This window comes from Haloferax chudinovii, from assembly GCF_042663345.1.
Lineage (GTDB): Archaea > Halobacteriota > Halobacteria > Halobacteriales > Haloferacaceae > Haloferax > Haloferax chudinovii.
In genome coordinates this window covers 1-108250 of sequence record NZ_JBHTAB010000004.1, presented here as the reverse complement: position 1 = coordinate 108250, position 108250 = coordinate 1, and the positions used below count along the sequence as shown (strand labels likewise).

The following is a 108250-nucleotide window of genomic DNA, read 5'->3' as shown; positions in this document are numbered from 1 at the left end:
AGAACCGCGTCATCGGCCGCGGCGGCGAACTCCCGTGGCCGAGTATCCCCGCGGACAAAAAGCAGTACCGCGCCCGCATCGCCGACGACCCGGTCGTCCTCGGCCGGACGACGTTCGAGTCGATGCGCGACGACCTGCCGGGGAGCGCCCAAATCGTCATGAGCCGAAGCGAGCGGTCGTTTTCGGTCGACACCGCCCGCCGCGCGGCGAGCGTCGAGGACGCGGTGGACATCGCGGAGTCGCTGGGCGCGGAGACGGCCTACGTCATCGGCGGCGCCGCAATCTACGCGCTGTTCCAGTCCTCCCTCGACCGGATGGTACTGAGTCGCGTCCCCGGCGAGTACGAGGGCGACGCGTTCTACCCCGAGTGGGACGACGACGAGTGGGAACTCGACTCGGAGACCGACCACGAGGGCTTCACGCTCCAAGAGTGGGTCCCGGCCGACCGCGACTGAGGACCGGGCCACGCCCGCGCGGCTGGCGTCCGCGCATCTCGCGGCGAGGGTCGCTGGGGCGCGTAGCTTGATACGCCGGAGGGCCGTAGCGGGCGACGATGCGCCCGAACGTCGACACGCGGATTCTCGCGCTCGCGCTGGCTCGGATGGTCGACGCCCTCGCCAACTCGTTTCTGGTCGTCGTCCTCCCGTTGTACATCGGGAGCCAACTGGTGTCGATGCCGTCTTTCGTCGGGACGACGCTCTCGCTCGGAGTCGTCGAGTTGCCCCTCTCGACCGAACTCCTCATCGGCGTCGTGCTCTCGCTTTTCGGCTTTCTCAACAGCTTGAGCCAGCCGTTCACGGGGTCACTGTCTGACCGGACGGGGCGACGGCGGGTCTTTCTGTTGACCGGGCTCGCGCTCGTCGCCGTCGGGAGCGCCGGCTACCTCGTGTTCACGGACTACGGCTCGATACTCGTCATGCGCGCGTTGCAGGGCATCGGCGCGGCGTTTACCATCCCGGTCACGGTGGCGCTCGTGAACGAACTCTCCGGGGAGGACGAACGCGGCGGCAACTTCGGCCTCTTCAACACCTTCCGACTGCTCGGCTTCGGGACCGGCCCGCTCGTCGCCGGCGGCGTGGTCACCGCCGGCCCCTACTCGCTCGCCGGCGTCGAGCTCTCCGGCTTCGACGCCGCGTTCCTCGTCGCCGTCGTCGGCGCGGCGGTCAGTTTCGTCCTCATCGCACTGCTCATCGAGGACCCCGAACGGACCGACAGCGAGGCGGCCGACGACATCTCGCTTTCGGTGCGGAACCCCGACGGGTCAGGCCTCGACCCGGTGTTCGCCCTCGGCGTCGCCACCGTCGTGATGGCGCTGAGCATCGCCATGTACGCCCCGCTGGCCAACGTCATCAACGAGCGCCTCGACCAGGGGACGTTCCTGTTTTCGGTGCAGTTCGGCGCGACCGTCCTCGCCAACGTCGTCTTCCAGTACCCCATCGGCCGGCTGAGCGACCGCTACGGGCGGCGGCCCTTCCTCGTCGGCGGCTTCGTCCTCCTGCTCCCGACGACGCTCGCACAGGGGTTCGTCCAGACGCCGGGGCTGATGATTCTCGCGCGGTTCCTGCAGGGCGTCGCGGTCGCGGCCGTGTTCGCCCCCTCGCTCGCCCTCGCGGGCGACATCGCCAAGGCGGGCCAGTCGGGGTCGACGCTCTCGCTTCTCACGATGGGGTTCGGCCTCGGGGTCGCCATCGGCGCGCTGTTTTCGGGCGTCCTCGTCGGCTTCGGCTTCGCGGTCCCCTTCGTGGCCGCGACCGCGCTCGGCGCGGTCGGACTCCTCCTCGTCTACACGCAGGTCGGAGAAACCGTCGAGAGCGACGGCGGGGGCGGCGGCAGTCCCGCGCCCGCCGGCGGCGGCTAATCGCGGTTCGGGTGCGATGCCGCGTCCGCATCCGCAACGATACCGAGCAAGAACGACCGAATCGTCGCCGCCGTCTCGTCCCACGTCGGATGCGCGAGAAAGCGGTCGCGGGCCGCGAGCGACAGCGACTGCAGACGACGGCGATTCCGACACAGCGGGGCCACCACGTCGGTGAGTTCGGCGGAGTCGGTCGGGTCGACGAGGAAGCCGTTTTCGCGGTGCGCGACGAGTTCGCCCGCACCGCCGGCCGACGAGACGAGCGCCGGGAGGCCGAACCCCATCGCCTCGACCGCGGCGATGCCGAACCCCTCGTAGTGCGAGGGGAGCGCGAACAGGTGGGACTTCCGGAGCGTCGCCGCGAGGTCGGCGTCGGAGAGCCGGCCCGCGAACGTCACGCGGTCGTCGATGTCGCGGTCGACGGCGAGCTCCGAGAGGGAGTCGGCGTAGTCGGCGTCGACCGCCGCGCCGACGACGGTTAGCTCCCAGTCGCCGCGGACGCGGGCGAGTCCGCGGAGCAGGCCGTCGACGTTCTTCCGCGGTTCGAGGTTGCAGACCGTGACGACCCGGAGCGGGCCGTCGACGGCGCGCGCCCGTATCTCGTCGTCGCCGAGGGGCGCGCCGAACGACGAAAAGCGGTCGCCGGCCGGGGACGCCACGACGCTCGGTTCGGGGTCGGTGACGGCCGCGACCGTCCGTTTCGTCGTCTCACTGTTGAACACGAACGCGTCCGCAGAACGGAGGTAGCGACGCTCAACCGCGCGGCGGGCGTGTCGTCGCCACGCCCGCAACGGCTCCAGCGAGCTGAGGTGGTGGACGACCGAGACGACCGGGACGTCGTCGTCGAGCAGGGCGTTCGGGCCGACGAGCGAGGGGTGACACAGCTCGTCCTGCAGGACGACGTCCGCGTCGAGGTCGCGGAGGCGGCGGACGGCGGTGAGGTTGTCTCGGAGCCGCTTTCGGTACGGCCGCTCGGGGAGCGAGACGACCGTCACGTCGTCGCCGGCGGCGCGGAGTCCGCCGACGAGTTCGGTGTCGTAGCGATAGCCGCCGGAGCGGTCGTCGAGCGGGCCGTAGACGACGAGAGCGACCCGCACGTCAGAGCGGTGTCTCGTAGGTCGCGCTCGCCACGTCGTCCTCCCAGACGCGGACGGAGACGTGTTGGGGGGCGTCGAGAGAGGCGGCCTCGACGAACCGCTCGCACACCTCGCGTGCGAACCGCTCGACGCTCGGGTTCTGTCCGGCGAACTCCACGAGTTCGTTCATCGTCTCGTCGCGGTAGCGAGACAGCGTCGCGTCCAGCGCGGCCTTCACGTCGTCGATGTCGACGAGGTAGCCGTACTCGTCGAGTTCCGGCCCCGAGAGTTCGACTTCGACGGTGAACGCGTGAGAGTGCAACTCACCCTCCGGGCCGGGGTTCGGAACCGTCAGGTAGTGCTGGGCGATGAGGTCCCTGCGGACCGAGACGCGGTACATGAACTGTCAAGCGTTCCGGTAGGTAAAGAGGATTTGGACGGCCTCGTCGGGGGCGTCTTCGAGGAGCCGGTAGGCCCGCGCGGCGGACTCGACATCGATTCGATGGGTTACGAGCGGGTCGAGCGGGAGGTCTTCGAGGTGGTCCCACGCCAACGAAAAGCGGCGGTCGGCGTCCCAGCGCCCGCGGAGGTCGGGGTCGATGGTGCTGACCTGACTGCTCTCGACGCTGATGCGCGAGCGGTGGAACCGCCCGCCGAGGTCGAGGGTGGCGGGCTTGGTGCCGTACCACGACCCGACGACGACCCGGCCGTCGTACCGCGTCACCGACAGCGCGTCGTCGAGCGCGTCGGGGTCGCCCGAGAGTTCGAGCGTCAGGTCGGCCCCGTCGGCGGGCGCGTCCAGCGACTCGGGGTGGACGGCCTCGTCGGCACCGAGGGCCTCGGCGATGCCCCGGCGCTCGGCCACGCAGTCGACCGCGGTCAGGCTCCCGAGCGGGAACGACGCGAGGAGGGCGGTGGTGACGAGCCCGACGACGCCCTGTCCGAAGACGACGACGTGCTCGCCGATGAGCGGCCGGCCGTCCATCACGAAGTTGAGCGCGGTCTCCATCGTCGGCAGGAGCGCGGCGCGCTCGTCGGGCACGTCGTCGGGGATGGCGATGAGTTCCGAGGGAGACGCCAGAAAGCGGCTCTCGTGGGGGTTGAACGCGAAGACGCGGCTCCCGAGCCGCGAGTCGGGCACGTCGTCGCCGACGGCTTCGATTTCGCCGACGGCGGCGTAGCCGTAGCGGAGCGGAAACGAGAGGTCGCCGTCGAGCGCCGCGATGGACTCGTCGGCGGCGAGGTCGGTCGGGGCCTCGCCCCGGTAGACGAGCCGTTCGGTCCCGGAACTCACGGCGGAGGTCAGCGTGCGGACGCGGACCTCCTCGGGGCCGGGGGCGGGCACGTCGCGGTCGCGGACCTCGACGCGTTCGGGGGCCACGAAGTAGACCGCGCGACCCTCCATCGCTCAGTCGTCTGCGGTCTCGACGGCGGCGTTGGCGAACTCGACGGTCGTGCCGCGGTGGCGGCAGTCTTCGAGCGCGTGCTTCGCCGCGAAGCCCGCCTCGTGAGCGTTCGACGCCGTGCCGACGCCGACTTTGAGTTCCACGTCCGCCTCGGCCTCGACGTGGTCGATGGCGTCGCGGTACTGGTCTTCTGTGAGGTCGGGCGTGACCGAGATGATGTTGTCGCCGCCGACGAAGAACGACAGCGCGCCGTGTTCCTCGCGCAGGTGGCGCATGAGCGACGCGTAGCCCTGTTCGATGTGGATGAACGTGTCGAACTCGTTGAGGCGGTCGGTGTACTTGCCCGTCGCGTCGTTCACGTCGAAGTGCGCGATTTGGAGGTCGGTTCCCGTGCGGTCGGCCGCCGGGAGCGTCTCCCCGGAGAGCACCTCGCGGCGGTCGCCGTCCTGTGCGCTCCCGACGCGCTGGATGCGGTCGGTGGCGCGTTCGAGCGCGACTGCGGGCGACCGGTCGACGCCGATACCGAGACTGAGCGTCACGGGATAGCGGTTCGCGATAGACTCCTGCAGCAGTTCGTGGTCATCGTGGTCGAGGCCGTTCGTGACCGCGACCATGTTGTCGAATCGGGTGAAAAACGCGTACCCGTCGCGAGCGCCGACGAACTGGGCCAAGTCGGCGAAGAGCCGCGACTGGAGCGTCTGGAGGTCCATCTCCCGCCGCGGGTCCGGGGTGACCGTCCACGGCCCGTAGTTGTCGATTTGGACGAGTGTCAGCTGCGTGTTCGTCACGGTAGACGAGTAGGGCGACGCCCATATTGGTCTTTGGTTCTGTGACGGTTCCGCCGCAACCCCGAGCCGCTCAGCCCCCCGACTCCCGAATCGTCCGGCTGGCGACCACGTCGAGAACCGCCCACGTCACCAGCCACACGCCGACAGACAGGAGGGCGATAGCCGCCGTCGACAACAGCGGGACGACGACGGAGACCGTGGCCACGATGGAGAACGTCAGAAACACCGCGACCATCGCGGTCACGAGCCCGTAGACGCCGACGGCGCTGTTGCCGGTCGCCGGCCCGCGAAGCCACCCGGTCAATCGCTTCGAAGAGACATCCATGCAACGACATATGTTACCAACAAACATAATGGTTCTCTCGGGCGAACGTTCAACAGCCCCGCCGCCCTACCGAGGACGATGGACTACCGAGGTGTCGTTCTCGACGTCGACGGAACCGTCGTCCGCGGTGACGAAGCGATTCCGGGCGCGCTCGACGGGCTCGCCGCCGTCGACGCCGCCGGACTCGACCGGATTTTCGTCTCGAACAACCCGACGAAGGCCCCAGTCGCCTACGAGGCGCGGCTCCGCCGAGCGGGCATCGAGGCGACCGCCGACGAGGTGGTCACCTCCGGCACGACCACCACGGCGTACCTCGCCGACCGGCATCCCGGTGCGCGGACGTTCGCCATCGGCGAGGCGGGCTTCCGCGAACAGCTTCGAGCGGCCGGTCTCGAACTCGTCGGCCCCGGCGACGACCCCGAGGTCGTCGTCGTCGCCATCGACCGCGAGTTCCACTACGACGACCTCCGCGACGCCAACCGCGCGCTCCGCGGCGGGGCCGCCTTCTACGGCACCGACCCCGACGTCATCATCCCGACCGCCGACGGCGACATCCCCGGGTCGGGCGCGATTATCAACGCCGTCGCGGGCGTCGCCGAGCGCGACCCCGACGCGATTCTCGGCAAGCCCTCGCGGGTCGCACAGGAGTACGTCCTCGACGAACTCGGCCTGCCGCCCGAGGAGGTGCTCATCGTCGGCGACCGCCTCGACACCGACATCGCGTTCGGCCTCGACGCGGGCATGGGCACCGCGCTCGTCCGAACCGGCGTGACCGACGACGCCACCCTCGCGGCGAGCGAGTACGAACCCGACCACGTCCTCGACGGCCTCGGCGACATCGGACGCATCGTCTCGGAATAGCCCGGGGTGACCGCGAGGGCGGTCGAACCTCGACGGCCGCGCCGTCGGCGGCCCACCTGCACAATCATTATCGTTCTGACGCGACAACTAGCGACCGGGTGATGCCCATGTCCGAAAAGAAGATTCTGCTCCTCGCCGGCGATTTCGTCGAGGACTACGAGATTATGGTACCGTTCCAGGCGCTCCAGATGGTGGGTCACGAGGTCCACGCGGTGTGTCCCGAAAAGGAGGCGGGCGACAGTTGTAAGACCGCCGTCCACGACTTCCGCGGCGACCAGACGTATCTGGAGACCCGCGGCCACGACTTCGCGCTGAACGCGACGTTCGCCGATATCGACCCCGCGGACTACGACGCGCTCGTCGTCCCCGGCGGCCGCGCGCCGGAGTACCTCCGCGGCTACGACGAGGTGCTCGACGCCGTCCGGCACTTCTTCGACGAGGGGAAGCCGGTCGCCGCAATCTGCCACGGCCCGCAGATTCTCGCCGCCGCGGGCGTCCTCGACGGCTACGAGATGACCGCCTACCCCGCCGTCCGCGCGGAAGTCGAGCGCGCGGGCTGTTCGTGGGTCGACGAGGTGACCGTCGACGGCAACCTCGTCACCGGGCAGGCGTGGCCCGACCACCCCGAGTGGCTGGCGGCGTTCCTCGACGTGCTCGGCACCGAAATCAGCCACGAACCGGCCCCGGCGGCCGCGGACGACTGATTCGCCGAGCCGCTCACGCGATATCGCGTGTGAGAATGTCTGACAAAGGTTTTTATTAAGGGGGACGAAGGGAGTGGTATGGAAGAGCCGAACAGCCCGTACTTCCGCGAACAGGTCGACGACGTCGTCGAATCGGACCCCCAAGACCGCGAGGTTATCATCGTGGAAGGCGAGGCTATGAGTCTTCGAAGCTATAAGAAGCGCCGCGACTGACCCGGCGGAAGACGCCGAGTTCGCCGCGACAGCCGCCGCTTGCGGCCGTCGATTTCTGCGAAAGAATGCGAGTGCGTGTCGGCGCGAGCCGCGAGCGACGCTTAGAACGCGTCGCCGACGACGGTCACGTCGGCCTGGAGCTCCTCGCGGAGCGCGTCGTGGACGTGACAGATGTCTTCGGCGAGTGCCGTGATTTCGGCGAACTCGTCGTCCGAGAGGTCGGACTCCACGTAGACGTCGAAGCTGATGCTCGTGAGGTCGTCGCCGTCGTCGAGGTCGGCGTCGGCGTCGATCTGGACCTTACCGAGGTCGTCGAAGCCCGTCTTCTGACCGCCGACGCGGAAGGCGGGGAGGAAACAGGAGGCGTACGTCGCGACGAGCGCGGCGTTCGGGTTCGGTCCCGTCTCGTCGGTGGCGTCGATCTGGAGGTCGAAGTCGCCGACCTGACTCGTGCATGCGAAACCGTCCTCGCTGACAGTAGAGGTCTGGATGTCGGACATTCGTATCGAAGGTGGGAGCGACCGACCCTAAAAGTTGCTCAATAGGACAACGGTGTGCACAAGCGCCGTCCCCAGCAGACGCGCCTGCGGCCGACCGGAGCGGCTAGTCGAGCGTGAACGACTCGTCGCCGTCGAGGGCGTTGACCTCGGCGTGACTGCCGGCGGCCTTGACCTCGCGCTCGAAGTCGCGCACGTCGATTTCGATGGCCGGGAACGTGTTGTAGTGCATCGGGAACACGTGGTCGACGTCGAGCCAGTCGGCGGCGATAGCGCCCTGCCACGGCCCCATCGTGTAGTGGTCGCCGACCGGGAGCGCGGCCGCGTCGGGTTCGAAGTACGCGCCGAAAATCTCGCGCATGTCGGTCATGAGTCCCGTGTCGCCGGCGTGGTAGAACGTCGTCGACTCGGCGTCGGACGCCTGTGTCGGCACCGTGTCGCTTATCATGTAGCCGCCCGGCATACCGGCCTCGTGCTCGTAGCCGGTGTTGATGCCGTTCGTGTGGTCGGCGCGGACCATCGTGACGTACGCGTCGCCGAGTTCGACCGTCCCGCCGATGTTCATCCCGATGGTGTCGTCGACGCCCATCTCGGCTTCGACGTAGCCGGTGAGTTCGGGCGTGCCGACGACCGTCGCGCCGTCGAACTCGCCTGCGTGGGCGATGTGGTCCGCGTGCCCGTGGGTGAGAAGCACGTAGTCCGGGGTCTCAACGTCGCTCGGGTCGAGAGAGGTGGCGGGGTTGTCGAAAAACGGGTCGATGAGAAGCGAGGTGTCTCCGACCGTGACGTACCACGTCGAGTGACCGTGCCAGGTGAGTTCCATAGCGCCCGAAAGTACACGCGAAATACACAAAAAGCTATTCGCAGGGGGTGGTGTGACCGCTTTTCGCCGGGCGCGCTCGTCGGCGGGTCGCGGCGATGCTCGTCGTTTTTCGCGGCGACGGTCGGCGAGACGGCCCCGCCGCTCTCGCGTCGAGTTCGACAGCAGAATCGGCCGCCGGAGTCCACTCGAACGAACCCTCCGGGCGGCCGATACACGTCCGTCATCCCACGACTACAGAAGCGATGCGAATCGTGCAAGAACGTCGCACGTCACCGGCCGTCCCGCGCGATGTAAAAGCCTATCACGCCCCCCGCCGAGGCGTGGGGCATGCATCACGTTCGATTCCGCGACCCCGCGGGCGCAGTGCGAACCGGCGAGTGGCACGGCGATTCCGTCTCTTTCGGCGGCGACGACTACGACCTCGACGAGGTCGACGTGCTCCCCCCGTGCGAGCCGTCGAAAATCGTCTGTATCGGCCGCAACTACGCCAAGCACGCCGAGGAGCGCGACGAGGAGGTTCCCGACCGGCCGCTTTTGTTCCTCAAGCCGCCGAACGCGGTCGCCGGCCACGGCGACACCGTGACGCTCCCCGCGGGCAAAGAACAGGTCGAACACGAGGCCGAACTCGCGGTCGTCATCGGCGAGCAGTGCCGGAACGTCGCGCCCGAGGACGCCGAGGACGTCATCGCGGGCTACACCGTGATGAACGACGTATCCAACCGCGACGACCAGGACATCGAGACGAACTGGGTCCGCGGCAAGGCGTTCGACGGCTCCGCCCCGCTCGGGCCGGTCCTCGCCGACCCCGACCACCTCCCCGACGACGCGAGCATCTCGCTTCGTGTGAACGGGGAGACGCGACAGGACTCCGGCATCGAACACCTCATCTTCTCGATTCCCGACCTCGTCGCCGAAATCACGACCTACATGACGCTCGAAGCGGGCGACGTCATCTCGACGGGGACGCCCGAGGGCGTCGGGCCGCTGGAAGACGGCGACCACGTCGCGGTCGAAGTCGAGGGCGTCGGCGTCCTCGAACACGACGTGCGACAGGACTGAGCGCGACCGTCACCCCGTTTTTTCGGAGGCGAGTTACAACCCGACCGTATGCGTGTCTCTCGGTTGACACTCGTCGGCATCGCGATACTCGCGCTCAGCGCCGTCGCGGGCGTCGCGGCGCTCCCCGAACTCCCCTCTTCGGTCGCGATTCACTTCGGCGTCGGCGGCGACCCCGACTCCTTCGTCGCCGCCCCGCTCGGCGTGCTTCTCGTCCCGGCAATCGGCGTCGGTGCGCTCGTCATCACCCGGTTCCCCGGGGCGGCTGGACGCGGAACCAGCGTCCCGCCCGTCTTCGACTCGGTACTGGCGACGTTCCTCGCGTACGTGCAGGCGCTCGTCCTCGCGTACAACCTCGGCGCGCGGTTCGACATGCTCGTCGCGGTCGTCCCGGCGGTCGTCACGTTCGGCGTCGTCGCCGTCGTCCTCGACCGCGCGGGTCGAGAAGGCAAGTCCTATGATTAGGCTGGCCTAATCCCCGTCGAATGCGACTGACGCGACGGGACGCGCTGGCCGTGCTCGCCGGTCTCGGCGTCACCGGCGGGGCCGTCTCGCTGACGCAGTTCGACCCGCCGACCGCCGATTCGACCGGCGAGGCAGGCGAGTCGACTGGTGAGGACGGCACGGACGCCGACAGCGACGACACCCCCCCGACCGCGGTACGCGAGACGATGGTCGCCGCCGGCGAGGTGGTCTACCCGAGCGCCGTCGACGGAATCCCCGAGTTCGTCGAGACCTACGTCGTCGGTCGCGCACGCGACGACTCTCGTCGGGGCGCGATGGTCGACGCGGCGACCGAGTTAGACGGCGTGGCCCGCGACTGGGAGGGCGCGGCCTTCGCCGACCTACCGACGGGCGACCGCGACCGTCTCCTGCGCGAACTCGGCGTCGACACCGCCGACCCGGTTCCGGACGGGGCGCTCTCCGAGCGCCTCCGGTTTCACGTCGTGAACGAACTGCTCTACGCCTTCTACGCCTCGCCGACCGGCGGCCGCCTCGTCGGCATCGAGAACCCCATCGGCCACCCCGGCGGGACCGAGAGCTACCGGCGGGCGACGATGGACGGGGGCGAGACGGCCGAGGGGGGCGAGACGGCCGAGAATGACGGAAGGGCCGAGGGTGACGGGACGCCCGAGTCCGGGGGTGACGATGGATAGAACCCCCGTCTCAGACGCCGACGTGTGCGTCGTCGGTGCCGGCCCCGCCGGCGGTATCGTGGCCCATCGCCTCGCCGAGTCGGGGGCATCGGTCGTCGTCCTCGAAGCCGGGCCGCGGTTCGACGGCGACAGGCGGGAGCAACTGGAACAGCATATCCGCCCCGGCCTCGGCGGCCCGTGGGAGATGGGCGGCCCGCGGGACGCGTTTTCCTCCTCCGGCGACTCGTTTTACCCGCTGAACGCCGCCCGCGTGAAGGGCGTCGGCGGGTCGACGCTCCACTGGCAGGGGATGGTGATGCGACTCCACGAGCGCGACTTCGAACTCGACACCAGACACGGCGTCGGGGTCGACTGGCCCGTCGGCTACGGCGACCTGCGCCCGTACTACGCCGCCGCGGAGCGCGAACTGGGCGTCGCGGGCGCGGCCGACAACCCCTACGCGCCGCCGCGAGACGAGCCCCACCCGCTTCCCGCCTTCCGACCGTCGCACTCGGACTCCATCTTCGCCGAGGCCTGCGAGCGCCTCGGCATCGACATGCACTCGGTGGGCAACGCCCGCAACTCCGAACCGTACGACGACCGGTCGCCCTGCGTCGGCTACGGGACGTGCAAGCCGGTCTGTCCCTCCGGCGCGAAGTACACCGCCGAGTCCCACGTCGAGAAGGCCGAAGCCGCGGGCGCGCGGGTTATCGACCGGGCGCGAGTCCGGCGACTCGACCACGACGAACCCGGCGAGCGCGTCGTCGCCGCGGCGTACACGACGCCCGACGGCGAGACCCACAGACAGGCGGCGACCCAGTTCGTCCTCGCCTGCGGCGGCGTCGAGAACGTCAGACTGCTGTTGCTCTCGGCGTCCGACCGCTACCCCGACGGCCTCGCCAACTCCTCGGGGGCGGTCGGTCGGTACTTCATGGACCACCTGTTCGCCGGGGCTGGCGGCCGCCTCGACCGCCCGACGCGACAGAACCACGTCGGCTTCAACACCAGCGAGTGCCACCAGTTCTACGACGACGCCGACCCGGTCAACGGCCTCAAACTGGAGTTCCTCAACTACGCCGGCCCGTCGCCGGTCATCGACGCCCTCGACGCCGACACGTGGGGCGACGACCTGCGCGACCAGTTGGACGAGCGCTACGGCACGCACATCTCGATGGGCGCGCTGGTCGAACAGCTCCCCCGCGAGGACAACTACGTCGGTCTCGACCGCGAGACGACCGACGACCTCGGCGACCCCGTCCCCGAGATACACTGGTCAGTCGACGAGCGGACGAGGGCCGCGCTCTCGCGGGCCAACGAGATTCAGACGCGGGTGCTGGACGAACTCGGCGTCGAGGACCGCTGGACCGTCGGCCCCGACGAGACCGGCCCCGCGTACCACCACATGGGGACGACCCGGATGGGCGACGACCCCGAATCGAGCGTCGTCGACGCCGAGTGCCGCGCGCACGACCTCGACAACCTCTGGCTTTCGGGGTCGAGCGTCTTCCCGACCGGCGGCGCGATGAACCCGACGCTCACCATCGCGGCGCTCTCCGTCCGACTCGCCGAGTCGCTTCGGGCGGAACTCGGGTAGCACTCGCCGGGGCCGCCTTCTGCACCCCGCCCCTCCCGTCCCGGAGTACGCACGCTTAAGAACCGCGACCCGCATTTTCCGACCATGCAACCACGGGACCTCTCCGCGCACGCTCCCTACGTACCCGGCCGCGGGACAGAGGAGGTCGCCCGCGAACTCGGGATGGACCCCGAGGACCTGACGAAACTCTCCTCGAACGAGAACCCCCACGGCCCGAGCCCGAAGGCGGTCGCCGCCATCGAGGACGCCGCGCCGACCGTGAGCGTCTACCCGAAGACCGCCCACACGGACCTGACCGAACGCCTCGCCGACAAGTGGGGCCTCGAATCCGAACAGGTGTGGGTGTCGCCCGGCGCAGACGGCGCTATCGACTACCTGACCCGCGCGATGCTCGAACCCGACGACCGGGTTCTCGAACCCGCGCCCGGCTTTTCGTACTACTCGATGAGCGCCCGCTACCACCACGGCGACGCCGTCCAGTACGAGGTGTCGAAGGGCGACGACTTCGAACAGACCGCCGACCTCGTCCTCGACGCCTACGACGGCGAACGCATGGTCTACCTCACGACGCCGCACAACCCCACCGGCTCCGTGCTCCCCCGCGACGAACTCGTCGAGCTCGCCGAGTCCGTCGAAGAGCACACGCTCCTCGTCGTCGACGAGGCCTACGGCGAGTTCGCCGAGGAACCGTCGGCTATCGACCTGCTGTCGGAGTACGACAACATCGCGGCCCTCCGCACGTTCTCGAAGGCCTACGGGCTGGCCGGCCTCCGCATCGGCTACGCCTGCGTCCCCGAGGCGTGGGCCGACGCCTACGCCCGCGTGAACACGCCGTTCGCCGCCAGCGAGCTCGCCTGCCGCGCCGCGCTCGCCGCGCTCGACGACGAGGAACACGTCGAGAAATCCGTCGAGTCGGCCCGGTGGTCCCGCGCGTACCTCCGCGAACAGCTCGACGCGCCGACGTGGGAAAGCGAGGGCAACTTCGTCCTCGTCGAGGTCGGCGACGCGACCGCCGTCACCGAGGCCGCCCAGCGCGAGGGCGTCATCGTCCGTGACTGCGGGAGTTTCGGTCTGCCGGAGTGCATCCGCGTCTCCTGCGGCACCGAAGCCCAAACCAAGCGCGCCGTCGACGTGCTCAACCGCATCGTCTCGGAGGTGCCGCCGGCGTGAGAGTCGTCGTCACCGGCACGCCCGGCACCGGCAAGACCACGGCGACAGAGCGCGTCGCCGACGGCCTCGACCTCGACGTGGTCCACCTCAACCGACTCGTGAAAGACGAGGGGCTGTGGACCGAGCGCGACGAGGACCGCGACACGCTCGTCGTCGACCTCGACGCCGCCCGCGACGAACTCGGCGACTGGGGCGGCGTCGTCGAGAGCCACCTCGCACACCACTTCGAAGCCGACCGCGTGGTCGTGCTTCGGTGTCGCCCCGATATCCTCGAACAGCGCCTCCTCGACCGCGGCGAGTCGGAGGCCAAAGCGCGCGAGAACCGCGAGTCCGAGGCGCTGGACGTGATTCTTGGCGAGGCCGTCGAGTTCCACGGCGAGGACGCGGTGTACGAAATCGACACCACCGAGCGCGACCCCGACGCCGTCGCCGACGACATCGCGGCGGTCGTCGCGGGCGAGCGCGACCCCTCGGCGGGGACCGTCGACTTCATCGACTACCTATGACGCTCGACCAGTACCGCGACACCGCCGACAAACTGCTCGCCCCGTTCGTCTCGGTCGCCGACGCCGTCGGCCTCTCGCCGAACGGCGTGAGCGTCGTCGCGTTCGGGTTCGCCGTCGCCGCCGGCGTCGCCTTCGGCCTCGCCGACCCGCTTTGGTACGGTCTCGGCGCGGTGTTCGTCTTCTGTAACGGCTGGCTCGACCTCGTCGACGGCGCGCTCGCCCGCGAGCAGGGCGTCTCCTCGAAGGCCGGCGACCTGCTCGACCACGTGCTCGACCGCTACGCCGACATCGTCGTCCTCGTCGGTCTCGCCGCCGGCATCGACTCGTTCGCGCTGGGCCTCGCGGCCGTCACGGGCGTCCTCATGACGTCCTACCTCGGCACGCAGATTCAGGCGGTCGGTCTCGGCCGCGCCTACGGCGGCCTCGTCGGACGCGCCGACCGGCTGGCGCTCATGGGTCTCGTCGGCCTCGCGTCCGCCGTCTCCCCCGACGCCGTCGGCGGGCTGACGCTCGTCGGCTGGCTCCTCGTGTTCTTCGCCGTCGTCGGACACCTCACCGCAGTCCAGCGGTTCTGGGGCGCGTGGGGCGACCTGACCTGACCTGACCTGACCTAACCTGACCTGTCCTGTCCTGACCTAACCTGACCTGACCTAACCTGACCTGTCCTGTCCTGACCTAACCTGACCGGCGTCGCCCGACTCGACCGCCAGAACCGACCCGCCGAACCCGAGGGCTCCGAAGCGGTCGCGTCTACACGCTCTTTCGATTCCTTTCTGAGTTCTATGTTCACTCACAAGCAAGTAGGCATCCCCCAGCGCCGAGTGTGGATGTTGCCCGCTAAACCAGATTTATATAGTTGAGATTATCACCAGCTACCATCTTCAAATGAGTCTGGGTTACACTATACATCGCCAGAATCTGGGACGATACCGTCTTTCACTTCAGTTATGTTCAATTTTGAATCTGAGAGGTGGTCGGCCGTGACGCGCTCGGACGACGGCGCTCTCGATGCGGGAGACGTTCCGAGACGCGCTGGCGGAGCCGACGTCTCCGGCGACGGCGCGGTCAGCCTGTCGTACGAGGCGGCACTCGACGGCGTCTCGACGGCGACCCACCGGCTCCGAGCGCGGGACCGACCGCCGTACGCGACGCTCGTCGACTGATGTTCGTCCTCGACGCGGCGGGCACCGTGGTCCACGCGAGCGACGAGTTCGCGGCGCATCTCGGCGCGGACGCCGCGGCGCTCCGCGGGCGACCGTTCTCTGAGTTCGTCTCCGACGGGGACTGGTCGGACGTTCGCGGGACGCTCGACGCCGTGCGAAGGGCGACCGGCTGGGAGAGCCACCGGTGCCGCTGTCGGCTCTCGGGGGAGAACGGCGGGACCGCGACCCGAGCTACAGAGGTCGGAGTCGACGTCGAAATCGAGTTCACCCCGTATCCCGGGGGCGACGATGGCGGTGGGGACGACGGCGGTGAGAGCGACAAACGCCACGGTCCCGGCCCCGACGCGGACCGGGTGGTCGGCGGGGTGCGCCCCGAGTCCTCCGGGCCGACGACCGCGCGACTGCACACCGAGCGCGACCGCTTCGACCACCTGTTCGACCTCATCGACGACGCGGTCATCGAGCTCGAAATCGTCGGTATCGAGCCGGTCGTGCGGGCGGTCAATCCGGGGTTCGAAACCGTCTTCGGCTACGACGCCGCCGAGGTGCGCGGCGAGTCGCTCAACGACTTCATCGTCCCGCCGGACGCCGACGACGAGGCGGTCGACTTCGACCAGCGGACCGCCGACGGGAAGGCCAACCACGCCATCGTCACCCGGCAGACCGCGTGGGGCAGACGGGAGTTCCTCTACCGCGGCATCCCCTACAGCCGCGGCGACGGGAAGCAGTACGGGTTTTCCATCTACTCCGACATCACCAGCCAGCGCCGGGCCAGAGAGCACCTGCAGGTACTCCAGCGCGTCCTCCGGCACAACCTCAGAAACGAGATGAACGTCGTCCTCGGGATGGCCGAGGAGATACGCGAGGCGACGGCCGACCCGCGCGTCGACCACGCGGCCGCGCGAATCGCCGCGCACACCGAGACGCTCCTGCGGGTCAGCGAGAAGGCCCGGACCGCCGCGGCGGTCCTCGACGACCAGCGGCCCGACGAGGTGGTCGACGCGACCGAGACAGTCCGCGCCGTCGTCGAGCCGCGGCGGACTCGGTTCCCCGCCGCGACGTTCGACCTCGACCTCCCGCCGTCGCTCCCGGTCTCCGTCGGACCGAAGCTCGTGCAGGCGCTCGCCAACCTCGTGGAGAACGCGCTCGAACACACTCCCGAGGGCGTGATAGTCCGCATCGAAGCGAGTTGGGGAGAGAACGACGCGACGCTCCGCCTCAGCGACGACGGCGACGGCATCCCCGAAATCGAGTGGGCGGCCGTCTTCGGCGACGAGGACATCACGCAACTCAGCCACGGCTCCGGACTGGGGTTGTGGGTCGTCAAGTGGGTCGTCGAATCCGCGGGCGGCCGGGTCGACTACGACCGACGCGACGGATGGAGCACCGTCCGACTGACACTTCCGCTGGCGGACGGGAGTCGGTAGCGACCCCGTCGCGCCGGTTCGGCGGCCGGTGGCGTGCCTTTTATACGCGGCGGGCGGGTACGTGAGTGTATGCCTCAGTGCGAGATGTGCGGCTCCGACCAAGCCTCTCTGAAGACTGTGAAGGTTGAAGGCGCAGAACTACAGCTGTGTGACGACTGCGCCGAGTTCGGCACGGAGGTCCGCACCGAGTCGACTTCCAGCGCGAGCACGAAGTACTCCACCTCCTCCTCCTCGTCGGGCTCGAACTCCTCTCGCTCCTCGGGGTCGTCTTCCTCCTCGTCGTCGAAGACGCGCCGCCGCGACATGTTCGACGATATGGACGAAATCGCGACCGACTACGACGACCGCATCCGACAGGCGCGGGAGTCACGCGGGCTGAGCCAAGAAGAGCTCGCACAGTCGCTCAACGAGAAGGCGAGCCTCATCCGCAAGCTCGAACGCGGCGACATCATGCCGCCGGACTCTGTCCGGGAGAAAATCGAGCGCAAGCTCGACATCTCGCTCGTCGAAGGCGAGAGCGACGACGACTCCGAATGGTCCGGCGGCGGCTCCACGACCACCACCCTCGGCGACGTCGTCAAGCGAAAGGACTGATTCGACCCGGCGACCGACGCCGACGACCGACGCCGACGACCCGTCACGGGGAGTACACGCCCGCGGTGCCACCTCATTTATCACGATTTTCCGCCCGCGAGACGCCGTCTCGCGGCAATCGCGTTCCCGAAAACCAATCTATTAGTCTCGCCGGACGCGAGTTCGATTGTGTTCATCCTAGTCAACCTCAAGGCGTACCCGTGTGACCCCATCGAAGTCGCCACCGCCGCGCGCGACGTGGCCGAAGCCTCCGGCGTTCGCATCGCCGTCTCCCCGCAGGCGGCCGACATCTCCCGCGTCGCCGACACCGGCGTCGAGACGTGGGCCCAGCACGTCGACCCGAACGGCCACGGGAGCCACACCGGCAGTACGCTCGCCGAGGCCGTCGCCGAGGCCGGCGCGGTCGGCACGCTCATCAACCACTCCGAAAAGCGCCTGAAGCTCGCCGACATCGACGGCTCCGTGCAGGCCGCCGAGCGAGCGGGCCTCGAAACCTGCGTCTGCGCCAACAACCCCGCCCAAATCGGCGCGGTCTCCGCGCTCGGCCCCGACTCGGTCGCCGTCGAGCCGCCGGAGCTCATCGGCGGCGACGTCTCCGTCGCGACCGCCGACCCCGGCATCGTCACCGACGCCGTCGACGCCGCGGCCAACGTCGACGACGACGTCGAGGTCTACTGCGGCGCTGGCATCTCGACCGGCGACGACGTGGTGACCGCCGAGGAACTCGGCGCGTCCGGCATCCTGCTCGCCTCCGGCGTCGCCAAGGCCGACGACCCGCGCGCGGCGCTCGAAGACCTCGTCTCCGGGCTGTAAGCGCGTCGAAAAACCGCTCTGACTCCGGCCGACGGCCCGCGTCGCGTCTCGCGTCTACTCGCCGTCGGCCGCTTCTTCGACGAACGACGCCTCGATAGCCGCGACCGTCTCCCGGAGTTCGTCCTCGTCTAAGAGGTCCGCGTACTCGTCGCTCACGAGGTCGGGGAGCGCGTACTCGTATTTCCCGCGGCCGGCGTGCCGGATGAACCCCGCCCGGCGAAGCGACCGGTTCCGGCCGTAGGCGAGGTGCTGGTCGCCGGTCTCGCCGGCGGCGACGTGGGCGGCGAGCGGGTCGGAGACGCCGCGCTCGCGGTAGTGCGCGAGCATCCCGTGGTGGGCGTCCCCCAGCGCGTCGACGATGGCCGTCAGGCGGTCGACGACGTCCCGGCGGCTCTCCGCGCCCGGCGCGGGATGGAGCTCCGCCGGCTCGAAGTCGCCCATCTCGGTGGCCGCCAGCCACGACTCGTCGTCGGTCGGGTCGGCCGCCGCGTCGGCGGTGCTTGCGCCGTCGGCCGCCGCCTCGTCGCGCTCGGAGAGCAGTCCGTGGGTCGGCCACGGCGGACCGGAGGGCGCTTCGAGGGGCTGTCGGGGCGGCACGTCGTCCGCGTTCCCGGTCCCGCCGTCGCCGCCTGCGGAGTCGCCATCGGCCGCGGCGTCTGCCGCCTCACCCTCGGCACGCTCGTTGTACTCGCCGAGCGCGGCCTGCTTTTCCGTGGGACGATTGAGGTTGCGGCCGTCGCCGCCGCGGTAGGGCGATTCGGCCTTCTGGAACATCGCCTGTGCGAACTGGTCGGCCATCCGTGAGAGGTCCTGCGCCTCCTCTAACTCGCGTTCGAGCTGTCGAATCCGCGCGTCTTTCTTGTCTAGCTCCTGTCTGAGGTCGGCGATGCGGCTCTCCTGTCTCGCCTTCTCGTCGGATATCTCCTTGAGGTCGGACACGAGGTCGCCGTCGACGGACTTCAGGTCGGGGCGCTCGAAGTCGTCGAGGCCGGGGGTCGCCCCCGCATCGAACGTCTGTTTCTTGTGGAACTGCACGCGCCGAATCGACTCAGACCAGTCGGTGACGAGGAATCCCTCGCCGTTGCCCATGTCCTCGATGGCGTCGGCGTACTCCGACCCGAGGATACGCCCGACGACCTTGGTGTCGTTGCGCCAGGTGAGGCGGTGCCAGACGAGCCAGTCGCACTGGGTGATGAAGTCCTTTTTCACGTCGGCGGGGCGCTGGGAGATGCCGACGACGCCGAGCCCGTGTTTGCGGCCGCGCTTTCCGATTTTGATGAGCATCTTGCCCGCCTCGTCCATCCCGCCCTTCTCGGGAATGTACTCGTGGCACTCCTCGATGAGCATCAAAAACGGCTTTTTGAGCTTCTTTTCCTTCGCAAAGAGGTGTTTGGCGACCTCCGTCACCAGTTCGTCTGAGGCCGCGTCGTCGAGGTAGCCGGACACGTCGAGGATGATGGGGACGTTCTGTTCGAGCGCGAGCGTGGCGAGTCGCTCCGCGTGCTCGGGGCTCACCTGAATGTCGCACTCGTCGTCGGCCCCGGCGTGGAGCAGTTCGAACTCCTGTTTGAGGCCGTAGTACTCGCCGTCAGTGTCGACGATGAGCACCGGGAAGTTCGCCGACAGCAGGTTCTCGATGATGACCGACGCCGTGTTCGACTTGCCCGACCCTGACTTGCCCGTGACGAACCCCCGACCGGTGAGGATGTCCACCACCGGCAGGTCGACCGTCGTCCCCGGCTCTTCGGTTCCCTCTCCCCCTGGACCGTCGCTGATCTCGGCGACCGAGATGGTTTCCGTGTCCGAATCCGTCATCCGATTTGGTGGACTCCCTCGGAGGCCATAGTTCCTCCCCCTCGCCCCGTCGGTCCCGCGGAGTCAGTCGAACTCGACGAGCGACGACTGGCCGCCGCGCGAGGGGGTCTCGCCGCCGGTGTTCGGTGGCTCGTCGTCACCGTCGTCGTCGGCGCTCGCTTCGGTTTCGTCGCTGACGCGGTCGTCGCCCTCGCCGTCTACCCCACCGGACCCGGTCGACTCCCAACCGTCGAGACTCGACTGGTCGGCATCCGCGAAGGAGAGCTTCGAGACGCGGACGCCGAGCTTTCTGACGGTCGTCTCTTCGAACTCTGCGTCGAGCAGGTCGAGCGCGACCGACTCGACGAGACCGGGGTCGTCCACGGGCCCGGAAAGAGACGTGGCCCGCGTGTTGATGTCGAACGGCGGGACGACCACCTTGATGCCGATGGTCCGGTACATCGCCCCGCGGGAGCGCGCGCGGTCGGCCACGTCGGCCGCGAGCGCGCGGACGACCTCCCGTTTGTCCTCGATGTCGTCGGTCGGGTCGGTGAACGCCGACTCCCGCGAGAGGCTCTTGGGTCGGCCCGTCGGCGTGACCGTCCGGTCGTCGTAGCCCCGCGCCCGCTCGTGGAGTTCGCGGCCGCGGGAGCCGAACTCGGCTTCGAGGACCGCGGCGTCGGCGTCGGCGAGGTCGCCCGCCGTCTCGATGCCGAGCGACCCGAGTTTCCGGGCCGTCACGGGCCCGACACCGTGGACTTCCTCGACCGGGATGGGAGCGAGAAACGACCGCACCTCGCCGGGGCGGACGACGACCAGTCCGTCGGGTTTGTCGAAGTCGGAAGCGATTTTCGCGGTCGACATGTTCGGCGCGACGCCGATGGAGGCCGCGACGCCGACCTCGCGGGCGATGCGCTGTTTCACGTGGCGGGCGAACCCCTCCGCCAGCGTCCGGTCGCCCGCGGCCGCGAGGTCCCACGCGGTCCGGTCTGTCACGTCGAGGTAGGCCTCATCGATGCTCACCTCGCGGACCACGTCGGCGCAGTCGTGGAGAATCGCCTTTACGTCGGCGGCGACCCCCTTGTAGAATTCGAGGTCGACGGTTCGATAATGGCCCGCCGCCGCGGGGTCGTCGTCGGGACCGAGGCTCTCGATTCGCGGGAGGCGTTCGAGCGCCGTCGAAATCGGCTGGGCGCTCTCGACGCCGAACTCGCGGGCCTCGTAGCTCGCCGTGGCGACCGCACCGTGGCCCTCGCCGGGTTCGTAGCCCATGCCGACGACCACCGGCTTCCCTTCGAGTTCGGGCTCGCGCAGGCGCTCGCAGGCGGCGTAAAAACAGTCCATGTCGACGTGGAGGACGATGCTGTCGGGGCCGTCGTCGTCGGTCGTTCCCGGCAACGTCTCCTCCGCCATAGTCGAGGGAACGAGCGCGACGTACCTGAAGCTTCAGATAGCGCGGCGAAACTGAACGGGCACGGAGGAACGCGGTCGGTCGCGGTCGGTCGCGGTCGGTCGCGGTCGGTCGCGTTACTTCAGTCGCTCCTGCAGGAACGAGGGGTGTGCGGCCGTGATGCCGTCGATAGACAGAATCTCGTCGGAGATGACGTCGCCGAGGGAGTCGCCGTCGACGGCGCGGACCTCGGCCATCAGCATGTGGTCGCCGGAGGAGGTGTACAGCGCCTCCACCGAGTCGAGTTCCTTGAGGATGCGCGTGACCTCGACGTAGCGCTCGCTCGTCGCGTCGATGCCGACCATGGCGATAGACTGTCCGGCGAGTTTCTTCGGGTCGATGTCGGCGGAGTAGCCGATGATGACGCCGTCGTCTTCGAGTTTGCGAATGTACTTCCGGACCGTCGGCTTCGACACGTCCGCCCGGTCTGCAATCTGGGCGTACGACGCTTTCGCGTCTTCCTCCAAGACCGCGAGGATGCGTCCCTCCGTGGACGTGGTTTCCATACCCGTTGGTTTTCGCACGGGAGAAAAATATCTTGCGAATCCGAAAAGCGTTCTCGGTCACATCGAACCGGCGCGGCTACCGGTCGGAAACCGACCGCCGAGACGGCGGCGGCGGCGTTACTTGTGCTTGTCGAGGAAGTTGTCGAACGTCCGCTCCCACTCGTAGGAGTCGTCGAAGTAGCGCTCCGCGAGCGGCTCTTCGGGCATCTCTCCGATGCGCTGTTTCTCCTGCTGGTAGGACGGGCGGTCTTCGTCGACGTAGTACCGGCCGGTGAGGACGGTGCCCTCGTGGAGGACGTTCTCCGTCTCGAACATCATCTCGGAGGCCTCCGAGCGGTTCGTGTTGTCGAACTCGTAGTCGTCGGAGTCGTTGATGTCGATGTACGGGACGTACTGACGGGCGTCCTTGTTCCACGTCGGACACTGCGTGAGGAAGTCGACGTGGGAGAAGCCGTCGTGCTGGATGGCTTCCACGATGATGTCTTTCGCCTGGTTCGGGTTGACAGCGGCCGTCCGCGCGACGTACGACGCCCCGGCGTTCAGGGACATCGAAAGCGGGCGGAGCGGCGTCTTGGCCGAGCCGTGGGGCTGGGTCTTCGACTTGTGACCCATCGGCGACGTGGGCGAGGTCTGACCCTTCGTGAGGCCGAAGATCTCGTTGTTGAACACGATGTAGGTGATGTCGTGGTTCTCACGAGCGGTGTGCATGAAGTGGTTGCCACCGATACCGTAGCCGTCGCCGTCGCCGCCGGCGGCGACCACGGTCAGCCCGGGGTTCGCCAGCTTCGCGGCGCGGGCGATGGGGAGCGAGCGGCCGTGGATGGTGTGGAAGCCGTAGCTGTTGAAGTAGCTGTTGAGCTTGCCGGAACAGCCGATACCGGTCGTCACCATCATCTCCTCGGGCGAGAGGCCGAGTTCGGCCGCCGCGCCTTTGAGCGCCTTGAGGACACCGAAGTCACCGCAACCCGGACACCACGTCGGCTGGGGTTCGAGTCCGGGGGTGAACTCGTTTTGGTCCTGCTCCGTTTCTTCACCGATTGCGCTGAATGCACTCATGATTTATTCACCCACTTTGGGGACGAACTTCGTGCGGTTGTCTGGGAGCTCCTCGCCTTCGAGGAGCGCCGTCTCGAAGCCCTCGACGATGTCGGCGGGCTCGAACGGGTTGCCGTTGTACTTGAGGAGACTCGACATCTGGTCGCCGTAGCCGCCGAGTTCCTTGGAGATGAGTCCGCGGAACTGAGCGGAGGCGGTCATCTCGACGACGAGCGCCTCGTCGACGCTGTCGAGGAACTCCGCGACCTGCTGTTTCGGGAACGGCATCATCTCGGAGACGCCGAGGACCTTGACCGAGTGGCCCTTCTCGCTGAGGACGTCGGCGGCCTCTTCGACGGTGCCCTGCTGGCTGCCGAAGGTGATGAGGCCGAGGTCGGCGTCCTCGTCGCCGTAGACCGTGTTGAACTCGCCGTCGGCGTCGAGCTCGGTGCGGATGTTGTCGACCTTCTGCATGCGGCGGTTCACCTGTGCGACGCGGTTCTCGGGCGATTCCGAGATGTGACCCGCGGGCATGTGCTCGTTACCCGTCGCGAGGTAGCGACCGCCCTTCTGGCCCGGCAGCGAACGCGGCGAGACGCCGTTTTCGGTGTCGTGCTGGAAGCGCTGGTACTTGCCGGAGTCGTCGTGCGGCGCGTCTTCGAGTTCCGCTTCCGTCAGGACCGAACCGAGGTCGGCGTTCGGCTCCTCGTCGAAGACCGACGCCGGGACGTTCGAGAGCTCGCCGCCGAGCTTCTGGTCGTAGAGGACGATGGACGGAATCTGGTACTCGTAGGCGATCTGGAACGCCTTGCGCGTCTGGTAGTACGCCTCGGCGGCGTTGCCGGGCGCGAAGACGATGCGGTGGGAGTCGCCCTGCGAGGTGTACAGGACGTGCTCGAGGTCGGACTGCTCGGGCTTCGTCGGCATCCCCGTCGAGGGACCGGCGCGCATGGCCTCGACGAGCACGAGCGGCGTCTCGGTTATCTCGGCGAGACCGAGCGGCTCGGACATGAGCGAGAAGCCGCCACCGGACGACCCGGACATCGCCTTGACGCCCGCGTGAGAGGCACCGATTGCCAGCGCGGCGGCGGCGATTTCGTCCTCCACCTGCTCGGAGATGCCGCCGAGCTCGGGGAGGTTCTGGGTCATGATGGTGAAGACTTCCGTCCACGGGGTCATCGGGTAGCCCGCGATGAAGCGACAGCCCTCGTCGATGGCGCCGTACGCGATGGCGTCGGAGCCGGAGAGAAGCACCTGCTCTTCGTCGTGTTCGCCGGTCGGCGCGGACACGTCGGGAGCGTCGACGTCGTACTCCTCACGGACCATCTCGTAGGCGTCGTCGAAGACGGTCAGGTTCGGTTCGAGAATCTTGTCGGGCATCGCGTCCGACATCAGACTCTTGATGACGTCGGGTTCGATGCCGGCGATGGCGCACGTGACGGCGACGCCGGCGGTGTTGCGCATGACCTCGCGGCCGTGCTCGCGGGCGATGGTGCGCAGGTCGATGTCGTAGACGTGCCAGTCGTTCTCCTCGACGCGCTCGTCGAAGTCCTCGATTTCGGAGGCGTCGAGCAGACCGGAGTCGTAGACGATGACGCCGCCTTCGTTGAGTTCGTCGAGATTCTCCGAGAGCGGCTTAATCTCCTCGTTGCCGTAGTAGGCACCCTCGCTCGGGTTGCGGGCGAAGGAGTCACCGAGGGCGAGGAGGAAGTTGTACCCGTCGCCCCGGGACTTGACGGGGTCGGCGCTGACGCGCACTTCCGTGTACGTGTGGCCACCGCGGATGCGCGATGGATAGTGTCGATGCGTGAAAACGTGTAGCCCCGCTCGCATCAGGGCTTTGGCGAAGTTCTGGCTCGTCGAGGCGATACCGTCACCGGAACCCCCTGCGATACGCCAGATAAGTTCGTGGTCAGTCATATGTTGAGCTCACGGCCCCGCTGGGGCGCTACCTGAAAAGTTGGGGAGGGTCCGATTAAAGACTTTGCTATGGATTAACAAGTAAAGATGATGAAGGACCTAATATTGTTGAACTGACCCACCCACCCGCCACCGAAAGTGGACGAACGGGCTATCACGCCCGCCGAACAGAGTAAACGATAACTCGGAATCGCGTTCGCTACTCGTTGTCGGGACTCGACGGGTGGTACGGCGTGTCGTATTCTCCGGCCTGTCCGTCGAGGCGGTCGGGGTTGATGCGTCCGCCGAGGAGCATGAAGTCGAGGATGGTCACGTAGAGCATCGCCTCGACGACCGGGACCCCGCGGGGCGGGAGCACGGGGTCGTGACGGCCGACGACCTGAATCTCCTTTTCCTCGCCGGTCTCCCAGTCCACGGTCCGCTGTTTCTTCGGGATGGACGTGGGCGCGTGGAGCGTCAGTTCACCGTACACCGGCTCGCCGGTCGTGATACCGCCCTGGATGCCGCCGTGTTTGTTGCCGACGGGTCGGGGGTCGCCGCGCGCTCGCGGTTCATCACCGCTCGGGTCTTCCGACTCGCTCTCATCGAACTCCCAGTTCTCGTTGCGGTCGTGGCCGGTCCACTCGCGGGCCTCGCGGCCGAGACCGAACTCGAACGCCGTCGCCGCCGGCACCGACATGAGCGCCTGTCCGAGTCGCGCCGACACGGAGTCGAACCGCGGCGCGCCGAGGCCGCGCGGGACGCCCTGCGCCTCGAAGTAAATCGAGCCGCCGATGGAGTCGCCTTCCGTCTGGTACTCCTCGATGAGCTCCTGCATCTCCGCCGCCGTCTCGGGGTGGGCACACCGCACGTCGTTTTCCTCCGCGTGCTCGCGCAGGTCGTCGAAGGTGACCTCCGGCGCTTTCACGTCGCCGATTTGGTTCACGTGCGCCTTCACCTCGATGTCGTAGTCGCTCTGCTCGATGACCTGCTTGGCCACCGCGCCGGCGGCGACCCAGTTCACCGTCTCGCGCGCGGACGACCGACCGCCGCCGCCCCAGTTGCGCGTGCCGAACTTCGCCGAGTAGGTGAAGTCGCCGTGGGAGGGCCGCGGCGCGGTCACGTACGGCTCGTACTTGCCCGAGCGGGCGTCCTTGTTCTGGACGACCATCCCGATGGGCGTGCCCGTCGTGTAGCCGTCCTGCACGCCGGAGTTGACGACGACGGCGTCCGGCTCGCCGCGGCTCGTCGTAATCATCGACTGGCCCGGCTTGCGTCGGTCCAGTTCCGCCTGTACGTCCTCGACCGACAGCTCCACGCCGGCGGGACAGCCGGACACCGTGACGCCCATCGCGTCGCCGTGGCTCTCGCCGTAGGTGGTCATCCGAAAGAGACGACCGAATTCGTTGCCGTTCATTACCCGCCCCTCGGGTGGCCGCCCATTTAGTGTTTGTAGAAAGCCGCAATCGTGGGCGGGGGTTCGGCGACCCCACGTTCATGCTCGCCGGCATTTTCGGGCGTATCGGCACGCTCTGCGTGATGGCCCTCAAACTCTGGGGGGTCGACGCCATCGTGACGGAGACGGGCGTGACGGGGCGAGGCCCCGACCCCGACTCGGCGGAGTGAGTCCAGCGTCGCCGTGGCGAACCGAATCACCATCTCGTCGGCGTGGAGCCCGGCGTCCGGGCGGGCGAAAACGGGTCCGTCCGGGCGGGTCGCTGTGGGGTCGCGCCCTCAGTGCTCGCTCATCTCGGCTCCGAGGTCGCGCATCGCCTCGAAGAAGTTCGGGAACGACACGTCGACGTGTTCGCTCCCCGCAATCGTCGTCTCGCCCTCGGCGACGAGGCCGGCGACGGCCAGCGACATGACGATGCGGTGGTCGCCGCGGCCGTCGACCGCCGCGCCGACGAGGTCGGTCTCGCCGCCGTGAATCGTGAGTCTGTCCCGCTGTTCGGTGACGTTTGCGCCCATCTCCGCGAGTTCCTCCGCCATCGCGCTCACGCGGTCGGTCTCCTTGAAGCGGACGTGCTCGCAGTTCTCGATGACCGTGTCGCCGTCGGCGATAGCGCCGAGGACCGCGATGGTCGGAAGCAGGTCGGGCGTGTCGCCCACGTCCACGGTCGTCCCCGTGAGGTCGGCCGCGGAGACGGTCAGTTCGCCCGCCGCTTCGTCCCAGTCCACCGTCGCGCCCATGTCGCGGACGATGTCGACGATGGCGGTGTCGCCCTGCGCGGACGGGCGCGCACCCTCGATGACGACGTCCTCGCCCTCAGCGCCCGCGACCGCGCCGGCCGCGAGCAGGTACGAGATAGACGAGAAGTCGCCGGGAACGCTGTACGCGCCGCCCTCGGGGGCATACGACTGGCCGCCGGGGACCGAGAAGCCGGCGTCGGTCCGGGTCGCGTCGACGCCGAAGTCGGCGAGGAGTTCGAGCGTGATATCGACGTACGGCGAGGACTTGAGTTCGGTCGTGAGTTCGACGTCGATGCCCTCCTCCGTGACCGCGCCGGCCATGAGGAGCGCCGTGATGAACTGCGAGGACACGTCGCCGGGAATCTCGACGGTGCCGCCGGCCATGCCGTCGCCGACGACGAGCGGGGCCTGCCCGTTTCGGCGCGTGCTCTCGGCGCGGCCGTCGAGGTCGAAGACGGCGTCGAGAAGCGGGCCGTGGGGCCGCGAGCGTAGCGACGCGTCGCCCGTGAGGACCGTCAGGCCCTCGCCGAGGGCCGCACAGCCGGTGACGAGGCGCATCGTCGTCCCCGAGTTCTCGCAGTTGACCACGTCGTCGGGCGTGCCCGGGCGGCCGCCGAAGCCGGTGACGTCGACCGTCTGGCCGTCGCGGTCGGCCGACCCGCCGAAGGCCTCGACCGCGCGCATGGTCGCCTTGGTGTCGGCGCTGACGAGCGCGTCGCGGACGACCGCCTCGTCGCTGTAGCCCGCGGCGAGGACGGCTCTGTGGGTGTAACTCTTCGACGGCGGCGCTCGGGTGCGTCCGGCGACCCGGGACGGGGAGACGTGGGCGTCCATACGCGAGGGGTCGGCAGGGTCCGGTATCAGGGTACCGGACGCGGCGACGTTCTCCCTGACGGCGACGGCACCGCGGTCGCTCGGTTTCGTGTTTGCCAACAAACATATATCGCGAGCGGGCGTACCGTACGTCGGCAGAACAGCGCCGATGACACGAACAGTCGCGACCGACTCGCGCGGCGCTCGGACGGCGCTCGCGGCGAGTTCCGGCGGCCTATCCGCGGCGTGTCTCCCGCCCGAAGAGGCGCGTCGCGGGGCCGATACCGGAACCCGCCGACCGCGACGCGAGAGCTTTACTACCGGCCGGGCGAACTCCGGCGTATGGAACCCGATTTCTCACCGCTGGCCGAGTTCCTCGGCGACGAGTTCGACGGCTATCTCATCTCGGCCGACGGGAGCGACTCCAATCAGCTGTATCTCTCCGGGTTCGACGCGCCGGACCCGTACGTGACGCTCTACACGCCCGAGGGAATCCACCTCCTCGTCTCGACGCTGGAGTTCGGCCGCGCCAAAAAGGAGAGCCGCGCCGACACCGTCTCCCGGCTCTCCGACTACGACTACCGCGACAACCACGCCGAACACGGCGCGGTCGTCGGGAAGGCGAAGACGGTCGCGGCGTTCCTCGCCGACCACGACGTCGCCTCGCTGGCGGTTCCCGCGGACTTCCCGCTCGGCACCGCTGACGCCCTGCGCGACGAGGGCGTCGCGGTCGAAGCCGAGACCGACGACGTGCTCACGAACATCCGCGCGGTGAAGACCGACGAGGAAGTCGAGCATATCCACGCCGCCCAAGACGCAAACGAGGCCGCGATGCGCGCCGCCGAGAGTCTCATCCGCGACGCCGACGTGGCCGACGACGGCACGCTCACCGACGAGGGCGAACCGCTGACGAGCGAGCGCGTCCGGGAGGAAATCGAGGTGACGCTCCTGCGACACGGCTGTGCCCTCGACGAGACCATCGTCGCCTGCGGGGCCGACGCCGCTGACCCGCACGACCGCGGGAGCGGCCCGCTCCGGGCCGACGAGCCCGTCATCATCGACATCTTCCCGCGCGACAAGGAGACGAAGTACAACGGCGACATGACCCGGACGTTCGTGAAAGGCGAGCCGTCGCCCGAAATCCGCGCGTGGTTCGACCTCACCGAGGAGGCGTTCGAGGCCGCCCTCGACGCCGTCGAGCCCGGTGCGACCGGAAAAGACGTCCACGACGCCGTCTGCGACGTGTACGAGGCCGCCGGCGAGAACACGCTTCGCGCGGACCCCGCCGCCGAGACCGGCTTCATCCACAGCACGGGCCACGGCGTCGGTCTCGACGTGCACGAACTGCCCTCGCTGAGTCCGAGCGGCGAGGAGCTTCGGCCCGGCCACGTCATCACCATCGAGCCGGGGCTGTACGACCCCGACGTCGGCGGCGTCAGAATCGAGGACCTCGTGGTCGTCACCGAAGACGGCTACGAGAACCTGACCGAGTACCCGGTCGAACTCCTCGTCGAGTAGTCGGCGCGGAAACGCGGAGTCGAACCGAACTCACGTCGTCGGAGTCGACGTAGAAACTCAGCTGTCGAGGGCGTTGTCGCCGGTCGAGCCGCAGGCGGCCGACGCGTCGGTCCACCCGGAGTTGGCCTCGCGCCACTGTTTCAGCAGGTCCTCCAGCGCGTCACCCGTCTCGGGCGTGAGCACGCCCGCGGCCTGCCGGACGACCGTCCCGTCTTCGACGAGAAGCGCGTAGATGTTGCCCTCGCCGAGCAGTCCGAGGCGGCGCTGGAGCGCGGTCTTGTCCACCCGCGCGATGAGCGCGTTGTCGTGGGGGCGACTCCGGGCCGCCTCCGGAGACATCCCGCCCCCCGACATCGCCGGCATCATCCCACTTCGCCCGCCGAGGACGAGCAGTTCGTAGTAGCCGAAATGGCCGTACATCTCGCACAGTTCCTTCGCGAACCCGCGCCACGACCCGACCAGCGACTGCTGGCGGCGGTCGAAGCTGATGAGCACGAGCGTCTGTTCGCCCTCTAAGTCGTCGGGGAGGACGACCTTCTGGCCGCTCGTGTCTCGTGACGGGAGGCGAGGGAACTCCATGCGCTATGGGATTCCCCACCGGTAGATAAGTCTAATTGCCGATTCGGTAAAATATCGCGCCGGAGAGGCTGTTTCCACAGTATCGACGGCGCGTGAACTCATCCCGCGTGTCTTCGAGTTCACCCGGTATAAACGTCCGCCCCCGAGTCTCAGCGCCGATAACCGGGGCGCGTCAGCGTTCGTAGTCGGGGTCGAACAACCGCGCCGACATCGGACCGGGGTCGCTCCCCTCGACGACCGCGTACCGAGAGAAGTCGTCGACGCCGGCGTCGGCCAAGAGTTCCTCGTCGTAGAACGCGTTGCCGGTGCAGTCGGTCGGGTGGCGCGAGAACAGCTCGGCGACGGCGTCGCACATAATCTGCGGGGTGCGCCAGTCCTCGGGCGTGCCCATCCCGAAGTGTCGCGTCGCCTCGGACTCGATGGCGGTGACCGGCCACAGCGCGTTCACGCCGATGTCGTCGGCGGCGAGTTCGCCCGCGAGCGACTGCGCGATGAACGTCATGCCGTACTTCGAGAGCGCGTAGGCGACCTTCCCCGGCGCGGGGCGGGCGGGCATCGGCGGCGAGAAGGTGACGACGTGGGCGCGGTCGCTCTCGCGGAGGTGCGGGAGCGCGGCGTGCGTGGTCGCGTACGCCCCGCGGGCGTTGACGTCCATGAGGAGGTCGAACCGCTTCGGCGGCGTGTCCTCGAAGCCGGCGATGTGAATCGCGCCCGCGTTGTTGACGACGAAGTCGATGCCGCCGAAGGCGTCGACCGTCTCGTCGATGGCCGTCTGCACCGAGTCGTCGTCGCGTACGTCGAGTTGACACCAGATGGAGTCGCCGCCCCGCTCGCGTATCTCCTCCGTCGTCTCGACGATGGTCCCGGGGAGGTCCTCGCGCCCGTCGACGGTCTTGCCGGTCGAGACGACGTTCGCGCCCCGGTCGGCGAGGTCGAGCGCGATAGCCTTCCCGATGCCGCGACTGGTTCCCGTGATGAAGGCCGTCCGACCCTCGAAATCAACATCATCGAATGACATAGTTTTCTATCGGTCATCCACCACTTGATGGTTCGGACACCGGGTGTCGGTTGAACGCGGTTTTCGGGGGCGACCGCGGAGGGCGTCTCGCCACACCCGCCGCCACCGATTCCCTTTTGCCCGCCGCACCTCCACACCCGTACCGATGGACGTGCTCATCGTCGGCGCGGGCGCAATGGGACGCTGGTTCGGCCGCACCGTCGACGCCGACCTCGCGTTCGCCGATGCGGACCCCGAGAGCGCGGTCGCCGCGGCGGACGCACTCGGCGGCCGGGCGGTCCCGCTGGAGGGCGACGAGCGGTTCGACGTGGTCTGTCTCGCGGTCCCGATGCGCCTCGCCGCCGACGCCGTCGCCGACAACGCCCACCGCGCGGACGCCGCGATGTGCGACGTGACGGGCGCGATGAGACCACCGGTGGCGGCGATGCGCGACCACCTCCCGGACCGCGAGCGACTCAGCCTCCACCCGCTTTTCGCCCCGCACAACGCCCCCGGAAACGTCGCCGCCGTCGCAGACGAACCGGGCGCGTACACCGACGCCCTGCTCGCGGACCTCGACGCGGCCGGCAACCGCGTCTTCGAGACGACGCCCGAGGAACACGACGCCGCGATGGAGACGGTGCAGGCGGCCGCCCACGCCGCCGTCCTCTCGTTCGGCCTCGCCGCCGACGACGTGCGCGAGGAGTTCGCCACGCCGATATCGGCCGCGCTCGACGAACTCGTCGCCTCGGTGGCCGGCGGCACCCCGCGCGTGTACGCGGACATCCAGTCCTCGTTCGGCGAGGGGACCGACCGCGTCGCCGACGCGGCCCGCGCGCTCGCGGCGGCCGACGACGAGGCGTTCGCCGACCTCTACGGGCGCGTCTCCCGCGGCGACGACGCGCCAATCGAATCGACCCCCGCGAGCGCCGACGACCGCGACCAGACCGACAAGCACGACCCTGTCGAGTGACGAGTGAAGGGAGACACCGACGCCGACGCCCCGCGGCGGGCCGACACCTCCCGCGCGGGCGACGGCGACTCGCTCCACAGCCCACCGATGATAGACAGAGACGCCGTCCGCGACAACGCGAAGTACCTCAGAAACGTCCGCCCCATCGACCCCGACGAGATAGCCGACTACATCGAGGGCGCGCCGCACCCCGCCGTGGTGAAACAGACGCTTCGCGAGGAGGCCCACGACCTCGGCCTGTTCGAGCGCGACGACGGCACGTTCGTCCCCGCGAGCGACGAGCCCGCGCCGTTTCGGAACTGGTCGCCCGCGGCCTTCCCCGACGACTACTCCTTCGCCCTCGAAGACCTGCTCATCGGGCGCTACGGCGCGAACTGGCACGTCGGCGACTCCGGCGACCGCCTCCGGGAGCGCGTCCGCCAACTGAAGGAAGACTACTACCGGGGCAACCCCGTCGAGTACGACGAGGACGCCGCGCTCGGCTACGGGATTTACCACCTTCCGGACTACTACGCCGCCGTCGGCTACGTCCTCTCGGACCTCGCCGAGCGGAGCCTGCTCCCTCGAAACCCCCGCGTGCTCGACGTGGGTGCCGGGACGGGCGGTCCCGCGCTCGGCCTCCACGACTTCCTCCCCGACGATTCCGTCGTGGACTACCACGCGGTCGAGCCGAGCGCCTCCGCCGACGTGCTCGACCGGATGCTCGGCGAGACGCGCCGGAACTTCCGGACGACCGTCCACCGCGAGACCGCCGAGGCGTTCGACCCCGACGGCGAGTACGATATCGTCCTGTTCGCCAGCGTCCTGAGCGAACTCGACGACCCCGCCGCGGTCGTCGAGAAATACCTCGACGCCCTCGCCGACGACGGCGCAATCGTCGCCATCGCGCCCGCCGACCGGAACACCAGCACCGGCCTCCGCGAGGTCGAACGCGAGGTCGCGCCGGCCGACGGCGACGTGACGGTGTACGCGCCGACGCTCCGCCTCTGGGACGGCTACGCGCCCTCGGACCGCGGTTGGTCGTTCGACGTGAAGCCCGACCTCGACGTGCCGGGGTTCCAGCGCCGCCTCGACGAGGGCCGCGACGGCGACGAGGACGAGGGCACCTTCGTCAACGTGGACGTGCAGTACTCCTACAGCGTCCTTCGGACCGACGGCGAGCGCCGCCTCGACGTGCGCGGAAACCCCGCGCGGTTCGCCAAGATGGCCGAGATGGAGCGCCACGTCACGAACCGCATCGACCTGCTGGCGGTCAAACTGAGCCACGACCTCTCGGAGGGGAACAACCAGGTGTTCAAAATCGGCGACGGGAGCGAGGCGGTCGACCACTACGCCGTCCGCACGCGCGACACCGTGCTGAACGCCGATGTGGCCGACGCCGACTACGGCGACGTGCTGGTCTTCGAGAACGTCCTCGCGCTCTGGAACGACGACGAGGAGGCGTACAACCTCGTCGTCGACGACGAGACGCTCGTGGACCGCGTCGCCTGAGCGCCCCGCGTCGGCCGCCGCCGCCCGACTTCACCCGCCCGTTGACCGACCCGGCCACGTTGCGTCCGACGGGTGGCTTTTTGCGGGCTCCGTCCCCAGTCGGACCATGAGCGAACCCAGCATCCTCCTCACCAACGACGACGGCATCGAGAGCGTGGGCTTCCGCGCGCTCTACGACGGCCTCTCGGAGTTCGCCGACGTGACCGCGGTCGCGCCCGCGACGGACCAGAGCGCGGTCGGCCGGAAGATGTCGACCAACGCGGTCGTCTCCGAGCACGAACTCGGCTACGCGCTGGAGGGGACCCCCGCCGACTGCACGGTCGCCGGCTTGGAGGCGCTGTGTCCCGACGTGGACATGGTCGTCTCCGGCATCAACAAGGGAGCCAACATCGGCGCGTACGTCCTCGGACGGTCGGGGACCGTCAGCGCCGCCGTCGAGGCCGCGTTCTTCGACGTGCCCGCCATCGCCCTCTCGCTGTACGTCCCCGCCGGCGGCGACCTGCCGTGGCACGAGAAGGCGACCGACCCGCGGGACTTCCGCGAGGCGACCCACGCGGCGTCGTACCTCGTCAAACACGCCGAACCCGCCGGCGTCTTCGAGCAGTGCGACTACCTCAACGTCAACGCGCCAATGTCAGACCCCGACGGTGGCCCGGCGGACATGCAGGTGACGGTTCCCTCCGAGCTGTACGACATGACCGCGGAGTTCGAAAACGGCACCGTGGAGCTCCACGACCGCGTCTGGGAGCGGATGCGAACCGGCGATATCCCAGACCCCGACGGGACCGACCGCCGGGCCGTCGTCGAGGGCCGGGTGTCGGTCTCGCCGCTGACCGCGCCGCACACGACCCACCGCCACGAGGCGCTGGACGCGCTCGCCGAGACGTATCTGGAGTGAGCGAAGCGGGCAAAGCGTATCTCGGAGAGACCTAAAACGCCGACGAGACCGACAAACGCGCTTCTACGGGCCGGGGGTGCCGAATCGGGAAGCGCCGCCGGGGGCGCAGGTGGTCCGTTCGGTCGGCCGACACCAAAGAGTGAACCCCGACCCGGTCGACGGACGCGTATGTCCGAAGCAGATGCGGTCGAGCGCGTGGACGAGCCCGGAACCGTGGATTCGCTCGCCGCGGACCTCCGCGCGCTCGGCGTCGCGGCCGGCGACACCCTCCTCGTCCACTCGTCGCTCAGTTCGCTCGGTTGGGTCGCCGGCGGCCCGCAGGCGGTCGTCGACGCCCTCCAGACGGTGCTGACCGACGACGGGACGCTCGTCATGCCGACCCACACGGGCCAGTACACCGACCCGTCGGTGTGGGAGAATCCGCCGGTCCCCGACGACTGGGTCGATATCATCGGCGAGTCGATGCCGCCGTTCCGTCCCGAGGTGACGCCGACCCGCGGGATGGGCGCGATAGCCGAGTGCTTCCGCAACTACCCCGGCGTCGTCCGCAGTGAACACCCGACGGTCTCCTTCGCGGCGTGGGGCGCGGCCGCCGAGGAAATCGTCGCCGACCACGAACTCGAGTACGGCCTCGGCGACGGGTCGCCGCTGGCGCGGGTGTACGACCGCGGCGGCGACGTGCTCCTGCTCGGCGTCGGCCACGGGAACGACACCTCGCTCCACCTCGCCGAGCACCGCGCCGACTTCGAGAAGACGCGGACGACCGAGCGCGCGCCGCTTCTCCGAGACGGCGAGCGCGTCGTCGTCGAGTACGAGGACATCGAGGTCGAGACCGACGACTTCGAGGCGGTCGGCGAGGCGTTCGAGACGACCGTCGGCGCGGCCGCGACGGCGACGCTCCTCGACCAGCCCGCGCTGGTCGACTTCGCCGAAGACTGGTTCGAGTCGAACCGCTGAATCGGAGTGCGACCGACCCGGTCGGGTCGAGACGCCGGGCGCGATGCCGGACGCGACGCCGGGCGCGACGCCGGGCGCGACGTGCGGTCAGGCGAGCGTCGCGCTCAGCGTGATTTCCGGGCCGGCGAGCGCCTTCGACACCGGGCAGTTCTCCTTGGCGCGCTGGGCGAGTTCGGCGAACGTCTCCTCGTCGATGTCGGGTACGTCGGCGTCGAGCGTCAGGTCGATGCGCGAGATTTCGAAGCCGCCGCCGTCCGCCGGGTCGAGGTGCACGTCGGCCGCGGTGTGCAGGCTCGTCGGCGCGTAGCCCTCGCCTTCGAGGAACGCGGTCAACTGCATCGAGAAACAGCCGGAGTGGGCCGCGCCGATGAGGTCCTCGGGGTTCGACCCCGGTTCGTCCTCGAACCGCGTCGGGAACGTGAACGTCCCCTCGACGGTCCCGCTCTCCGTCGAGAACTCGCCGCTCCCGTCTTTGCCACCGGTCCACGTCGTCTCCGCTTTGTGCGTGGGCATGCCACGCATACCTACGGTCGCAAGCGATATGGAGGTAACGACGAGATGGCCCCGTAGGCCGCGTCCACCGACGGAGATTCCGATTGTGGTCGATCAGCGTTGGTGCCGGTGGGCCGGAGCCGATTAGAACAGCCCCGTGATGAAGCCGACACCCATCAGCACCAACACGGCCGCCGAGAACGCCGGGAGATACGGGGTGTACTTCTCCACTTCGTCCTCGTAGTGTTGGTAGCCCGCGATGAGCACCATCGTCAGTCCGACGATGCCGATGATGACGGTGAGCGCGTACGCGCCCATCAGTTCGAGGCAGTAGTTCGACCCGGCGCAGAGCGCGATAATCTCGAACTCCTCTTCGTGGGCGAATCCGAGGACGAACGCGAACCACGCGATGCCGAGGAGGCCGCGGTCCGCGGCTTCGTCGGGGGTGCCGTGCGAGTGGGAGTGTCCGCCGACGAAGGGAACGAAGCCTTTCAGCCGAGCGAACAGTCCGCTGTCGTCGCGGTCGTGGGTGTGACCGTGTGAGTGGTCGCGGTCGTGGGTGTGACCGTGTGAGTGGTCGCGGTCGTGGGTGTGGCCATCTTCGCGGCTGTGTCCGTGGCCACCGTCGCGGCGATGGTCGTGGTCGGCGGCGTGACTGTGGTCGTCGCGGTCGTGAGTGCCGTGCGAGTGTCCGTGGGCGTACTCGCGGACGCCGAGCGCGATGAGTAAGACCCCGGCCACGAGACTGACCTGTCCGCCGATTCGGACGCCGCCCAGAATCGTAATCGGCTCGTTGACCTGTGTGAGGTCGAAGTACGACTTCGCGTAGAAGAACACGCCCACCATCGCGATACTGCTGACGAGGTGGCCGACCCCGAGGATGAAACTCGCCGCGAACCCGTACACCCACTTGTTCGCTTGGTCGAGCGCGTACGAGGCCGCGACGGGCCAGCCGTGACCCGGTTCGACGCCGTGGACGGCTCCGAGGGCTACCGCGCCGGCGACGAGACCGAGCAGTTCGTTCGAGGCCATGTACTACCGTACCCGTGGCAAACGAGGGGTATAGGGGTTGTTAATACCGAATCGCGGGTATCGTCATAACGGGGACTCTTGTAGCTGTACGCGCCAGTTGGAGGTGATGCGGACGAGTTTCAACATCCCCGACGAACTGGTCGCGGAGTTCGACCGGTCGTGGCGCGACGAGGGCATCGAAAACCGGTCGCGGGCGGTCCGAGAGGCTATGCGAGAGTTCGTCGAGTCCCACGCCCGACTCGAAGACGTCTCCGGCGAGGTCGTCGCGCTCGTCGGTTTCGACTACCGCCACCACGACGTGATACGGGAGCTTCACGGGGCGCAACACGAGTTTCAGGACGTCATCCTCAACACGAGCCACACCCATCAGGGCGAGTGGTGTCTCGAATCGCTGTTCTGTCGCGGCCCCGCCGAGCGCGTCCGGGCGCTGACCTATCGGCTTCGTGACTTCGACGCGGTCCGCCGGGTGAAGGTGATGGTCATCCGCGAGTGACGCGGCGGCGCGTCGTTGAAACAGCGTGGGTGCGAGGGCGGGGATGAGAACGCGTCGGGCTACCGATTCTGCCGCTGTTCGGCCTTGTTCATCTCGATGAGCAGTCGGAAGATGGCTTTCACGAGGTTCGAATCCACCTCGAAGTGGGCCGCGTTCTTCCCGGCGCGCTCCATCACGCGCTCTTCTTGGGACTCGTCGGTCGTCGGCAGGTCCTTCTCGTCCTTGACCTTCGCCACCGTGTCGGCGACGTAGGTCCGGCGGGCGATGAGTTCGACGATGCCGCGGTCGATATCCTCTATCTCCTCGCGGAGTTCGTCGAGGGACATGTCCTGAAACGGTTCGGCGGCGTCTGGGGTGTCGTCTGTCATTGGATTCTTGCTCCGTCGGTTCGGGTGGTCGTCAGTCGGGTCTCACCCTCGCGGGCGTCCCACAGTTCCTCGACGCGTTCGAGGTCGGCGCGGTCGCCGACGGCGACGACGCTCGGGCCGGTCCCGGACAGCGAGACGCCGTCGGCGATGGGCATCGCCTCGACGGCCGGGTCGGTCGGGAAGTCGAGCGCGGCCGAGAAGGCGAGCCCGTTGACGGTCATCGCCTCGGCGTAGCGGCCTTCGAGCGCGAGGTCGGCGACGAGGTCGGCCATCGGAGCGACGTTCTCACAGCGACTCACGTCGGCGTCGGCGCTGTAGGCGCGCTCCGGGGGCGTCCACACGAGCACGTCCCAGTCGACCTCGTCGCGGGCGATGAGGTCGTCTTCGGTGTTGTCGGTGACGACGACGCCGCCGACCATGGAGGCCGCGGCGTCGTCGAACGCGCCGGTGGCGGTGACGCCGACTTCGCGGGCGGCGCGGACGCCCATCCGGCAGGCGTCGAGCCGGGAGATATCGGCGTCCGGTCCGGGACCGACCGAGCGGCCGAGCGCGGAGAGCGTCGCCAGCACCGTCGCGTTGGCCGCGGCGCTCGAACTCTTGAGGCCGGCGGCCATCGGCAGGTCGCTTTCGGTCTCGACGGTGCCGCCCTCGCCGTCGCCGAACGCCTCGACGGCGAGTTCGACGCAGTGTTCGATGAGTCGCGTGTCGGCGTCGGGGGCCGCCGCGATACTGCCGCGGACGTCGCCGGAGTCGTCCAGTTCGACCGACGCGGTCGTCTCCGCGTCGATGGCGAACGCGGAGCCGGTCGCCGTCGCCAGGGCGTTCAAGACGGTGCCCGCCCCGAGGGCGGTGGCTCGGCCGTGCATACTTCCGGGAGGTCGGCACACGGTGTTATGTGTGGCGGTCCGTGCCGTTTTCGCCCGGAGGGGCGGCGGCGCGGCGGGGGGAGCGACGCGCGGCGCGGGCCGCCCCGAGACGCGACGTTTTTGCCGCCCCCGAGGCAACGGTGGGGTATGAGCGCCCGCAACGACATCGCCCCGAGCACGCTCGGCGTCGAACTCCACGACTACGGCGTCGAAGTGGAGTACATCGACAACCGAACCACGGTCTACCGGGGCGTCCCCGAGGCGGTCACGGGCACGCTCGGCACCGCCCCCGGCAAGGAGGTCCACGTCCTCGTCACCGACCCCACCGAGACAGAGGGCGTCATGATGTACGTCAACGACCTCACGAGCCACGACGACGTGCTCGAATCGAGCGGCGTCGGCCGCGTCATCCTCGGCGAGGGCGACGAAGAAGAGCTGTTCCCCGGCGTCCTCGTCCGGCGGGTGCCCGGCCACCGCTTCGAAATCGAGGCCGACCCCGAGGTCGCCCGCGGCCGCGTGTTCGTCTTCGTCGAGGACGACTGGGGCGAAGACTCCTACGAGTTCGTCGCCGAGTGATGCTCCGGAAGCGCTGGGAACCGCTGGAAAAGCGGACTGTCGGCACCGCACCCGAATCCTACGGCTACTACGAACTCGGCGACGCGGACGGCGACCTCGTCGGTCGCGGCGTCGGCGTCCTCCGCGACGAACTGAAGGAGGCGCTCGCCTACGGCGACGCCGAGCGCGTCCGCTGGGAGCGCGCGACCTCGCTGGACCACGCCGAGCGACTCGCGGACGAACACGACCCGGCGTAGGCGTCGCGCTCGCCGAGTCGCCGCCGACGCTCTCGCTCCCCCGCTACTGCAAGTACGACGGGCTGTCCGTGTCGCAGTTCTCCTCGTGAGCCTCGGCGTCGGACTCCACGTCGAACAGCATCTCGCACTCTTCGCACCGGTACCACGTCGCGCCGTCTTTCTCCGTCGTGGTGACCATGCGTACTGTTACCGCGCCGTCCCGGAAAACGGTTACTCCGGGCGAACCCTCAAGGGTCGAGCGGGCGAACTGGGTGGCATGTCTGAAGATGGGGTGACGCTCGTCGTCCGCGCCGCGGAGAAACGCGACGCGGGCCGCGGCATCGCCCGCCTTCCCGAGGTCGCCCGCCGAGAACTCGGCGTGCTCAGCGGCGAGACGGTCGTCATCGAGGGGTCCCGAGAGACGGTCGCAAAGATGTGGCCCGCCGGCCCCGGCGCGCCCGCCGGCGAGATGCTCGTCGACGCCGACACGCGGGCCAACGCCGGCGTGAAAATCGGCGACAGCGTCCGCGTCAGGAAAATCGACGTCGAGGACGCGCGCTCGGTGACGCTCGCCGGGCCCAGCGCCTTCGAGCGGACCAGCGTGGACCGCGAGACCATCGAGGAGGTCGTGAAGGCGGAGCTTCGGAACCGCCCGCTCCGCGAGGGCGACCGCGTCCGCGTCGAGCGACTCGGCGGGGCCGCGCTCGTCGTCAGCGGGACCAGCCCGGAGGGCGTGGTCCGCGTCACCGACGCGACGGCGGTCTCGGTGACGGCGACCAGTTCGAAGGGCGCGAGCGAGACCGTCCGCGACGCCGTCAAGAGCGTGACCGGCGGCGACGACGGCGACGGCGCGAGCCGCGGCCGGGCGACGGGCGTCACCTACGAGGATATCGGCGGCCTCGACGACGAACTCGACCTCGTCCGCGAGATGATAGAGCTCCCGCTGTCCGAGCCCGAGGTGTTCGCCCATCTCGGTATCGAACCGCCGAAGGGCGTCCTCCTCCACGGCCCGCCGGGGACCGGCAAGACCCTCATCGCGAAGGCCGTCGCCAACGAGGTCGACGCGAGTTTCACCACCATCTCCGGGCCGGAGGTGCTCTCGAAGTACAAAGGCGAATCCGAGGAGAAACTGCGCGAGGTGTTCCAGTCGGCCCGCGAGAACGCGCCGGCCATCATCTTCTTCGATGAGATAGACTCCATCGCCTCGAAGCGCGACGACGGCGGCGACCTCGAAAACCGCGTCGTCGGCCAACTGCTGTCGCTCATGGACGGACTCGACGCCCGCGGCGACGTGGTCGTCATCGGCGCGACGAACCGCGTCGACAGCCTCGACCCGGCGCTCCGCCGCGGCGGCCGCTTCGACCGCGAAATCGAAATCGGCGTCCCGAACGAGGCGGGCCGCCGCGAGATTCTCGACGTACACACCCGACGGATGCCCCTCGCCGAGGACGTGGACATCGACCGGCTGGCCTCCCGAACCCACGGCTTCGTCGGTGCCGACCTCGAATCGCTGGCTAAGGAGGCCGCGATGACCGCGCTCCGGCGCGTCCGCCGCGAGGGCGGCGGTGGAAGCGGAAGCGAGGGCGGAGACAATCGGGTCGCCATCGCGGACATGACCGTCACGCGCGCCGACTTCGAGTCGGCGATGGCGACGGTCGAACCCTCGGCGATGCGCGAGTACGTCGCCGAGCAACCGACCGAGGGGTTCGAGGGCGTCGGCGGCCTCAACGACGTGAAGCGGACGCTCGAACGCGCGGTGACGTGGCCGCTGACCTACGCGCCGCTGTTCGAGGCGGCGTCGACCGACCCGCCGACGGGCGTGCTCCTCCACGGCCCGCCGGGGACCGGCAAGACGATGCTCGCCCGCGCCATCGCGGCCGAAAGCGGCGTCAACTTCATCCACGTCGCCGGTCCCGAACTGCTGGACCGCTACGTCGGCGAGTCCGAGAAGTCCGTCCGCGAGGTGTTCGACCGCGCCCGACAGGCCGCGCCGAGCATCGTCTTCTTCGACGAGATAGACGCCATCGCCACCGACCGCGACAGCGCCGGGTCCGACTCGGGCGTCACCGAACGCGTCGTCTCGCAACTGCTGACGGAGATGGACAACGCCGCCGACAACCCGAACCTCGTCGTCCTCGCGGCGACGAACCGCCGGGACGCGCTCGACCGCGCGCTCCTCCGCCCCGGTCGGCTGGAGACCCACGTCGAAGTCCCCGCCCCCGACATCGAGGCGCGCCGCGCCATCCTCGACGTGCACGTCCGAAACAAGCCGCTCGGCACCGACGTGGACCTCGGCGACGTGGCCGCCCACATGGACGGCTACACCGGGGCCGACGTGGCCGCGGTCTGCCGCGAGGCCGCGCTCCGGGCGATTCAGGACGTGGCCGACGCCTACGACGGCACCGAGGCGAACGACCACGCCGACGAGGTGCGCATCACCCGCGCGCACTTCGACGCGGCGCTCGAATCGGTCTCGCCGACGCAGGTCTGAGAGCGGCGACCGCCGAGGAACGCCGTTCCCGCTCACTGCGAGATTATCTCGTCTCGCCGCGTCTCTGTGCTATGTTCACTCGTAACGTGGGTGTGTCGTGAACGCGGCGTGGCGGCGGAAGGCCCGGCGGGAGTGGGACGCGCTCACCGGCTCCCCCTCCCGAGGTGCCGCCACGACCGACCCGGCTCACGCCAGTCGCGCCCGATAGTAACTCGACTCGGCGTTCGGGACGGTCACCTCGCGCACGTCGAGGCCCGCCTCGGTAGCGACCGCCCGGAGTCGCGCGGGCGAGACGAGAACGAAGTCGAGCATCGGCCCGCGTAGGTCGCCGTACTCGACGCGGAACGACCGCCGGGCGACGCCCGCCCGCGGGTCCGGCCGGTAGCCGAAGAAGCGCTCGGGGTGGATGCGCGTCGGGTCGTACGAGTCCACGACGACCTCGCCGGTCGCCGAAACGAGGTCGGAAAACGACGCGAGCAGGTCGACGAGTCGGGCCGGGGACCCCGCGAGGCCGACCTGCGTCCCGTTGGCGAGCACCGTCTCGAAGCCGCCGGCCGACGAACCCGCCCGGCTCGCTTCGACCGGCGGGTCGAACATGTCGCCGACGACCGCCGCCTCGACGCCGCGCTCGCGGGCCGCGCGCACCGCGTTCGGACTCACGTCGAAGCCGACGACCTCGCCGCGCTCCTGCACGGCGAGGGCGTGTTGGCCCGCGCCGCACCCCACGTCGAGAACGGGCGTTCGAAGCGAATCGACGAACTCGTGCCTCGCGGCGGGCCACCGCTCGGACGGGACGAGATAGTTCTCGTAGACGTGCGCGTCACCCGCGGCGGCTCCGGCGTCGTCGCCGGCGCGGTAGACACAGGGGGCGCGCAGACAGCCGCGAACCCGGTCCAACATCGCCAGTCCGAGGGCGTCGTCGGCCATGACGAGTCGTTCGTCGCACTCTTGTAAATTGTATTTAATGTGTTGAGTGGTACCGATTAACAGAAGTGGGAAAGCGTCAGTCCGGCCGGTCCAAGTCGCCGTGTAGCTCGCGGTTCATCACGTCCGGGACGAACAGACGGATGCGCTTGTGAAGCTCCGCTTCGGTGTCGTAGGTCTCGACGCGGAGGTCCCATCGGGCGCGCGCCGCGCGAATCATCTCGCTCGTGACGCTCGCCTCGTGGACGAAGACGATTCTGTCGCCGTGCGTCTCGGCCGTTCGAGTATCGACCTCGCCTCCTCGCCGACGCCGACGTTGTGGCCGAGAAACGGCAGAACGAACACGGTCGCGGACGCCCGCCGCGTCTCAGCTCGCACCCCGTGACTGCCGAAGCCGCCGCCTATTTGGCACTCGCTCCCACAGGCTGAATCGATGTCCAATCTCCTCCCCGAGGAAGCAGAGGAAAAGCTCGTCACCGTCTGCCGCACGGCCGTCGGCGACAGCCTCCGCTCGCTCACGTACTTCAACCGCTTCGACTACGTGCAGGTGTACCTCCGCGAGGACCTCGAACAGGAGGCCGACCTGAACTCCTTTATCGGCAACGAGTGGCACGACTTCAAGATGACCCAAGACGCCTACCGCGGGTCCGAGCTCGGCGACTACGAGTACACGATTCGCGTGTTCGAAAACGGCTATCTCGTCCGCATCACCGTCGAGGACTTCGGCGTCTTCGTCACGACCGACGGCATCTCGATGCAGGACTTCGAGGCGCTGGCGGCCGCGACGACCGAGATTCTCGACGAGTGGGCCATCGCGGAGTAACCGGAGAAAACCGAATCAGCTCCGTCAGTCCCAGAACGACTGGGTCCGGGCGTACTCGCGCTCCCGTTCGAGGATGTCGCGGTAGAAGTCGTCTTCGTCCTCGCGGAGCTTGTTGATGATGCGCGCGGCGTTGTGCGGGCCGACGCCGCGGGCCGCGAGCGCGACGACCGCCCGCTTGCCGTGGGCCTGCACCAGACTCGCCGAGCGGTACGCCCGCTTCGTCAGTCGCTCCTGTTCGTCATCTTTCTCCGGCGCGCGGACGGCTTTCACCGTCTCGTCGTCCCACGGGTTGAGCGCGGCGACGCGGGTCGCGCCGCACTCGGGGCACGTCACGGGCTCGCGGACGCGCTTGACTTTCGTCTTGCGAGTCCAGTCCTTACAGTGGAGACACGCCAACAGCACGCGGTCGTTCTGAATCCGGTCGCGGACCGTCTCGATGACGCTCGCGTCGGCGTTTTCGGGGACGAGCAGGTCGGTTCCCGAGCCGCGGCCGCCGGTACCGATGGCGGTCGGCTCGCGGGCGACGGCGAGTTCCACGTCGCCGTCGCGGACGCGGCGGAGCAGTTCGACCGTCTCCGCGACGGCGAGGTCGGTGTGGAACACCTCGCGGACGGCCTCGTCGTAGACGGGCGTGTCCTCCAGCGCGGCGAGGAGGCGGTCGCCGCCGAAGCGGCCCTTCCCCTGATAGCGCTTGAGCGCGCCGAACTTCGCGGCCACCTGCGCGAGCGTGAACTTCAGCGAGTCCGACCGCTTGAGCGCGAGTTCGAGCAGGGCCTCGACGTGGTCGGGGTCGGTCTCGCGGAGCACCTCGGCGAACGTCGTCGGGCGGACCTTTCCCGGCACATCGAACTCGATTCGGTAGGGGTCGACCTCCATGCCGACCGAGGAGCCGGTGCGCTGGCCGATGAGCGCCGACAGGAGCCGACCGAGCGTCTCGTTTACCCGGTGGCCGTACGGCGAGTTCAGCGTCACCTTCCGGGGCGAGCCTTCGAGGACGAGCCTAGTCGCGGTCGGAATCGGCGCGTCGACCTCGACCTGCCGCTCGATGGGGCCGAGCGCGGACCTGACCGTGGCCTCGTCGGTCGGATAGCGCATGGCGATGTCGCGGGCGACGGCCTCGCGGTCGGCCCCGGACGCGAACTGCGGCGCGGCCACGTCGCGGAGTTCGCCGACCTCGCCGGCGACCGGCGCGGGCACCGGAATCTCCGAGCCGACCCACGACGGCACCTCGCCGCCGGGGTCCTCGATGGGCGAGACGTTCACCCGCGCCTCCTCGTCGTCCACGTCGTTGACGCGCCACATCTCGCCGCGCTGGATGAACGTCGCCCCCGGCGCGGCGAAGTTGCGGACGAACTTCTCGTCGAGCGTCCCGATCTGCCGGCGCGAGGAGATGTCGTGGACGTCGTAGGTCTCCTCGTCGGGAATCATCGAGAGGTTGGCGTAGAAGTACTGCCACGTGCCGCCGGACTTTTCGAGGAGGTCCTTGTCCTCGTCGAGCCAGAGGAGACGGTTTCCGGAGAGTTCGCGGACGACCGCGCGGAAGTCGTCCTCGGCGAGGTCGCGGAAGGGGTACGCCCGCGTGATAATCTCGTAGGCGCGGCGGGCCGACACGTCACCGTCGTCCATGACGACGCCGACGATTTGGTTGGCGACGGTGTCGAGGCTCCCGTGGTGGACGCGGGCGGGTTCGACCTCGCCGGAGACGGCCCGCCGGGCGATGGCGAGCGCTTCGAGCGTGTCGTCGGGGTGGTCGGTAACGACGGTCCCGCGGGAGACGACGCCCGAGCGGTGGCCCGCGCGACCGACCCGCTGGAGGAGCCGCGACACCTCGCGCGGGCTGTTGTACTGGACGACGTGGTCCACCCGGCCCACGTCGATGCCGAGTTCCATCGACGACGTGCAGATGAGCGCGTCCAACTCGCCGGCCTTGAAGCGGTCTTCCACGTCGATTCGCACGTCCTTCGACAGCGAGCCGTGGTGGACCTCGATGGGGTCGCCGAGCGTCTTGAACCGCGAGCCGAGCGCCTCCGCGGTCTGTCTGGTGTTGACGAAGACGAGCACCGACTCGTGGTCGCGGACGACCTCCCGAATCGTCCGGACGTGGCTCGCTATCTCCGGGTCGGTGGCGAGCTTTCCGGCCAGCGCCTCGTCCTCGTTCGTCACCTCGGGGCGAACCACCTCGAACTCGACGCGGTTGTCCACGTCGACCTCGATGACCTCGAACGGGCGGCCGCCGGTCAGGAACTTCCCGACCTCGTCGGGCGACCCGACCGTCGCCGAGAGGCCGATTCGCTGGAACGGCCCGGCCAACTCGCGGAGGCGCTCCAGCCCGATTGTCAACTGCGCGCCGCGCTTCGCCGACGCGAGTTCGTGGACCTCGTCGACGACGACGTGGTGGACGTCCGACAGCGCCGTCCTGAGCTTCTTCCCCGTGAGCATCGCCTGCAACGTCTCGGGCGTCGTCACCAGCACGTCCGGCGGGTCGTTCGCCTGCTTCTGGCGCTGGTACTGCGTGGTGTCGCCGTGGCGAACGTCGATGTCGACGTCGAGCTGTTCGCCCCACCAGTCGAGCCGCCCGCGCATATCGCGGTTCAGCGCCCGAAGCGGGGTGATGTAGAGCGCCGAAATCCCGAACCGGTCCTCGGCGTCGGCGATGGCCGAAAAGACCGGGAGCATCGCCGTCTCCGTCTTGCCGGTACCCGTGGGCGCGATGATGAGGCCGTCTTTCCCGTCCGAAAGCGGGGGAATCGCCCGACGCTGTGGCTCTGTCGGCGTCGTGAATCCCCGATCCGAGAGCGCGTTCCGAACGGGCGACGAGAGCGTCGCGAAGGCGTCCATTCCGGCGGCGGCCTCGCCGTCTGGCATCGCCCGAGCTTACGGTTCGAGGCGATTAAGCGCACCGCTCGGGGCGGTCCCCACCGGGATACTCATGTCGCTCGTGGAGCAATTTCGGGCGTGTCCCCGAAACGAGTCTACTGGTTCGCGCTCGTCGTCTTCGGGCTCTCCGCCGCCGTCGATACCGCGCTCGACCTCGCAACGGGAGGCGCCGACATCGGAACCGTGGTCGCGGCCGCCGGCGCAGTCACCGTCGTGTACGCGTCGGTCGTCGCCCTCCGGGATCCGGACCGCGCCCGAGTTCCGACGGACTGGAGTCCGCTCGTCTACCTCGTTATCGCCGCCGCGGCGCTCTACGCCTTCGGCGTCGCCCTCCAACTGTACTCGGTGGTGACGTGACGCCCGAGCGGTCGTTCTGGCTGTCGCAGGCGGGATTCACCGCCGGGAACCTACTCATCGCCCTCGGCAACCGGCGAGGCGACCTCGCGGCGTGGCAACTCGTCTTCGCCGCGGTGCTTGTGCTCTCGACCCTCTGGTTCGTTGGCTACGCCGTTCGAGAACGAGAGAAGGGCGTGCCGGAGTTCTTCCGCGAGTGGGCCGGCTGGCAACGACTCGCCAACGTGACGGCCGTCTCCGTGTTCGTCCTCGGTACCCTCACGTTCGTTTTCGCGTAGGCGGGGCCGCGGGTTCTGCCGACCGCGACGAACGGACTCACTCAGACGTTCCGATAGTCGCCCAACCGCGTGCCGTCGAGCAGGTAGGCCTCGCCGTCCGCGAGGCCGGCGGGCAGGAACGGCGAGAGAAAACCCTGTCCGGGGACGTTGACCCACGTCCCGCCCGAGGTGTCGTTGAACGCCGGAAACACCACGAGTTCGGTGTCCGGCCGCGTCACCTCGGCGGGGTCGACCTCGTAGTGCTCCGCGAACACCGCGGGAGCGAGAGAACCCCGGAGCCAGACGCGCTCTTTCCGCGCGCCGCCGACCTCGTCTTCCAGTCTGACCGCCGGGTGTTCGTGGGCGGAACAGACCACGTCGGCGGCGAGCACCTCCCGCGAGGGCCACGTGTGGCCGTGGCAAAAGCCCACGTCGCCGAGGCGGACGCCCGCGGGGTCGGTCACCTCCACGTCGTCGCCGAAAAAGCCCGCGAGACCGCCGTCGTGGTTGCCGGGGACGACCGTCAGTTCGGCGCGGTCGGCCACCGCGGCCGCGAGGTCGCGGAGTTCCTCGGCCTCGTCTCCCTTCGGGTCGCCGATGCGGTGGCCGAGGTCGCCGAGGACGACCAGTCGGTCGGCGTCGGTCCGGTCGAGAAGCGACAGCAGGCGCTCGCGGCGGACCGCGGCCTTCGACGGGAGTTCCACCCCGCGTTCGTACCGCAGACCGGCCTCGATACCGGCGTGGTAGTCGGCGACGACGAGCGAGCGCTCGGGAAACCCGCGCCTGCTCGTCCGCGCCACCGCGGCCGGATGGCCGGGAATCGGTTCGACGAGCGGTCCGGGCACGGCCTCAGATGGCCTTCAGCACGCCGTCCTGCGGCTCGTAGCACCGACCGCCGAGGAGCGCCTCCTGGATGGCGTCTTCGACCGCGCCGGGGTCCGAGCCGTACTCGTCGACGACGGCGGCGACGACCTCGTCGCGAGTCGCGCCGTCACCCCCGTCGAGGTCGTCCATGGCGTCCACGACGACCGATTCGAGGTCGATGTCCGCGGCGGAGTCGTCGGCGTCGGCCTCGTCTTCGCTCCCGTCCGACGCCGCGTCAGCCCCGGGTTCGGATTCGGGTTCGGGTTCAGGCTCGGATTCGGCCGCTGATTCGGGTTCCGCGGCGGCGTCAGCCGCGGGTTTCGGGTCGGGTTCCGCCTCCGGTTCGGCGTCGACGGACTCGTCTTCGAGTTGGTCGGAGAGGTCGTCGGCGTCTGGCACGTCGATATCCGCCTCGCCGGCGGGGTCGACGTCCGCGCCGGAGGTGAACTCCGTGCCGAACTCGGACTCGATTTCGGCCCGCTCGTCCTCGTCGAGTTCGTACATCCCGTCGGGGTCGACCGAGTCGTCGGCGTCGGTCTCCGCGTCGGTCGCCGACTCGTCGGCCGTGGCGCCCGGTTCGTCCGGTGCGTCCGGTGCGTCCGCCTCGGGTTCGGGGTCGGGGTCGTCGAACCCGTCGTCGGGGTCGTCAAACCCGTCGTCGAAGTCGCCGAGAGTTTCGCTTCCCGACTCGTCGAGCGAATCGGCGTCGGTCGCGCCCGCGTCGGGGGCGTCGTCTTCGAAGTCACCGAGCGCGCCGTCGTCGGCACCGGCGTCGAAGTCGGGCTCCGAATCGACGTCGAGCGAGTCGGTCGCCGGTTCGGGTTCGGACGTGAGGTCGGCCGCTTCGACCGATTCGGATTCGGCCGTCGCGGACGGCTCGCTCTCCGGGGCCGGCTCGGACGCCTCCGGCTGGCTCTCGGTCGCGGCCGTCGTCTCGGCGGCGACTGGTTCCGGTTCCGGCTCGGGCTCCGGCTCAGACTCGGTTTCCGCGACGGGCTCGGATTCAGGTTCCGAGTCGGCCTCGGACTCGGCACTGTCGAGGAGTTCCGGCTCCGGCTCGTCGGCGGTCTCCTCGTCGGATTCGGCCTCGAAGTCGTCCGGTTCGGCTTCCGCCTCACCGGCGTCAGCCTCCGGTTCGCCGAGTTCGTCGCCCTCGTCCGCGTCCGCCTCGCCGACTTCGATGTCGACGCTCTCGGCCGGTTCGAGGTCGAGTTCGGGGAGCGGGCCGAGCACCGCGTCGCCGCCGTCGCCGCCGTCGCCGGGGGCGACGTCGAGGGGGTCCACCTGGTCGCGGTCGCCCGCGACGAGTTCGAGCGCCTGAATCGCGACTTCCCGCAGGGCGTCGAGGTAGGTTCGGGTCGTCCCGTAGTGGTCGATGGCGCGGGGGACGCCCGCCGCGAGCGTCGGGTCGACGCCGCGGGCTTCGAGCGCGCGGGTCAGGTCGTCGCCGCGGTAGGGCATCGACAGCGCCTCGTCGAACACCGCGATGCGGCGGAGGGTCGCCTCGGCGGCCGAGACAATCCAGCGGTCGCGCACGTCGGCGTCGACGGTGTTGACGCTCTCGGGGCGGACCGAGGAGTAGACCACGTCGGCGTCGTCCGGTTCGTACGTCCGGGCCTTGCCAGCGAGCGAGACGAACGCCGGGGCTGTCGCGCCCTCGAGAAACGCCATTGGCTCAGGCTGGTACTGGCCGGCGTAGGTGACGAACGCGCCCGTCGGGTCGGCGATGCGCCCGCGGAGCACCTCGTCGTTGACGTGTTCGACCTCGGTGAGCACGCCCGCGACGAACGTCCGGTTGAGCCGCGCGCCGGTTGGCGTGACCACGTAGTTCGGCGCGCGCTCCTCGTCGCTCTCGGAGTACGACAGCGACGCGTCGTCGAACTCGGCGGCGAAGACGCGGTAGGCGATTTCCCGCGTGCCGACGACCGGCGAGGCGCTCATGCGCGCACCTCCGTCAGGAGGGCGGCCGCGCGTTCGGCCGGGTCGTCGTCGGTCTCCTCGAACTCGTCGGCTTCGAGGTTCGCGCCGTACTCGTCCACCGAGAGGTTCCCGCGGACGCGGTACTCGCGGCCGACGAGCGTGTCGGCGATGTCGTCGGCGACGACCTCCTTGTCCATCGCCTCGCGGGCGGCCTCCATCGCGTCGGCCATCGTCCCACCGTAGATTTCCTCGGTGAGGTCGCGGTCGAGGATAGCGGTCACCGTGCCGGTGCCGTCGTCGAGAATCGCCTTCACGCGCATGTCGTCCTCGCCGTCGACCTCGCCGTGCTGGCGGCACTGGCCGTTCTGGACGACGCGGCTACAGTCGGGACAGCGTTCGATGAGCCCGGAGCCGTCGCGCACTTCGAGGACGTTGCCGAGCAGTTCCACGTCGAACATCCCGCCGGCGTCGACGGCCTCGCCGACGTTCAGCCGCGGCGCGGAGTCCGTCACGGAGACGGGGTCGTCGAGCACGTCGAGCGTCGTGAACTCCGAGAGGTTCACCTGCGGCACGCCGCGGAACTCGCGGACGTACACGTCGGAGAGGCGGACGCTCGCGCCCTCCTCCACGTCGGGACGGGGTGCCCAGTCGGTGAAGGGAAGCCGCCCGGATTCGTCGGCGACGACGCCCGAGAGGATTGTCGTCTCGCCGTTGCGGCCGTCGATGGTGCGCGAGTCGACTTCGAGGACGCGGACCTCGACGGTTCGGCCGCGGTCGCCGGCCTGCAGGTCGATGAGGTCGGCCTCGCCGCCGATGCGGTCGTCGTAGGGCGTCTCGACCGTCTCGGACTCCACGCCGACCGTCGAGGACGCGCCGATGTTCAGTTCGGGCTTGCCGTCCCACTCGCGGACGCCGGCGTTGCCGATGACGACGGAGTCGCCCGGCTCGAAGCCGAAGTCCTGCCACGCAGTGTAGGAGATGACGCCGGACTCGTCGGCGAGTTCTCCCTCGCGGATGGTCTGTTCGTCGCCCTGATAGACGATAGAGCGAGTGCCCACGGTGAGCACGCGGACCGTCACCGAGACGTTGCCGCCGTCGGGGTCGATGTCGGCGATGCGCTTCGTCGCGGGCGCGCCGTCGCTCCCGCCGGCGCTTCCGCCGCCGTGTTTCCGTCGGACGCTCTGTTTCGCCTCGTCGAGCGGGACGCTGTACTGCAGGAGGTTCTGCAGGTCGGATTTGACCTCCTCTTTGTCGATACCGAGGGCGGAGGCAAGCTCCTCGGCATGCTGGTCGAGTTCCATCGAGTCGGGATTCGCCCCGGCCGGATAAAAAGTGTTGCCGGGCGGCCGGGCGGCCGGCCGCGGGCGAATCACTAAGTGCTCGCGTACCAGTTGAACTCGTATGTCGAACGACGAGGGCCTGGACGCCGGCAACGCCGACGAGGAGGTCTCTTTCTCCGTGACCATCGAAGACGGCTGGACGACTATCGTGATGGAAGGCGACAAGGACAGCGCGGTCGTCGTCCGCTCGGCGTCCGGCGAGCGAATCTACCTCCCGCCGGAGGGGTTCGACGCCGAGGCGGCGGCCGACAGCGCGTACCAGTCGTCGGACAGCCCCTACCAGTCGGCGTACGACTCGCCGTACCAGTCGGTCCAGACCGACGACTCGCCGTACCAGTCCGCCCGCGGCACGATGCCGCGAGAGGGGATGGTGCCCACCCGCGGCGGCTACCGGATTCGTCACCCCGAGCCGGTGACCGACGTGCGACTCCTCCGCTGAGTTCCGATGCCGTCGGTTGCTGAGCCAGCGTGCTGACCCCCGAGTTCGACGGTCAGTTCGCGTCGGACTCGGTGGCGTCCGCGTCGCCGGCGTCAACTTCGCTCTCCGCGCCGGCCGAGTCGTCGGCGTCCGCGTCGAGAATGCGGTGGTAGTAGTCCACCGTCTCGTCGACGACGCGGTCCCACGTGTACGGTTCGTACTCCGGTTCGCCGTCGAGCGAGAGGCCGTACTCGATGCCGTCGGCGATAGAGCGCGAGTCGGGTTCGACCTCGATGACGCAGTCCTCCGGGAGGACCTCCGCCGCGCCGCTCTCCGTGGCGACGACGCGGGTGCCGGTCGAAAGCGCCTCGACGATTGTGATTCCGAACGGTTCGGACAGCGACGGTGAGACGAACAGGTCCGCCGAGGCGTAGTAGTCGCCGAGCGCCTCCTCGGGGACGTAGCCGGCCCACTTGATGCGGTCTTCGACGCCGAGCAGTTCGGCGAAGCGCTTGAGTTGGGCGGTGAGGTGGCCCGACCCGCCCATGACGAGCGTCACGTCGTCGCGGGCGAGTTTCTCCATCGCGTAGACGAGATGCGCGATACCCTTCTGGTCGGTGTGCCGGCCGACGAAAAACAGCATCTTCCCGTCGATACCGAGTTCCGCCTTGAGGTCGCGGCCCGTCGTCTCGCACTCGGAAAAGCCGTTGTAGATGACGTGGCAGTCGCCACCGTACTCCGATTTGACCTTCCCCGCGAGGAGTTCGCTCACCGCGAGCAGGTGGTCACAGCGCTCGGCGATTCGGCGCTCTGTCTCGACCTCCCGCTGTGGCGGGTCGATGTTGCGGTCGGACGAAAGCGAGTGGAACGTGGTCACCCACTCTACGTCCTCGTTGTTCGACTTCGCGCGCGACCCCGGTCCGTAGCCGAACCAGTCGTGGGTGTGGACGATGTCGGCGTCGGCGGCGCGCTCCGCGAACGTCGACCCCAGCCGCCCGATGCGGGTGATGATGTCACCCTCGCCCGTCGGAACGCCCACGATGCCCTCGCGGTCCGGCGCGTACTCCGCGGGGAGCACGAGTTCGATATCCACGTCCTCGCGGTCTTCGAGCCGCTCGAACATCTCGCCGACGTGCGTGTCGAGCCCGCCGCTGACGTTCGGCGGAAACCCCCACCCCAGCATCAGGACCTTGGCAGTCATAGATGCCACAATGTACCACAGAGGCCTATTTAATTCCTGCCCGGCAATACTGCGACGGCACCTCACCGAAAGGCGTTTTCGCCGCGGCGACGAGCCGCGAGTATGCACGTCCACGTCAACGCCGCCGCGAGCCTCGACGGCAAGCTCTCCTCGCGCCGCCGCGAGCAGGTGAGGATAAGCGGCGACGACGACTTCGCTCGCGTGGACGAGATTCGCGCGGCCGCCGACGCCGTCGCCGTCGGCGTCGGGACCGTCCTCGCCGACGACCCGCATCTCACGCTCGATGCCCCCGACCTCGTCGCCGCCCGCGAGGACCGAGGCGACCCGCCGCACCCCGCGCGGGTCGTCGCCGACTCGCGCGCTCGGACCCCGACCGACGCCCGGATTCTGGACGACGCGGCGACGACCTACGTGCTCGTCTCCGAGGCCGCGCCGGACGCCCGCCGCGAGGCGCTCGAAGCCGCCGGCGCTGAACTCGTCGTCGCGGGCGCGGAGCGGGTGTCACTCCCCGACGCCCTCGACGCGCTCGAAGCGCGCGGCGTCGACCGGCTCATGGTCGAGGGGGGCGGCGAACTCATCTTCTCGCTGTTCGAGGCCGACCTCGTCGACGAGCTCACACTCTACGTCGGCTCGATGGTCATCGGCGGCCGCGACGCGCCGACGCTCGCCGACGGCGAGGGCTTCGTCACCGACTTCCCCCGACTGTCGCTCCGCGACGTAGAGCGGGTCGACGACGGGGTGCTCCTGACCTACGACTGTTGAGCCTCGTCCCCCGAATCCGGCCGTTTTCGCCGCGAACGCGGAGTCTCGCGGTCGTGCGTCGCCACGCAAACAGGCGCAATGGGTAAGAGTGTCGCGCCGATACGTGGAGATATGAGCACTCCGAAGACAACCGATGCGCCCGTCCATATCGAGAGTTCGGACCAACTCGACGAACTCATCGCCGACAGCGCGGTCGTCCTCGTGGACTACCACGCTGACTGGTGCGGCCCGTGTAAGATGCTCGAACCCACCGTGAAGGAAATCGCCGAGGAGACCGACGCCGTCGTCGCCAAGGTCGACATCGACGAACTCCAAGAGCTGGCCCGCGAGCAGGGGATTCGCAGTGTCCCGACCCTGCAGTTCTACGCCGGCGGCGAGCAGGTCAAAGAGGTCATCGGCGTCCAGAGCAAAGCGGACCTCGTCGACATCATCGACGCGGCCGCGTAAGCCGGCGTCCGCTCCGCTCGGCCCTATTCTTCGTTTTTCGGTCGCTGTGAGCGACGGCGCGGCGCGCGCTCGGGGCGTCGTCGCTCGTCGGGGGGTTCGCGAAAAGCGGAGTCAGCACGCCGCTCAGAACGGTGCGTCGGACACGTCGGGTTCGAACCCCGCGCCCGGTTCGTCGTCGTAGAAGCCGCCGGTCGAGGCGTGGACCGCGTCGAGCTCCTCGAACTCGGCGACCATGCGCGCCTTCAGCGCCTGAATCGTCATCGGCGAGATACCGCACCCGGAGCACGCGCCGGTGAGGGAAATCCACACCTCGCCGGTCTCCTCGTCGATGGCCTCGATACCCGCGTCGCCGCCGTGCATCTCTATCTGGGGGAAGTTCCGCCGCATGAACAGGTCGAGCCGTTCTTCGAGGGACTTCTCCGACGTCTGCGAACTCATACCGAGACGTGGGGTGCGGGCGAGCATAACGATTGCTCCGAACGAGGTCGCGGCGAATTTCGCGAGACGCTGTCGGGGAGGTTGGTCGGCGAGGGCTTTTTACCACGGAGAGAGTATCGGAACCTATGATTTCACTCGACGAGGCAGTCACGGCCCGCCTGGAATCGCACGGCGCGCGGTTCGAGGTGCTCATCGACCCCGACGCGGCGCTCTCGATAAAGCGCGGCGAGTTCGACGGCGACCTCGAAGAGGTCATCGCCGCCGAAGACGTGTTCGAGGACGCCTCCCGCGGCGACCGCCCCGCCGAGAACGACCTCGAAGAGGTCTTCGGAACGACCGACCCGCTGGAGATAATCCCCGAGGTCGTCAAGAAAGGGGAGATTCAGATCACGGCCGAACAGCGCCGCGAGATGCAAGAACAGAAGCGCAAGTCGCTCATCAACCGCATCGCGCGCAACGCGGTGAACCCGCAGATGAACGACTCGCCGCACCCGCCGGAGCGAATCGAGCGCGCGCTCGAGGAGGCCGGCTTCAAAATCGACCCGATGGAACCCGTCGAGTCGCAGGTCGACGACGCCCTCGACGCGCTCCGCCCCGTGTTGCCCATCAAGTTCGCCGAGGTCACCGTCGCCGTCCAACTCCCCGCCGAGTACGCCGGGAGCGGACAGGCGCAGATTCGGAGCTACGGCGACCTCGAACGCGAGGAGTGGCAGAACGACGGCTCGTGGGTCGGCGTCATCACGTTCCCCGCGGGGATGCAAAACGACTTCTACGACAAGGTGAACAACATCACGAGCGGCATGGCCGAGACGCGCATCGTCAAGGACGAAGACGAACTCTGAGGCGCGTCGGCGAGTCCCGAACGCGAACTACCCCTTCTTGAAGCCGACGAGGAAGCCTCCCGAGAAGCCGGCGGAGATCGACAGGGTCGACAGCACCGTCGATATCCAGTCCGGCGGCGCGCCGGTCGCGGCGTCCTGCGTGGCGCTCACGAGGCCGCCGGTGAGGCGCTCCCAGTCGACGGTGATGATGCCCCGCGATTCGAGGAACTTGAACACGGCGAGTTCGAGGCCCACGATGACGGCGATGAGCTTCGCGATTTTCTTCGCGGCGAAGCCGATGATACCGCCGATAACGGCCCCGCTCCCGAACTCGATGCCGAGCTGTTGGGGGTCGATGCTCAGTTGTAAGGGGTCCATACGGCGAACAACCCGTCCGTCGATATAAGTGATTTGTGGGGCGACTGTCGCCGTCACCGTACTGTCAGGTCGCGCCCGGGCAACCTACAAGAGTCCCGGCGTCCAAACGCGGCCATGGAACGGGAGGTGACGGGACGCCATCTCGACGCGTGACCCCGGCCGAGCGGGGCTTAAGTGCCTCCGGCGGCTAGTACCGACTGACACAGTGCAGGCAACGTACCCCACAATCGAGGTGCGGCGATGAGCCGCGTCATCGTCGCGAAGCGCGTCGACCGCGGAGACGCCGACCTCACGGAGATATCCGACCTCGCCCGCGCGGCGGGCTACGAGGTCGTCGGCGAACTCACCCAGACCCGCGAGGAGGACGCCGCGTTCCACTTCGGCGAGGGAAAGGTCGGCGAGTTAGCGTCGCTCGTCGCGCGCGAGGACGCCGCCGCCGTCGTCTTCGACAACCGACTGGGCCCCTACCAGACGTACAACATCGCCCAGAAGCTCCCCGACGACGCGGAGGTCATCGACCGCTTCACGCTCATCCTCGACATCTTCGGCCAGCGGGCGAACACCCGCAAGGCGCAGTTGCAGGTCGAACTCGCCGAGCTCCGCTACGAACTGCCGCGCGCCGAGGCGAAGGCGTCGCTGGCGAAGCGCGACGAGCGCCCCGGCTTCATGGGGCTCGGCGAGTACGACGAGAGCCGCGAGCAGGACATCAAGGCCCAGATTTCGCGCATCAAGAACGAACTGGACGCCATCGCGGACAAAGAGGAGACCCGGCGCGAACAGCGCCGCGAGTCCGGCTTCGACCTCGTGGCCCTCGCGGGCTACACGAACGCCGGGAAGTCGACGCTGATGCGACGGCTCGCCGCCGACCTCGAAGTCGGCCAGAACGACGACCTCCACCCCGACCTCGACCCGACCGCGGAGTCCCAGGACAAGCTGTTTACGACCCTCGGGACGACCACGCGCCGCGCCGAGACGGGCAAGCGAGACGTGCTTCTCACCGACACCGTCGGCTTCGTCTCGGACCTCCCCCACTGGCTCGTCGAGTCGTTCAAGTCCACGCTCGATTCGGTCTACCGGGCCGACCTCGTGTTGCTCGTCGTGGACGCCTCGGAGCCCGTCGAGGAGATGCGCGAGAAGCTCGTCACGAGCCACGACACGCTCTACGAGCGCAACGAAGCGCCCATCGTGACCGTGTTCAACAAGGTGGACAAGGTCGCGGCCGGAGAACTCGACGAAAAGCGCGCGGCGCTGTCAGCGCTCGCGCCCAACCCCGTCGCCGTCTCGGGACTGACCGGCGAGAACGTCGAGGAACTGGCCGCCCGCGTCGAGGACGAACTGCCCCCGTGGAAGCGCGAGCGGCTCCTGTTGCCGATGGCCGACGACACGATGAGTCTCGTCTCGTGGCTCTACGACCACGCCCACGTCGAGACCGAGGAGTACGAGGGCGAACAGGTCCACGTCGAGTTCGAGGCGCGACCGGCAATCGTCGAGAAGGCGCGGGCGAAGGCCGCCGACCTCTCCGTGCCGGCCGACTCGGCCTGAGTCGGGCCGTCTGAGCCGCCCGCCTCGGCGCGGACGGCGAAAGCCGGACCCCCGACCCGACTCACTCGAGCGTCGCTTTCTCCTTCGTGACGACTTCGACGTCCGAGATGCGCGTCCCCGGATACTGTCCGTCGTCGTCTTTTTCCGCGGCTTTCACCATGTCCCAGACGACGTTGAGGCCGGTCGTCACACCCTCTAACGCCTCCATCTCACAGCCCGTCTTCCCGGTCGTCCCGACCGTGACCGAGAGCGTGACAGAGTCGTCGGCCACCTCGAACTCGGTGTCGACGTTCGTGATGGGAATCTGGTGGCACATCGGAATCGTCTCCCACGTGTGTTTGACGGCCTGAATCGCGCCGATTCGCGCGGTCGCCAACACGTCTCCTTTCCCGATTTCGTCGTCGCGGATGGCCCGAACCGTCGAGGCGCTGAGGTGGATGGTTCCGCGGGCGACCGCCCGGCGGCGGCTGTCGGGCTTCGCGCCCACGTCGACCATCTGGACGTTACCCTCCTCGTCGACGTGGGTCAGGTCGCTGTCGTCGCCGTCGCCCGACTCGTTCGACTCCGCACCGACGCGTTCGTCGCTCATTCTTCGTCACCTCGGAGGCCCGCGGGCAGTCGCTCCAAGAGGTCGGTGGCGACGAGGCCGCCGCCGAACGCCTCGGCGGCGAGGTCGCCCGCGCGGCCGTTCGCGTAGGCCGCGACAGCGGCCGCGTCGAGCGGGGGTAGGACGGCCGCGAGCGCGCCGGCCGCGCCCGCGAGCACGTCGCCGGTGCCGCCCACGGTCATGCCGGGGTTCCCGGTTCGGTTGACCCGGACCGCGTCGCCGTCGGAGACCACGTCGTACGCACCTTTCACGAGGAGCGTGTGGCCGAGGTCGGCGGCGAACCCGCGGACGAGGTCGCTCCGGGCCTCCCAGTCGGCGTCGGTCTCGCCGCCCATCGTCTGCAACTCGCCCTGATGGGGCGTACAGATGAGGGTCGCCTCGGTGTCCACCTCGGGGACGATCTGCAGGGCGTCGGCGTCGACGACGGCGGTCCCGTCGTAGGCGGCGAGGAACTCGCGGACCGCGGCGAGCGACTCGTCGGCGTCGCCGAGGCCGGGGCCGAAGACGACCGCGTCGCGGTCGGCGGCGAAGTCGAGGAGGTCCGGGACGTGGTCGGGCGCGAGTCGGTCGCCCGAAAAGCCGCGGACGATGAGGTTCTCGGAGTAGCCCTGCACCTCGCGGGCGACGGCCTCGGGGCAGGCGACGCGGGCGAGGTCCGCGCCGGCTCTGAGGGCCGACTGCGCGGCGAGCGCGGGCGCGCCGGTGTACGGGCCGCCGCCCACGACGAGCACGTCGCCGTGGTCGCCCTTGTGGCTCTTCGGGTCGCGGTCGAGCGCGAGGAGGTCGCCGGGGCCGGTGAACAACTTCGCGGCCTCGGGGATGCCGATGTCGGCGACGACGACCTCGCAGTCGAGGTCGCCGAGGCCGGGCTTGTCGTCGTGGAAGGTGACGACCCGGTCGGCGTCGACCGCGAGGCCCGCCGCGTCGCCCGTGTCGGCGTCGACGCCGGAGGGCACGTCCACCGCGAGGACGGCCGCAGACGACTCGTTGACGGCGCGCGCGGCCGTCGCCTCGGGCTCGCGGAGCGCGCCGGTGACGCCGGTTCCGAGCATCGCGTCCACGACGAGGTCCGGGTCGCCGAGGTCGAACGCGGTCGAGTCGGTGACGGTCCGGCGGTCGGCCTCGCCCGCGACGAGGGCGTCCCAGTTCTCGCGGGCGATGTCGGTCGAAATCGTCTCGGGGCGACCGAGCAGGTGGACGGTCACGTCGTACGCCGTCAGGAACCGCGCGGCGACGAGGGCGTCGCCGCCGTTGTTGCCGCGGCCGGCGACGATTGCGACCGACGCGCCGGGGTCCGCGAGGTCGCGACACGCCCGCGCGACGGCGTTCCCGCTCGACTCCATGAGCTGTTTCCGCGGCACGCCGAGCGCCTCGGCGTTCAGGTCGACCGCGGCCATGCGTCGACTCGTAATCATACGCCTCCGTTGGCCCGGCGGCGCGTTAACACATGTGGTCGCGGGTCGGATTCGCAACGTTTGACTCGGGGGCGGCTGAACCCCGAGGTAGTGACTCGCCGCCTCTTCGGAACTCTCTGCGGACTCGTCTTTCTCGTCAACTTCGGCCGCGTCGCGTTCCCGCCGCTCGTCGAGACGCTCCAGACCCAGTTCTCGGTCGGCCCGGCGACCATCGGCGTCGTGACGAGCCTCGTCTGGCTCGGCACCGCCATCCCGCGCATCCCCGTCGGCTACCTCCTCACGCGCGTCTCGCGGTCGAAGGTCGTCCTCGGGTCGGGCACGCTCCTCGTCGTCGCCGCGGGGTTCACCGCGAGCGCGACGTCGGTGCTGACGCTCCAAATCGGCGCGTTCGGCCTCGGCCTCGCCTCGGGCGCGTACTTCGTCTCCGCGACCCCGCTCGTCGGCGAACTGTTCCCCGAGCGGGTCGGCCGCATGGTCGGCATCCACGGCGCGGCCAGTCAGGTCGCCGCCGTCGTCGCCGCACCCGTCGTCGTCTTCATCCTCGCGTCGTACTCGTGGCGCGAGACGTTCTGGGTGTTGGCGGCCGCCGGCGCGCTCGTGACGCTCCTCCTCTACGCCGTCTCCCGAGACGGGAGCGCGGGGGCCGGCACGGGCGCGGACCGCGACTTCTCCGCCGCGCTCGGCCACTGGAAACTCATCCTCACGGGCATCCTCCTCATCGCGCCCGCGGGCTTCGTCTGGCAGGGGCTTTTCAACTTCCTCGTGTCGTACATGACCCAAGCGAAGGCGTTCGACGCCGCCACCGCGAGCACGATGCTCACCATCGTCTTCGCGGCGGGCGTGCCCGCGTTCTCGCTGTCGGGTCGCCTCGCGGACAACCTCCCGCACGTCCCCTACATCTTCGGCCTGCTCGTCGCCTTCATCGGCGCGCTCGTCGCCCTGACGTACGCGCAGGGCTTCGTCGCCGTCGCTGTCGTCGTCGCGGTGCTCGGCTACGTCATCCACAGCCTGTTTCCGGCGCTGGACACGTTCATGCTCTCGTCGCTACCGAGCGACGCCCGCGGGAGCGCCTACGCCGTCTTCAGCGGCGCGGCGCTCCTCTTGGAGGCCAACGGGAGCGGCGCGGTCGGCTTCCTGACCGAGGCGAACTACGCGTTCGAGGCCGTCTTCCGGACGCTCGCCGGCGGCCTCGCGGTGTTCGTCGCCGCGCTCGTCGTCCTCTACGCGGTGAACCGACTGCCCGGCGTCGACCGGGCCGAGCCGACGAGCGCCTGACGGCCGAAACGATTTACTTCTCCCTCCAGAAATATCAGTCACGTGTCAGGGTTGCGACCGTCCGACGGAGCCGTCGATACGAGCGCTGAGGCCGACCCTCGGGTTCACTGGCTCGACGACGACGGGACGGCGCAACTCCTCGGAAGCCTCTCCTGTGACACCGCCCGCGACCTGCTTTCGTGTCTGCAGGAGTCGCCCGCGACGGCGACCGAACTCTCGAAGCGGGTCGACACCTCCGTCCAGAACGCCCGTCACCACCTCGGAAACCTCGTCGACGCCGACCTCGTCCGCGTTGCCGACACCCGCTACTCCGAGAAGGGCCGCGAGATGAAGGTGTACGCCGCCGCCGCGCCGTTCGTCGTCTGCGTCGGCGGCGACGCCGACGACCGCGAGGCGGTTGCCGAAGTCATCTCCGCGTTCCTCGAATAGCGTCGCCAACCCGGACGCCAACCCTCGCGCGAACGTTCAAGTACGGGTCCGCGACCACTCACCGACACCCCTATGGCCGTCGCAACTGGACCACAGAGCGTGACCTGGCAGGAGGTGTTCGGCCACCCGGAGGCGTACCCGGAGCAGGCCGACGGAATCGAGACCGCGATACAGACCGCCCGAGACGACGGCTTCGCCGTCGTGGAGGGCGCGTGCGGGACCGGCAAGACGATGCTCGCGCTCACCGCCGGCATCGACCTCGTCCGCGACCCCGACTCCGACTACGAGCGCGTCTTCGTCCTCACGAGCGTCAAACAACAGCTCCGGCAGTTCGAGGCCGACCTCCGAACCATCAACGAGAGCCTCCCGAGCGACTGGAAACCCGTCTCGGGGCTCACGCTCGTCGGCAAATCCGACGTGTGTCCCTACAGCCGCGAGGGCTGTGGCGGCATCGACGACGCGACCGTCTACGACCGCTGTGAGGCCCTCCGCGACCGGACCCGCGGGCTCGTCGGCGACGGCGGCCGCACCAGCGCCGAGGCGCTCGCCGAGGACGCCCGCGAGCAACAGACCGGCCTGCTCGACACCGGTTCGACGACCGCGGGGCCGGACTACCTCGAAACCGCCGGCGACCCGACGCCGTACCCGACGTCGATGCCGGAGTACGAGGACGTGGAGTACTGCCCCTTTTACGCGAACTTCCTCGCGGACCTCCCCGAAGACGGCGACCCAATCGAGGCCGTGCCGTTCGAGTTCGACGAGCAGGGACTCATCGGGACCGAGGACCTCGTCTCGCTGGCCGCGGGCGCGGGGTCGTGTCCCCACTCCGTGATGGGCGCGCTGTTGCCCCACGTCGAGGTCGTCGTCGGCAACTACTACCACGCGTTCGACCCGACGACCGTCGGCACGTTCACCGGCGCGCTCGTCGACGACTCGACGTTCGTCATCTGCGACGAGGCGCACATGCTCGAACCCCGCGTCCGCGACCTCGTCTCCGTCGGCGTCGGCGACCGGACGCTCCGCGACGCCGAAAGCGAGTTCACGCGCGTCATCCAGCCCGTGGCGTTCGACGACGCCGGCAAATCCACCGTCGACGCCGAGCTCGTCCGCGGGGAGCTACAGGAGGCCGACGTGACGCTCCGCGAACTGGAGGAGACGCGCGACTTCATCCGCGACCTCCGGGAGGAACTCGACCGCCGCGTGACCGCGCATCTCGACCGCGAGTACGTCGGCTGGCGCGCCGACTTCACCGAACTCGAAGACGAGGAGCTCCCGCTCCGCGACCCTGAGGAACCCGGCGTCGACGAACTCACCGAGTGGGCCGAGGAAAACGGCCACGACGAGGGGACGTGGGTCCGCGCCGAGGCGACCGGCTCGGCGGTCGCCCGCATCCTCGACTCGGTGGAGGACGACGACAAGCGCCGGGCCGCCCCCGCGGCGGGGCGGGCGCTTTCGACGTGGGCCTACGCTGACCACGAAAAGCACTTCCGCGAAATCGAGCTCGAACGGACGTGGGACGAGATGGAGCCGCCGGAGTCGTGGCGGCGCGCGTACAACGCTCGGCTGTCGGTCCACAACTGCGTCCCCGGCGAGGCCATCGCCGAGCGCCTCGGCGACTTCGGCGGCGGCGTCCTCATGAGCGCGACGCTCGAACCCATCGACGTGTTCCGGCGCGTGACCGGTCTCGACGCCCTCGCCGACGACGGTCGCCCGGTGGCCGAGCGGACGTTCGGCCTCGGCTTCCCCGAGTCGAACCGCGCGAGCTTCGCCGTCGACGTGCCGAAGTTCACCCACAGCAACCGCGGCCCGCCCGGCGAGGAAAACGAGACGCGGCTCGCGTACACCGACGCCGCGGTCGAGGTGTGCGAGCGGTCACCGGGGAACGTCCTCGTCGGAATGCCGAACTACGCCGAGGCGGAGTGGATGGCGGGCGCGCTCGAAGCCCGCGTCGGCAAGCCCGTGCTCCTCGACGAGTCGTCCGACGACGGGGCCACAGAGCGACTCAAGCGCGACTTCTTCGGCGGCGACGGGAAGGTGCTCGTGACGAGCCTCCGCGGCACCCTCACCGAGGGCGTCGACTACAGCGGCGACAAGCTCTCGGCGGCCGTCGTCTGCGGCGTCCCGCTCATCAACACGTCGTCGCCGCGAACCCGCGCGGTGAAGACCGCCTACGACCGCGAGTTCGGCGACGGGTTCGAGACGGCCCTGACCGTCCCCGCGGTCAGAAAGGCGCGACAGGCCATCGGGCGCGTCATCCGCGGCACCGACGAGGTGGGCGTCCGCGTCTTCGTCGACGCCCGGTACGCCCGCGACTCGTGGAACGGCGTCCGCGGCTACCTGCCGGAACAGGAGCGAGAGGAGTTCAGACCCGTCAGTCCCGACATGCTCGGCTTCGGCCTCGACCGGTTCTGGTCGTCGGTCGAGTAGCCGCGACAGGGGTCACGACCCGCGGAACGACCGTCAGAAGGGGCTACCGCTCGTCGTCCCACGCGTCTCGGCAGTCGTCGTCGCAGAAGTGCCGCGCCTGCACAGCGTCGTCTTCGACCCACGTGACGACGCGGTGCGTCGGGTTGTTCGCAATCGGCTCCCCGCAGGTCGCGCAGGTCGGGGCGTCTTCGGGGTCTACGTTCGCTTCCAAATCGGACGTGGGATCGACCATCGACACCCAGATGGCGGTGCCGGGTACTTCAACCCGTCTCCGCCGGCAGAAGTCGCCCGACGGCGCGGCCGACGCCGCGAAACTGTGGAATCCACACCTGCGCGTCGGCGAACGCCGCTATGTATCACTCCGTACTCCCACTTGGTGCAACGTTTTGTAACCCACGGATATTGTCAATGCCTACCACACTTAGTGAAGGTTATGTAATCACGGTCGCGTTTGTATACGTGACGGCGAATGTCCGAACTGCCCGCATCTCAGAACTCGGTTGCAGGGACCGCTGACCGCGCCGACGCGGATACCACCGGAGACCGCTTCCTCCATAGCGTCGTCGTCTCCTATCGAGGGAGTCCGGACCAGGTCACCGTCTACCCCCGACGCGACAGCTGTTGCGACCGGATGGAGGCGTGGTTGACCGCCGATGCCGACGCGTTCGTCTCGCTCGACGAGATGTGCTGAGTCGCCGCCGACTCGGTCGCCGCGCCCCCGACGAGAACGCACGCCGCCGCTAGCCCCTCCGACGCCGCGTCGCGTCAGCCGACGAACTCGGCGTCGGACAGCGTCTTTTGTACCGCCTCTTCGCCCACCGCCGCCGCCAGCGCCTCGAAGCCCTGCCGCTCGGCGCGGTCGCGGGCGTTCGCCACCAGCCGCGAGACGATGAACTCCGGCGTGGACTTGCCGACCGTCCCGAACCGCGGCTGGTAGTCCACGCGCAGGTCCAACTCGTCGGTCAACCCCTCGGCGAAGATGCCGTCGATGCGCGCCTCCGGCGGGAGCGGACTCAGCTCGTCCGCGAGGTGCGTGACGTAGACGCCGAAGGCGTCGCGCTCGACGGTGAGGTTCACCAGTCCGTTGAGCAGGTCGGCCGCGCGACCGGGCTCGGTGATGGCCTCGAACTCGTCGACGAGCATCAGCGTCCGCCCGTCGCCCGACAGCGGCGGGACGATGGACTTGAGCGTCGATTCGAGCACGCCGGCGTTGAAGCTCGCGTGCCGGCGGTGGAACACGACCGAGTCGAACCGGCCGACGACCGCCGACTCGGCGGGCACGGGAAGCCCCATCGACGCGAGGATGGCGACCTGCGAGAGCGTCTCCAGAAGCGTCGTCTTCCCGCCGCTGTTGGCCCCCGTGAGGACCGACACGCGGTCGCCGACCGGCGGTGTCGGCCCCGACGCGCACGCGAGTTCGTGGTCGCCGACGGCGTACGAGACGGGCTGTGGGTCGTCGAGAAAGAGGTTCCGCGCGCCGCAGACCGCCAGCCCGGTCTCGGCGATGTCCGGCGGCGTCAGGTCGTACTCGTCGGCGAACCGCGCGAGCGACAGCGACAGCGCCACCTCGTCGACGGCCTCGACCGCGAGGTCCACGTCGTCGCGGGCGGCCCAGATGCGGTCCCGAAGCTCCTCGGCGACGGTCTCCTCGCGGGCGGCGACGTCGGCTTCGAGCTCCTCGACGAGCGCCCGGAGCGACGCGCTCACGAAGTCGGTCGCGTCGCGGGCGTCCTCGGCGGCGACCGCCTCGACCTCGCCGCGCGAGAGGTCGGTCTCCTGGGCGACGTACTGGACGAACGCGGCGCGGAAGTCGTCCAGCGAGCGGACGCCCCGCGACTGGATGGTTTCGAGCAGGTCGAACGAGCCGGAGCGAAGCTCGGTCGCGGTTTCGAGCCGGCTCCGCAGGCTGTCGAGGCGGTCGTCGGCACCCGCGGCGACCGAACCGCCGTTGTCGACGTAGCCGAGCGCCCCGAGCGCGTCGCGGAGGGCGTCGGGGTCTGCCTCCGCCAGCGCGTCGAACGGCTCGCCGCGAAGTCCGGCCTCGCGGAGTTCGAGCGCGGCGCGGACCGCGGCGCGCTCGGTCTCGCCGGCGTCGTCGTAGTCGCGGAACGCCTCCTCGACGGCCTCGCGGGCCTCGTCGTCGAGGTCGGCCCACGCCTCCCGCGCCGCGAGGATGCGGTCGAGGCGGTCGCGCCGGGCCCCGACGGTCGGAAGCGGCGTCAGGACGCGGATGCGGTCGGCGGCGTGTTCGGTCAGCGCGCGGTCGCTCGCCAGCGACAGCAGGTCGTCGTACACGTCGCGCGCGTCGCGGGTCGACAGCGCGTCGATGCCGCCCTGCCCGTCGGCCCGGCGGAGGATTCGAACCGCCCGCCCGCGGGTGACGCCGGCGTCGACGAGCGCCCGCACGTCGGCCGACTCGATGGCGGCGACCGCCCCCTCCCTGCCGAGCGCCGATTCGAGTCGGTCCGAGGTCTTCGGACCGACGCCCCAGTAGTCTTCGAGTCGCATACCGAGGGCGTCTCACCGGGCGCTCTTAGGTCCATCCGTCGGGCGGTGCCGCCGCTGTTCGAGCGCCGGCCCTGGAAAAAATCAGTACGACGTGGCGTGCTGGTCCGTGTCCGTTCCAGCCGCCTCGTCGGACGCGAGCAGGTGTCGGCCGGGCACCCCCTCAGCGTCGCGGTCGAGGTCGCGGGCCGCACAGACCGCGAGGGCGGTCGTGAGCGTTCGGACGGCCCGCTCGTGGTCGGCGCGGCAGTCCCGGAGGGCCATCGGGCCGATTCCCAGTCGGTGGTACGGTTCGAGGTCGGCGCTCGTGAGCACCCCGCGGTCGCGGTAGTCGGTGGCGATTTCCACGAGCAGTGTGTGTACGTGGATGAGTTCGTTTTTCTTCATAGGTTGCACGTATGTGCTCATCGGGCGTAAATGGCGCGGTGAAGCGTCCTTTCGGTCTTGTATCTGCCTCCGCTAGAAATGAATGTACGAGCCGGGAACACGAACGAAACACCCGTCGCTCGTCGGTCGATTTCGCGGAAAGGGAGTTGGGGTTTGGGCAGGGACACGTCCCCTGGGCGGAGAGGGGGTGGGTTGTCGATTCCGCCGTGGGGGCGTGCGGGCACGACGAGTGACCCGAGCGGGTCACTGTGGCCATATAGTGGAATGGAACGGTCAGTAGTAATTCACGGCCCTACGTGGTTAGGCCCGAGCCGCGGCGACCGAGAAACGCACAAGTCGGTGGGGGTTAGAGTCGGGGTATGCACGCACGACGGGACGCCGATTCGCGGCGGGGTCGAGACGGATGACCGACGGGTCTCGGCGGTCGGTCGGCGAGCCGTCGGCGACCGAGCGCGAACTGCGCCAGCGGCTCGACATCCTCGCGACGTTCAACGAGGTCGTCGCTGACGTCAACGAGACAATCGTCGACGCCGCCGGGCGGACGGACATCGAACGGCAGGTCTGCGAGCGACTCGTCCGGACCGGGGAACTCCGGTTCGCGTGGGTCGGCGTCGTCGACGAGACGACGGGCGACGTGGAGCCGACCGCGTGGGCCGGCGTCGAAGACGGCTACCTCGACGAAATCTCCGTGTCGATGTCGGCGGAGCGCCCCGAGGGCGACGGCCCCGTCGGCCGAGCGGTCCGGTCGAACGCGGTGCAGACGACACACAGCATCGCCGACGACCCGGCATTCGGGCCGTTCCGCGAGCCGGCGCTCGAACGCGGCTACCGGTCGGCGGCGTCGGTTCCGCTGGTCTACGACGACGCGCGCTACGGCGTGCTCACGATGTACGCCGAACACGAGCGGGCGTTCGGCCCGGAGCTCGACGAGCCGATTTCGAACCTCGGACACGCCGTCGCCCACGGCATCGACACCCGCGTCCGCCGGGAGCGCGAGCGCGAGCTCGAACGCCGCGAGCAGGCGTTTTCGCGCATCGCAGAGAACATCGAGGAGTACGCGCTGTTCCGGCTCGACGCCTCGGGGCGCGTCGAGAGCTGGAACCGCGGCGCGGCGGCCATCAAGGGGTACGACACGGAGGAGATACTCGGGGAGCACGTCGAGACGTTCTACACCGACGAAGACACCGAAGCCGGCCTCCCAGCGCGCCTCCTCGACCGGGCGCGGACCGAGGGCCGGGTCGAAAACGAGGGGTGGCGCGTCCGGGCCGACGGCACCCGCTTTTGGGCGTCAGTTACCATCACCGCCCTGACCGACGATGCCGGCGAGGTCATCGGCTTCGCCAAGCTGACCCACGACATGACCGACCGGAAGCGCCGCGAACGGCAACTGGACGCGGTGTTCAACAGCACCTTCCAGTACATCGGGTTGGTCGACCCCGACGGGACGGTCCTCCGGGTGAACGACGCCGCGCTCGACCTCGTCGACGCCGACCGCGACGACGTCATCGGACTGCGAGCGTGGGAGACGCCGTGGTGGCGCGACGACGACGAGCGCGTCGCCGACCTCCGGAGTGCGCTGGACCGCGCGGTCGACGGGGCGTTCGTCCGCTACGAGGTCGAAATCGACCGCGAGAACACCGACCGGACGGTCGTCATCGACTTCTCCGTCACGCCGGTCGACGACGACGAGGGTGAGGTGTCGTTTCTGGTCCTCGAAGGCCACGACATCACCGCCCGCAAGGAGCGAGAGCGGGCGCTCCGCCGCGAACAGGAGCGACTGGAGTTCGTCAACCGCATCATCCGCCACAACCTCCTGAACGGGCTGAACGTGGTCGGCGCGCGGGCGGACATCGTCGAGGACTTCGTGAACGACGCGGGGCTGACGCACCTCGAAACGATACAGGGGCGCGTCCGCGAGATGACCGAGCTGGTTGGGACGATGCGGACGTTCATGAAGGTCATCGTCGAACGCGAGTCCCACGAGTTCCGCCCGCGTCGAATCGACGAGGCGGTCGGCCACGGCGTGGAGTCGCTCCGACGGGAGTCCGACGCCGCGAGCGTCGCGGTCGGGCGACTGCCGGACGTCTCGGTCGTCGCCGACGACCTGCTGGACGAGGTCGTCGAGCACCTGCTGAAAAACGCCGTCCAGCACAACGACAAGCCGGACCCCGCGGTCGACGTCGAGGTGGCCGCCGGCGACGACGCGGTCGAACTCCGCGTCTCCGACAACGGGCCGGGCGTCCCCGACGAGGAGAAACGCCGCATCGTCGACCAGCGCATCGAGGACCTGTCGAATCCCGGCAACGGCTTCGGCCTGTTTCTGGTCCGCGAAATCGTCGAGAGCTACGGCGGCTCGGTCGGAATCGAGGACAACGACCGCGGCGGGGCGACGTTCGTCGTCACGCTCCCGCGGGCGTGAGGTCGGCCCCATGTCGCTTGCCTTCCGCCCGTGTTCTCCCCGCCTTCGGTCGGGGGCAACCCGGCCGTCGGAGACCGCCGACTCGGGTCGCCGTACCGCCTAAATTCCACCGTCTGCGATGGGCAGATATATTACCGTTCGCCATCACTGTGTGTTCGATACGATGGTCACCGAACGCTCGGCGCGCGAGAGCCCCGAACTTCGGGCCGCCGAGCAGGTCGTCCTCGTGGTCGATGACGACGAGGACCTCGCGGACACCTGCCGGTACTGGCTCGACGGCGAGCGGTTCGCCGTCGAGACCGCCTACGGCGGAAAGGAGGCCCTCCGTCGACTGGACGACACCGTCGACGTCGTCCTCCTCGACCGCCGGATGCCGAACGTCACGGGTGACGACGTGCTCGAAGAGATTCGCGAGCGCGGCCTCGACTGCCGCGTGGCGATGATGACCGCGGTCGAACCCGACACCGACATCGTCGACATGCCGTTCGACGCCTATCTCGTCAAGCCCGTCTCGGAGTCGGAGGTCAAAGAGACGGTCGAAGAACTGCTCGTGCGGTCGGGGTTCGGCTCCGAGGTCCGCGAGTACTTCGCGCTCGAATCCACCGAGGCGGCGCTCGATAGCCGCGACGTCGAGGAGCTCCGCGAGCCGGAGGCGCTTTCGGACCTCCGCGGTCGCTTGGAGGCGGTACGGGCCGAACACGAGGAAGCGATTCGCAACCGCGAGGCCCAGCTCGACCGTCTGAACCGGACAAACGAGCTCCTCCGCGACGTCGACCGGGCGCTCATCGACGCTCGCACCCGCGACGAGATCGAACAGACCGTCTGCGACGTGGTCGCGAGCGCCCACGAGGCCGCGTTCGTCCTCAGACGCACCGCCGCCGGCACGCTCCGGTGTACCGCGGCGGCCGGTCACGGCCTCGACCCCGCGGGCGTCGACATCGACTTCGTCGACGAGGCGTTCGACATCGACGGGACGGTCGAAGACGGCTTCGCCTTCGACGATATCTCCGAGGCGCACCGCGCGGCGGTCGTCGGCGACGCCGCCGCCCTCGACACGGTTTCGGCGCTCTGTGTCGCCGTCGACTACCGCGAGACGATGTACGGCGCGCTCGTCGTCTACGACGAGACCGACGGCTTCGACGAGGAGTCCGCCGCGCTGTTTTCCGACCTCGGAGCGACCGTCGGCAACGGCATCAACGCGACCCAGAGCAAACAGCTTCTCAACGGCGACAGCGTCGTCGAACTGGAGTTTCAGGTCGGCGGCGATGCCGGCGTGCTCGCCGCGCTCTCGGCGACGCTCGACTGCCGGTTTTCGCTCGACGGCGTGAGTCGTCTCGACGACGGCCTCACCTGCTTCGTCAGCGTCGCGGGCGCGTCGGGGACGGACGCGGTCGCGGCCGCCATCGACGCCGACGACGTCTCGCAGGCCCGCGTCGTCTCCGACGGCGACGGGGAGTCGGTCGTCGAGCTCCGCACCGACGCCGAGGCGGTGCTTTCGACCGCAATCGACCACGGCGCGAGCGTCGAGCGGTTGACGCTCTCGGAGGGCTCCGGCAGTCTCGCGCTCCACGTCGCGGCCGACGCCGACCACGGCGCGCTGGTGGAGGCGGTGACGACGGCCGCACCGGGCGTCTCAGTCGTCGCGAAGCGCGAGGTCGAGCGGTCCGTCCAGTCGCCGGACTCCTTCCGGCGGGCGCTCGACTCGAAGCTGACCGACCGACAGCGGACGGTTCTCGAAACGTCGCTCGTCTCCGGCTACTTCGAGTGGCCCCGCGGGAGCACGGCCGAGGAGGTCGCCGACTCGCTCGGAATCTCGCCGCCGACGCTCCACGAACACCTCCGGACGGCGGAGCGGAAGCTCATCGAGACGTACTTCGACGAGCTGAGTCCCGCGCCGGCGGACGACTGAGGCGGGCGGTTACTCGAGTTTCGCTTCGGGCGCGTCACCGACGAGTCGAGCGGCGGCCTCGAAGATATCGCGTTTGGTGACCGGCTTGGTGAGGGCGTCGTCGACGGAGAGCGCGGTCAGTTCGTCGTCGGGCGAGGCGCTGAGCATGACGACGCAGAACGACGACGAGTCGACCCGGCGGCGGAGTTCTTCGAGGACGGACTCGCCGGGGAGATCAGGGAGGTTGCGGTCGAGGAAGACGAGGTCGACGTCGTCGTCGAACGCCTGAAGCGCCTCGCGCCCGGAGTAGGCGACTCGGACGCGGTAGCGGCGTTCGAGCCACAGCGCGAGGCTGTCTGCGAGGGCGGCCTCGTCGTCGACGAGGAGGACGGTCGGCGTGTCGGCAGTGTGGGTCTGTGTCATGGCTCGGGGCGTGGTTACGTCGTCGCGGGCGTGGTCGTTCGGAGTCGGAGGTGGAGGGGGGAGGTCGGCCGTCGGTCGGGAGCGCCGCTCACGCGTCGTTCATGCGCTGGGACTGCGTGTCTCCACAGCGCGTACAGCGCGTGACGCGGTACGGTTCGCGGGAGAACTGACGATTCTCGCGTTTCCGGCTCTCGGTCTTGATTTCGATGGAGACGTCGTGAGGCGTCCGCGACTCACACGACGGGCACTCTTCGACGAACTCGTTGTTTCGGGGACTGCTTTTACTCTTCGACATAGAGTGGTCGTAGCAGTAGCTATGGGCTGTATGCCGTTGAATACGGAACCTAATCGATTTGGGACGCGCGAACCAATCGAGGGGCGACGGCCGCTCGTCGACCGAAGGGACTCACTCTGCGGGGACGATTTTCTCGTCGTACTTGTCGCGGAACTCCTGGATGAGCGTGCCCATCTGGGCGTACCAGTCGTTGAGCATGCGCTGCATGTCGTCTGCGACCTCGTCGGGGTCGGTCGGGTGGTAGACGTGGTAGTAGCCGCCGTGTTCGTAGTTGACCTGTTCCTTCTGGATGAGCCCCGCCTGCAACAGGCGCTGGATGGAGCGGTAGGCGGTCGAGCGCTCGCGTTCGACCGCTTCGGCGACCTCGTCGACGGTCAGGTGGTCGTCGGTCTCGACGAGCACCTCGAAACACCGCCGGTCGAGTTGCTTCAGTCCGTGGAGACACTCGAGGAGCCCCTCGCACTCCATGTCCGATTGCAGGTATTCGACCATCGAGCTAGCCATTATCGGTTCGGGCTACGTGGTCAGCCCTCAAAAGGGTTTGTATAGTTTGCACAACACCGGGGGAGAAACGGCCGCCCGGTGTCGCGGATTCGCGTTCGATGCGAGTGCGGTTCGCGTGTGAGCCGTCGCCCTCAGTCGGCGGTCGAACTCCCGGTGGAAGCGGGCGCGCGCATGGACTTGACGGCGCTGTAGAGCACCGCGCCGGAGACCATGAGCGCCGACCCGAGGATGAGCGCGAGGCTGACGTAGTCGAGAACGCCCATGCCGAGGTAGTTCCCGGCCTGCCGCACGGCGACCGCGAGCGCGCCGAGGAGGAGCATCAGGCCGAAGTAGACCTTGATTTCGTCCTCGTCGACGATGGAGGTCGCGGCGGAGCCGACGCGCGCGCCGAGCGCCGAGCCGGCGAGGAGCGGCGCGACGATAGAGAGGTCGACGCCGCCGGACTGCGCGTAGAGGAACGACCCGATACCGCCCGAGAACATGATTTCGAACAGGTCGGTCCCGACCGCGATGGGCACCGGGACGCCGATGAGGTAGAACAGCGCGGGCATGCGGATGAAGCCGCCGCCGACGCCGAGGAACCCCGAGAGGAGCCCCGTGGCGAACGCGACGAGGAGAATCATCCACAGCGAGACCTTGACGCCGCCGCGAAGCGTTATCATCGGCGGGAGCGAGTAGCTCTGAATCTTCTTCGCCAGCTCGGGGATGTCGTCGGCGTCGATGTCGGCGTCGCCGTCCACGTCGTGGCTGACGCCGCCGCCGTCGCCGCCTTTCAGCGCCTCGTAGGTGACGAACAGCCCGATACCGCCGAGCAAGAGCACGTACGTGACGCTGATGATGTTACCGGCGAGTCCGAGCTCTTCGAGGTAGAGGACGATTTCCTTCCCGACTTCGAGGCCGACCGTGGTCCCGATAATCATCGAGACGCCGAGTTTGTAGTCGACCTGTCCGAGATCGCGGTGTTTCAGCGTCGCGATGACGGAGGTCCCGAAGACGAACGCGAGGCCGGAGCCGACGGCCACGCGCGAGGGGTAGCCCATGACGAGGAGCGCGGGCGTCACGAGGAACGACCCGCCCATGCCGAAGAAGCCGAACAGGATGCCGATGAGGACGCCGAACCCGACGAAAAGCGCCAGCATCCCGGCCGACATGCCCAGTAGCTCGAACACGCTCACTCACCACCGATGGCCTTCCGCACGGACGGCCCGACCGCGGCGGTCAGCGCGCCGTAGCCGACGTACAGCACCATCGCCTCGACGAGGACGATGCCGACGAGCGCGGCGGCCTGCGCGTTCCCGCTCAGCGTCTCGATTCCGAACATCTTACCAGCACCCCTCGGGGTCCCCGATGTGTATTGTACGAATCATACTTTCTTGTACACGGCTGGATAACCGGAGTGAGGATATAACGCTTTTGGGAATACTATACAAGACCGAGCCCCTATTGCATACCCATAAGTTATAGAATGGGCATAGAAAAACCATCGAATTGGGGCTTATTTCGTATCACGCGGCCTTACGAACATATATGACCGCTACCGATGACAAGATAGTTATTCATTTATTGCACAATTCTATCTTCACATGGGTCGTGTTCGAAAGAACGGCGTCGAAAGGCGCTCACGGCGGCATGCACGAGCGTCTGAAAGAGCGTCGAACGTCGCGCGAGAGAACACGAGTCCCCGCACTCGAGGACGCGCGCGACTCGTTGCCCCGCGTCGCGTTCAGCGGACCGGTCGTCGAAACTGTCGCCGCCGCTTTCGGTCGAGGTACGAAAAGACCGAAATCGAAATCGGGTTCTTCGGTGGGGGCTCAGTCGGCGGCGGTGCCGGTCGCGGCGCTCTCGGCGCGGCGGGCGCGCCAGAGCCCCTGCAGGTACGCGCCGACGAACATCCCGCCGAGGGCGATGAGGATGGGGTAGTTTCCGACGCCGAGGCTGGCGTAGGCCGCGCCGGGGCAGATGCCCGAGATGCCCCAGCCGGCACCGAAAACGACCCCGCCGACGACGACGTTCTTGTCGAACGACTTCAGGCGGCGGCCGTAGTCGCGCCCGGTGAGGGGCGCGCGGTCGCCGAACGCCTCGGCGAGCGCGAAGACGGTGCCGGTGACGACGGCGGCTCCGCCCATCACGAAGACGAGGCCGAAGTCGTCGAACTGGAGGAAGTCGAGGACGACCTCCGGGCGGGCCATGTTGCTGACGGCGAGGCCGAACCCGAATATCAGGCCGCCCGCGATGACGACCAACATGAACCCGAGTCCGCGTTCGTCGTCGCTCACGGCGACACCCCCAGCGCGCTCAGGAGCTGTGCGACCCCGATGGCGACGAGCATGAAGGTGGCGACGTTGACGAGCGAGGTCCGCGAGCGCGAGCCGACGCCGCAGACCCCGTGGCCGGACGTACAGCCCTTCCCGATGCGGGTGCCGACGCCGACGAGCACGCCGCCGACGGCGAAGCGCCACGGTTGCACGTCAGAGACCCACCAGCCGTCGCCGAACAGGACGGTGTAGAGCGCGGCCCCGGCGACGATGCTCAGCGTGAACACGACCCGCCAGTCTCGCGAGGCGACGTACTTCGCCTTGTTGAACCGCGGGAGGTCGGAGACGTACGACAGCGTCGATTCGAGGAAGGTGCTCGCGCCGGCGATGACGCCCGTCCCGAGGTAGATGACGGCGGTCCCGAGGCCGATGAGGAGGCCGCCGAGCGCGTAGTGCGCGATGCCGTTCGGGAAGAGCCCGTCGACGAGGAGCGGCGTCAGACCCGACATTTAGTTCGTCAGGGCTTCGTTGCTGGCCGCGCAGTTGTTCGGCCCGAGTTCGAGCTCGAAGGCGCGGTCGTCGTCCGACTCCTGCACGCCGAGGTTCGTCTCGATGATGTCGACGTAGTTGGCCGGCCGCGGCGGCATATCCGAGAGGATGAACTCCACGAACTCGTCTTTGGGCATCGACAGTGCGTCCATCGTGTCCTTCAGTTCCCCGAGCGTGGCGGTGTAACTGCCGTCGTCGGCGGGAATCGCCGCGTCGCTGAAGTGCGCGGAGGCCACGATGGCGTCGTCGTCGTGCGAGAGGACGCGCTCCTGCAGGGAGTCGTAGAGCATCCCGGCCGCGTCGGGCGCGCCCTCGTCCCCGTCTTCGAGGTCGGGGCGGGCGACCGACTCGATGAACAGGCCGTCGCCCGTGAACAGCACGTTGTCGACCTTGTAGGTCGTCATGCCGGTCGTGTGGCCGGGCGTGTGGATGGCCTCGATGGCGGTGTCGCCGACGGTGCGCGTCTCGCCGTCCGCGACGGTCTCGTAGGGCGTGTCGTAGTCGACGCCGCGGCCTTCGGCGGCCTCGGGGATGACGCCCGTGACGCCGTAGTCTTCGACCAGCGTGCGGACCCCGCTGATGTGGTCGGCGTGGATGTGCGTGTCGACGGCGTAGGTCAGTTCCGCGCCGAGCGCCTTCGCGTCGGCGACGTACTCGTCGGCGAAGTAGCGAAGCGGGTCGACGACGGCGGCCTCGTCGCCGTCGACGACGAGGTACGCCAGACAGCCGCTGGAGGGGCGTTGGTACTGCGCGACGAGCGCGTCGCCGTCGGTCTCCAGTTCGGTGTACTCGTAGACGCTCGCCCAGCCGTTCATGCCGCGTTCGAGCGCCACGGCGTCGTAGCCCTCCTGAATGAGCAACCCGGCGACGTACTCCGAGGAGTGGCCCTTCGCACAGAGGACGACGAACTCCTCGTCTTCGGGCAGGTCTTCGAACAGCGACTCGTCGAGCTCCTCGTCGAGGAACTCGAAGTAGGGGATGTTGACGTGCGAGACGTTCTCGCCGTCGATGCGCCAGTCCTCGTGTTCCGACGGCACGCGGTTGTCGAGGACGGTCAGCGCCTCGCCCTCGTCGATGCGGGCTTTCAGCGCCTCGGGTTCGATGACTGGCACGTCGACGTCGAGTTCCGGCAGGTCTGGAACGGTCATGTATGCATCACCCACTATCGGATGGTTCGACTTAAGCTTTCGGATGGTAGTTTGTATTTCATACAATATTCATTCCGTGGTGACCGGCCGAAACGGGGTGCGATTTCGCACCTGCGCGAGCACACAATGGATTTTTTGCCCGACAAACACCGATTTTGACGCCTATCGGCGATTCAGATGTGGTATTGTGGTGTCTGCCCAAGAACCGACACACTTTTACGAAGTACCCTTATATTGTGGAGTACACCCAACACAGGTGACCTCGAAAATGAGTACATACGAACCCACCGAGACCCTCGACGTGAAAGGACTGTCCTGCCCGATGCCCGTCGTCAAGACCCGCGGCGCGGTCGACGAGCTCGAGCCCGGCGAGATTCTGCAGGTCATCGCGACCGACTCCGGCAGTATGAGCGACCTGAAGGGCTGGGCCGACTCCACCGACGGCGTCGCCATGCTCGAACAGGAAGAGGCCGAGGAAGACGGCGACGCGGTCTTCCGCCACGTCATCCAGAAGGAATGAGCTCGGACGCCGACGCGCCCGTCGACGCGGGGTCCGCCTCCGTCGAAGACCTCAGAGCGCAGGTTCAAGCCCTGCAAGAGGAGGTTTCCGACCTCCGGGAGGCGACCGACGACGACGGACAGAAGTCGATGACCATCATCGCGACCAAGGGGACCCTCGACATGGCGTACCCGCCGCTCATCCTCGCCAGCACGGCGGCCGCCTTCGGCTGGGACGTCGTGGTTTTCCACACGTTCTGGGGACTCGACATCCTCCACGAGGAGAAGTCGAAGAACCTGAAGCTCAGCGCGGTCGGCAATCCGAGCATGCCGATGCCGAACGCCGTCGCCGCACTGCCCTTCATGGACAACGTCGCCACGAGCATGATGGAACAGAAAATCAAGGAAAACGGAACGGCGACGGTCGAGGAACTCATCGAGACCTCCCTCGACATGGGCGTCGACCTCCAGGCCTGCCAGATGACCATCGAACTGATGGGCTACGACGAAGCCGAGTTCTACGACGGCGTCACCACCGGCGTCGGCGCGGCGACGGCCCTCCAGCACATGGCCGACGCCGACGTGCAACTCATGATTTAGGCCGGTTCGTCGTCTCCACCGACCGTCCACTCCTCCGACCCCTACCCACCCCACCATCCCCCATCCCTGCGGTTCCCGCTTTGCTTTTTCCGACGCGACGAGAACCGTCGCCGTCGGCCGTTCGGCGCGTGAGTCCAGAAAACCAGCGCCCCGACCGCGCGGGTCGCCGATTCAGACGTTCCAGCCGTCGCCGAACGACGCGAACCGGTCGAGGTCGTGGCCGAACAGCACGTCGCCGCCGGTCCGACGTTCGAGTTCCTTCACGGTCTGGAGGCTCTCGAACCAGTCGCGCTCGCTCCACAGCAGGCCGGGACCGAGCGGCACCTCGTCGGCGTAGTTGCCCTCGACGTAACACTCGTCGCCCGCGACGAGCACGTCGCCGGCGGGCGTCTCGATGTGCGCGCCCAACACGCCGGGGGTGTGGCCCGGCAGGTGAATGAGCCGGAAGCCGTCGAACAGCGTGTGTTCGTCGCCGTGGACGACCCGCCAGTTCAGGTCTCGGTCGAAGTCGGAGGCGAGGTACGCGATGGAGCCCTCGGTCGTCTTCGCCGAGTAGTAGGCGAACTTCAGTTCCGCCTCGTGGACGTATATCGGGACGTCGGTTCCCGCGAACTCGGCGAGGCCGCCCGCGTGGTCGAGGTGCAGGTGGCTCATCACCACGGCGTCGATGTCGGCGAGGTCGTAGCCGACCGCGCCGAGGTCGCCTTCGAGCGTGTGTTCCGCGGCGTCGACGTGTGCGAACGCCTCGTACAGCGGTTCGGGCCAGTAGCCGTCGCCGGCCGCCGGGTTCGAGCCGGTGTCCCACAGCACCGTCCGGTCGGGGCCGTCGACGACGGCGTTCCAGACGACGAACTCGGTCATCTCGTGGTCGGGGTTCGGGTTCGACGCGCTCCCCATGGAGTAGCCGTCGAGGACGTAGCCCGTGTCCGCGTGGACGCGGCCGCGGTCGACCAGGTGGACGCTGATGTCACCCATACACCCGGGTTAGGACGGAGCGGTCATAACCGTTCAGGCAGTCAATATATGCCCGTCGGGCACTAGTGGTACGCGTCGTTTCGGCCGCACGGAGCAACGCTGACGCAATACGAACGGGACCGACGAGCGCGAAAACGGGAAACGAGTCGGGACGGCCGACTACTCGCCGGGGCCGACTTCCTCGAACGGCTGGACGATGACGAAGCCGTCGTCGCCCGCGAACTCGAGCTGGTAGGACTCGCCCGACGAGCGGCCGAGCAGGCCCTTGATGTTGATGTCGCGGTTCGACGACGGCGAGACGTTGCCGCTCCACGCGACGGTCGCGTTGGGGTCGGTCTTGGCCGGCGTCTGGAGGACGATGGGTTCGCCATGGGTCGTGATGGCGACGTGGCCGGGACCTTCGAGGAAGACGTTGAACAGACCGCCCGAGGAGGTGCCGGCGATGCTCGTCAGCATCTTGATGTCCCAGTTCACGCTCGACTCGAACGCGAGCACGTCGTTGCCGTTGACGCTCAGTTCCTCGCCCGCATCGAGTTCGAGAACCTGGACCTCCTTGCCCTGGTCTGCAAGATAGAGGTGGCCGGTGCCGGTCGCTTGCATCATGAGGTCGCCCTCGCCCGTGGCCTTCTTCTTGAGCATCCCTTTCAGGCCGCCGGCGGACTTCCGCTCGAAGGAGATGTCGCCGGTGTAGCCGACCATCGACCCGGCTTTCGCCATGACGTTCCCGTCGAGGGCCACGTCGAGGAGTTTCGAGTTTTCGAGTTCGAAGGAATCGCCGCCTTCGGACGGTGCGTGCGCGCTGACGAATTCGTCTACATCCATTGGAGTCACCGAGTCGTAGCGGAGACGACTCTACCGGAGAGGCGACGGTCAGGAATATAGTTCTATGTGCCGCGAAAAGCCGGAGACCGAACCGCCGGCGCGCTCAGTCCCGTCGGCTTCGGTGGCCGGGGTTCCAGTCGGCGTCGAGCGCCTCGTGGGTGAACGGGACGGCGTCCTCGCCGGCGTAGGTGGCGACCAACTGGCCGTCGCCTTCGAGGTAGTACTTGTAGGTCGTCAGGCCCTCGAGACCGACCGGGCCGCGGGCGTGAATCTTGCCCGTCGAGATGCCCACCTCGGCACCGAGGCCGTAGCGGTAGCCGTCGGCAAAGCGGGTCGAGGCGTTGTGGAAGACGCTGGCGGCGTCGACGCCGGTCATGAACGTCTCCGCGCGCTCGGCGTCGCCGGTGACGATGGACTCGGTGTGCTTCGAGCCGTGGGCGTTGATGTGGTCGACCGCGTCGTACAGGTCCGAGACGACCTTGATGGAGAGTTCGAGGTCGCCGTACTCGGTGTCCCAGTCGTCGTCGGTCGCGGGGTCGATATCGACGTGCTCGCGGGTCGCGTCGTCGCCGCGGAGGACGACGCCCGCGTCGCGGTAGCGCTCGACGACCGCGGGCAGGAAGTCGGCCGCGACCGACTCGTCGACGAGGAGCGTCTCGACGGCGTTGCAGACCGCGGGGTACTGCACCTTCGCGTCGAGCGCGATATCCTCCGCCATGTCGAGGTCGGCCGCCTCGTCGACGTAGACGTGGCAGATGCCCTCGGTGTGGCCGAGGACGGGAATCTGGGTGTTGTCCTGGATGTAGCTGACGAACTCCGAGGAGCCGCGGGGCATCACGAGGTCGACCATGTCGTCGAGTTCGAGCAGTCGGTCGACCTCCTCGTGGGCCTCGATGAGCGTCGCCCAGCCGTCGGGCAGGTCCTCGGTGGCGGACAGAATCGTCTCGTACAGCACGCGGTTCGACTCGCTGGCTTCACTGCCGCCCTTGAGGATGACGGCGTTGCCGGACTTCAGCGCCAGCGCGGCGATTTGGACGAGCGCGTCGGGCCGCGACTCGAAGATGGTCGCGACGACGCCGATGGGGACAGACAGCTTGTACAGTTCGAGCTCTTCGTCCAGTTCGCGCGCCTCCAGCGTCTCGCCGAGCGGGTCGTCCTGCTCGGCGACGGACTCGACCATCCCGGCGATGTCGTCGAGCTTCGCCTCGTCGAGCTTGAGGCGGTCGACGAGCGCCTGCGTGTACTCGCCGTCTGCGAGCATCGCCTCGGCCTCCTCGACGTCCTCGCGGTTGGCCGCGAGAATCGCCTCGCTGTTGTCGCGGATGGCGTCCGCGATGGCTCCGAGCGCGGCGTCGCGGTCGGCCGCGTCGACGTTGGCGAGGCGGAGCGCCGCCGACTGTGCCCGTTCGACCTGCGCGGTCGTGTCTCGCTCAGTCATCGAGTTCACCATCGAGGGGGAGGAACATTGTTCCCACCGATTCGCGCTCGGCTATCTTCGCCAACACGTCGGGTTCGGTCGACTGCGCGATGACGGCGGGGATGCCGTACTCGGCGGCGTCCCGCGCGCCGCGGACCTTCGTCTGGATGCCGCCGAAGCCGCCGGTCGAACTCGCGGTGACGATGTCCTCCACGTCGCCGTAGTTGTCGCCGACGACCTCGATTCGCTCGGCGTCGGGGTCCTCTTTCGGGTTCCCGGTGTAGACGCCGCCCACGTCGGTGAGCGTCACCAGCAGGTCGACGCCGATGCCGACCGCGATGTTCGACGAAATCATGTCGTTGTCGCCGATTTGGAGCTCCTCGGTGGCGACCGCGTCGTTCTCGTTGATGATGGGGACGACGCCCCACTCCAGAAGCGTCTCGACCGTGTTCCGGAAGTTGGTGAAGCGCTCGGGGTTCTCCAGGTCGTGCTGGGTGATGAGAATCTGGGCGACCTTCCGGTCGTAGCGCTCGAAGCTCTCCGTGTAGCGGTGCATGAGCAGGCTCTGGCCGACCGTCGACAGCGCCTGCGACGTTTCGAGGGTGTCGCCGTCCGCCGTGGGATGGTCGAGTCGACCGATGCCGGCCCCGACCGCGCCCGAGGAGACGAGCAGTACCTCCTTGCCGCGCGAGAGGAGCGACTCGATGTCGTCGACCAGTTTGTCGAGCTTGTCGTCGTCGAGGTTGGAGTCGTCGTCGGTCAGCGAGTTGGTGCCGGCTTTGACGATGACGCGGTCCGCCTCGGCGGCGGTCTCGCGGGCGGCGGCGACCGCCTCGGGGTCGACGGCCGCGGTCGACTCGGTCGCCTCCGTCGTCTCGCTCAGTTCACTCATCGCCGAACTCCTCCGCGAGCTCCTTCGACCGGCGCTCGGCCGCGACGACGGCCTCGGTGACGGCGTCGTCGGCGGCGCTGTCCCAGAGGACTTCCATCCCCTCGATGGTCGTCCCGTTCGGCGAGCAGACCGCGTCGATGAGTTCGTCGGCGGTGCGGTCGTCCTGGACGACGGTCTCGGCCGCGCCCTTGAACGTCTGGGCGGCGAGAATCTCGGCGTCTTCCTCGGAGAGTCCGCCCGCGACGCCGGCCTGCGTGACGGCCTCGATGAGATAGAAGACGAAGGCCGGCCCACTGCCGTTGACCGCGGTCGCGATGTCCATCTGCGCCTCGTCGACCTCGACGAACTCGCCAACGTCCGAGAGGAGTTCGCGGACTTCGTCGGTCAGGTCGCCGGTCGCCGCCGCGGCCATGTCGCGGGTCTCGGCGGCGAGGTTCGGCATGATGCGGACGACGCGGGCGTCGGTGCGCGCCTCGACGAACGCGGTCGGGACGCCCGCGGCTATCGTGACGAGAGTCTGGTCGGGAGACAGGTCGAGCTCCGAGAGGACGGCCTCGACGATGTCGGGTTTGACCGCGACGAACACCACGTCGGCCTCGGCGGCGCGCGACACGTCGTCCGTCGTCTCTTCGCAGTAGTCGGCGACCGCGGCGAGGGCGTCGGGGTCGAGGTCGCAGGCGACGACCGAGTGACCGCCCGCCTTCCAAAGCCCGGTGAGGAGGGCGCTCCCCATGTTTCCACAGCCGATAACGCTCGTGCGTACCATTGGTGCTGACTCAAGGTACGACGCTCAGATAGTAACTGCGTTCCGGTCAAGCAATGCCAAGCCTGAAAACGAGTTGTCAGTTCTGCGGGCCGCGACGCGCACGCCTCACAGCGCGCCCTGCCGGTAGATGAGGTTGCGCTGAATCTCGTTTGCGCCCTCGTAGATGACCGGGATGCGCGCGTCGCGGTAGACTCGGGAAATCTTGTACTCGTTGAGGACCGACCGGCCGCCGTGGAGTTGCATGCCGCGTTCGGCCACGTCGACCGCCGTCTCGGTCGACTTCGTCTTGGCCGCGGCCGCCCAGAAGCCGGCGTCCTCGCCGTTTGCGACCTTCTCGGCGGCGCGCCAGTTGAGCGCGCGCGCCGCCTCGAACTCCATGCGCATGTCGGCGAGGATGTGCTGGACCGCCTGGAACTCCGAGACGTTGCGCCCGAACGCCTGCCGGTCGTGGACGAACTCCCACGCCTCCTCGATGGCGGCGGCCGCGAGACCGAGGCTGTGGCCGCCGACGACGACGCGGCCGTGGTTGAAGAAGTCCGCGAGCATGTAGAAGCCGCCGCCCTCGGTGCCGATGAGGTTCTCCTCGGGCACCTCGCAGTCGTCGAAGACGATGTGACCCTGCTTGGACGCGCGCATGCCCATCTTCTCGGGGATGTGCTCGGCCTCGTAGCCGGGCGTGTCCGTCGGCACGACGAACATCGAGTAGTTCGAGTAGCGGTCGTCGGTGTCGGCGGTCTTTGCGTACACCGTCAGCCAGTCGGCCTCGACGGCGTTGCCGACCCAGTACTTCTCGCCGTTGAGGACGTAGCCGTTTTCGGTCTTCTCGGCGGTCGTCTCCATGCCGGCCATGTCGGAGCCGGTCTGCGGCTCGGAGACCGCGAGCCCCGAAATCTGCTCGTTTTCCGCGACCGGGCGGAGCCACGTCTCCTTCTGTTCTTCGCTCCCGTAGTCCTCCATAATCTCGCACCCGAACGAGGCGAGCTGGAGCGTCAGCGCGATGCCGGCGTCGGCGCGGTAGAACTCCTCGGAGAGGGCGAGCATCTGCTGGAGGTCGAAGCCCTTCCCGCCGTACTCCTCGGCGATGTCCTGTGCGACGAGCCCCGCGTCCATCCCCGCTTGGAGCACCTCGTGGGGGTACTCGCCGGACTCGTAGTAGTCCGCCGCGACCGGGTCGATGTGCGCCTCGGCGAACTCCCGCGCCTCCTGCTTGAGGTCGCGGGCGTGTTCGGGCACGATGGTGTCGTCGAGAAGTTCCATACCATGCCATAGCATTGTACAGTAAAAATAGTGTATGGAACCAGTATAAACTTCAAACTTGTTTTTCGTTAGAATATCCGGTCGTCCCGACGCTCACTCGTCCGACGGGGCCTCCGTGTCGGGGGTCTTGCCCTCGATGAGTGACGAGTCGTCGTACTGGTCGCGGAGCACCTTCTTGTCGAACTTGCCGGTCGCGGTCTTCGGCACCTCGTCGATGAACACGACCTCGTCGGGGGCCCACCACTTCGGGAACTCGTCTTCGACGAGCGCGACGAGTTCGGCCTTCAGCGCGTCTCGGTCGGCACCGCTCTTCGGGACGATAAACGCCACGGGGCGCTCCTGCCAGCGCTCGTGGGGGACGCCGATGACGGTCGCCTCAGCGACGTCGTCGTGGGCCATGATGCTGTTTTCCAGTTCGAGCGACGAAATCCACTCCCCGCCGGACTTGATGACGTCTTTCGCCCGGTCGACGATTTGGACGTAGCCGTCTTCGTCCACCGTGACCACGTCGCCGGTCTTCAGCCAGTTGCCCTCGAAGTCTTCCTCGTTCGCGTCGGGGCGCTCGAAGTACTCGGTCGTCACCCACGGGCCGCGCACCCACAGTTCGCCGAACTCCTCGCCGTTCCACGGGACCTCGTTCCCGTCGTCGTCGACGACGCGCATCTCCAGTCCCGGCGCGAGCAGGCCCTGCTTGGCGCGTTTTTCGTACTGCTCCTCGGCGGGGAGGTCGTCCATCCCCGGCTTGAGGTGGGCGACCGTCCCGACCGGCGACAGCTCCGTCATGCCCCACGCGTGGAGCACGTCCACGTCGTGCTCCTCGTCGAACCGCCGGATGACCGACTTGGGTGCGGCCGACCCGCCGATGATGATGCGTTCGAGCGACGAGACGTCCGCGTCGTGCTCGTCGAGGTAGTCGAGCAGGCCGAGCCACACCGTCGGCACGCCCGCGGTCATCGTCACACCCTCCTCTTCGATGAGTTTCGCGAGGTCTTCGGGCGTCGGCGACGGGCCGGGATAGACGTGTTTCGCGCCCGCCGCGGTCGTCGAAAACGGCAGGCCCCACGCGTTGACGTGGAACATCGGGACGACCGGCATGATGACGTCCTCCGCGCCGATGTCGAGGCCGGACTCGGGGAGCGTCGCCATCGTGTGTGCCCACAGCATCTGCTGGGAGTACTCGACGCCCTTCGGCTGGCCCGTCGTCCCCGAGGTGTAGCACATTCCCGCCGGCTGGTCCTCCGAGAGGTCCGGCCAGTCGTACTCGTCGGGGGCGTCGGCGATGAACGACTCGTAGTCCGTCACCGGGGACAGGCCCACGTCGTCCGGCACCGCGGAGGCCATCACGACGAACTGCTCGACGGAGTCGAAGGCGTCTTCGTCGACCGCGCCGGCGAGTTTCGGCGCGAGCGACGGGTCCACGAAGACGATTCGGTCCGCCGCGTTCTCGACGATGTACTGGATGTGGTGGTCGGGCAGAAGCGGGTTGATGGTGTGCAACTGCGCGCCCATCGACGGCACGCCGAAGTACGTCTCGAAGTGTCGATTGTGGTTCCAGCAGAACGTCGCCACCCGGTCGCCGTCCCCGATGCCGGCGTCCGAAAGCGCCCCCGCGAGCTGTGCCACGCGTCCCTCGTACTCCGCGTACGTGTAGCGTTCCAGCCCTTCGGCGGTCCGAGAGACGATTTCGCGGTCGGGATAGAGCTTGCCCGCGCGCCACAGGAACGGCCGAAGCGTCTGGTTGGTAGCACCTACCATAGTATCCTCTTGTGGTAAAACATAATGATTGTTTGGAAACGACGCGCCGAGACGCGGGCTGTGGATTTGGCGTCACCCGCGGGCGCGTTCATTCACTCGTCGCGGTCGGGAGCGAGTTCGTCGGTGCCGTCACCGCCATCGGTGCCGTCACCGTCGTCGCTGTCGTCGCCGCCATCGGTATCGTCGTCGCCCTCCGCGCTCTCGGCGTCGCCGTGTTCGTCTCCGTCGGCTCTCGCCTCACCGTCGTCGGCTTCGTCGCGGTCGGCGTCTCCGACGGCCGCGTCGTCCTCGGCGTCGTCGATGGCCTCCCCGTCGGTGTCGCTCGCGGGCGTCGCCTCGCCGGCGTCGGTCCCGACCTCGTCGGAGTCGGTGTCGTTGTCGTCGTTGTCGTCGTCGTCGTCGTCGCTGTCGTTGTCGTCGTCGTAATCAGCCGCGCGCTCCGGTTCGGCCTCCGTGACGGGCTTGGCCGCGACCAGTCGCTCGCGGACCGCCTCGCGGTCGACGGTCCCCGAGACGGTCCGCGGGAGTTCGTCCGCGGTCGCGACCAGTCGCGGACATTTGAACCCGGCGAGTCGCTCGCGGCAGAAGTCGTCGAGGTCGTCGTCGTCCGGTGGGTTCTCCGGGTCCGCGGGGACGACGAGGGCGGCGACGCGCTCGCCCCACTCGGAGTCGGAGACGCCGAGCACGACGGCGTCGCCGACGCCGGGGTGGTCCCGCAGGACCGCCGCGACCTCGCCGGGGTCGACGTTCTCGCCGCCGGTGATGATGCGGTCGTCCTTCCGGTTCAGGACGTACAGGAGGCCGTCGTCGTCGCGGTAGCCGATGTCGCCGGTCCGGAGGCCGGCGGAGGTGAAGGCGTCGGCGGTCGCCTCGGGGTCCCGGTAGTAGCCGGGCGAAACCGTCGGTCCCGAGACGACGAGTTCGCCCGGCGTGCCGGGTTCGACGGGAGTTCCGTCCTCGTCGACGACCCGGAGGTCGGTGAAGTAGAGCGGCCGCCCGACGGTCCCCACGTCGGCGAACGCCTCTCGCGGGGTCGCGGTGGCGACCTGCGACGCCGTCTCGGTCATGCCGTAGGTCGGGTGGACCGGCACCGAGTAGTTCCGACAGCGCTCGACGAGTTCGTCGGGGGCGGGCGCGCCGCCGAGGAGCACCACGCGGAGCGAGTCCGAGAGCGTCCCCCTGCTGTCGAGCATCCGCTTGAGCATCGTCGGCACGAGCGAGACGCCCGTCACGTCGTACTTGCCGATGTCGTCGGCCGCGCCGCCGGCGTCGAACCCCTCGCGGAGGACGACGGTCGTCCCGTACAGCGGGCCGCGGAGAATCGGGCCGATGCCGCCCATGTGGTGCAACGAGAGCGTGACGAGCCACCGGTCGTCGCGCGAGACGCCGAGTCGGAACGCCCCGGCGACGGCGTTCGCGAGCAGATTTCCCATAGTGAGTTTCACCGCTTTGGGCGTCCCGGTCGTCCCCGAGGTGAAAAGCAGAAGCATGGTCTCCGAGAGGGACCAGCCCGCCGGTTCGACCCGCTTCGGCGCGATAGACGAGAGGTTGATGACGCCCTCCCACCGCGGGTCGTCCACGGAGACGACGGGCACGTCGGTCGTGGCCTCGATTGCCGTCGATTCGGTGGACTCGCCGCAGACGAGCGTGGTCACGTCCGCGAGTTCGACGTTGCGACCGATTTCGTCGGCGGTGAGTCGGTCGCCGAGGGGGACGAGCACGGCCCCGAGCCGCGTCGCGGCGTGGATGAGGCGGACGTAGTCGACGCCGGGGTCGAGAACGACGCCGAGGTGGTCGCCGGCCTCGACGCCGAGGGCGGCGAGCTGGCCGGCGGTCTCGTCGACGAGCGCGTCGAGTTCGCGGAAGGTCCACGAGTCGCCGGTCGGCGCGTGGATGAGCGCCTGTCGCTCGGGCGTCGCGGCGACCCGGTGGGAGAGCCAGTCGCGCATCGGCCCGGCGAACCCGCGGCCCCCGTCGTCGGAGTCGGAACCGCTCGCGGCGGGGTCGTCGCCGCGCTCGACCGAGCCGTCGGTGGCGGTCGTGTCGTCAGCCACGTCGTCAGGAGAGCCCGTCATGGCTCAGTGCGAGACGAACTCGACGAGGACGCCGCCCGTGGATTTCGGATGTAAGAAGGCGACCTCGTGGCCCCACGCGCCGGGGCGCGGTTCCTCGTCGATGCGGTCGACACCGGCGGCCTCGGCGGTCCGAAGTGCGCCCTCGATGTCGTCGGTCTCGATGGCGACGTGGTGGATGCCGCCGCCGCGCTTGTCGAGGAACTTCGAGATAGCGCCCTCCTCGTGGGGTTCGAGCAGTTCGAAGTAGCCGTTTTCGAGTTCGTGGAAGACGACCGACATGCCGTCGAACGTCTCCTCGTGGGCCACGGGCGCGTCGAACAGCTCCGCGAACAGCGCGGCCAGCCCGGCGGCGTCGGGCGTGGCGATTCCGACGTGGTCGAAATGCATGCCACCAGTTCGTCGGGCGCAACGGATAAACCCAGACGGTTCGATATTCTTGTCATGATAGTAACCACAACCGAGTCGGTCGTCGGCCGCGACATCGAGGAGACGCTGGGAGCCGTCCGCGGGAACACGATTCGCGCCCGGAACGTCGGCCGCGACATCACGCAAGGCCTCCGAAACATCGTCGGCGGCGAGCTCAAGTCCTACACCGGGCTGATGGCCGAGGCGCGCGACGAGGCGACGGAACGGATGGTCGCCGAGGCGGAGGCGATGGGTGCCGACGCCGTCGTCGGTGTCCGGTACGTGACCGCCGAGGTGGCGCAGGGTGCGGCGGAGATTCTGGCCTACGGGACCGCCGTCACACTCGTCGGCGGCTCCGACGCCGACGCGGAACCCGCGTCCGAGTCGAACGCCGACGTGGCGTGAGCCGACGATGACGCCGACGACCCGACGCGCCGCCCGCGACCCCCGGCGGCTCGCACGCGGGGTCGCCCGACTCGCCACGGCCCGGGCCACGCTCGCCGTCTTCGCCGCGCTCGCGGTCGTGTGGGCGGTCGGCTTCGTCGGCGTGGTGCCGATAGAAATCTGGGTCCTCGACTTCCCCGCGCTGGCGGCCGCCTTCTTCTTCGACACGCTCGCGGCCAACGAGTTCGGCGTCCGCGAGACGGCGGTGTTCTACCCGGCGCTCGCCGTCTTCGGCTACCTCGAAGCGATACTCGTCGTGGCGGTCGCTCGGTGGCTTCGGGGTCGGTTTCTCGAACCCGGTGAGTGACGGGCCGGAGCGAAGCGAGTCGGGAGGGAGCGGAACGGAGCGCGGAAGGGCGCGTCAAGAGCGGGACGCGAGGGGCGAGTGGCCGGGGGGTGTGCAGACCGGAGGTGCGCGAGCGGGGTCGGCGTGGATTTGCGGCGTCGGGTCGTGTCTCAGTCCCGGGCGGTCCGGGCGACCGTGACCTCGACGGGGACGCCGGGCACGTCGACCGTCAGCATCGAGCGGTCGGCCCGAGTGACGATGACGCGGGCGACGGCGACGACGGCGGCGACGGTGACGGCGACTGCGAGCGACGCCACGGGATAGGTGACGACCGCGACGACCGCGGCCATCGAGGCGAGCAGGACGGCCTGCGTCGCGAGCGAGGGCGCGGGGCGGTGATGCGAGGGGTGATAGTCGGAGCCGGTACGACTGTCTCGGGAGCGTTGTCGTGACATTCGTCTGGTGAAATGGACAATCGGATGCGATACCGGGGGCTCTCCGGTCGAAGAGCCCCGCAACGCGACGGCCGCCGCTACTCGAAAAACCGAGCGACTGGTGGCGCGAACCTCGCGCCGACAGACGGCGGCCGGGCGTGTGACGGGTTTAGAATCCAGTAAACGGCATCATAAGCCTCGGTTGTGGACACTCGCGGGGTGATAATAAAACTGGTTAGCCGGGTGAAAGTATAGATTATGTGAACAGTTTGCACGGGCGAACGGCGGTCGGAGACGTCGGTCGCCTCCGAGCCGCGGGGCCGATTCAGGCCATCCCGGGTTCGTACTCGCCGAACTCCTCGCGGAGGACGCCGCATATCTCGCCCACTGTCGCGTAGGCCTTGACCGCCGTGACGATGAGCGGGAGGAGGTTCTCGTCGCCGTTCGCGGCGGCGCGGATGTCAGCCAGGGCGGCCTCGACGGCCTCCTCGTCGCGGTCGTCTTTCCGGGCTTCGAGCGACTCGGCCTGCTTGCGCTCTTCTTCCTCGGAGACCTCTTGGACCTCGACGGTCGGCTCCTCGTCCACCTGATACTCGTTGACGCCGACGATGACGCGCTCGCCCTCCTCTATCTCGCGTTGGCGCTCGTAGGCCACGTCTTGAATCTCCCGCTGGACCCACTGGTTTTTCACGGCGTCGAGCATGCCGCCGCGGTCGTCCACCTCGTCGAGCAGGTCGAACGCCTCGTCTTCGATGTCGTCGGTCAGCGCCTCGACGTAGTAACTCCCCGCCAGCGGGTCGATGGTGTCCGCCGCGCCCGACTCGTGGGCGAGAATCTGCTGGGTGCGGAGCGCCGTCCGGACCGACTTTTCGGTGGGGAGCGACAGCGCCTCGTCTTTCCCGTTGGTGTGGAGCGACTGCGTGCCGCCGAGGACGGCCGCCAGCGCCTGATAGGCGACGCGGACGACGTTGTTCTCGACCTGCTGAGCGGTGAGCGTCGACCCGCCGGTCTGGGTGTGGAACTTCAACTGCATCGACTTCGGGTTCTCCGCGTCGAAGCGCTCTTCCATGATTTTCGCCCACATCCGCCGGGCGGCGCGGAACTTCGCCACCTCTTCGAGGATGTTGTTGTGGGCGTTGAAGAAGAAGGACAACTGCGGGGCGAAGTCGTCCACGTCGAGGCCGGCGTCGACCGCGGCCTGCACGTACTGGATGCCGTTGCCGAGGGTGAACGCGACCTCTTGGGCGGCGGTCGAGCCGGCCTCGCGGATGTGGTAGCCGGAGATGGAGATGGTGTTGAACTTCGGCGTCTCCGCCGCGCAGAACTCGAAGATGTCCGTGATGAGCCGCATCGACGGCTCCGGCGGGAAGATGTAGAGGTTCCGCGCGATGTACTCCTTCATGATGTCGTTTTGGATGGTGCCGCGAAGCTCCTCGCGGGGGACGCCCTGCTTGTCGCCGAGGGCGACGTACATCGCCAGCAACACGGCCGCCGGGGCGTTGATTGTCATCGACGTGGAGACGTCGCCGAGGTCGATGCCGTCGAACACCGTCTCCATGTCGTCGAGGCTGTCGATGGCGACGCCCGACTTCCCGACCTCGCCGGCGGCCATCATCGCGTCGGAGTCGTAGCCCATCTGCGTCGGCAGGTCGAACGCGAGCGACAGCCCCGACGAGCCGTTGTCGATGAGGTAGCGGAACCGCTCGTTCGTCTCGGCGGCCGTCCCGAAGCCCGCGTACTGCCGCATCGTCCAGAGCCGCCCGCGGTGCATGGTCGGATACACCCCGCGCGTGTACGGTTTCTCACCCGGGAAGCCCACGTCCTCGTCGTAGTCCACGTCGGCGTCGTCGGGCGTGTAGAGCCGCTCGACGACGTTGCCGCCCGTGTCGGTGGTGAACTCGTCTTTCCGCTCCCCGAAGCGGTCGAGCGTCGGCCCCAGCGTCTCGTCTTCCCACTCGGCTTTCGCCTCCCGAATCTCTTCGAGCTCGTCGGGATCAAACATGGTCGAAGATGGGATTTGACTCTACTTAAGCGTACGCGGGTCAGCGAACAGCGGTCGCCGTCGCCGACCGCGAGCGCGACGACCGTGAGAGTGACGGCAGTCTCCGCGAAACGCGGCCGCGGCGACCGATTTTATGTCCCTCGCGCGCCCTGCTTCGCCATGGATATCGTGACCGACGAGACGCGGCGGTTCCTCGCGGCGACCGCGCCCGAACACGACGCGGTGCAGGCCGAGATGGCCGCCTACGCCGACGAGCACGGCTTTCCCATCATCGGTCCCGAGGCGGGCGGCGTGCTCCGCGTCCTCGCGCACCTCGCCGACGCGACCCGGCTGTTCGAGTTCGGCTCCGGTTTCGGCTACTCCGCGACGTGGTTCGCCGAGGGGATGGCCGACGACGCCGAGCTGTACCTGACCGAACACGACGCCCACGAACTCGACATGGCGCGGGACTTCCTCGACCGCGCCGGGCTCGCCGACCGGACGACCTTCCTCGAAGGCGACGCGGTCGACCTGTTCGAGGGCGTCGACGGCGAGTTCGACCTCGTGTTGTTGGACCACCAGAAACACCGCTACGCCGAGGCGTTCGACCTCGTCTCCGACCGCGTCGCGGTCGGCGGGGTCGTCGTCGCCGACAACGTGATGCGCGGCCCGCTCGACTTCGGCGCGCTCACCGACTGGAGCGAAGGGCGGGGCGAGGCCCTCGACGGGGCCGACGCCGACACCCGCGGCATCGCGGCGTTCCTCGACGCGGTGCGGGCCGACCCGCGATACGAGACCATCGTCCTCCCGGTCGGAAACGGCCTCGCGGTCAGCACGCGGGTCGAGTAGCGGGCGACCGCCGGCCCGCGCGCCGACCGCCGCGCACCGACGTTCGCCACGCTTTTGAGCGCCCACCCCGACCCTTCGGGTATGTTTGGAGGCGGCGGGATGAACCCGCGAAAGATGAAGCAGATGATGAAGCAGATGGGCATCGACGTGACGGAGCTCGATGCCGAGGAAGTCGTCATCAAGACGGCCGACGAGGAACTCGTCTTCAGCGACGCCCAGGTCACGCGCATGGACGCGCAGGGCCAGGAGACGTACCAAATCGTCGGCGAGCCAGAGACGCGCGAACTCGGTGCCGGTGACGACGGCGGCGACGAGTCCGCTGACGCCGTCGAGGCCGACGAGGCCGACGACGCCATCCCGGCCGACGACGTGGCCATCGTGGCCCAGCGCGCCGGCGTCCCCGAGGACGAGGCCCGCGAAGCGCTGGCGGCCGAAGACGGCGACCTCGCCGCGGCCATCGCGCGACTGGAGTGATACTCCTCGTCCACGGCGACCGGGAGTACCTCCGGGCGCCCGGCGACGAGCTTCACACCGACCTCGGGATGCTCACCGTCCCCGAGGACGTCGAGGCGGGCCAGACGCTCGAAACCCACATCGGCGAGGCGTTCCTCGTCCGCGAGCCGCGCGGCCCGGACCTCTTCAACCACTTCGAGCGCACCGGCGCGCCGATGATGCCGCGCGATATCGGCCTCATCGTCGGCCACACGGGCATCGCGGCCGGCGAGCGCGTCCTCGACGCGGGGACCGGCACGGGCGTCCTCTCGGCGTACCTCGGTCGTCTCGGCGTCGACGTGACGACGTTCGAACGCGACGCCGAGTTCGCCGACGTGGCCCGCGAGAACATGCGACTCGCGGGCGTCGAAGACCGTGTCGACGTTCGCACCGGGGACATCACCGACGAGGTCGACGACCTCGCGAACGCGGCGTTCGACGCGCTCACCCTCGACACCGAGAACGCGCCCGAGGTCGTCCGCCACGCGCCCGACCTGCTCGCGACCGGCGGCTACGTCGCCGTCTACTCCCCGTTCGTGGAGGGCACGCGCGCGGCCGTCGAAGCCGCCAGAGAGGCGGGCCTGTCGGACGTGGAGACGTTCGAGACGATTCAGCGACGGATGGACTTCAACGACCGGGGGTCGCGCCCCTCGACCGCCGGCGTCGGCCACACCGGCTACCTCGTGTTCGCCCGCAACGAGTGAAGGAGTCCGACGCGGGCGGGCCAGTTCCCGTTCCCCGTTCAGCTCGACTGCGTCGCCTCATCCGACCCCGCGAATCACGCGAAACAGCTCTTCTCTGAATCGCTCCGGGTCGAGCGCCTCCCGGAGCGCCGCCGCCGTCTCCCCGTCGCCGGCGCGGACCTCGCGGGGGTACGCGCCGCCGGTCAGGAGGAACTCGCCGTCGACCGGCGTCACCGCGAGGTAGGCGTCGGCCGCGAGTTCCACGCCCGCGAGTTCCACGCTCGCGGCGTAGCGAATCACGTCGGCCTCGGCTTCGGTCTCCGCGCCGGCGGAACCGGACTCGCCGTCGGCGGAGTCGGTCTCGTCGCCGCCGCCAACCCGCACCCGGAGCGTCCGCGACTCGACGCGCCGGACGTCTGAGAAGCCGCGGGCTTCGAGGCGCGACCGGAAACCGGCGCTCGCGCGCTTGCCGACGAGGGTCGTCAGCGACTTCGACGGCGGCGTCTGCGGCCGGATTTCGAGGCGGCTGGCGAACAGAAAGCGCCACGGGCCGTCGGCGGTCGCCGGGAGGCGCTCGCGGATGTCGGCGTCCTCGTAGACGACGGTCCGGGCAACGACGCTGACGGGGCCGAGTTCGAACGGGCGGTCGGTCGCGTCGTCGACGCGGACCCACCCCTCGAGCGGCGGGAGGGTCGGCGGAGCGAGCGCGTCGGCCATACCCCGCGTTACGGACGGAGGGCTGAAAAAGGCGAGTCGCTCAGTGGTCGTCTTCGCGCCACTTGTGGTCGCACTCGACACAGGTGAAAAAGCGCGTCTCGGACTCGTCGGCCGAGCGAATCTGCTTCATCTCGTAGCGCGCGACGTCGTGGCCGCACTTCGGACAGATGGCCTTCGTCGTCGGGCCGATGTCGGCGTTGTCCACGTCGGACATGTCGACGACCTCGCTGGATTCCTGGCCCTCGGTCGTGACCATGGACTTCTCCTTTTCGCTGTCGCGCGCTTTCTCGTGGCCGTTCGGACAGACCCAGACGCCGTCTTGCGGCGTCATCAGGGACCCGCAGTCGTCGCAAAACTCCATGATAGTACGTCCTACCGCTTGAGGGACTTAAGCGTCAGGATTGCGCCGCGCTCACGGGGTGAGCGCTCAAAAAAGCCGGCGGGAAACGGCGGTTCAGGCGTCGCCGTCGGACTGCCCCGGTTCGCCGAGCGCCTCGATGGGCATCGCGTTGTTCAGTTCGTAGTACAGGTCCTTCGCGTCGGCGAACTCGGCCGGGAGGCAGTTCCGCACTAACTCACCGAGGTCGGCGTTCCCGTCGGCCATGAGCACCGTCACACCGTCGAGGGAGGTCGCGGCGTCCCGGCGCGAGACCGGGTACGAGAGGTCTTCGAGGCGGGATTCGACGCGACCGAGCGTGATTGATTCTTTCACGATTGTTAATTATACAGGGAGCGTATTAGCAGTTGTAGGAGCCGTGCTAGCATGGCAACGATGTGGAATCGGTGAGGCTAATCGACCGACACCACCGGAGAACGGCCTCTCAGTCGGGTTCTATTCGAAGTCGGGGTCGCGCTTGTCGAGGAAGGCGTCCATCCCCTCGCGCTGGTCGTGGGTGCCGAACAGGCCGCTCCAGACCCGCGTCTCGAAGTCGAGCGCGGCGTCTCGCGGCGCGTCGTGGGACATGTTGATGGCGGCTTTCGCGCCCGCGAGGGCGTGTCGCGGCTTCGACGCGAGCTCGGCGGCGAGCTCCTCGACGTGCGATTCGAGCTGGTCGTGGGCGACGACCTCGCCGACGATGCCGTACTCGTGGGCGTCGCTGGCGTCGATACGCTCGCCGAAGAAGATGAGCCGCCGCGCGACCTCGTCGCCGACGAGCGCCGGCAGGCGGACGCTCCCGCCCCAGCCGGGCATGATACCGAGGTCGATTTCGGTCTGCCCGAAGAGCGCGCGCTCGGAGGCGACCCGGAGGTCACACGCCAACGCGAGTTCCATGCCGCCGCCGAAGGCGTAGCCGTTGACGGCCGCGACGGTCGGCGCGGAGAGCTCCTCCAAGCGCGCCGCGATGCGGTGGCCCTGCTCGGCGTAGTTCTGTGCGGCGGGCGTTCCGATGTCTTTCATGTAGCCGATGTCCGCGCCCGCGATGAACGCCTTGTCGCCCGCGCCGGTGAGGACGACCACTCGCGCGTCGCCGTCTTCGGCCTCGTCGAGCGCGTCTTCGAGCGCGTCGAGCGTGTCCGCGTTGAGCGCGTTCATCTGCTCGGGGCGGTCGATGGTGATGGTCGCCACGTCGCCGTCCCAGTCGAGTCGGAGGGTGTCCCAGCTCATACTCGGGGCGACGCAAGGCACAGGGATAATAATTAACGTTTCGCGGTCGCGCTGAAGAATCCAGAACAACGTTATACCCCGTCCGTCGAATCCACCGATATGACGCTCTCCGACGAGGCGAAAGAACGCCTCGCCGACATCGTCCGGCTCCAGCCGACGAAGAACAAGGAGTTACAGAACCGCTGGGACCTCGAAAGCGGAAGCGAGGTCCACCGATACCTCGAATCCGAGCTGAAAGACTACTACTACCGCGACGACAACAGCCTCATCCGCGCGACGGCCGAGGCCGCCGAGCTCGTCGGCGTCGAACCCGGCGTCGAGGGCGGCGACGACGCCGAATCCGTGCCGAGCGTCATCCGCGTCCCCTCGCTCGAAGCCCGCGTCTTCGAGGTCGTCGCCGGCCCCGACGAGCGCTCCGAGAGCGTCGTCAGCGTCCTCAACAAGCTCCGCGACGAGTTCGACATCGACCCCGACGTGGACGACGTGCGCCGGGCGCTCCAGAGCCTCCGCCGCAAGGGCGTTATCGAGGTCGTCTACCGGACCGTCCCCACGTTCCGCCTCGCCGTCGAGCGCGACGAGGTCGACGTGGAGGTCGTCTAACCGCCCGCCGCCGCCGCCTCTATTCGCGCCGCTCGAACACCAGCGCGTAGTGGTACGGCGGGATGTCGATTTCCGCCGTCACCGCGAGGTCGGTCGCGTTCTCGACCATCGCCGCGGTCTCCGCGGGACCGAGCCGCAGGTCGGTCGGCGGGCCGCGCGGTTCGCCGGCGACGGTCGTCTCCGCTCGGGGGAGCGGCTGCCAGTTGACGACGACGAACCGGCCGTCGTCGGCGAGGACCGACTCGATTTCCGTCAGGAACTCGTCGGGGTCGTCGACCCCGTGGAACGCGTTGGCGAACAGCGCCACGTCGACGGGGTCCGAGAGGTGCGTCGATAGCTCGCGGGCGTCGCCGCGGACCGACACCACGCTGTCGATGCACTGCTGGTCGGCGAGGTGGTCGAGTTCCGCGAGGTGTCCGTCGTCGAGGTCGACCGCGTACACCGGGGCCGGCGCGACGATTCGCGCCGCCGGCAACGCGAAGTAGCCGTTTCCACAGCCGATTTCGGCGACGGTGTCGCCCGCCGACAGTCCGAGGTCCCGAAGCGTCTCGCCCGGCGTCGGCCAGAGCTTCCCCCACCAGTCCCAGTCCGGCAGTCGCGTGTTCTGGAATCGTTCCATATCGCTCGGTCAGCGGGGCGCGAAGTTAGGCGTTCTCACTGCCGCGCTCGGCGCGGTCTCGTTCGCGCTCGCGGCGCGCCTCCAGAATCCGGCGGACGCCCTTGCCGGGGCCACCCTCGATGGGCCAGCCCTTCATCCGCCACGCCGGTGGTTCTGGCTCGAACGACGGACACGAGTGCGCGCACTCGCGCTGGCTCTGATAGCAGTCTTTCGCGGCGCACCGGGGCACGAGCGCCCGGCCGCGCCGAGCGAGTTCGAACTGTCGGCAGTCGGGTCGCATCGTGTCCACGTAGTTCCGCCAGCCGCGGTCGTAGGCGCGCTCGGCGAGGACGAGTCGCCGTCGGGTGTCCGCCGGGTCGGGCGAGAGCGAACTCGGGTGCCACAGCACCTCCGCCGAGTCGCCGTCGACGCCGAGGATGCCGACTTCGACCGGGAGGTCCTCCAGCAGGGCGGGTTCGACCCGTCGCCCCGTCACCTCGGTGGCGACCCAGACCTCGTCGGCGAGCGCCCGCGACACGTCGTGTTCGAGTTGGTCGGCGAGCGCGCGGGCGGCGCTGGCGTCGAGGTCCGGCTTGTTCTCGATGGCGACGACGCGCTCGACCCAGTCGGGGTACGGCGCGGTCCGTCGGTACTCGACGCGGTTCCGCGACCCCCGACGTTTCTCGACAAGCCCGAGTCCCGCGGCGCGGTGGACCGCCGGCACGACGTGTCGCCACGGGAAGTCGGGTTCGGGGACGGCGTCTCTGTACCACGCCCACTCGGCGGGCGCGTGGCGGACGACGCGCAACAGGTCCGAGTCGAAGCCGTCGGCCGAGAGGGCGCGCCGGGCGGCGAACGCCTCGGGGTCGACCTCGACGACGACGGTGTCCCAGCGGCGCTCTCGGGTGCCGAGCTGTCGGGCGACGAACGCGGGGCGCGGGCCGTCGGGGTGCCACGTGCGCTCGGCCCAGCGGCAGACCCGTAGCTCGAAGGCGAACTCGGGGTCGCGGTCGCTGTCGGCGTCGCTCACGACCGGGAGTCGCGGCGGGGAGCCGAAGGCGTTTCGGTCGGGCGGCTTCGGTGTGGGGCCCGACGACGCCGCGGGTGTCGCCGCCCGCGCCGAATCGCGGCGCTGTCGCTCGCAGGTGTCGCGTCTCGGGCGTCGGCCGAACCGACCGACGCTACTTCAGGTACTTGTGTTCGCCCTCGTTTTTCGCGGCGAGCTCGTCGAGGAACTCGTGGGCGCGCTCGAATATCTCGCGGGGGCCGTCCTGCGTGATGGTGTTGATGGCCTGCTCGTAGTCGCGCCACTGGAGGTCGCGGTGCTCCGTCGAGAGCTCCGCGGACGCCTCGAACGAGCGCGCGATAAAGAGGTGGACCGTCTTGTGAATCGTCGTACCGTTCGCTTCGAAGACGTAGCTGTAGTCCTCGCGGAAGCCGTCGATGAGACGGAAATCTCGGATTCCCGCCTCCTCTTTGACCTCCCTGATTGCCGTTTGCTGAAGCTCCTCGTCCCCTTCGACCCCGCCCTTCGGGAACTCCCAGTCCCCGGGACGGCTCTTCAGGAGTAAGTACTCCCTCCGGCCGCGGGTGTCGCGGAAGAGAATGGCTCCAGCGCTGACCGCTTCGACTGCCATTACCCGAAATAAACGTGCCACCCTTTAAGAGGGTATCGGAGGCTGTAGCGCGTTCGCACGGTTTTTCACTCGGGATTCGGGGCGAGGGGCCCCGAGTCACCGGTTCGTGTAGATGCGCTTTTACCGTCGGAGCGTGCAACAAGCAGTAGTACCCAGCTATGACCTTCGTCACGAAACTCACCTTCCAAAGCGGTGATAAGGCGGTCCTCGACCGAGTGGTCGGCGACCTCAAGGAGTTCGTCGAGCGGAAGGGCGCGGAGTGTCGCGGCCCCCACGCCGACCAGCCGAAACAGGTGAGCGTCCCGCAGTACCGGACGCTCCAGCCCGGCGACCAGTTCTCGTCGTGGTCCTACCCCGTGTACACCCGTCGCCTCGAAATCCACGGCGCGGACCACATCGCCCGCGAGGTCGGCCTCAAGGAGTTCCCCGACAGCGTCCACCTCGAAGTCGAAGTCGAACAAAAAAAGCCGCTCGGCCACCGCCGCTGACGGCGGTCGCGGAGCGCGAACGAAGACGTTGGTCTGCGCTTTTCCTCCGGTCTCTGCGGTCGCTCAGGCGTCCGGCCCGAGCAGTTCGACCACGTCGCCGGTACCGACGTGATTGGTCGCGTCGAACGACGTGACCTCGAGCCGAACCTTGTCTTCGACGGCCGCGTCGCCGCCGTCTTCGACCCGGATGACCGAGTCGCCGACGCGGACGGTGAGACCGTCGCCATTGCGCTCGCTGACGTAGGCCGTGATGACCTCGCCGGGTTCGAACGTCGGCGTCGCGGTGCGGAACGTCCAGCCGACCAAGAGCTTGTCGAGGCGGCTCATACGCGGCTCACCTCCTCGCTCGTGCGGTCGGAGACGTACTCGCGGCCGTAGCCGGTCCACGCGGCAAAGAGGAACACCGCCACGAGGAACCAGCCGTGGAAGACGTAGGGGAAGACGGACGCGGGGTTCACGAGCATATCCGCCGTGAACCACGGCGTCGCCTCGCCGCCGACGAGCCCCTGCATGGCCCCGTAGCCGGCGAGCAGGCCGCCGCCCCACGGGAAGATGTAGCCGAGCGCCGAGGTGTTGGCGTCGAGGATGTTGGCGCGGCGGTAGCCGTTGATGTTGAAGCGCTTGCCGAGGGTGGCGATGTAGGGCGCGATGGCGATTTCGGCCGCCGTGTTGATGGTGACCGTCGCGTTGACGAGCGCCGTCCCGACGACCATCGTGGTCTCCGCGCGGCGGACCGTCGTGGCGACGCGGTCGATGACGAGTTCCTGAATCGCGTCGAAGCCGCCGCCGGCGCGCATGATTTCCGCGCCAGCGACGAGCAAGAGCGTCAGGACGATAAGCGGGAAGAAGCCGGCCGCGCCGGAGTAGACGCTCCCGCCGACGCCGACCTGTCCCGCGGGGACGGTCTCGACGACGGTACCGAGGAGCGGAAGCGCCTCGACCGCCTGCGTGAGGCCGTTCTGCGGCGCGCTGAACAGGAGCATGCTCCCGGCCGACACGTCCACGAGGTTCGCCGCGCCGAGCGCGACGTTGAACGCCGCCGCGAGGAGCAGGCCCCACGAGACGGCCTCGATGATGTGCCGGCCGCGGACGGCGAGGACGATGACGACGGCGATGTCGAGCAGGTGGACGAGCCCCCACGGCGACACCGACGCCGAGACCTCGCCGGCGACGTCGACGTGCGGCATCCCGCCCCAGACGCCGGGGATTCCGAAGCCGGCGACGAGATACGCCGCGATTGCGAGCGCCGCCGCGACGACGGCGTACTTCACGCGGGACGCGACGACGCCGCCGATGTCGGCGTCCTGCGTGACCGCGGAGACGATGGTGGTGTCGCTGACGGGCGCGAGGTTGTCCCCGAACACCGCGCCGGAGAGAATCGCGCCGAACAGCAACACGGGGTTCGCGCCGAGGAGGAGCCCCGCCGGGAAGACGAGGCTCGTGAAGGCGATTGCGGTGCCGTACCCGGTACCGATGCCGGTCGCCAACAGCGCCGCGAGCAGGAACGTCACCGCCGGGAACAGCCCCGGCCCGACGTTCAGGACCGTGGCCGCCCAGACGAGGCCGTCGACGAAGCCGCCGACCTGAATCGTCTCGGCGAACATGCCCGCCCAGAGCCACGCGACGACCGCGGTCGCGGCGACCCGGCGGGTCATGCCGGCGAAGATGACGTCCGCGTAGTCCTTCCAGTCTCCCCGGACGAACAGCAGTCCCGCGATGAGTCCTGTCAGCATCCCCGCAACGAGGCCGGTCGTATCGCCGATACCGAGGATACCGCTCTGGAAAATCGCCCACGCGATGAACAGGCCGATGGGCAGGGCGCTCACGAGGCGCCCGCCACGGAAACTGAGCTCGATGTCCGGTTCTTCTGGCATCGTTTGTCAGAGATTGACTGTTATATATAATAGGCACGAATTTCCTCCAACTATTTCTTCCAAAGTTGCGTTTCTCGGTCACGAACCGTCGGGAGCGTTTATCATCGCCGGGGCAAAAGAGTCCAGACATGAGCCACCGAGCGACGATGGACGACCTCGTCTCGCTTCGCCGCGACCTGCACCGCCACCCCGAACCCGCGTGGTGCGAGTTCTACACCACCGCCCGCCTCGTCGACGAACTGGAGACGCGCGACCTCGACGCGCTCTACGTCGGCCCGGAGACGCTCGACGCCGACGAGCGCATGGCCGTCCCCGACGACGACGTGCTCGACGCGTGGTTCGAGCGGGCCCGCGAGGCCGGCGCGCGCGAGGACGTGCTCGAGCGACTCGCCGGCGGCTACACCGGCGCGGTCGCGGTCGTCGAACGCGGCGAGGGGCCGACCGTCGGCCTCCGCGTCGACATCGACGCGCTCCCCATCCCCGAGTCCGAGGCCGACGACCACCTCCCGGCCGCCGAGGGCTTCCGCTCCGAGAACGAGGGGTTCATGCACGCCTGCGGGCACGACGCCCACGCGACAATCGGGCTCGGCGTCCTCGACGCCGTCATCGACTCCGACTTCGAGGGGACGTTCAAGCTGTTCTTCCAACCGAGCGAGGAACAGGTCGCCGGCGGCAAGGCCGTCGCCGAGGGCGGCCACCTCGACGACGTGGACTACCTGCTCGCGCTCCACGTCGGTCTCGACCACCCGACCGGCGAGGTCGTCTGCGGCATCGACGGCTTCCTCGCCGTCTCGCACTTCCGCGCCGAGTTCACCGGCGCGCCGGCCCACGCGGGCGCGAAGCCCGAGGAAGGGAAGAACGCGAACCTCGCGGCCGCGACGGCCACCCAGAACCTCTACGGCATCTCCCGGCACTCGGACGGCGCGACCCGCGTCAACGTCGGTCTGATGGGCGGCGGCACCGCCACGAACATCGTCGCCGAGGAGGCGTTCATCGAAGGCGAGGTGCGCGGCGCGACGACCGACCTCATGGAGTACGTCGAGGGCCGCGCCCACACCGTCATCGAGTCGGCCGCCGCCATGCACGACTGCGAGGTCGAGATTAACGTCGAGGGCAAAGCCCCGAGCGCCCGGAGCGACGACGCGCTCGCGGCCATCGTCGGCGGCGTGAGCGAGGGCGTCGAGGGCGTCACCTCCATCCTCGACCGCGACGAACTCGGCGGGAGCGAAGACGCGACGTACCTCATGCAACGCGTCCAGGACCGCGGCGGCCTCGCGGCCTACGTCGGCGTCGGCACGGACCACCCCGGCGGCCACCACACCCGGACGTTCGACGTGGACGAGACGACCATTCGAATCGCCGTCGACGTGCTCGCTGGAAGCGTCGAGCGAATCGCGGCCGAGCGCCCCTGAGACGAGAGACAACGGTTACTGAAACGCGCCGAGCGCTCCGTTCGAGCGCCCTCCGGCGGTCTCACCCCGTCGGACGCGGCGCGCGCTCGCCCGAATCCCCCTGCGGTAACCGCCAGCGGTTATTTGTCTCCCCCGTGCATAGCCGCCAGCGATGGGGCTCGTTGGAGGTGAATCGACCGAAGACGCAGACCTGCGTCCGGGTCTCGCAGTCGTCGGCATCGCCGTCGGCGTCGCGGTCGTCCAAGTCGCCGTCTTCCCCGACAGCCCCGAGGTTCGCTGGCTCCGGTTCGCCGTGGAGTTGCTTTTGGTTCCGATTCCCCTCGCCGGCGCGTTCGTCGTCGGCGGCGTCCGCGACGTGCAGGCGGTCTGGCGGCCGCTGTACGCCGGGACCGCGCTGTTCGCCGTCTACGCCGTCACCGACGCGGTCGACGAGCTCGTCACCCAGCCCGAGGCGGTCACGCTCGTCTTCGAGGACGGGATGCTCCTCGTCAGCTCGGTCGCGCTCGTGGTCGGAGCGGTCCGGTGGTCGTCCCACCGCGACGCCCGCGAGACGGACCTGCGCCGCCGCAACGAGCGGCTCGACCAGTTCGCGTCGGTCGTCACCCACGACCTCCGCAATCCGCTGAACGTCGCCCAGATGCGACTCGAACTCGCCCGCGAGGGCCACGGGACCGACCACCTCTCGACGGTCGCCGAGGCCCACGACCGGATGGAAGCGCTCATTCAGGACGTGCTCCAGCTCGCCCGCGTCGGCGAGTCAGTCGGCGATGTCGAGCCCGTCAGCCTCGCCACCGTGGCCGCCGACGCGGTGACGAACACCAGCCTCGGGGCGTCGGGGCTCACCGTCGAGGCCGACGCGAGACTGCTCGCCGACCGGGGCCGACTCACCGCCGTCTTCGAGAACCTGTTTCGGAATTCCGTGGAACACGGCTCGACGAGCCGCCGGGATGCTCCCGGCGACGCTGTGGAACACGGCGTTCGGAGCGACCAGTCGTCCGCCGCCGAAACGAGCCCGGCAGGCGCGGGTGGCCGCCGGGCGGTGGCCGACGCCGACGGGGGGACGCCGGGCGTCAACGTCCGCGTCGGCCCGCTCGAAGACGGTTTTTTCGTCGAAGACGACGGCCCCGGCATCCCGCCGGAAGAACAAAAACGAGTCTTCGAGTCGGGCTACAGCACCGATACGAAGGGGACCGGCCTCGGCCTCGCCATCGTCGCCGGCGTCGCCGACGCCCACGGCTGGGAGGTGGCGGCGACGACCGGCAGAGACGGCGGGGCGCGGTTCGAGTTCCGAGGCGTCTCGTCCGCGGGGGAGACCGAGGTCAGTACTTCGGGTCCGCGCCGGTGAGTTCGTAGATGTCGTCCATGATGCGGTCCCGCTCGACTTTCCAGCCTTCGAGGGCGCTCGGCCGACTCGGATAGCGGCCGTAGTGAGCCAGCAGGTCGTCGGCGAGGCGCTTGACTTTGAAGAACTCGTAAATCTGGCTCCAGTGGCCGTAACTCGACGCCGCGGTCTGCGCGAGGAGCACCGGGCCGAACGAGGTCGTCCCGGAGTAGAGCGCCTCCGCCAGCTTCTCGCCGGGGATGGAGGCGATGAGGCCCATCAGGTCGTCCACGTCGACGGCGGTCGAGAGGATGTTGTAGACGTCGAGACTGGCGTAGCGGCCGCCGAAGTGGTCCATGACGCGCTGGTTGTAGCGCCAGAGCGTCTCCTCGCTCACGTCGCCCGCTTCGAGCGCGATAGCGGCCTGCTCGCCGGCGTACTTCCCGGCGTAGGCCGCGCCGGCGATGCCGCCACCGGTCGTCGGGTTGACGTGGGCCGCGGCGTCGCCGACGGCCATGTAGCCCGGCGCGGTCGCCGAGTCGTAGGGGCGGCGGGTCGGGAGGGCGGCACCGAGCTTGTCGACGACCGCCGCGCCCTCGAACTCGGGGCGCTCGCGGAGGTCCCGCTTCAGGTCGTCGACGAGCTTCATCGGCTCTTCTGTCATCTGGAAGCCGAGGCCGGCGTTGATGGTCGTCTCCGTCCGCGGGAAGTACCAGACGTAGCCCGCGGCGACCTCGGCGGGCTTGAACACGAGCGCGTCCGACCACTCGACGGGGTCGGGGACCTCGACGACCTCGCGGTACGCCGACGAGAAGTGCGTGTAGGAGACGTTCGTGTCGAAGGTGGTCTCGGAGAAGTCCACCTTATCTTGGAGGAGCGACAGCGAGCCCGCGCCGTCGATGACGATGTCGGCGTCGTACTCGACGACCTCGCCGTCGTGTTTGCCGACGATGCCGGTGACGGTGCCGTCGTCGTCCTGCGTCACGTCTTGGACGACCGTGTCGTAGTGGAGTTCCGCGCCGGCCTCCTCCGCGCCCTCGATGATGAGTCGACCGTACTCCCAGCGGTCGATGACGGCGAGTTCGCCGGGGACCGGGATGTCGAGGACGGTGTCCTCCTGCGGAATCTCGAAGCGGCCGTGGTCCACCTCGGTGTTGGTGAACGCGGGCTCGATTTTCGACTTCGGAATCGCCTCGGGGAAGGCGTCCGCGCCCTTCAGGGCGTCGCCGCAGGCGATGTGGCCCGCTTCCTCCGCGGGCTTTCGCTCGACGATGGTCACGTCGTAGCCCGCGTTCGCGATGGTGGCGGCGGCGTAACAGCCGGAGGTTCCCGCGCCGACGACCACCACGTCCACGGACTGGGTCCGTGGGCTCGCCGAGGACTCCTCGGCGGTGTCGTTCTCGTCTGTGGACATGGTATCACCTCCATATCGCGGGCTGAAAACTCTTTACTCCCGCACCGACCGCGCGGGGGCGACTCCGGCGGGAACCGCTCCCGCCGAGACGCGACGCTCGGCTGAGAGAGAGGGGAACGGAGAGAACGGAAACGCGAGGGTTCCGGGTCGCTCAGCGGTTGTCGTCGCCGGTGTCGTAGTGTTCGCCCGACGCGGCCGGGATGCGGGTGCGACCGACGAGCGCGAGGACGACGAGGACCGTCACGTACGGAATCGTCTGGATGAGCGAGTCGGGAACGCCGTAGCCGGGGACCTGCTGGAGGCGAATCTGGGCGGCCTCCAGCCCCGCGAAGAGGAACGACGCGCCGAACGCGCCGACGGGGTTGTAGTTCCCGAAGAGGAACGCCACGATGGCGATGAAGCCCTTCCCGTTGACCATCGTCTGGTTGTTACCGACGAACTGACCGAGGCCGAGCGACAGCGCGGAGCCGCCGATGCCGGCGAGGAACCCCGAGAGGAGCACGCCCGCGTAGCGGACGCGGCTCACGTCGACGCCGACGGTGTCGAGCGCCTTCGGGTTCTCGCCGGACGCGCGGACGTGGCGGCCGAACGCCGTGCGGTTCAGGACGTACCACGACGCCGGGACCGCGACGAGCATCATGTACACCGCGGGGTCGGCGTCGAAGAACGCGCCGAAAAACGGGATGTCCGAGAGGACGGGAATCGTCCACGTCCCGAGAGTCGTCCCGAGGTTATCGGTGTTGACGCCGCCGTAGTAGACGGTCGCCGCGAACGGCGCGAGACCGAGCGCGATGAGCCAGACGGCGAGGCCGGCGATAATCTGGTCGGCCTTGAATCGGATGCAGACCACGGCGAACAGCGCCGAGAACAGCACCGACGAGAGGATGCCGGCGAAGAAGCCGATCCAGATGGCCGGCAGGCCGACGACGGTCATCTCGGGGCCGACGACAGCCGTCGTGATGACCGCGGTGAACGCCGAGATGATGAGCAGTCCCTCCAGTCCGATGTTCACCACGCCGGCCTTCTCGGAGAAGATACCCCCGAGCGCGGCGAAGGTGATTGGCACCGAAAGCCGGAGCGCCGACGAGAGCGTGCTCCGACTGGTGAGGATGCCGAGGAGATTGCCCCAGATACTGCTCGGGAAGACGAGGCCGAGCAGTGCGATGAGCAGAAAGACGCTCAGCGCCCCGCCGGCGAGCGTCGCTCTGTAAGACAGTTCGGTGTCGCGGAGTCGGTCGATGGTGGTCGTACTCATTCGTCGTCACCTCCGAGAGCGCCGCCGTCCGTGGCCACGGTCTCGCGGTCCGGTTCGAGGTCGATGGCGGAGCCGAGCATGCGGAAGAACTCGGGCATCGCGACGAACAGGATGATGAGACCGCGGAGGACGCCGACGAGCTGTTTCGGGACGCCGGTCCCGAACTGGACCGCGAGGGAGCCCGATTTGAGCGTCCCGAACAGGAGCGCCGCCGGGACGACCCCGAACGGGTTGTTCCCCGCGAGGATGGAGACGGTGATGCCGTCGAACCCGAGCGAGGGGACGCCGGCCTGCCACTTGCCCATGACCATGAGCACCCAGATGGCACCGCCCATGCCGCCGAGCGCGCCCGAGAGGAACATGCTCGTGACGGTCGTTCGCTTTGCGTCGACGCCGCCGTACTCGGCGGCTTCGGGCTGTTCGCCGCTCGTCCGGAGGTCGTACCCGAAGGAGGTCTGTTCGAGCAGGAACCAGACGCCGACGACGAGCGCGAGGCCGAACGCGAGCGCGAGAACCGAGAAGTCGCCCCCCTGCGGGAACGCCACCGGGAGGAGCGTCGCCCAACTGGGAAGCGGCGTCGTCTCGACGACCTGCGAGTCGGGGTTGGAGAAGAACTCGCTGACGAGGACGAACGCGATCTGCGCGGCGATGAAGTTCAGCATGATGGTCGTGATGACCTCGTTGGCGTCGGCGTAGGCCTTGAGCGCGCCCGGAATCGCGCCGTAGAGGCCGCCGACGAGCGTGCCGACGACGACGGCGAGCGGAATCAGGACGAGGCCGCCGACGAGGCCGGACGGCAGGAACGGCGCGACGAAGAGCGAAAACAGCGCCGTCGCGAGACCGCCGAGGACGAGTTGGCCCTGCGTCCCGATGTTGAACAGGCCTGCCCGGAAGGAGACGGCGACCGAGAGGCCGGTGAAGACCAGGAGCGTCGTCTCCTTGAGCGTGAGCGCGAACCCGAAGTTCAGCGGGTTCCAGTTGGGGTTGAACAGCGCGGGGTCGTTCAGGAGGAACGGCTCGCCGAGCGCCCCGTTGAACAGCACGAGGTACACCTCGACGGGGTCGTAACAGAAGCCGGTGCCGAACAGCGTCGTCGCCGCGGTCTGGCACGTCGTGATACGGCCGGAGACGAGGATGATGACCGCGCCGACGAGCACGGCCAGCACGAGCGCGGCGAAGCTGATGAGGATGCGCTCGGTCGCGGAGGCGGCCGTCAGCCGGCGGAGGACGGCCTTCGCGTTCTCGGCCGCGCTCATTTGGCGTCACCCACGGGCGGTTCCGCGTCGGTCGCGTCGGCGTCGGGGCGTTCGCCGGCCATGAGCAGGCCGATCTCTTCTTCGGTGGTGTTGCGTGGGTCTACGATGTCCATGAGTTCGCCGTCGTGCATGACGCCGAGGCGGTCCGAGAGGCCCTGCACTTCGTCGAGCTTCGAGGAGACGAGGAGAACCGCCTTCCCCTCCGCTCGGAGGTCCAAGAGCCGCTCGTGGATGAACTCCATCGCGCCGATGTCCACGCCGCGGGTCGGGTGGGTGGCGACGACGAGGTCCGGTTCGCGTTCGAGCTCGCGGCCGACGATGAACTTCTGCTGGTTGCCGCCGGAGAAGGACTCCGCGTCGGCGTCGGCGTGCGGCGGTCGAACGTCGTACTCGTCGATGATTCGCTCCGCGTGGTCGCGCGCGTCGGACCAGTGTATCCGGCCGTCGGCGGCGAACGTCGGGCTGTGCTGGCTCCCGAGGATGCCGTTTTGGACGAGGTCGAAGTCCATCACGAGCCCGCGCTCGTGTCGGTCCTCGGGGATGTACGCCATCCCGTCGTCGATGCGGGAGCGGCGCGAGGCGTCGGTGACGTCCCGGCCCTTGTAGGAAATCGAGCCCTCGGTCGGCGTCCGCAGGCCGGTGATGGCCTCGACCAACTGCGACTGGCCGTTGCCGTCGACGCCGGCGACGCCGAACACCTCGCCCTCGCGGATGTCGAACGACACGTCGGAGACGGCGGGGATGCCGCGGTTGTCCTCCGCCGAGAGGTTCCGCACCGCGACCACCTCGTCGCCCGGTTCCTGCGGTTCGGCCTTCGGTTCGAGGAGGACCTCGCGGCCGACCATCAGCTCGGCGAGTTCCTCGTTTGACGTCTCGTCGGCCTTCACGGTGCCGACGTTCTTGCCGTTTCTGAGGACGGTGATGTCGTCGGCGGCGTGCATCGCCTCCCCGAGTTTGTGGCTGATGAAGATAATCGTCTTCCCCTGGGCGGTCAGCTCCTCGAAGACGCGGAACAGCTCTTCGACCTCCTGGGGGGTGAGGACCGCGGTGGGTTCGTCCAGAATGAGGATGTCGGCCCCGCGGTAGAGTGCTTTCAGAATCTCGACGCGCTGTTGAACGCCGACGCTCACGTCCTCGATGGCGTCGTCGGGGTTCACGTCGAATCCGTATCGGTTCGAGAGGTCGATGACCTCTTGGCGCGCGCGCTCCCGGTCGACGGTCGTGCCGAACCACTTGCGCGGTTCGTTGCCGAGGACGATGTTCTCGGCGACCGTCATGGGGTCGACCAGCATGAAGTGCTGGTGAATCATACCGATTCCGGCGTCGATAGCGTCCGCGGGCGAGTCGAAGTCCCGCGGTTCCCCGTCCACGTAGACGGTCCCCTCGGTGGGTTCGTAGAGCCCGTAGAGGATGTTCATCAACGTCGTCTTGCCGGCCCCGTTCTCTCCCAGAAGTGCGTGCACCGTGCCGCGCTCGACGGTCAGGTCCACGTCGTCGTTCGCCACGACGCCGGGGAACCGTTTTGTGATTTCGTCGAGATGAACAGCGGTGCTCATCTTGACCCTTTTTTCGGGGGGGCTCGCTTAAACTCGTGGGATTCGAGCCGACGCGGGAGTGGCCCACACGGAGCGTCGCGGCGGTTATCGGGGAGTTCGAACTGTTCAACCCGCAGGCATGTTCGACTGCCCGCGGTGCGGAACCGGCAACATTGACTCACTCTTGCCAGATGCCGTCGCTCGAGACGCGGCGTCGAAAAAATGCGAGTGTCGGGTCGCGGGATTACCTGAATTGAGGCGCTAAGGCGCCCCTTCCTCAACGAACGAGCGAAGCGAGTGAGTAGGGAGGGGATACAGCGCCGCACGATATCAAACACGTCCGACGCTCGGCCCACAGGCCCACGCAATCG

At 68.6% G+C, this 108250-nt stretch carries 116 protein-coding genes and 2 pseudogenes (1 of these 118 cut by a window edge); 51 read left to right on the top strand and 67 right to left on the bottom strand.

All coding sequences use genetic code 11. The features are described from left to right. Together hdrA and ACFQI8_RS09710 are read left to right on the top strand one after the other, a co-directional pair. A protein-coding gene (gene hdrA, locus ACFQI8_RS09715; protein ID WP_390244245.1) for a dihydrofolate reductase HdrA crosses the window boundary here: on the top strand, window positions 1-455 show its 3' portion. The gene continues 31 nt to the left of window position 1, outside the view; the window shows 455 of its 486 coding nt (coding positions 32-486); its start codon lies beyond the left edge, outside the window; it ends in the stop codon at window positions 453-455. A gap of 98 nt (window positions 456-553) precedes the next feature. Beyond that, window positions 554-1858, top strand: coding sequence for an MFS transporter (locus ACFQI8_RS09710; RefSeq protein ID WP_390244243.1), 1305 nt, complete (start codon window positions 554-556; stop codon window positions 1856-1858). Here ACFQI8_RS09710 and ACFQI8_RS09705 read toward each other — a convergent pair. The 5 genes from ACFQI8_RS09705 to ACFQI8_RS09685 form a co-directional block, all read right to left on the bottom strand. Further along, complete coding sequence (locus ACFQI8_RS09705; RefSeq protein ID WP_390244241.1) at window positions 1855-2952, bottom strand: glycosyltransferase family 4 protein; 1098 nt, start codon at window positions 2950-2952, stop codon at window positions 1855-1857. The genes ACFQI8_RS09710 and ACFQI8_RS09705 overlap by 4 nt on opposite strands. Before the next feature lies 1 nt (window position 2953). Continuing rightward, entirely contained in the window at window positions 2954-3331 is a 378-nt protein-coding gene (locus tag ACFQI8_RS09700) for a 6-pyruvoyl trahydropterin synthase family protein (RefSeq protein ID WP_390244239.1), read from the bottom strand. Window positions 3332-3337: 6 nt separating this feature from the next. Beyond that, on the bottom strand, window positions 3338-4336 hold the full coding sequence (locus ACFQI8_RS09695) for a zinc-binding dehydrogenase (RefSeq protein ID WP_390244237.1): 999 nt from the start codon (window positions 4334-4336) through the stop codon (window positions 3338-3340). Between the two features lie 3 nt (window positions 4337-4339). Next, window positions 4340-5125 (bottom strand): GTP cyclohydrolase III, encoded by a 786-nt coding sequence (locus ACFQI8_RS09690; RefSeq protein WP_390244235.1) that lies wholly within the window; start codon window positions 5123-5125, stop codon window positions 4340-4342. A gap of 70 nt (window positions 5126-5195) precedes the next feature. After that, a complete protein-coding gene (locus ACFQI8_RS09685) occupies window positions 5196-5450 on the bottom strand; it encodes a hypothetical protein (RefSeq protein ID WP_390244233.1) in 255 nt (84 codons plus the stop codon). Between the two features lie 78 nt (window positions 5451-5528). On the opposite strand from ACFQI8_RS09685, the gene ACFQI8_RS09680 reads away from it, so the two are divergent. The 3 genes from ACFQI8_RS09680 to ACFQI8_RS09670 all read left to right on the top strand — a co-directional run bounded on the left by ACFQI8_RS09680 (window position 5529) and on the right by ACFQI8_RS09670 (window position 7228). Further along, window positions 5529-6311, top strand: a complete 783-nt coding sequence (locus tag ACFQI8_RS09680) for an HAD-IIA family hydrolase (RefSeq protein ID WP_390244231.1) — start codon at window positions 5529-5531, stop codon at window positions 6309-6311. Between the two features lie 107 nt (window positions 6312-6418). Continuing rightward, window positions 6419-7015, top strand: a complete 597-nt coding sequence (locus tag ACFQI8_RS09675) for a DJ-1/PfpI family protein (protein WP_390244569.1) — start codon at window positions 6419-6421, stop codon at window positions 7013-7015. A gap of 78 nt (window positions 7016-7093) precedes the next feature. After that, complete coding sequence (locus tag ACFQI8_RS09670; protein WP_004043651.1) at window positions 7094-7228, top strand: hypothetical protein; 135 nt, start codon at window positions 7094-7096, stop codon at window positions 7226-7228. 101 nt (window positions 7229-7329) lie between these two features. Here the strand turns inward: ACFQI8_RS09670 and ACFQI8_RS09665 are convergent, their stop codons facing one another. Beyond that, complete coding sequence (locus tag ACFQI8_RS09665; protein ID WP_390244229.1) at window positions 7330-7728, bottom strand: OsmC family protein; 399 nt, start codon at window positions 7726-7728, stop codon at window positions 7330-7332. 103 nt (window positions 7729-7831) lie between these two features. Continuing rightward, a complete protein-coding gene (locus ACFQI8_RS09660) occupies window positions 7832-8548 on the bottom strand; it encodes a metal-dependent hydrolase (protein WP_390244227.1) in 717 nt (238 codons plus the stop codon). Between the two features lie 327 nt (window positions 8549-8875). Here ACFQI8_RS09660 and ACFQI8_RS09655 point away from each other — a divergent pair, with 327 nt between their 5' ends. The 11 genes from ACFQI8_RS09655 to tpiA all read left to right on the top strand — a co-directional run bounded on the left by ACFQI8_RS09655 (window position 8876) and on the right by tpiA (window position 18007). Next, window positions 8876-9607 carry a fumarylacetoacetate hydrolase family protein gene (locus ACFQI8_RS09655; protein ID WP_390244225.1) on the top strand — a complete coding sequence of 244 codons (732 nt, stop codon included), beginning with the start codon at window positions 8876-8878 and terminating at the stop codon, window positions 9605-9607. 48 nt (window positions 9608-9655) lie between these two features. Then, window positions 9656-10069 carry a DUF1648 domain-containing protein gene (locus tag ACFQI8_RS09650; protein WP_390244223.1) on the top strand — a complete coding sequence of 138 codons (414 nt, stop codon included), beginning with the start codon at window positions 9656-9658 and terminating at the stop codon, window positions 10067-10069. Between the two features lie 20 nt (window positions 10070-10089). Further along, on the top strand, window positions 10090-10761 hold the full coding sequence (locus ACFQI8_RS09645) for a gluconate 2-dehydrogenase subunit 3 family protein (RefSeq protein ID WP_390244221.1): 672 nt from the start codon (window positions 10090-10092) through the stop codon (window positions 10759-10761). Further along, the gene (locus tag ACFQI8_RS09640) at window positions 10754-12334 is read left to right on the top strand and encodes a GMC family oxidoreductase (protein ID WP_390244219.1); all 1581 of its coding nucleotides are present in this window, start codon (window positions 10754-10756) and stop codon (window positions 12332-12334) included. The genes ACFQI8_RS09645 and ACFQI8_RS09640 overlap by 8 nt, the downstream gene beginning before the upstream one ends. 84 nt (window positions 12335-12418) lie before the next feature. After that, a complete protein-coding gene (gene hisC, locus ACFQI8_RS09635; RefSeq protein WP_390244217.1) occupies window positions 12419-13504 on the top strand; it encodes a histidinol-phosphate transaminase in 1086 nt (361 codons plus the stop codon). Continuing rightward, window positions 13501-14010: an adenylate kinase family protein gene (locus tag ACFQI8_RS09630; protein WP_390244215.1), complete on the top strand. Its 510-nt coding sequence runs from the start codon at window positions 13501-13503 to the stop codon at window positions 14008-14010. Before hisC ends, ACFQI8_RS09630 begins: the two co-directional genes overlap by 4 nt. After that, entirely contained in the window at window positions 14007-14609 is a 603-nt protein-coding gene (locus ACFQI8_RS09625) for a CDP-alcohol phosphatidyltransferase family protein (protein WP_390244213.1), read from the top strand. The genes ACFQI8_RS09630 and ACFQI8_RS09625 overlap by 4 nt, the downstream gene beginning before the upstream one ends. Window positions 14610-14990: 381 nt before the next feature. After that, window positions 14991-15173 carry a hypothetical protein gene (locus ACFQI8_RS09620; RefSeq protein WP_390244211.1) on the top strand — a complete coding sequence of 61 codons (183 nt, stop codon included), beginning with the start codon at window positions 14991-14993 and terminating at the stop codon, window positions 15171-15173. Further along, window positions 15173-16600 carry a sensor histidine kinase gene (locus ACFQI8_RS09615; protein ID WP_390244209.1) on the top strand — a complete coding sequence of 476 codons (1428 nt, stop codon included), beginning with the start codon at window positions 15173-15175 and terminating at the stop codon, window positions 16598-16600. Before ACFQI8_RS09620 ends, ACFQI8_RS09615 begins: the two co-directional genes overlap by 1 nt. 69 nt (window positions 16601-16669) lie before the next feature. Next, window positions 16670-17194: a multiprotein bridging factor aMBF1 gene (locus ACFQI8_RS09610; RefSeq protein WP_390244207.1), complete on the top strand. Its 525-nt coding sequence runs from the start codon at window positions 16670-16672 to the stop codon at window positions 17192-17194. Window positions 17195-17362: 168 nt separating this feature from the next. Further along, entirely contained in the window at window positions 17363-18007 is a 645-nt protein-coding gene (gene tpiA, locus ACFQI8_RS09605) for a triose-phosphate isomerase (RefSeq protein ID WP_390244205.1), read from the top strand. Window positions 18008-18061: 54 nt separating this feature from the next. Here tpiA and ACFQI8_RS09600 read toward each other — a convergent pair whose 3' ends face one another. From ACFQI8_RS09600 to aroC, 6 genes are all read right to left on the bottom strand, one after another. Next, window positions 18062-19822, bottom strand: a complete 1761-nt coding sequence (locus tag ACFQI8_RS09600) for a helicase HerA domain-containing protein (protein ID WP_390244203.1) — start codon at window positions 19820-19822, stop codon at window positions 18062-18064. 63 nt (window positions 19823-19885) lie between these two features. After that, window positions 19886-21214, bottom strand: coding sequence for a DNA polymerase IV (dinB, locus tag ACFQI8_RS09595; RefSeq protein WP_390244201.1), 1329 nt, complete (start codon window positions 21212-21214; stop codon window positions 19886-19888). A gap of 114 nt (window positions 21215-21328) precedes the next feature. Then, complete coding sequence (gene lrpA1, locus ACFQI8_RS09590; protein ID WP_390244199.1) at window positions 21329-21757, bottom strand: HTH-type transcriptional regulator LrpA1; 429 nt, start codon at window positions 21755-21757, stop codon at window positions 21329-21331. Between the two features lie 117 nt (window positions 21758-21874). Further along, entirely contained in the window at window positions 21875-22813 is a 939-nt protein-coding gene (locus ACFQI8_RS09585) for a thiamine pyrophosphate-dependent enzyme (RefSeq protein WP_390244197.1), read from the bottom strand. A 3-nt stretch (window positions 22814-22816) separates the two neighbouring features. Continuing rightward, complete coding sequence (locus ACFQI8_RS09580) at window positions 22817-24712, bottom strand: 2-oxoacid:acceptor oxidoreductase subunit alpha (protein WP_390244195.1); 1896 nt, start codon at window positions 24710-24712, stop codon at window positions 22817-22819. Window positions 24713-24911: 199 nt separating this feature from the next. Continuing rightward, a complete protein-coding gene (gene aroC / locus ACFQI8_RS09575; RefSeq protein ID WP_390244193.1) occupies window positions 24912-26108 on the bottom strand; it encodes a chorismate synthase in 1197 nt (398 codons plus the stop codon). Between the two features lie 104 nt (window positions 26109-26212). Between aroC and ACFQI8_RS09570 the strand changes: the two are divergent. Further along, window positions 26213-26317, top strand: a pseudogene (locus ACFQI8_RS09570) (DUF6653 family protein); the annotation flags it as partial. 108 nt (window positions 26318-26425) lie between these two features. Here ACFQI8_RS09570 and aroA read toward each other — a convergent pair. Next, a complete protein-coding gene (gene aroA / locus ACFQI8_RS09565) occupies window positions 26426-27718 on the bottom strand; it encodes a 3-phosphoshikimate 1-carboxyvinyltransferase (RefSeq protein WP_390244191.1) in 1293 nt (430 codons plus the stop codon). A 321-nt stretch (window positions 27719-28039) separates the two neighbouring features. Here aroA and ACFQI8_RS09560 point away from each other — a divergent pair, with 321 nt between their 5' ends. Continuing rightward, window positions 28040-29215, top strand: a complete 1176-nt coding sequence (locus tag ACFQI8_RS09560) for a M24 family metallopeptidase (RefSeq protein ID WP_390244189.1) — start codon at window positions 28040-28042, stop codon at window positions 29213-29215. A 57-nt stretch (window positions 29216-29272) separates the two neighbouring features. Here the strand turns inward: ACFQI8_RS09560 and ACFQI8_RS09555 are convergent, their stop codons facing one another. Both ACFQI8_RS09555 and ACFQI8_RS09550 read right to left on the bottom strand, forming a co-directional pair. Beyond that, the gene (locus tag ACFQI8_RS09555) at window positions 29273-29794 is read right to left on the bottom strand and encodes a hypothetical protein (protein ID WP_390244187.1); all 522 of its coding nucleotides are present in this window, start codon (window positions 29792-29794) and stop codon (window positions 29273-29275) included. Between the two features lie 172 nt (window positions 29795-29966). Next, complete coding sequence (locus tag ACFQI8_RS09550) at window positions 29967-30812, bottom strand: SDR family oxidoreductase (RefSeq protein ID WP_390244185.1); 846 nt, start codon at window positions 30810-30812, stop codon at window positions 29967-29969. 145 nt (window positions 30813-30957) lie between these two features. Here ACFQI8_RS09550 and ACFQI8_RS09545 point away from each other — a divergent pair, with 145 nt between their 5' ends. From ACFQI8_RS09545 to ACFQI8_RS09530, 4 genes are all read left to right on the top strand, one after another. Continuing rightward, on the top strand, window positions 30958-31764 hold the full coding sequence (locus ACFQI8_RS09545) for a prephenate dehydrogenase/arogenate dehydrogenase family protein (protein ID WP_390244183.1): 807 nt from the start codon (window positions 30958-30960) through the stop codon (window positions 31762-31764). 87 nt (window positions 31765-31851) lie between these two features. Continuing rightward, complete coding sequence (locus ACFQI8_RS09540) at window positions 31852-33255, top strand: small ribosomal subunit Rsm22 family protein (protein WP_390244567.1); 1404 nt, start codon at window positions 31852-31854, stop codon at window positions 33253-33255. A gap of 106 nt (window positions 33256-33361) precedes the next feature. After that, window positions 33362-34153 (top strand): 5'/3'-nucleotidase SurE, encoded by a 792-nt coding sequence (gene surE / locus ACFQI8_RS09535; protein WP_390244181.1) that lies wholly within the window; start codon window positions 33362-33364, stop codon window positions 34151-34153. Window positions 34154-34321: 168 nt separating this feature from the next. Beyond that, window positions 34322-35110: an AAC(3) family N-acetyltransferase gene (locus tag ACFQI8_RS09530; RefSeq protein WP_390244179.1), complete on the top strand. Its 789-nt coding sequence runs from the start codon at window positions 34322-34324 to the stop codon at window positions 35108-35110. An 87-nt stretch (window positions 35111-35197) separates the two neighbouring features. On the opposite strand, the gene ACFQI8_RS09525 is transcribed toward ACFQI8_RS09530, so the two are convergent. Further along, the gene (locus ACFQI8_RS09525; RefSeq protein WP_390244177.1) at window positions 35198-35623 is read right to left on the bottom strand and encodes an OsmC family protein; all 426 of its coding nucleotides are present in this window, start codon (window positions 35621-35623) and stop codon (window positions 35198-35200) included. A gap of 123 nt (window positions 35624-35746) precedes the next feature. Next, window positions 35747-36634, bottom strand: a complete 888-nt coding sequence (locus ACFQI8_RS09520; protein ID WP_390244175.1) for a hypothetical protein — start codon at window positions 36632-36634, stop codon at window positions 35747-35749. 106 nt (window positions 36635-36740) lie between these two features. Between ACFQI8_RS09520 and ACFQI8_RS09515 the strand changes: the two genes are divergently transcribed. After that, window positions 36741-37127, top strand: coding sequence for a CopG family ribbon-helix-helix protein (locus tag ACFQI8_RS09515; protein WP_390244173.1), 387 nt, complete (start codon window positions 36741-36743; stop codon window positions 37125-37127). 59 nt (window positions 37128-37186) lie between these two features. On the opposite strand, the gene ACFQI8_RS09510 is transcribed toward ACFQI8_RS09515, so the two are convergent. Both ACFQI8_RS09510 and ACFQI8_RS09505 read right to left on the bottom strand, forming a co-directional pair. Further along, window positions 37187-37495 (bottom strand): chorismate mutase, encoded by a 309-nt coding sequence (locus ACFQI8_RS09510; RefSeq protein ID WP_390244171.1) that lies wholly within the window; start codon window positions 37493-37495, stop codon window positions 37187-37189. Beyond that, complete coding sequence (locus ACFQI8_RS09505; RefSeq protein ID WP_390244169.1) at window positions 37492-38361, bottom strand: shikimate kinase; 870 nt, start codon at window positions 38359-38361, stop codon at window positions 37492-37494. Before ACFQI8_RS09505 ends, ACFQI8_RS09510 begins: the two co-directional genes overlap by 4 nt. Before the next feature lie 147 nt (window positions 38362-38508). Between ACFQI8_RS09505 and ACFQI8_RS09500 the strand changes: the two genes are divergently transcribed. Together ACFQI8_RS09500 and ACFQI8_RS09495 are read left to right on the top strand one after the other, a co-directional pair. After that, entirely contained in the window at window positions 38509-38937 is a 429-nt protein-coding gene (locus tag ACFQI8_RS09500; protein WP_390244167.1) for a DUF5796 family protein, read from the top strand. Beyond that, on the top strand, window positions 38937-39173 hold the full coding sequence (locus tag ACFQI8_RS09495) for a DUF7508 domain-containing protein (protein WP_390244165.1): 237 nt from the start codon (window positions 38937-38939) through the stop codon (window positions 39171-39173). The genes ACFQI8_RS09500 and ACFQI8_RS09495 overlap by 1 nt, the downstream gene beginning before the upstream one ends. 43 nt (window positions 39174-39216) lie before the next feature. Here the strand turns inward: ACFQI8_RS09495 and ACFQI8_RS09490 are convergent, their stop codons facing one another. Further along, window positions 39217-39351: a DUF7128 family protein gene (locus tag ACFQI8_RS09490; protein WP_390244163.1), complete on the bottom strand. Its 135-nt coding sequence runs from the start codon at window positions 39349-39351 to the stop codon at window positions 39217-39219. A gap of 78 nt (window positions 39352-39429) precedes the next feature. Between ACFQI8_RS09490 and ACFQI8_RS09485 the strand changes: the two genes are divergently transcribed. Then, the gene (locus tag ACFQI8_RS09485; RefSeq protein ID WP_390244161.1) at window positions 39430-41643 is read left to right on the top strand and encodes a CDC48 family AAA ATPase; all 2214 of its coding nucleotides are present in this window, start codon (window positions 39430-39432) and stop codon (window positions 41641-41643) included. A gap of 186 nt (window positions 41644-41829) precedes the next feature. Here ACFQI8_RS09485 and ACFQI8_RS09480 read toward each other — a convergent pair whose 3' ends face one another. Both ACFQI8_RS09480 and ACFQI8_RS09475 read right to left on the bottom strand, forming a co-directional pair. Continuing rightward, window positions 41830-42570, bottom strand: a complete 741-nt coding sequence (locus ACFQI8_RS09480; protein WP_390244159.1) for a class I SAM-dependent methyltransferase — start codon at window positions 42568-42570, stop codon at window positions 41830-41832. 76 nt (window positions 42571-42646) lie between these two features. Further along, window positions 42647-42924: pseudogene (locus ACFQI8_RS09475) on the bottom strand (DUF7509 family protein); the annotation flags it as partial. A 76-nt stretch (window positions 42925-43000) separates the two neighbouring features. Here ACFQI8_RS09475 and ACFQI8_RS09470 point away from each other — a divergent pair. Then, the gene (locus ACFQI8_RS09470; RefSeq protein ID WP_390244157.1) at window positions 43001-43390 is read left to right on the top strand and encodes a DUF7522 family protein; all 390 of its coding nucleotides are present in this window, start codon (window positions 43001-43003) and stop codon (window positions 43388-43390) included. Between the two features lie 24 nt (window positions 43391-43414). On the opposite strand, the gene ACFQI8_RS09465 is transcribed toward ACFQI8_RS09470, so the two are convergent. Beyond that, on the bottom strand, window positions 43415-46255 hold the full coding sequence (locus ACFQI8_RS09465; RefSeq protein ID WP_390244155.1) for a DEAD/DEAH box helicase: 2841 nt from the start codon (window positions 46253-46255) through the stop codon (window positions 43415-43417). Window positions 46256-46345: 90 nt separating this feature from the next. Here ACFQI8_RS09465 and ACFQI8_RS09460 point away from each other — a divergent pair, with 90 nt between their 5' ends. Further along, a complete protein-coding gene (locus tag ACFQI8_RS09460) occupies window positions 46346-46624 on the top strand; it encodes a hypothetical protein (protein ID WP_390244153.1) in 279 nt (92 codons plus the stop codon). Further along, window positions 46621-46899 (top strand): hypothetical protein, encoded by a 279-nt coding sequence (locus ACFQI8_RS09455; RefSeq protein ID WP_390244151.1) that lies wholly within the window; start codon window positions 46621-46623, stop codon window positions 46897-46899. Before ACFQI8_RS09460 ends, ACFQI8_RS09455 begins: the two co-directional genes overlap by 4 nt. Before the next feature lie 41 nt (window positions 46900-46940). Here ACFQI8_RS09455 and ACFQI8_RS09450 read toward each other — a convergent pair whose 3' ends face one another. From ACFQI8_RS09450 to ACFQI8_RS09440, 3 genes are read right to left on the bottom strand one after another with little or no spacing between them, the layout of a single operon-like run. Beyond that, window positions 46941-47723, bottom strand: a complete 783-nt coding sequence (locus ACFQI8_RS09450) for a metallophosphoesterase (protein ID WP_390244149.1) — start codon at window positions 47721-47723, stop codon at window positions 46941-46943. Window positions 47724-47727: 4 nt separating this feature from the next. Continuing rightward, entirely contained in the window at window positions 47728-49683 is a 1956-nt protein-coding gene (locus tag ACFQI8_RS09445) for a rpa-associated protein (RefSeq protein WP_390244147.1), read from the bottom strand. Beyond that, window positions 49680-50963, bottom strand: a complete 1284-nt coding sequence (locus ACFQI8_RS09440; RefSeq protein ID WP_390244145.1) for a Single-stranded DNA binding protein — start codon at window positions 50961-50963, stop codon at window positions 49680-49682. The genes ACFQI8_RS09445 and ACFQI8_RS09440 overlap by 4 nt, the downstream gene beginning before the upstream one ends. A gap of 100 nt (window positions 50964-51063) precedes the next feature. Here ACFQI8_RS09440 and ACFQI8_RS09435 point away from each other — a divergent pair, with 100 nt between their 5' ends. Beyond that, the gene (locus ACFQI8_RS09435; protein WP_390244144.1) at window positions 51064-51441 is read left to right on the top strand and encodes a DUF7510 family protein; all 378 of its coding nucleotides are present in this window, start codon (window positions 51064-51066) and stop codon (window positions 51439-51441) included. A gap of 52 nt (window positions 51442-51493) precedes the next feature. Here the strand turns inward: ACFQI8_RS09435 and ACFQI8_RS09430 are convergent, their stop codons facing one another. Further along, entirely contained in the window at window positions 51494-52603 is a 1110-nt protein-coding gene (locus ACFQI8_RS09430) for a glycosyltransferase family 4 protein (protein ID WP_390244565.1), read from the bottom strand. A gap of 120 nt (window positions 52604-52723) precedes the next feature. Here ACFQI8_RS09430 and ACFQI8_RS09425 point away from each other — a divergent pair, with 120 nt between their 5' ends. After that, window positions 52724-53383: a 2,5-diamino-6-(ribosylamino)-4(3H)-pyrimidinone 5'-phosphate reductase gene (locus ACFQI8_RS09425; protein ID WP_390244142.1), complete on the top strand. Its 660-nt coding sequence runs from the start codon at window positions 52724-52726 to the stop codon at window positions 53381-53383. 111 nt (window positions 53384-53494) lie between these two features. Beyond that, window positions 53495-53830, top strand: coding sequence for a thioredoxin (gene trxA / locus ACFQI8_RS09420; protein WP_390244140.1), 336 nt, complete (start codon window positions 53495-53497; stop codon window positions 53828-53830). Window positions 53831-53953: 123 nt separating this feature from the next. On the opposite strand, the gene ACFQI8_RS09415 is transcribed toward trxA, so the two are convergent. Continuing rightward, complete coding sequence (locus ACFQI8_RS09415; RefSeq protein WP_390244138.1) at window positions 53954-54268, bottom strand: NifU family protein; 315 nt, start codon at window positions 54266-54268, stop codon at window positions 53954-53956. Between the two features lie 125 nt (window positions 54269-54393). On the opposite strand from ACFQI8_RS09415, the gene ACFQI8_RS09410 reads away from it, so the two are divergent. Next, entirely contained in the window at window positions 54394-55110 is a 717-nt protein-coding gene (locus tag ACFQI8_RS09410) for a ribosome assembly factor SBDS (RefSeq protein WP_390244136.1), read from the top strand. 27 nt (window positions 55111-55137) lie between these two features. Here the strand turns inward: ACFQI8_RS09410 and ACFQI8_RS09405 are convergent, their stop codons facing one another. Then, the gene (locus ACFQI8_RS09405) at window positions 55138-55467 is read right to left on the bottom strand and encodes an FUN14 domain-containing protein (RefSeq protein WP_004043593.1); all 330 of its coding nucleotides are present in this window, start codon (window positions 55465-55467) and stop codon (window positions 55138-55140) included. 240 nt (window positions 55468-55707) lie between these two features. Here ACFQI8_RS09405 and hflX point away from each other — a divergent pair, with 240 nt between their 5' ends. After that, window positions 55708-57009 (top strand): GTPase HflX, encoded by a 1302-nt coding sequence (gene hflX, locus ACFQI8_RS09400; protein ID WP_390244134.1) that lies wholly within the window; start codon window positions 55708-55710, stop codon window positions 57007-57009. 61 nt (window positions 57010-57070) lie between these two features. Here the strand turns inward: hflX and moaC are convergent, their stop codons facing one another. After that, window positions 57071-57598 (bottom strand): cyclic pyranopterin monophosphate synthase MoaC, encoded by a 528-nt coding sequence (gene moaC, locus ACFQI8_RS09395; RefSeq protein WP_390244132.1) that lies wholly within the window; start codon window positions 57596-57598, stop codon window positions 57071-57073. Beyond that, on the bottom strand, window positions 57595-59031 hold the full coding sequence (locus ACFQI8_RS09390; protein WP_390244130.1) for an NAD(P)H-hydrate dehydratase: 1437 nt from the start codon (window positions 59029-59031) through the stop codon (window positions 57595-57597). The genes moaC and ACFQI8_RS09390 overlap by 4 nt, the downstream gene beginning before the upstream one ends. 90 nt (window positions 59032-59121) lie before the next feature. Here ACFQI8_RS09390 and ACFQI8_RS09385 point away from each other — a divergent pair, with 90 nt between their 5' ends. From ACFQI8_RS09385 to ACFQI8_RS09375, 3 genes are all read left to right on the top strand, one after another. Continuing rightward, a complete protein-coding gene (locus ACFQI8_RS09385; RefSeq protein WP_390244128.1) occupies window positions 59122-60306 on the top strand; it encodes an MFS transporter in 1185 nt (394 codons plus the stop codon). A 42-nt stretch (window positions 60307-60348) separates the two neighbouring features. Next, on the top strand, window positions 60349-60735 hold the full coding sequence (locus ACFQI8_RS09380) for an ArsR/SmtB family transcription factor (protein WP_390244126.1): 387 nt from the start codon (window positions 60349-60351) through the stop codon (window positions 60733-60735). Window positions 60736-60807: 72 nt separating this feature from the next. Further along, window positions 60808-63162 (top strand): ATP-dependent DNA helicase, encoded by a 2355-nt coding sequence (locus tag ACFQI8_RS09375; protein ID WP_390244124.1) that lies wholly within the window; start codon window positions 60808-60810, stop codon window positions 63160-63162. Window positions 63163-63205: 43 nt separating this feature from the next. On the opposite strand, the gene ACFQI8_RS09370 is transcribed toward ACFQI8_RS09375, so the two are convergent. Further along, window positions 63206-63394 carry a DUF7576 family protein gene (locus tag ACFQI8_RS09370; RefSeq protein ID WP_390244122.1) on the bottom strand — a complete coding sequence of 63 codons (189 nt, stop codon included), beginning with the start codon at window positions 63392-63394 and terminating at the stop codon, window positions 63206-63208. A 237-nt stretch (window positions 63395-63631) separates the two neighbouring features. Here ACFQI8_RS09370 and ACFQI8_RS09365 point away from each other — a divergent pair, with 237 nt between their 5' ends. Beyond that, window positions 63632-63853, top strand: a complete 222-nt coding sequence (locus ACFQI8_RS09365) for a DUF7511 domain-containing protein (RefSeq protein WP_390244120.1) — start codon at window positions 63632-63634, stop codon at window positions 63851-63853. A 74-nt stretch (window positions 63854-63927) separates the two neighbouring features. Here ACFQI8_RS09365 and ACFQI8_RS09360 read toward each other — a convergent pair whose 3' ends face one another. Together ACFQI8_RS09360 and ACFQI8_RS09355 are read right to left on the bottom strand one after the other, a co-directional pair. Then, window positions 63928-65670, bottom strand: a complete 1743-nt coding sequence (locus tag ACFQI8_RS09360; RefSeq protein WP_390244118.1) for a DNA mismatch repair protein — start codon at window positions 65668-65670, stop codon at window positions 63928-63930. An 81-nt stretch (window positions 65671-65751) separates the two neighbouring features. Beyond that, the gene (locus tag ACFQI8_RS09355) at window positions 65752-66054 is read right to left on the bottom strand and encodes a UPF0058 family protein (RefSeq protein ID WP_390244116.1); all 303 of its coding nucleotides are present in this window, start codon (window positions 66052-66054) and stop codon (window positions 65752-65754) included. A gap of 403 nt (window positions 66055-66457) precedes the next feature. On the opposite strand from ACFQI8_RS09355, the gene ACFQI8_RS09350 reads away from it, so the two are divergent. Next, on the top strand, window positions 66458-68473 hold the full coding sequence (locus tag ACFQI8_RS09350; protein ID WP_390244114.1) for a PAS domain S-box protein: 2016 nt from the start codon (window positions 66458-66460) through the stop codon (window positions 68471-68473). Between the two features lie 163 nt (window positions 68474-68636). Next, window positions 68637-70382, top strand: a complete 1746-nt coding sequence (locus tag ACFQI8_RS09345) for a bacterio-opsin activator domain-containing protein (RefSeq protein ID WP_390244112.1) — start codon at window positions 68637-68639, stop codon at window positions 70380-70382. Between the two features lie 9 nt (window positions 70383-70391). Here the strand turns inward: ACFQI8_RS09345 and ACFQI8_RS09340 are convergent, their stop codons facing one another. The 8 genes from ACFQI8_RS09340 to ACFQI8_RS09305 all read right to left on the bottom strand — a co-directional run bounded on the left by ACFQI8_RS09340 (window position 70392) and on the right by ACFQI8_RS09305 (window position 75535). After that, window positions 70392-70784, bottom strand: a complete 393-nt coding sequence (locus ACFQI8_RS09340) for a response regulator (RefSeq protein ID WP_390244110.1) — start codon at window positions 70782-70784, stop codon at window positions 70392-70394. Between the two features lie 88 nt (window positions 70785-70872). Then, window positions 70873-71079 (bottom strand): DUF7835 family putative zinc beta-ribbon protein, encoded by a 207-nt coding sequence (locus ACFQI8_RS09335; protein ID WP_004968133.1) that lies wholly within the window; start codon window positions 71077-71079, stop codon window positions 70873-70875. A 111-nt stretch (window positions 71080-71190) separates the two neighbouring features. Continuing rightward, window positions 71191-71571 (bottom strand): helix-turn-helix domain-containing protein, encoded by a 381-nt coding sequence (locus ACFQI8_RS09330; RefSeq protein ID WP_390244563.1) that lies wholly within the window; start codon window positions 71569-71571, stop codon window positions 71191-71193. Window positions 71572-71714: 143 nt separating this feature from the next. Beyond that, a complete protein-coding gene (locus tag ACFQI8_RS09325; protein WP_390244108.1) occupies window positions 71715-72758 on the bottom strand; it encodes a sulfite exporter TauE/SafE family protein in 1044 nt (347 codons plus the stop codon). Then, on the bottom strand, window positions 72755-72904 hold the full coding sequence (locus tag ACFQI8_RS09320; RefSeq protein ID WP_167344116.1) for a DUF7512 family protein: 150 nt from the start codon (window positions 72902-72904) through the stop codon (window positions 72755-72757). Before ACFQI8_RS09320 ends, ACFQI8_RS09325 begins: the two co-directional genes overlap by 4 nt. 490 nt (window positions 72905-73394) lie before the next feature. Next, window positions 73395-73859, bottom strand: a complete 465-nt coding sequence (locus ACFQI8_RS09315) for a DUF6691 family protein (RefSeq protein ID WP_390244105.1) — start codon at window positions 73857-73859, stop codon at window positions 73395-73397. Then, entirely contained in the window at window positions 73856-74347 is a 492-nt protein-coding gene (locus ACFQI8_RS09310) for a YeeE/YedE family protein (RefSeq protein ID WP_004043575.1), read from the bottom strand. Before ACFQI8_RS09310 ends, ACFQI8_RS09315 begins: the two co-directional genes overlap by 4 nt. Next, window positions 74348-75535: an MBL fold metallo-hydrolase gene (locus ACFQI8_RS09305; RefSeq protein WP_390244103.1), complete on the bottom strand. Its 1188-nt coding sequence runs from the start codon at window positions 75533-75535 to the stop codon at window positions 74348-74350. 268 nt (window positions 75536-75803) lie between these two features. Here ACFQI8_RS09305 and ACFQI8_RS09300 point away from each other — a divergent pair, with 268 nt between their 5' ends. Together ACFQI8_RS09300 and ACFQI8_RS09295 are read left to right on the top strand one after the other, a co-directional pair. After that, the gene (locus ACFQI8_RS09300; protein WP_390244101.1) at window positions 75804-76055 is read left to right on the top strand and encodes a sulfurtransferase TusA family protein; all 252 of its coding nucleotides are present in this window, start codon (window positions 75804-75806) and stop codon (window positions 76053-76055) included. Then, a complete protein-coding gene (locus tag ACFQI8_RS09295) occupies window positions 76052-76633 on the top strand; it encodes a DsrE/DsrF/DrsH-like family protein (RefSeq protein WP_390244099.1) in 582 nt (193 codons plus the stop codon). Before ACFQI8_RS09300 ends, ACFQI8_RS09295 begins: the two co-directional genes overlap by 4 nt. A gap of 171 nt (window positions 76634-76804) precedes the next feature. On the opposite strand, the gene ACFQI8_RS09290 is transcribed toward ACFQI8_RS09295, so the two are convergent. The 9 genes from ACFQI8_RS09290 to mce form a co-directional block, all read right to left on the bottom strand. Next, window positions 76805-77608, bottom strand: coding sequence for an N-acyl homoserine lactonase family protein (locus ACFQI8_RS09290; protein WP_390244097.1), 804 nt, complete (start codon window positions 77606-77608; stop codon window positions 76805-76807). A 159-nt stretch (window positions 77609-77767) separates the two neighbouring features. Then, window positions 77768-78430 (bottom strand): AIM24 family protein, encoded by a 663-nt coding sequence (locus ACFQI8_RS09285; RefSeq protein WP_390244095.1) that lies wholly within the window; start codon window positions 78428-78430, stop codon window positions 77768-77770. Between the two features lie 103 nt (window positions 78431-78533). Next, window positions 78534-79868 (bottom strand): glutamate-5-semialdehyde dehydrogenase, encoded by a 1335-nt coding sequence (locus ACFQI8_RS09280; protein WP_390244093.1) that lies wholly within the window; start codon window positions 79866-79868, stop codon window positions 78534-78536. Beyond that, the gene (gene proB / locus ACFQI8_RS09275) at window positions 79861-80739 is read right to left on the bottom strand and encodes a glutamate 5-kinase (protein WP_390244091.1); all 879 of its coding nucleotides are present in this window, start codon (window positions 80737-80739) and stop codon (window positions 79861-79863) included. The genes ACFQI8_RS09280 and proB overlap by 8 nt, the downstream gene beginning before the upstream one ends. Further along, complete coding sequence (proC, locus tag ACFQI8_RS09270) at window positions 80732-81505, bottom strand: pyrroline-5-carboxylate reductase (protein ID WP_390244089.1); 774 nt, start codon at window positions 81503-81505, stop codon at window positions 80732-80734. Before proC ends, proB begins: the two co-directional genes overlap by 8 nt. Before the next feature lie 105 nt (window positions 81506-81610). Further along, window positions 81611-82762, bottom strand: a complete 1152-nt coding sequence (locus ACFQI8_RS09265; RefSeq protein ID WP_390244087.1) for an acyl-CoA dehydrogenase family protein — start codon at window positions 82760-82762, stop codon at window positions 81611-81613. A gap of 93 nt (window positions 82763-82855) precedes the next feature. Continuing rightward, window positions 82856-84517: a long-chain fatty acid--CoA ligase gene (locus ACFQI8_RS09260; RefSeq protein ID WP_390244085.1), complete on the bottom strand. Its 1662-nt coding sequence runs from the start codon at window positions 84515-84517 to the stop codon at window positions 82856-82858. 92 nt (window positions 84518-84609) lie between these two features. Further along, window positions 84610-86592, bottom strand: coding sequence for an o-succinylbenzoate--CoA ligase (gene menE / locus ACFQI8_RS09255; protein ID WP_390244083.1), 1983 nt, complete (start codon window positions 86590-86592; stop codon window positions 84610-84612). 3 nt (window positions 86593-86595) lie between these two features. Next, window positions 86596-86979: a methylmalonyl-CoA epimerase gene (gene mce, locus ACFQI8_RS09250; RefSeq protein ID WP_390244081.1), complete on the bottom strand. Its 384-nt coding sequence runs from the start codon at window positions 86977-86979 to the stop codon at window positions 86596-86598. Window positions 86980-87033: 54 nt separating this feature from the next. Here mce and ACFQI8_RS09245 point away from each other — a divergent pair, with 54 nt between their 5' ends. Next, a complete protein-coding gene (locus ACFQI8_RS09245; protein WP_390244079.1) occupies window positions 87034-87402 on the top strand; it encodes a YbjQ family protein in 369 nt (122 codons plus the stop codon). Between the two features lie 7 nt (window positions 87403-87409). Beyond that, window positions 87410-87748: a hypothetical protein gene (locus ACFQI8_RS09240; protein ID WP_390244077.1), complete on the top strand. Its 339-nt coding sequence runs from the start codon at window positions 87410-87412 to the stop codon at window positions 87746-87748. Window positions 87749-87897: 149 nt separating this feature from the next. Here the strand turns inward: ACFQI8_RS09240 and ACFQI8_RS09235 are convergent, their stop codons facing one another. After that, window positions 87898-88182 (bottom strand): hypothetical protein, encoded by a 285-nt coding sequence (locus ACFQI8_RS09235; RefSeq protein WP_390244076.1) that lies wholly within the window; start codon window positions 88180-88182, stop codon window positions 87898-87900. A 304-nt stretch (window positions 88183-88486) separates the two neighbouring features. Continuing rightward, window positions 88487-90163, bottom strand: coding sequence for an acyl-CoA mutase large subunit family protein (locus tag ACFQI8_RS09230; RefSeq protein WP_390244074.1), 1677 nt, complete (start codon window positions 90161-90163; stop codon window positions 88487-88489). A 159-nt stretch (window positions 90164-90322) separates the two neighbouring features. Here ACFQI8_RS09230 and ACFQI8_RS09225 point away from each other — a divergent pair, with 159 nt between their 5' ends. The 3 genes from ACFQI8_RS09225 to ACFQI8_RS09215 all read left to right on the top strand — a co-directional run bounded on the left by ACFQI8_RS09225 (window position 90323) and on the right by ACFQI8_RS09215 (window position 92187). Then, a complete protein-coding gene (locus ACFQI8_RS09225; RefSeq protein ID WP_390244073.1) occupies window positions 90323-90991 on the top strand; it encodes an O-methyltransferase in 669 nt (222 codons plus the stop codon). Window positions 90992-91072: 81 nt separating this feature from the next. Then, window positions 91073-91465, top strand: a complete 393-nt coding sequence (locus tag ACFQI8_RS09220; protein ID WP_390244072.1) for a nascent polypeptide-associated complex protein — start codon at window positions 91073-91075, stop codon at window positions 91463-91465. Further along, on the top strand, window positions 91462-92187 hold the full coding sequence (locus ACFQI8_RS09215; RefSeq protein ID WP_390244071.1) for a methyltransferase domain-containing protein: 726 nt from the start codon (window positions 91462-91464) through the stop codon (window positions 92185-92187). Before ACFQI8_RS09220 ends, ACFQI8_RS09215 begins: the two co-directional genes overlap by 4 nt. A 57-nt stretch (window positions 92188-92244) precedes the next feature. Here ACFQI8_RS09215 and ACFQI8_RS09210 read toward each other — a convergent pair whose 3' ends face one another. From ACFQI8_RS09210 to ACFQI8_RS09195, 4 genes are all read right to left on the bottom strand, one after another. Continuing rightward, complete coding sequence (locus tag ACFQI8_RS09210) at window positions 92245-92883, bottom strand: DUF6517 family protein (protein WP_390244070.1); 639 nt, start codon at window positions 92881-92883, stop codon at window positions 92245-92247. Between the two features lie 40 nt (window positions 92884-92923). Then, entirely contained in the window at window positions 92924-93244 is a 321-nt protein-coding gene (locus ACFQI8_RS09205) for a transcription factor S (protein WP_008574128.1), read from the bottom strand. Window positions 93245-93337: 93 nt separating this feature from the next. Further along, window positions 93338-93595 (bottom strand): hypothetical protein, encoded by a 258-nt coding sequence (locus ACFQI8_RS09200; protein WP_390244069.1) that lies wholly within the window; start codon window positions 93593-93595, stop codon window positions 93338-93340. A 120-nt stretch (window positions 93596-93715) separates the two neighbouring features. Then, window positions 93716-94489, bottom strand: a complete 774-nt coding sequence (locus tag ACFQI8_RS09195) for an enoyl-CoA hydratase/isomerase family protein (protein ID WP_390244068.1) — start codon at window positions 94487-94489, stop codon at window positions 93716-93718. A gap of 99 nt (window positions 94490-94588) precedes the next feature. On the opposite strand from ACFQI8_RS09195, the gene ACFQI8_RS09190 reads away from it, so the two are divergent. After that, on the top strand, window positions 94589-95089 hold the full coding sequence (locus ACFQI8_RS09190) for a DUF5797 family protein (RefSeq protein ID WP_390244067.1): 501 nt from the start codon (window positions 94589-94591) through the stop codon (window positions 95087-95089). Between the two features lie 19 nt (window positions 95090-95108). Here the strand turns inward: ACFQI8_RS09190 and ACFQI8_RS09185 are convergent, their stop codons facing one another. From ACFQI8_RS09185 to ACFQI8_RS09175, 3 genes are all read right to left on the bottom strand, one after another. Beyond that, window positions 95109-95708 carry a class I SAM-dependent methyltransferase gene (locus ACFQI8_RS09185; protein ID WP_390244066.1) on the bottom strand — a complete coding sequence of 200 codons (600 nt, stop codon included), beginning with the start codon at window positions 95706-95708 and terminating at the stop codon, window positions 95109-95111. A 25-nt stretch (window positions 95709-95733) separates the two neighbouring features. Further along, entirely contained in the window at window positions 95734-96717 is a 984-nt protein-coding gene (locus ACFQI8_RS09180) for a DUF5787 family protein (protein WP_390244065.1), read from the bottom strand. A 151-nt stretch (window positions 96718-96868) separates the two neighbouring features. Then, window positions 96869-97324 (bottom strand): bis(5'-nucleosyl)-tetraphosphatase, encoded by a 456-nt coding sequence (locus ACFQI8_RS09175; protein ID WP_390244064.1) that lies wholly within the window; start codon window positions 97322-97324, stop codon window positions 96869-96871. Window positions 97325-97482: 158 nt separating this feature from the next. On the opposite strand from ACFQI8_RS09175, the gene ACFQI8_RS09170 reads away from it, so the two are divergent. After that, entirely contained in the window at window positions 97483-97812 is a 330-nt protein-coding gene (locus ACFQI8_RS09170) for a 30S ribosomal protein S10 (protein ID WP_390244063.1), read from the top strand. Window positions 97813-97875: 63 nt separating this feature from the next. Here ACFQI8_RS09170 and ACFQI8_RS09165 read toward each other — a convergent pair whose 3' ends face one another. Together ACFQI8_RS09165 and ACFQI8_RS09160 are read right to left on the bottom strand one after the other, a co-directional pair. After that, the gene (locus ACFQI8_RS09165) at window positions 97876-98139 is read right to left on the bottom strand and encodes a DUF7513 family protein (RefSeq protein ID WP_390244062.1); all 264 of its coding nucleotides are present in this window, start codon (window positions 98137-98139) and stop codon (window positions 97876-97878) included. Further along, entirely contained in the window at window positions 98136-99686 is a 1551-nt protein-coding gene (locus ACFQI8_RS09160) for a Na+/H+ antiporter NhaC family protein (protein WP_390244061.1), read from the bottom strand. Before ACFQI8_RS09160 ends, ACFQI8_RS09165 begins: the two co-directional genes overlap by 4 nt. A gap of 128 nt (window positions 99687-99814) precedes the next feature. Between ACFQI8_RS09160 and ACFQI8_RS09155 the strand changes: the two genes are divergently transcribed. Together ACFQI8_RS09155 and ACFQI8_RS09150 are read left to right on the top strand one after the other, a co-directional pair. Beyond that, a complete protein-coding gene (locus ACFQI8_RS09155) occupies window positions 99815-101098 on the top strand; it encodes an amidohydrolase (protein ID WP_390244060.1) in 1284 nt (427 codons plus the stop codon). A 151-nt stretch (window positions 101099-101249) separates the two neighbouring features. Further along, window positions 101250-102443: a sensor histidine kinase gene (locus tag ACFQI8_RS09150; RefSeq protein WP_390244059.1), complete on the top strand. Its 1194-nt coding sequence runs from the start codon at window positions 101250-101252 to the stop codon at window positions 102441-102443. Here ACFQI8_RS09150 and ACFQI8_RS09145 read toward each other — a convergent pair. From ACFQI8_RS09145 to ACFQI8_RS09130, 4 genes are all read right to left on the bottom strand, one after another. Next, window positions 102418-103833: a geranylgeranyl reductase family protein gene (locus ACFQI8_RS09145; protein WP_390244058.1), complete on the bottom strand. Its 1416-nt coding sequence runs from the start codon at window positions 103831-103833 to the stop codon at window positions 102418-102420. The two genes, ACFQI8_RS09150 and ACFQI8_RS09145, sit on opposite strands and share 26 nt — an antisense overlap. 151 nt (window positions 103834-103984) lie before the next feature. Next, a complete protein-coding gene (locus tag ACFQI8_RS09140) occupies window positions 103985-105088 on the bottom strand; it encodes an ABC transporter permease (protein WP_390244057.1) in 1104 nt (367 codons plus the stop codon). Further along, window positions 105085-106344, bottom strand: coding sequence for an ABC transporter permease (locus tag ACFQI8_RS09135; RefSeq protein ID WP_390244056.1), 1260 nt, complete (start codon window positions 106342-106344; stop codon window positions 105085-105087). The genes ACFQI8_RS09140 and ACFQI8_RS09135 overlap by 4 nt, the downstream gene beginning before the upstream one ends. Next, the gene (locus ACFQI8_RS09130; protein WP_390244055.1) at window positions 106341-107900 is read right to left on the bottom strand and encodes an ABC transporter ATP-binding protein; all 1560 of its coding nucleotides are present in this window, start codon (window positions 107898-107900) and stop codon (window positions 106341-106343) included. The genes ACFQI8_RS09135 and ACFQI8_RS09130 overlap by 4 nt, the downstream gene beginning before the upstream one ends. Between the last annotated feature and the right edge of the window lie 350 nt (window positions 107901-108250).

Excerpts from the sequence above, each read along its gene's own strand:
- ACFQI8_RS09205 (WP_008574128.1), bottom strand. The coding sequence starts at position 93,244 with ATGGAGTTTTGCGACGACTGCGGGTCCCTGATGACGCCGCAAGACGGC.
- ACFQI8_RS09240 (WP_390244077.1), top strand. The coding sequence starts at position 87,410 with ATGACGCCGACGACCCGACGCGCCGCCCGCGACCCCCGGCGGCTCGCA.
- ACFQI8_RS09430 (WP_390244565.1), bottom strand. The coding sequence starts at position 52,603 with ATGCTGGGGTGGGGGTTTCCGCCGAACGTCAGCGGCGGGCTCGACACG.
- trxA (WP_390244140.1), top strand. The coding sequence starts at position 53,495 with ATGAGCACTCCGAAGACAACCGATGCGCCCGTCCATATCGAGAGTTCG.
- ACFQI8_RS09290 (WP_390244097.1), bottom strand. The coding sequence starts at position 77,608 with ATGGGTGACATCAGCGTCCACCTGGTCGACCGCGGCCGCGTCCACGCG.
- ACFQI8_RS09675 (WP_390244569.1), top strand. The coding sequence starts at position 6,419 with ATGTCCGAAAAGAAGATTCTGCTCCTCGCCGGCGATTTCGTCGAGGAC.
- ACFQI8_RS09520 (WP_390244175.1), bottom strand. The coding sequence starts at position 36,634 with ATGGCCTCGAACGAACTGCTCGGTCTCGTCGCCGGCGCGGTAGCCCTC.
- ACFQI8_RS09390 (WP_390244130.1), bottom strand. The coding sequence starts at position 59,031 with ATGATTACGAGTCGACGCATGGCCGCGGTCGACCTGAACGCCGAGGCG.
- ACFQI8_RS09375 (WP_390244124.1), top strand. The coding sequence starts at position 60,808 with ATGGCCGTCGCAACTGGACCACAGAGCGTGACCTGGCAGGAGGTGTTC.
- ACFQI8_RS09265 (WP_390244087.1), bottom strand. The coding sequence starts at position 82,762 with ATGGAACTTCTCGACGACACCATCGTGCCCGAACACGCCCGCGACCTC.
- ACFQI8_RS09530 (WP_390244179.1), top strand. The coding sequence starts at position 34,322 with ATGTCCGAAGCAGATGCGGTCGAGCGCGTGGACGAGCCCGGAACCGTG.
- ACFQI8_RS09640 (WP_390244219.1), top strand. The coding sequence starts at position 10,754 with ATGGATAGAACCCCCGTCTCAGACGCCGACGTGTGCGTCGTCGGTGCC.
- ACFQI8_RS09130 (WP_390244055.1), bottom strand. The coding sequence starts at position 107,900 with ATGAGCACCGCTGTTCATCTCGACGAAATCACAAAACGGTTCCCCGGC.
- aroA (WP_390244191.1), bottom strand. The coding sequence starts at position 27,718 with ATGGACGCCCACGTCTCCCCGTCCCGGGTCGCCGGACGCACCCGAGCG.
- ACFQI8_RS09495 (WP_390244165.1), top strand. The coding sequence starts at position 38,937 with ATGCTCCGGAAGCGCTGGGAACCGCTGGAAAAGCGGACTGTCGGCACC.
- ACFQI8_RS09405 (WP_004043593.1), bottom strand. The coding sequence starts at position 55,467 with ATGGACCCCTTACAACTGAGCATCGACCCCCAACAGCTCGGCATCGAG.
- ACFQI8_RS09410 (WP_390244136.1), top strand. The coding sequence starts at position 54,394 with ATGATTTCACTCGACGAGGCAGTCACGGCCCGCCTGGAATCGCACGGC.
- ACFQI8_RS09295 (WP_390244099.1), top strand. The coding sequence starts at position 76,052 with ATGAGCTCGGACGCCGACGCGCCCGTCGACGCGGGGTCCGCCTCCGTC.
- ACFQI8_RS09195 (WP_390244068.1), bottom strand. The coding sequence starts at position 94,489 with ATGAGCTGGGACACCCTCCGACTCGACTGGGACGGCGACGTGGCGACC.
- hflX (WP_390244134.1), top strand. The coding sequence starts at position 55,708 with ATGAGCCGCGTCATCGTCGCGAAGCGCGTCGACCGCGGAGACGCCGAC.
- ACFQI8_RS09650 (WP_390244223.1), top strand. The coding sequence starts at position 9,656 with ATGCGTGTCTCTCGGTTGACACTCGTCGGCATCGCGATACTCGCGCTC.
- ACFQI8_RS09710 (WP_390244243.1), top strand. The coding sequence starts at position 554 with ATGCGCCCGAACGTCGACACGCGGATTCTCGCGCTCGCGCTGGCTCGG.
- ACFQI8_RS09285 (WP_390244095.1), bottom strand. The coding sequence starts at position 78,430 with ATGGATGTAGACGAATTCGTCAGCGCGCACGCACCGTCCGAAGGCGGC.
- ACFQI8_RS09280 (WP_390244093.1), bottom strand. The coding sequence starts at position 79,868 with ATGACTGAGCGAGACACGACCGCGCAGGTCGAACGGGCACAGTCGGCG.
- ACFQI8_RS09170 (WP_390244063.1), top strand. The coding sequence starts at position 97,483 with ATGACCTTCGTCACGAAACTCACCTTCCAAAGCGGTGATAAGGCGGTC.
- ACFQI8_RS09350 (WP_390244114.1), top strand. The coding sequence starts at position 66,458 with ATGACCGACGGGTCTCGGCGGTCGGTCGGCGAGCCGTCGGCGACCGAG.
- surE (WP_390244181.1), top strand. The coding sequence starts at position 33,362 with ATGAGCGAACCCAGCATCCTCCTCACCAACGACGACGGCATCGAGAGC.
- dinB (WP_390244201.1), bottom strand. The coding sequence starts at position 21,214 with ATGGCGGAGGAGACGTTGCCGGGAACGACCGACGACGACGGCCCCGAC.
- ACFQI8_RS09655 (WP_390244225.1), top strand. The coding sequence starts at position 8,876 with ATGCATCACGTTCGATTCCGCGACCCCGCGGGCGCAGTGCGAACCGGC.
- ACFQI8_RS09330 (WP_390244563.1), bottom strand. The coding sequence starts at position 71,571 with ATGGTCGAATACCTGCAATCGGACATGGAGTGCGAGGGGCTCCTCGAG.
- ACFQI8_RS09230 (WP_390244074.1), bottom strand. The coding sequence starts at position 90,163 with ATGTTTGATCCCGACGAGCTCGAAGAGATTCGGGAGGCGAAAGCCGAG.
- ACFQI8_RS09645 (WP_390244221.1), top strand. The coding sequence starts at position 10,090 with ATGCGACTGACGCGACGGGACGCGCTGGCCGTGCTCGCCGGTCTCGGC.
- ACFQI8_RS09235 (WP_390244076.1), bottom strand. The coding sequence starts at position 88,182 with ATGTCACGACAACGCTCCCGAGACAGTCGTACCGGCTCCGACTATCAC.
- menE (WP_390244083.1), bottom strand. The coding sequence starts at position 86,592 with ATGACGGGCTCTCCTGACGACGTGGCTGACGACACGACCGCCACCGAC.
- ACFQI8_RS09155 (WP_390244060.1), top strand. The coding sequence starts at position 99,815 with ATGAGCCACCGAGCGACGATGGACGACCTCGTCTCGCTTCGCCGCGAC.
- ACFQI8_RS09360 (WP_390244118.1), bottom strand. The coding sequence starts at position 65,670 with ATGCGACTCGAAGACTACTGGGGCGTCGGTCCGAAGACCTCGGACCGA.
- ACFQI8_RS09260 (WP_390244085.1), bottom strand. The coding sequence starts at position 84,517 with ATGGTAGGTGCTACCAACCAGACGCTTCGGCCGTTCCTGTGGCGCGCG.
- ACFQI8_RS09135 (WP_390244056.1), bottom strand. The coding sequence starts at position 106,344 with ATGAGCGCGGCCGAGAACGCGAAGGCCGTCCTCCGCCGGCTGACGGCC.
- ACFQI8_RS09695 (WP_390244237.1), bottom strand. The coding sequence starts at position 4,336 with ATGGAGGGTCGCGCGGTCTACTTCGTGGCCCCCGAACGCGTCGAGGTC.
- ACFQI8_RS09580 (WP_390244195.1), bottom strand. The coding sequence starts at position 24,712 with ATGACTGACCACGAACTTATCTGGCGTATCGCAGGGGGTTCCGGTGAC.
- ACFQI8_RS09355 (WP_390244116.1), bottom strand. The coding sequence starts at position 66,054 with ATGAAGAAAAACGAACTCATCCACGTACACACACTGCTCGTGGAAATC.
- ACFQI8_RS09440 (WP_390244145.1), bottom strand. The coding sequence starts at position 50,963 with ATGGAACTCGACCAGCATGCCGAGGAGCTTGCCTCCGCCCTCGGTATC.
- ACFQI8_RS09545 (WP_390244183.1), top strand. The coding sequence starts at position 30,958 with ATGGACGTGCTCATCGTCGGCGCGGGCGCAATGGGACGCTGGTTCGGC.
- ACFQI8_RS09670 (WP_004043651.1), top strand. The coding sequence starts at position 7,094 with ATGGAAGAGCCGAACAGCCCGTACTTCCGCGAACAGGTCGACGACGTC.
- ACFQI8_RS09415 (WP_390244138.1), bottom strand. The coding sequence starts at position 54,268 with ATGAGTTCGCAGACGTCGGAGAAGTCCCTCGAAGAACGGCTCGACCTG.
- moaC (WP_390244132.1), bottom strand. The coding sequence starts at position 57,598 with ATGAGCGACGAACGCGTCGGTGCGGAGTCGAACGAGTCGGGCGACGGC.
- ACFQI8_RS09665 (WP_390244229.1), bottom strand. The coding sequence starts at position 7,728 with ATGTCCGACATCCAGACCTCTACTGTCAGCGAGGACGGTTTCGCATGC.
- ACFQI8_RS09600 (WP_390244203.1), bottom strand. The coding sequence starts at position 19,822 with ATGACGGATTCGGACACGGAAACCATCTCGGTCGCCGAGATCAGCGAC.
- ACFQI8_RS09245 (WP_390244079.1), top strand. The coding sequence starts at position 87,034 with ATGATAGTAACCACAACCGAGTCGGTCGTCGGCCGCGACATCGAGGAG.
- ACFQI8_RS09505 (WP_390244169.1), bottom strand. The coding sequence starts at position 38,361 with ATGCACGGCCGAGCCACCGCCCTCGGGGCGGGCACCGTCTTGAACGCC.
- hisC (WP_390244217.1), top strand. The coding sequence starts at position 12,419 with ATGCAACCACGGGACCTCTCCGCGCACGCTCCCTACGTACCCGGCCGC.
- ACFQI8_RS09615 (WP_390244209.1), top strand. The coding sequence starts at position 15,173 with ATGTTCGTCCTCGACGCGGCGGGCACCGTGGTCCACGCGAGCGACGAG.
- ACFQI8_RS09700 (WP_390244239.1), bottom strand. The coding sequence starts at position 3,331 with ATGTACCGCGTCTCGGTCCGCAGGGACCTCATCGCCCAGCACTACCTG.
- ACFQI8_RS09140 (WP_390244057.1), bottom strand. The coding sequence starts at position 105,088 with ATGAGTACGACCACCATCGACCGACTCCGCGACACCGAACTGTCTTAC.
- ACFQI8_RS09585 (WP_390244197.1), bottom strand. The coding sequence starts at position 22,813 with ATGAGTGCATTCAGCGCAATCGGTGAAGAAACGGAGCAGGACCAAAAC.
- ACFQI8_RS09525 (WP_390244177.1), bottom strand. The coding sequence starts at position 35,623 with ATGCCCACGCACAAAGCGGAGACGACGTGGACCGGTGGCAAAGACGGG.
- ACFQI8_RS09480 (WP_390244159.1), bottom strand. The coding sequence starts at position 42,570 with ATGGCCGACGACGCCCTCGGACTGGCGATGTTGGACCGGGTTCGCGGC.
- ACFQI8_RS09320 (WP_167344116.1), bottom strand. The coding sequence starts at position 72,904 with ATGTTCGGAATCGAGACGCTGAGCGGGAACGCGCAGGCCGCCGCGCTC.
- ACFQI8_RS09190 (WP_390244067.1), top strand. The coding sequence starts at position 94,589 with ATGACGCTCTCCGACGAGGCGAAAGAACGCCTCGCCGACATCGTCCGG.
- ACFQI8_RS09435 (WP_390244144.1), top strand. The coding sequence starts at position 51,064 with ATGTCGAACGACGAGGGCCTGGACGCCGGCAACGCCGACGAGGAGGTC.
- ACFQI8_RS09660 (WP_390244227.1), bottom strand. The coding sequence starts at position 8,548 with ATGGAACTCACCTGGCACGGTCACTCGACGTGGTACGTCACGGTCGGA.
- ACFQI8_RS09165 (WP_390244062.1), bottom strand. The coding sequence starts at position 98,139 with ATGAGCCGCCTCGACAAGCTCTTGGTCGGCTGGACGTTCCGCACCGCG.
- ACFQI8_RS09555 (WP_390244187.1), bottom strand. The coding sequence starts at position 29,794 with ATGGAGTTCCCTCGCCTCCCGTCACGAGACACGAGCGGCCAGAAGGTC.
- mce (WP_390244081.1), bottom strand. The coding sequence starts at position 86,979 with ATGCATTTCGACCACGTCGGAATCGCCACGCCCGACGCCGCCGGGCTG.
- proB (WP_390244091.1), bottom strand. The coding sequence starts at position 80,739 with ATGAGTGAACTGAGCGAGACGACGGAGGCGACCGAGTCGACCGCGGCC.
- ACFQI8_RS09680 (WP_390244231.1), top strand. The coding sequence starts at position 5,529 with ATGGACTACCGAGGTGTCGTTCTCGACGTCGACGGAACCGTCGTCCGC.
- proC (WP_390244089.1), bottom strand. The coding sequence starts at position 81,505 with ATGGTACGCACGAGCGTTATCGGCTGTGGAAACATGGGGAGCGCCCTC.
- aroC (WP_390244193.1), bottom strand. The coding sequence starts at position 26,108 with ATGAACGGCAACGAATTCGGTCGTCTCTTTCGGATGACCACCTACGGC.
- ACFQI8_RS09340 (WP_390244110.1), bottom strand. The coding sequence starts at position 70,784 with ATGACACAGACCCACACTGCCGACACGCCGACCGTCCTCCTCGTCGAC.
- ACFQI8_RS09685 (WP_390244233.1), bottom strand. The coding sequence starts at position 5,450 with ATGGATGTCTCTTCGAAGCGATTGACCGGGTGGCTTCGCGGGCCGGCG.
- ACFQI8_RS09300 (WP_390244101.1), top strand. The coding sequence starts at position 75,804 with ATGAGTACATACGAACCCACCGAGACCCTCGACGTGAAAGGACTGTCC.
- ACFQI8_RS09335 (WP_004968133.1), bottom strand. The coding sequence starts at position 71,079 with ATGTCGAAGAGTAAAAGCAGTCCCCGAAACAACGAGTTCGTCGAAGAG.
- ACFQI8_RS09470 (WP_390244157.1), top strand. The coding sequence starts at position 43,001 with ATGTCCAATCTCCTCCCCGAGGAAGCAGAGGAAAAGCTCGTCACCGTC.
- ACFQI8_RS09365 (WP_390244120.1), top strand. The coding sequence starts at position 63,632 with ATGTCCGAACTGCCCGCATCTCAGAACTCGGTTGCAGGGACCGCTGAC.
- ACFQI8_RS09225 (WP_390244073.1), top strand. The coding sequence starts at position 90,323 with ATGGATATCGTGACCGACGAGACGCGGCGGTTCCTCGCGGCGACCGCG.
- ACFQI8_RS09560 (WP_390244189.1), top strand. The coding sequence starts at position 28,040 with ATGGAACCCGATTTCTCACCGCTGGCCGAGTTCCTCGGCGACGAGTTC.
- ACFQI8_RS09500 (WP_390244167.1), top strand. The coding sequence starts at position 38,509 with ATGAGCGCCCGCAACGACATCGCCCCGAGCACGCTCGGCGTCGAACTC.
- ACFQI8_RS09510 (WP_390244171.1), bottom strand. The coding sequence starts at position 37,495 with ATGACAGACGACACCCCAGACGCCGCCGAACCGTTTCAGGACATGTCC.
- ACFQI8_RS09515 (WP_390244173.1), top strand. The coding sequence starts at position 36,741 with ATGCGGACGAGTTTCAACATCCCCGACGAACTGGTCGCGGAGTTCGAC.
- ACFQI8_RS09425 (WP_390244142.1), top strand. The coding sequence starts at position 52,724 with ATGCACGTCCACGTCAACGCCGCCGCGAGCCTCGACGGCAAGCTCTCC.
- lrpA1 (WP_390244199.1), bottom strand. The coding sequence starts at position 21,757 with ATGGAAACCACGTCCACGGAGGGACGCATCCTCGCGGTCTTGGAGGAA.
- ACFQI8_RS09210 (WP_390244070.1), bottom strand. The coding sequence starts at position 92,883 with ATGGCCGACGCGCTCGCTCCGCCGACCCTCCCGCCGCTCGAGGGGTGG.
- ACFQI8_RS09540 (WP_390244567.1), top strand. The coding sequence starts at position 31,852 with ATGATAGACAGAGACGCCGTCCGCGACAACGCGAAGTACCTCAGAAAC.
- ACFQI8_RS09445 (WP_390244147.1), bottom strand. The coding sequence starts at position 49,683 with ATGAGCGCCTCGCCGGTCGTCGGCACGCGGGAAATCGCCTACCGCGTC.
- ACFQI8_RS09345 (WP_390244112.1), top strand. The coding sequence starts at position 68,637 with ATGGTCACCGAACGCTCGGCGCGCGAGAGCCCCGAACTTCGGGCCGCC.
- ACFQI8_RS09625 (WP_390244213.1), top strand. The coding sequence starts at position 14,007 with ATGACGCTCGACCAGTACCGCGACACCGCCGACAAACTGCTCGCCCCG.
- ACFQI8_RS09305 (WP_390244103.1), bottom strand. The coding sequence starts at position 75,535 with ATGACCGTTCCAGACCTGCCGGAACTCGACGTCGACGTGCCAGTCATC.
- ACFQI8_RS09610 (WP_390244207.1), top strand. The coding sequence starts at position 16,670 with ATGCCTCAGTGCGAGATGTGCGGCTCCGACCAAGCCTCTCTGAAGACT.
- ACFQI8_RS09220 (WP_390244072.1), top strand. The coding sequence starts at position 91,073 with ATGTTTGGAGGCGGCGGGATGAACCCGCGAAAGATGAAGCAGATGATG.
- ACFQI8_RS09185 (WP_390244066.1), bottom strand. The coding sequence starts at position 95,708 with ATGGAACGATTCCAGAACACGCGACTGCCGGACTGGGACTGGTGGGGG.
- ACFQI8_RS09490 (WP_390244163.1), bottom strand. The coding sequence starts at position 39,351 with ATGGTCACCACGACGGAGAAAGACGGCGCGACGTGGTACCGGTGCGAA.
- ACFQI8_RS09310 (WP_004043575.1), bottom strand. The coding sequence starts at position 74,347 with ATGTCGGGTCTGACGCCGCTCCTCGTCGACGGGCTCTTCCCGAACGGC.
- ACFQI8_RS09465 (WP_390244155.1), bottom strand. The coding sequence starts at position 46,255 with ATGCCAGACGGCGAGGCCGCCGCCGGAATGGACGCCTTCGCGACGCTC.
- ACFQI8_RS09145 (WP_390244058.1), bottom strand. The coding sequence starts at position 103,833 with ATGTCCACAGACGAGAACGACACCGCCGAGGAGTCCTCGGCGAGCCCA.
- ACFQI8_RS09175 (WP_390244064.1), bottom strand. The coding sequence starts at position 97,324 with ATGGCAGTCGAAGCGGTCAGCGCTGGAGCCATTCTCTTCCGCGACACC.
- ACFQI8_RS09485 (WP_390244161.1), top strand. The coding sequence starts at position 39,430 with ATGTCTGAAGATGGGGTGACGCTCGTCGTCCGCGCCGCGGAGAAACGC.
- ACFQI8_RS09370 (WP_390244122.1), bottom strand. The coding sequence starts at position 63,394 with ATGGTCGATCCCACGTCCGATTTGGAAGCGAACGTAGACCCCGAAGAC.
- ACFQI8_RS09160 (WP_390244061.1), bottom strand. The coding sequence starts at position 99,686 with ATGCCAGAAGAACCGGACATCGAGCTCAGTTTCCGTGGCGGGCGCCTC.
- ACFQI8_RS09550 (WP_390244185.1), bottom strand. The coding sequence starts at position 30,812 with ATGTCATTCGATGATGTTGATTTCGAGGGTCGGACGGCCTTCATCACG.
- ACFQI8_RS09150 (WP_390244059.1), top strand. The coding sequence starts at position 101,250 with ATGGGGCTCGTTGGAGGTGAATCGACCGAAGACGCAGACCTGCGTCCG.